At 71.7% G+C, this 115,343-nt stretch carries 89 protein-coding genes, 1 tRNA gene and 1 pseudogene (2 of these 91 cut by a window edge); 43 read left to right on the top strand and 48 right to left on the bottom strand.

Going from position 1 to position 115,343, the window contains the following annotated elements:
* The 4 genes in view from AC068B_RS04450 to AC068B_RS04435 are tightly spaced (at most 13 nt apart) and all read right to left on the bottom strand, a layout consistent with a single transcriptional unit that may run on beyond the window.
* On the bottom strand, positions 1-406 hold the 5' end (the start) of the coding sequence (locus AC068B_RS04450; RefSeq protein WP_478668914.1) for an acyl-CoA dehydrogenase family protein. It extends 749 nt beyond the left edge of the window; only the first 406 of its 1,155 coding nucleotides appear in the window; it begins with the start codon at positions 404-406; its stop codon lies off the left edge, out of view.
* Positions 407-412: 6 nt separating this feature from the next.
* Positions 413-1,411, bottom strand: a complete 999-nt coding sequence (locus AC068B_RS04445) for a hydroxymethylglutaryl-CoA lyase (RefSeq protein WP_478668912.1) — start codon at positions 1,409-1,411, stop codon at positions 413-415.
* Positions 1,408-3,345, bottom strand: coding sequence for an acetyl/propionyl/methylcrotonyl-CoA carboxylase subunit alpha (locus AC068B_RS04440; RefSeq protein WP_478668911.1), 1,938 nt, complete (start codon positions 3,343-3,345; stop codon positions 1,408-1,410). Before AC068B_RS04440 ends, AC068B_RS04445 begins: the two co-directional genes overlap by 4 nt.
* 13 nt (positions 3,346-3,358) lie before the next feature.
* A complete protein-coding gene (locus AC068B_RS04435; protein ID WP_478668910.1) occupies positions 3,359-4,975 on the bottom strand; it encodes a carboxyl transferase domain-containing protein in 1,617 nt (538 codons plus the stop codon).
* An 87-nt stretch (positions 4,976-5,062) separates the two neighbouring features.
* Here AC068B_RS04435 and AC068B_RS04430 point away from each other — a divergent pair, with 87 nt between their 5' ends.
* The 4 genes from AC068B_RS04430 to AC068B_RS04415 all read left to right on the top strand — a co-directional run bounded on the left by AC068B_RS04430 (position 5,063) and on the right by AC068B_RS04415 (position 8,804).
* Complete coding sequence (locus AC068B_RS04430; RefSeq protein ID WP_150218537.1) at positions 5,063-5,653, top strand: SACE_7040 family transcriptional regulator; 591 nt, start codon at positions 5,063-5,065, stop codon at positions 5,651-5,653.
* Between the two features lie 104 nt (positions 5,654-5,757).
* Positions 5,758-6,915, top strand: coding sequence for an acyl-CoA dehydrogenase family protein (locus AC068B_RS04425; RefSeq protein WP_356264740.1), 1,158 nt, complete (start codon positions 5,758-5,760; stop codon positions 6,913-6,915).
* Between the two features lie 36 nt (positions 6,916-6,951).
* On the top strand, positions 6,952-7,812 hold the full coding sequence (locus AC068B_RS04420) for an acyl-CoA thioesterase (RefSeq protein WP_478668908.1): 861 nt from the start codon (positions 6,952-6,954) through the stop codon (positions 7,810-7,812).
* Positions 7,813-7,832: 20 nt separating this feature from the next.
* On the top strand, positions 7,833-8,804 hold the full coding sequence (locus AC068B_RS04415; RefSeq protein WP_356264734.1) for a cation diffusion facilitator family transporter: 972 nt from the start codon (positions 7,833-7,835) through the stop codon (positions 8,802-8,804).
* Here AC068B_RS04415 and AC068B_RS04410 read toward each other — a convergent pair.
* On the bottom strand, positions 8,765-9,562 hold the full coding sequence (locus AC068B_RS04410) for a phosphatase (RefSeq protein WP_478668907.1): 798 nt from the start codon (positions 9,560-9,562) through the stop codon (positions 8,765-8,767). The two genes, AC068B_RS04415 and AC068B_RS04410, sit on opposite strands and share 40 nt — an antisense overlap.
* 338 nt (positions 9,563-9,900) lie before the next feature.
* Positions 9,901-11,373 (bottom strand): PucR family transcriptional regulator, encoded by a 1,473-nt coding sequence (locus AC068B_RS04405; RefSeq protein ID WP_478668905.1) that lies wholly within the window; start codon positions 11,371-11,373, stop codon positions 9,901-9,903.
* 179 nt (positions 11,374-11,552) lie between these two features.
* Here AC068B_RS04405 and AC068B_RS04400 point away from each other — a divergent pair, with 179 nt between their 5' ends.
* The 7 genes from AC068B_RS04400 (at position 11,553) to AC068B_RS04370 (ending at position 22,724) form a co-directional block, all read left to right on the top strand.
* Positions 11,553-13,025, top strand: coding sequence for a sodium:solute symporter family protein (locus AC068B_RS04400; RefSeq protein ID WP_478668904.1), 1,473 nt, complete (start codon positions 11,553-11,555; stop codon positions 13,023-13,025).
* A gap of 51 nt (positions 13,026-13,076) precedes the next feature.
* Positions 13,077-14,060, top strand: a complete 984-nt coding sequence (gene speB / locus AC068B_RS04395) for an agmatinase (protein ID WP_356264722.1) — start codon at positions 13,077-13,079, stop codon at positions 14,058-14,060.
* Positions 14,057-15,745 (top strand): thiamine pyrophosphate-binding protein, encoded by a 1,689-nt coding sequence (locus tag AC068B_RS04390; RefSeq protein WP_478668903.1) that lies wholly within the window; start codon positions 14,057-14,059, stop codon positions 15,743-15,745. Before speB ends, AC068B_RS04390 begins: the two co-directional genes overlap by 4 nt.
* A gap of 152 nt (positions 15,746-15,897) precedes the next feature.
* Positions 15,898-16,830, top strand: a complete 933-nt coding sequence (locus tag AC068B_RS04385; protein WP_478668901.1) for a serine hydrolase — start codon at positions 15,898-15,900, stop codon at positions 16,828-16,830.
* A gap of 58 nt (positions 16,831-16,888) precedes the next feature.
* Positions 16,889-20,626 (top strand): ABC transporter ATP-binding protein, encoded by a 3,738-nt coding sequence (locus AC068B_RS04380; RefSeq protein ID WP_478668900.1) that lies wholly within the window; start codon positions 16,889-16,891, stop codon positions 20,624-20,626.
* 100 nt (positions 20,627-20,726) lie between these two features.
* Positions 20,727-21,137: a hypothetical protein gene (locus tag AC068B_RS04375; protein ID WP_478668899.1), complete on the top strand. Its 411-nt coding sequence runs from the start codon at positions 20,727-20,729 to the stop codon at positions 21,135-21,137.
* A gap of 102 nt (positions 21,138-21,239) precedes the next feature.
* On the top strand, positions 21,240-22,724 hold the full coding sequence (locus AC068B_RS04370) for an aminopeptidase (RefSeq protein ID WP_478668898.1): 1,485 nt from the start codon (positions 21,240-21,242) through the stop codon (positions 22,722-22,724).
* Between the two features lie 105 nt (positions 22,725-22,829).
* Here the strand turns inward: AC068B_RS04370 and AC068B_RS04365 are convergent, their stop codons facing one another.
* The 3 genes from AC068B_RS04365 to AC068B_RS04355 form a co-directional block, all read right to left on the bottom strand.
* On the bottom strand, positions 22,830-23,492 hold the full coding sequence (locus AC068B_RS04365) for a hypothetical protein (protein ID WP_478668896.1): 663 nt from the start codon (positions 23,490-23,492) through the stop codon (positions 22,830-22,832).
* A 113-nt stretch (positions 23,493-23,605) separates the two neighbouring features.
* On the bottom strand, positions 23,606-25,420 hold the full coding sequence (locus AC068B_RS04360) for a glycoside hydrolase family 3 protein (protein WP_478669253.1): 1,815 nt from the start codon (positions 25,418-25,420) through the stop codon (positions 23,606-23,608).
* 875 nt (positions 25,421-26,295) lie between these two features.
* Positions 26,296-27,192, bottom strand: coding sequence for a LysR family transcriptional regulator (locus tag AC068B_RS04355; protein ID WP_478669251.1), 897 nt, complete (start codon positions 27,190-27,192; stop codon positions 26,296-26,298).
* 90 nt (positions 27,193-27,282) lie between these two features.
* On the opposite strand from AC068B_RS04355, the gene AC068B_RS04350 reads away from it, so the two are divergent.
* Positions 27,283-28,287 carry an EamA family transporter gene (locus tag AC068B_RS04350; protein ID WP_478668895.1) on the top strand — a complete coding sequence of 335 codons (1,005 nt, stop codon included), beginning with the start codon at positions 27,283-27,285 and terminating at the stop codon, positions 28,285-28,287.
* Here AC068B_RS04350 and AC068B_RS04345 read toward each other — a convergent pair.
* From AC068B_RS04345 to AC068B_RS04335, 3 genes and pseudogenes are all read right to left on the bottom strand, one after another.
* Positions 28,268-28,954 (bottom strand): annotated as a pseudogene (locus AC068B_RS04345) (sugar phosphate isomerase/epimerase family protein); the annotation flags it as partial. The gene AC068B_RS04350 and the pseudogene AC068B_RS04345 overlap by 20 nt on opposite strands.
* Positions 28,955-29,009: 55 nt before the next feature.
* On the bottom strand, positions 29,010-29,996 hold the full coding sequence (locus AC068B_RS04340) for a bifunctional helix-turn-helix transcriptional regulator/GNAT family N-acetyltransferase (RefSeq protein ID WP_478668894.1): 987 nt from the start codon (positions 29,994-29,996) through the stop codon (positions 29,010-29,012).
* Positions 29,997-30,043: 47 nt separating this feature from the next.
* Positions 30,044-30,643: a LysE family translocator gene (locus AC068B_RS04335; protein WP_356264700.1), complete on the bottom strand. Its 600-nt coding sequence runs from the start codon at positions 30,641-30,643 to the stop codon at positions 30,044-30,046.
* Positions 30,644-30,739: 96 nt separating this feature from the next.
* Here AC068B_RS04335 and pdxR point away from each other — a divergent pair, with 96 nt between their 5' ends.
* Entirely contained in the window at positions 30,740-32,251 is a 1,512-nt protein-coding gene (gene pdxR, locus AC068B_RS04330; RefSeq protein ID WP_478668893.1) for a MocR-like pyridoxine biosynthesis transcription factor PdxR, read from the top strand.
* Between the two features lie 30 nt (positions 32,252-32,281).
* Here pdxR and AC068B_RS04325 read toward each other — a convergent pair whose 3' ends face one another.
* Positions 32,282-33,325, bottom strand: coding sequence for a LacI family DNA-binding transcriptional regulator (locus AC068B_RS04325; RefSeq protein ID WP_478668892.1), 1,044 nt, complete (start codon positions 33,323-33,325; stop codon positions 32,282-32,284).
* A 134-nt stretch (positions 33,326-33,459) separates the two neighbouring features.
* On the opposite strand from AC068B_RS04325, the gene AC068B_RS04320 reads away from it, so the two are divergent.
* Genes AC068B_RS04320 through AC068B_RS04310 form a run of 3 tightly spaced genes read left to right on the top strand, consistent with a single transcriptional unit; the run spans position 33,460 to position 36,619 of the window.
* Positions 33,460-34,620, top strand: a complete 1,161-nt coding sequence (locus tag AC068B_RS04320) for a Gfo/Idh/MocA family protein (RefSeq protein ID WP_478668890.1) — start codon at positions 33,460-33,462, stop codon at positions 34,618-34,620.
* Positions 34,617-35,786, top strand: a complete 1,170-nt coding sequence (locus AC068B_RS04315; RefSeq protein WP_478668889.1) for a dihydrodipicolinate synthase family protein — start codon at positions 34,617-34,619, stop codon at positions 35,784-35,786. The genes AC068B_RS04320 and AC068B_RS04315 overlap by 4 nt, the downstream gene beginning before the upstream one ends.
* Positions 35,783-36,619 carry a sugar phosphate isomerase/epimerase family protein gene (locus AC068B_RS04310; RefSeq protein ID WP_478668888.1) on the top strand — a complete coding sequence of 279 codons (837 nt, stop codon included), beginning with the start codon at positions 35,783-35,785 and terminating at the stop codon, positions 36,617-36,619. The genes AC068B_RS04315 and AC068B_RS04310 overlap by 4 nt, the downstream gene beginning before the upstream one ends.
* 38 nt (positions 36,620-36,657) lie before the next feature.
* Here AC068B_RS04310 and AC068B_RS04305 read toward each other — a convergent pair whose 3' ends face one another.
* The gene (locus tag AC068B_RS04305; RefSeq protein ID WP_478668887.1) at positions 36,658-37,206 is read right to left on the bottom strand and encodes a DUF937 domain-containing protein; all 549 of its coding nucleotides are present in this window, start codon (positions 37,204-37,206) and stop codon (positions 36,658-36,660) included.
* A gap of 335 nt (positions 37,207-37,541) precedes the next feature.
* On the opposite strand from AC068B_RS04305, the gene recD2 reads away from it, so the two are divergent.
* Positions 37,542-39,827: an SF1B family DNA helicase RecD2 gene (recD2, locus tag AC068B_RS04300; RefSeq protein WP_478669249.1), complete on the top strand. Its 2,286-nt coding sequence runs from the start codon at positions 37,542-37,544 to the stop codon at positions 39,825-39,827.
* 133 nt (positions 39,828-39,960) lie between these two features.
* The gene (locus tag AC068B_RS04295; RefSeq protein WP_055565825.1) at positions 39,961-41,259 is read left to right on the top strand and encodes a citrate synthase; all 1,299 of its coding nucleotides are present in this window, start codon (positions 39,961-39,963) and stop codon (positions 41,257-41,259) included.
* A gap of 411 nt (positions 41,260-41,670) precedes the next feature.
* Here AC068B_RS04295 and AC068B_RS04290 read toward each other — a convergent pair whose 3' ends face one another.
* The 4 genes from AC068B_RS04290 to AC068B_RS04275 form a co-directional block, all read right to left on the bottom strand.
* On the bottom strand, positions 41,671-43,950 hold the full coding sequence (locus AC068B_RS04290) for a heavy metal translocating P-type ATPase (protein ID WP_478668885.1): 2,280 nt from the start codon (positions 43,948-43,950) through the stop codon (positions 41,671-41,673).
* 115 nt (positions 43,951-44,065) lie between these two features.
* The gene (locus AC068B_RS04285) at positions 44,066-44,386 is read right to left on the bottom strand and encodes a heavy-metal-associated domain-containing protein (RefSeq protein ID WP_478668884.1); all 321 of its coding nucleotides are present in this window, start codon (positions 44,384-44,386) and stop codon (positions 44,066-44,068) included.
* A gap of 131 nt (positions 44,387-44,517) precedes the next feature.
* Positions 44,518-44,715 (bottom strand): MarR family transcriptional regulator, encoded by a 198-nt coding sequence (locus AC068B_RS04280; protein WP_468562614.1) that lies wholly within the window; start codon positions 44,713-44,715, stop codon positions 44,518-44,520.
* A gap of 314 nt (positions 44,716-45,029) precedes the next feature.
* Complete coding sequence (locus AC068B_RS04275) at positions 45,030-45,929, bottom strand: sugar phosphate isomerase/epimerase family protein (RefSeq protein WP_478668882.1); 900 nt, start codon at positions 45,927-45,929, stop codon at positions 45,030-45,032.
* A 138-nt stretch (positions 45,930-46,067) separates the two neighbouring features.
* Between AC068B_RS04275 and iolC the strand changes: the two genes are divergently transcribed.
* From iolC to AC068B_RS04240, 7 genes are all read left to right on the top strand, one after another.
* Positions 46,068-47,039: a 5-dehydro-2-deoxygluconokinase gene (gene iolC, locus AC068B_RS04270; RefSeq protein ID WP_478668881.1), complete on the top strand. Its 972-nt coding sequence runs from the start codon at positions 46,068-46,070 to the stop codon at positions 47,037-47,039.
* 80 nt (positions 47,040-47,119) lie between these two features.
* Positions 47,120-48,001: a Cgl0159 family (beta/alpha)8-fold protein gene (locus AC068B_RS04265; protein WP_478669247.1), complete on the top strand. Its 882-nt coding sequence runs from the start codon at positions 47,120-47,122 to the stop codon at positions 47,999-48,001.
* Positions 48,002-48,030: 29 nt separating this feature from the next.
* Positions 48,031-48,843, top strand: a complete 813-nt coding sequence (iolB, locus tag AC068B_RS04260) for a 5-deoxy-glucuronate isomerase (RefSeq protein ID WP_478668880.1) — start codon at positions 48,031-48,033, stop codon at positions 48,841-48,843.
* The gene (iolD, locus tag AC068B_RS04255; protein ID WP_478668878.1) at positions 48,840-50,708 is read left to right on the top strand and encodes a 3D-(3,5/4)-trihydroxycyclohexane-1,2-dione acylhydrolase (decyclizing); all 1,869 of its coding nucleotides are present in this window, start codon (positions 48,840-48,842) and stop codon (positions 50,706-50,708) included. The genes iolB and iolD overlap by 4 nt, the downstream gene beginning before the upstream one ends.
* A gap of 17 nt (positions 50,709-50,725) precedes the next feature.
* Positions 50,726-52,237 carry a CoA-acylating methylmalonate-semialdehyde dehydrogenase gene (mmsA, locus tag AC068B_RS04250; protein WP_478668877.1) on the top strand — a complete coding sequence of 504 codons (1,512 nt, stop codon included), beginning with the start codon at positions 50,726-50,728 and terminating at the stop codon, positions 52,235-52,237.
* A gap of 149 nt (positions 52,238-52,386) precedes the next feature.
* Positions 52,387-52,731, top strand: a complete 345-nt coding sequence (locus AC068B_RS04245; protein ID WP_478669246.1) for a 5-carboxymethyl-2-hydroxymuconate Delta-isomerase — start codon at positions 52,387-52,389, stop codon at positions 52,729-52,731.
* Between the two features lie 415 nt (positions 52,732-53,146).
* Positions 53,147-54,574, top strand: coding sequence for an APC family permease (locus tag AC068B_RS04240; protein WP_478668875.1), 1,428 nt, complete (start codon positions 53,147-53,149; stop codon positions 54,572-54,574).
* 13 nt (positions 54,575-54,587) lie between these two features.
* On the opposite strand, the gene AC068B_RS04235 is transcribed toward AC068B_RS04240, so the two are convergent.
* Entirely contained in the window at positions 54,588-55,241 is a 654-nt protein-coding gene (locus AC068B_RS04235; protein ID WP_478668874.1) for a response regulator transcription factor, read from the bottom strand.
* On the bottom strand, positions 55,226-56,485 hold the full coding sequence (locus AC068B_RS04230; RefSeq protein ID WP_478668872.1) for a sensor histidine kinase: 1,260 nt from the start codon (positions 56,483-56,485) through the stop codon (positions 55,226-55,228). The genes AC068B_RS04235 and AC068B_RS04230 overlap by 16 nt, the downstream gene beginning before the upstream one ends.
* A gap of 193 nt (positions 56,486-56,678) precedes the next feature.
* On the opposite strand from AC068B_RS04230, the gene AC068B_RS04225 reads away from it, so the two are divergent.
* Entirely contained in the window at positions 56,679-57,062 is a 384-nt protein-coding gene (locus tag AC068B_RS04225; protein WP_478668871.1) for a hypothetical protein, read from the top strand.
* Here the strand turns inward: AC068B_RS04225 and AC068B_RS04220 are convergent.
* Positions 57,025-57,456 carry a GNAT family N-acetyltransferase gene (locus tag AC068B_RS04220; RefSeq protein WP_478668870.1) on the bottom strand — a complete coding sequence of 144 codons (432 nt, stop codon included), beginning with the start codon at positions 57,454-57,456 and terminating at the stop codon, positions 57,025-57,027. The genes AC068B_RS04225 and AC068B_RS04220 overlap by 38 nt on opposite strands.
* A gap of 109 nt (positions 57,457-57,565) precedes the next feature.
* Here AC068B_RS04220 and AC068B_RS04215 point away from each other — a divergent pair, with 109 nt between their 5' ends.
* The 3 genes from AC068B_RS04215 (at position 57,566) to AC068B_RS04205 (ending at position 62,937) form a co-directional block, all read left to right on the top strand.
* Entirely contained in the window at positions 57,566-60,229 is a 2,664-nt protein-coding gene (locus tag AC068B_RS04215; protein ID WP_478668868.1) for an alpha/beta fold hydrolase, read from the top strand.
* Complete coding sequence (locus tag AC068B_RS04210; RefSeq protein ID WP_478668867.1) at positions 60,226-61,137, top strand: ABC transporter permease; 912 nt, start codon at positions 60,226-60,228, stop codon at positions 61,135-61,137. The genes AC068B_RS04215 and AC068B_RS04210 overlap by 4 nt, the downstream gene beginning before the upstream one ends.
* Positions 61,138-61,347: 210 nt before the next feature.
* Positions 61,348-62,937, top strand: a complete 1,590-nt coding sequence (locus AC068B_RS04205) for a vWA domain-containing protein (protein ID WP_478669244.1) — start codon at positions 61,348-61,350, stop codon at positions 62,935-62,937.
* Between the two features lie 34 nt (positions 62,938-62,971).
* Here AC068B_RS04205 and AC068B_RS04200 read toward each other — a convergent pair whose 3' ends face one another.
* A complete protein-coding gene (locus AC068B_RS04200) occupies positions 62,972-64,768 on the bottom strand; it encodes an arabinofuranosyltransferase AftB family protein (RefSeq protein WP_478668866.1) in 1,797 nt (598 codons plus the stop codon).
* A gap of 84 nt (positions 64,769-64,852) precedes the next feature.
* Positions 64,853-65,323, bottom strand: a complete 471-nt coding sequence (locus tag AC068B_RS04195) for an SCP2 sterol-binding domain-containing protein (protein ID WP_478668864.1) — start codon at positions 65,321-65,323, stop codon at positions 64,853-64,855.
* A gap of 198 nt (positions 65,324-65,521) precedes the next feature.
* Between AC068B_RS04195 and AC068B_RS04190 the strand changes: the two genes are divergently transcribed.
* The 4 genes from AC068B_RS04190 to AC068B_RS04175 all read left to right on the top strand — a co-directional run bounded on the left by AC068B_RS04190 (position 65,522) and on the right by AC068B_RS04175 (position 69,732).
* Complete coding sequence (locus tag AC068B_RS04190) at positions 65,522-66,145, top strand: TetR/AcrR family transcriptional regulator (RefSeq protein WP_478668863.1); 624 nt, start codon at positions 65,522-65,524, stop codon at positions 66,143-66,145.
* Positions 66,146-66,324: 179 nt separating this feature from the next.
* Positions 66,325-68,283: an AMP-dependent synthetase/ligase gene (locus tag AC068B_RS04185; protein WP_478668862.1), complete on the top strand. Its 1,959-nt coding sequence runs from the start codon at positions 66,325-66,327 to the stop codon at positions 68,281-68,283.
* Between the two features lie 130 nt (positions 68,284-68,413).
* On the top strand, positions 68,414-69,451 hold the full coding sequence (locus AC068B_RS04180; RefSeq protein WP_478668861.1) for a hypothetical protein: 1,038 nt from the start codon (positions 68,414-68,416) through the stop codon (positions 69,449-69,451).
* Positions 69,452-69,555: 104 nt separating this feature from the next.
* Positions 69,556-69,732: a hypothetical protein gene (locus AC068B_RS04175; protein WP_478668860.1), complete on the top strand. Its 177-nt coding sequence runs from the start codon at positions 69,556-69,558 to the stop codon at positions 69,730-69,732.
* Positions 69,733-69,793: 61 nt separating this feature from the next.
* On the opposite strand, the gene AC068B_RS04170 is transcribed toward AC068B_RS04175, so the two are convergent.
* Positions 69,794-70,222 (bottom strand): VOC family protein, encoded by a 429-nt coding sequence (locus tag AC068B_RS04170; RefSeq protein ID WP_356264606.1) that lies wholly within the window; start codon positions 70,220-70,222, stop codon positions 69,794-69,796.
* 273 nt (positions 70,223-70,495) lie between these two features.
* Here AC068B_RS04170 and AC068B_RS04165 point away from each other — a divergent pair, with 273 nt between their 5' ends.
* Positions 70,496-71,056 carry a hypothetical protein gene (locus AC068B_RS04165; protein WP_478668858.1) on the top strand — a complete coding sequence of 187 codons (561 nt, stop codon included), beginning with the start codon at positions 70,496-70,498 and terminating at the stop codon, positions 71,054-71,056.
* Between the two features lie 84 nt (positions 71,057-71,140).
* Here AC068B_RS04165 and AC068B_RS04160 read toward each other — a convergent pair whose 3' ends face one another.
* The 4 genes from AC068B_RS04160 to AC068B_RS04145 all read right to left on the bottom strand — a co-directional run bounded on the left by AC068B_RS04160 (position 71,141) and on the right by AC068B_RS04145 (position 74,585).
* Positions 71,141-71,998, bottom strand: a complete 858-nt coding sequence (locus AC068B_RS04160) for a toprim domain-containing protein (RefSeq protein WP_478668857.1) — start codon at positions 71,996-71,998, stop codon at positions 71,141-71,143.
* A 90-nt stretch (positions 71,999-72,088) separates the two neighbouring features.
* Positions 72,089-73,348, bottom strand: coding sequence for an MFS transporter (locus AC068B_RS04155; protein WP_478668856.1), 1,260 nt, complete (start codon positions 73,346-73,348; stop codon positions 72,089-72,091).
* 5 nt (positions 73,349-73,353) lie between these two features.
* On the bottom strand, positions 73,354-74,157 hold the full coding sequence (locus AC068B_RS04150) for a GntR family transcriptional regulator (RefSeq protein ID WP_478668855.1): 804 nt from the start codon (positions 74,155-74,157) through the stop codon (positions 73,354-73,356).
* 355 nt (positions 74,158-74,512) lie between these two features.
* Positions 74,513-74,585, bottom strand: a tRNA-Arg gene (locus tag AC068B_RS04145).
* A gap of 308 nt (positions 74,586-74,893) precedes the next feature.
* Between AC068B_RS04145 and AC068B_RS04140 the strand changes: the two genes are divergently transcribed.
* The 7 genes from AC068B_RS04140 to AC068B_RS04110 all read left to right on the top strand — a co-directional run bounded on the left by AC068B_RS04140 (position 74,894) and on the right by AC068B_RS04110 (position 83,927).
* Entirely contained in the window at positions 74,894-76,552 is a 1,659-nt protein-coding gene (locus AC068B_RS04140; RefSeq protein ID WP_478668854.1) for a dynamin family protein, read from the top strand.
* Positions 76,553-76,557: 5 nt separating this feature from the next.
* Positions 76,558-78,624, top strand: a complete 2,067-nt coding sequence (locus AC068B_RS04135; RefSeq protein WP_478668852.1) for a YfjP family GTPase — start codon at positions 76,558-76,560, stop codon at positions 78,622-78,624.
* A 121-nt stretch (positions 78,625-78,745) separates the two neighbouring features.
* Positions 78,746-79,189: a single-stranded DNA-binding protein gene (locus tag AC068B_RS04130; RefSeq protein ID WP_478668851.1), complete on the top strand. Its 444-nt coding sequence runs from the start codon at positions 78,746-78,748 to the stop codon at positions 79,187-79,189.
* Positions 79,190-79,572: 383 nt separating this feature from the next.
* Positions 79,573-80,931: a Cys-Gln thioester bond-forming surface protein gene (locus AC068B_RS04125; protein WP_478669243.1), complete on the top strand. Its 1,359-nt coding sequence runs from the start codon at positions 79,573-79,575 to the stop codon at positions 80,929-80,931.
* A 191-nt stretch (positions 80,932-81,122) separates the two neighbouring features.
* Positions 81,123-82,787, top strand: a complete 1,665-nt coding sequence (gene ettA / locus AC068B_RS04120) for an energy-dependent translational throttle protein EttA (RefSeq protein ID WP_478668849.1) — start codon at positions 81,123-81,125, stop codon at positions 82,785-82,787.
* A gap of 7 nt (positions 82,788-82,794) precedes the next feature.
* On the top strand, positions 82,795-83,244 hold the full coding sequence (locus AC068B_RS04115) for an acyl-CoA thioesterase (protein WP_478668848.1): 450 nt from the start codon (positions 82,795-82,797) through the stop codon (positions 83,242-83,244).
* Positions 83,241-83,927 (top strand): DUF8185 domain-containing protein, encoded by a 687-nt coding sequence (locus AC068B_RS04110; RefSeq protein ID WP_478668847.1) that lies wholly within the window; start codon positions 83,241-83,243, stop codon positions 83,925-83,927. The genes AC068B_RS04115 and AC068B_RS04110 overlap by 4 nt, the downstream gene beginning before the upstream one ends.
* Positions 83,928-83,942: 15 nt before the next feature.
* On the opposite strand, the gene AC068B_RS04105 is transcribed toward AC068B_RS04110, so the two are convergent.
* The 4 genes from AC068B_RS04105 to AC068B_RS04090 form a co-directional block, all read right to left on the bottom strand.
* Positions 83,943-84,953, bottom strand: coding sequence for an ABC transporter ATP-binding protein (locus tag AC068B_RS04105; RefSeq protein WP_478668845.1), 1,011 nt, complete (start codon positions 84,951-84,953; stop codon positions 83,943-83,945).
* Entirely contained in the window at positions 84,950-87,757 is a 2,808-nt protein-coding gene (locus AC068B_RS04100; protein ID WP_478668844.1) for an ABC transporter permease, read from the bottom strand. Before AC068B_RS04100 ends, AC068B_RS04105 begins: the two co-directional genes overlap by 4 nt.
* Before the next feature lies 1 nt (position 87,758).
* Positions 87,759-90,554 carry an FtsX-like permease family protein gene (locus AC068B_RS04095; protein WP_478668843.1) on the bottom strand — a complete coding sequence of 932 codons (2,796 nt, stop codon included), beginning with the start codon at positions 90,552-90,554 and terminating at the stop codon, positions 87,759-87,761.
* Between the two features lie 112 nt (positions 90,555-90,666).
* Positions 90,667-91,080 (bottom strand): globin, encoded by a 414-nt coding sequence (locus AC068B_RS04090; RefSeq protein WP_306336998.1) that lies wholly within the window; start codon positions 91,078-91,080, stop codon positions 90,667-90,669.
* A 126-nt stretch (positions 91,081-91,206) separates the two neighbouring features.
* On the opposite strand from AC068B_RS04090, the gene AC068B_RS04085 reads away from it, so the two are divergent.
* The gene (locus AC068B_RS04085) at positions 91,207-92,166 is read left to right on the top strand and encodes a methyltransferase domain-containing protein (protein WP_478668841.1); all 960 of its coding nucleotides are present in this window, start codon (positions 91,207-91,209) and stop codon (positions 92,164-92,166) included.
* Positions 92,167-92,196: 30 nt separating this feature from the next.
* Here AC068B_RS04085 and AC068B_RS04080 read toward each other — a convergent pair whose 3' ends face one another.
* The 13 genes from AC068B_RS04080 to AC068B_RS04020 form a co-directional block, all read right to left on the bottom strand.
* A complete protein-coding gene (locus tag AC068B_RS04080) occupies positions 92,197-93,612 on the bottom strand; it encodes an FHA domain-containing protein (RefSeq protein ID WP_478668840.1) in 1,416 nt (471 codons plus the stop codon).
* An 82-nt stretch (positions 93,613-93,694) separates the two neighbouring features.
* On the bottom strand, positions 93,695-95,050 hold the full coding sequence (locus tag AC068B_RS04075; RefSeq protein WP_478668838.1) for a vWA domain-containing protein: 1,356 nt from the start codon (positions 95,048-95,050) through the stop codon (positions 93,695-93,697).
* Between the two features lie 101 nt (positions 95,051-95,151).
* On the bottom strand, positions 95,152-96,534 hold the full coding sequence (locus AC068B_RS04070) for a PP2C family protein-serine/threonine phosphatase (RefSeq protein ID WP_478668837.1): 1,383 nt from the start codon (positions 96,532-96,534) through the stop codon (positions 95,152-95,154).
* 2 nt (positions 96,535-96,536) lie between these two features.
* Complete coding sequence (locus AC068B_RS04065) at positions 96,537-99,110, bottom strand: serine/threonine-protein kinase (protein WP_478668836.1); 2,574 nt, start codon at positions 99,108-99,110, stop codon at positions 96,537-96,539.
* A complete protein-coding gene (locus AC068B_RS04060; RefSeq protein ID WP_478668834.1) occupies positions 99,107-100,426 on the bottom strand; it encodes a hypothetical protein in 1,320 nt (439 codons plus the stop codon). Before AC068B_RS04060 ends, AC068B_RS04065 begins: the two co-directional genes overlap by 4 nt.
* A 94-nt stretch (positions 100,427-100,520) precedes the next feature.
* A complete protein-coding gene (locus AC068B_RS04055) occupies positions 100,521-101,513 on the bottom strand; it encodes a glutamate ABC transporter substrate-binding protein (RefSeq protein ID WP_478668833.1) in 993 nt (330 codons plus the stop codon).
* A gap of 32 nt (positions 101,514-101,545) precedes the next feature.
* The gene (locus tag AC068B_RS04050) at positions 101,546-103,042 is read right to left on the bottom strand and encodes a hypothetical protein (RefSeq protein ID WP_478668832.1); all 1,497 of its coding nucleotides are present in this window, start codon (positions 103,040-103,042) and stop codon (positions 101,546-101,548) included.
* 205 nt (positions 103,043-103,247) lie between these two features.
* On the bottom strand, positions 103,248-104,243 hold the full coding sequence (locus AC068B_RS04045; RefSeq protein ID WP_478668830.1) for an N-acetylglucosamine kinase: 996 nt from the start codon (positions 104,241-104,243) through the stop codon (positions 103,248-103,250).
* Positions 104,234-105,499, bottom strand: a complete 1,266-nt coding sequence (locus AC068B_RS04040) for a 6-phospho-beta-glucosidase (protein ID WP_478668829.1) — start codon at positions 105,497-105,499, stop codon at positions 104,234-104,236. Before AC068B_RS04040 ends, AC068B_RS04045 begins: the two co-directional genes overlap by 10 nt.
* An 8-nt stretch (positions 105,500-105,507) precedes the next feature.
* Positions 105,508-106,422: a carbohydrate ABC transporter permease gene (locus AC068B_RS04035; RefSeq protein WP_356268702.1), complete on the bottom strand. Its 915-nt coding sequence runs from the start codon at positions 106,420-106,422 to the stop codon at positions 105,508-105,510.
* Positions 106,423-106,430: 8 nt separating this feature from the next.
* Positions 106,431-107,366, bottom strand: coding sequence for a carbohydrate ABC transporter permease (locus AC068B_RS04030; protein WP_356268703.1), 936 nt, complete (start codon positions 107,364-107,366; stop codon positions 106,431-106,433).
* A gap of 20 nt (positions 107,367-107,386) precedes the next feature.
* Positions 107,387-108,727, bottom strand: coding sequence for an ABC transporter substrate-binding protein (locus AC068B_RS04025; protein ID WP_478668827.1), 1,341 nt, complete (start codon positions 108,725-108,727; stop codon positions 107,387-107,389).
* 58 nt (positions 108,728-108,785) lie between these two features.
* Complete coding sequence (locus AC068B_RS04020; RefSeq protein WP_478668825.1) at positions 108,786-109,985, bottom strand: ROK family transcriptional regulator; 1,200 nt, start codon at positions 109,983-109,985, stop codon at positions 108,786-108,788.
* Between the two features lie 289 nt (positions 109,986-110,274).
* Here AC068B_RS04020 and AC068B_RS04015 point away from each other — a divergent pair, with 289 nt between their 5' ends.
* Positions 110,275-112,188 (top strand): serine/threonine-protein kinase, encoded by a 1,914-nt coding sequence (locus AC068B_RS04015; protein WP_478668824.1) that lies wholly within the window; start codon positions 110,275-110,277, stop codon positions 112,186-112,188.
* Positions 112,189-112,225: 37 nt separating this feature from the next.
* Here AC068B_RS04015 and AC068B_RS04010 read toward each other — a convergent pair whose 3' ends face one another.
* The 3 genes from AC068B_RS04010 to AC068B_RS04000 form a co-directional block, all read right to left on the bottom strand.
* A complete protein-coding gene (locus AC068B_RS04010) occupies positions 112,226-112,894 on the bottom strand; it encodes a DUF4232 domain-containing protein (RefSeq protein ID WP_478668822.1) in 669 nt (222 codons plus the stop codon).
* A gap of 1,992 nt (positions 112,895-114,886) precedes the next feature.
* On the bottom strand, positions 114,887-115,135 hold the full coding sequence (locus AC068B_RS04005) for a hypothetical protein (protein WP_478668821.1): 249 nt from the start codon (positions 115,133-115,135) through the stop codon (positions 114,887-114,889).
* Positions 115,136-115,305: 170 nt separating this feature from the next.
* Positions 115,306-115,343, bottom strand: partial view of a DUF397 domain-containing protein gene (locus tag AC068B_RS04000; RefSeq protein WP_478668820.1) — the 3' end only. 142 nt of this gene lie beyond the right edge of the window; 38 of the gene's 180 nt are visible here — the last part of the coding sequence; its start codon lies beyond the right edge, outside the window; it ends in the stop codon at positions 115,306-115,308.

The raw sequence follows: 115,343 nt of genomic DNA, 5'->3' as shown, positions 1-115,343 counted from the left end.
CGCCCGCGTCCGAGCCGCCGTCCGGCTCGGTCAGGCCGAACGCGCCGAGCACCTCGCCCGCGCACATCCGTGGCAGCCACTCGCGCTTCTGCTCCTCCGTACCGAAGAGGTGCAGCGGCATCGCGCCGAGGGAGACACCCGCCTCCAGGGTGATCGCCACGGACGAGTCGACGCGCGCGAGCTCTTCGAGGGCGATGCCGAGCGCGAAGTAGTCACCGCCCATCCCGCCGTGCTCCTCCGGGAAGGGGAGGCCGAACAGGCCCATGCGGCCCATCTCGCGGACGATCTCGTAGGGGAACTCGTGGCGCTCGTAGAAGTCGCCGATCTTGGGGGCGACGACGTCGTGCGCGAACGCCTCTACCGTGCGGCGCAGTTCCTCGTGCTCGGGGCTCAGACGGTGGTCCATCGTTGTTCACTGCTCCTGTGGGGCTGCGGTCGGCTCTTCGTGGGAGCGGGCCGTGAGGGCACGGACGGTGCGGGACGGGCTGGGTCGGCCCAACTGGTCGGCCATCCAGGCGCTGGTGGCGCTGAGACGGACGAGGTCGACCCCGGTGTCGATGCCGAGGCCGTGCAGCATCCACACGAGGTCTTCGGTGGCGAGGTTCCCGGTGGCGCTCTTCGCGTACGGACAGCCGCCGAGGCCGCCCGCGGACGCGTCCACCGTCGTCACGCCGTGCTGCAGGGCGGCGAGGGTGTTGGTGAGCGCCTGGCCGTACGTGTCGTGGAAGTGGACGCCGATGCGCTCGGTCGGCACCTGGACCGCGTTGAGCGCGGCGAGCATCGCGGAGACGTGGCCCGGCGTGGCCACGCCGATCGTGTCGCCGAGGCTCAGCTCGTCGCAGCCCATGTCGATCAGGGCGCGGCAGACGCGGACGACCTTGGAGATGGGCACGGCGCCCTCCCAGGGGTCGCCGAAGCACATCGACAGATAGCCGCGGACGTGCACGCCCTGCTCACGCGCGCGGGCGACCACCGGCGCGAACATCGCGAGGGCCTCGTCCACCGTGCGGTTGAGGTTGGCCCTGGCGAACGACTCGGTGGCGCTGGCGAAGACCGTGACGCGGTGGGCGCCGAGCGCGAGGGCGCGGTCCAGGCCCCGCTCGTTCGGCACCAGGACCGGCAGGTGGACGCCCTGGAGGTCGCCGAGGAGCGGGAAGAGCTGCTCGGCGTCGGCCAGTTGGGGCACCCACTTGGGGTGCACGAAGCTGGTCGCCTCGACGGTGGTGAGGCCCGCGTCGGCGAGGCGGTGGATGAACTCCGCCTTGATCTCCGTGGGGACGACCGTCTTCTCGTTCTGCAGGCCGTCGCGTGCGCCCACTTCGTGGATGCGGACGTGGGACGGCAGGCCGCGGGTCGGCACCACCATGGGGAGCGGTGCGGACGCCAGCTCAAGGGGGTCGGTGCTGGTCATTCCTGCTCCTCCTCGGGGGTGACGACGGCGAGGACCTGGTCCATGGCGACGGTCGTGCCCGGGGTGACGTCGAGCTCCGTGACGGTGCCCGCGTGCGGGGCGGAGATGACGTGCTCCATCTTCATCGCCTCGACGACCAGCAGGCTCTGGCCCGCGGTCACCGTGTCGCCGGGGGAGACCTTCACGACGGTGACGGTGCCGGGCATGGGGGCGGTGAGCGCGTCGGCCCCGGCGTGCGCGGCGCCGGTGAGGGAGGCCGCGACGGGGTCGTGGTCCTGGACGTGCCACGCGTCGCCGTCCCGGCCCAGCCAGTCGCCCGCGCGGCGGAAGGCGTGCAGGGTGCCGTCGACGGTGACGCGCACGCGGTCGGGGGCGACGGTGTGTCCGGCGCTGCGGAGGCGGTGGGCGACGGGTTCGAGCCCCGCGGCCTTGAGCCAGTGCGTCACGGGCGCCGGGGTGCCGCCGAGCCGCCAGCCGCTGGGCACGGAGAAGGGGTCGGTCCAGCCGCCGCCGGTGGGCCTGAGGGCGTCCTCGCGGACCGCGGCCGCCGCCTCGTACACCTCGTCGGGCACGCCGTCCGGGACCAGCCCGTCCGCCTCGCGCTCCACCAGGCCCGTGTCCAGCTCGCCCGCGACGACCGCCGGGTGGGCCAGGAGCCTGCGCAGGAAGCCCGCGTTCGTCGGCACGCCGAGGGTGACCGTGTCCGCGAGGGCCGCGCGCAGCTTGCGCAGGGCCGTCGCGCGGTCCGGGCCGTACGCGATGACCTTCGACAGCATCGGGTCGTAGAGGCTGCCGACCTCCGTGCCCTCGCTCAGGCCGGAGTCGGTGCGCACGCCGTCGCCCTGCGGCTCGTGCAGCGAAAGGACCGTGCCGCCGGAGGGCAGGAACCCGCGCGAGGGGTCCTCCGCGCAGATGCGGGCCTCCACCGCGTGCCCGGTGAGGGTGATGTCGTCCTGGGCGAACGGCAGCGGCTCGCCCGCCGCCACGCGCAGCTGCCACTCCACCAGGTCGAGGCCGGTGATGAGCTCCGTGACGGGGTGCTCCACCTGGAGGCGGGTGTTCATCTCCATGAAGTAGTACGAGGACGGGTCGACGCCCGGCACGATGAACTCCACCGTGCCCGCGCCCGCGTACCCGCACGAGCGGGCCGCCTGGACCGCGGCCTCGCCCATCGCCGCGCGCGTGGCCTCGTCGAGCAGGACGCTGGGCGCCTCCTCGATGATCTTCTGGTGGCGGCGCTGGAGGGAGCACTCGCGCTCGCCGAGGTGCACCACGTTCCCGTGGCCGTCCGCGAGGACCTGGATCTCGATGTGCCGGGGGCGGTCGACCCACCGCTCCACGAGCAGCGTGTCGTCGCCGAAGGAGGCGCGGGCCTCCCGGCGGGCCGCCGCGATCTCGTCGGCGAGGAGCGCCTCGTCGCGCACCAGGCGCATGCCCTTGCCGCCGCCGCCCGCGCTCGGCTTGAGCAGCACCGGAGTGCCGATCTCGCGTGCCGCGTCCGCCAGTTGGGCGTCGGTCAGGCCGCTGCCCGATGAGCCGGGTACGACCGGCACACCGGCGGCCTGCACGGTCGCCTTGGCGCGGATCTTGTCGCCCATGAGGGAGATGGCCGAGGCGGGCGGGCCGATGAAGGTGAGGCCCGCGTCGGCGCAGGCCTGTGCGAACTCCGCGTTCTCCGCCAGGAAGCCGTACCCCGGGTGGACCGCCTGGGCGCCGGACTTCGCCGCGGCCTCCAGGATGCGCTCCACGGACAGATAGCTCTCGGCGGCCGGTGCCGGGCCGATCCGCACCGCGGTGTCGGCCTCGCGCACATGCCGGGCGTCCGCGTCCGCGTCACTGAAGACGGCGACCGAGCGGACGCCCATCTCCCGCAGCGTACGGATCACGCGGACCGCGATCTCGCCCCGGTTGGCGACCAGAACCGTGTCGAACATCGTCATTCGTTCCTCACATCCGGAAGACGCCGAAGCCGGGCTCGCCCAAGGGGGCGCCCGCGCACGCGGTCAGAGCCAGACCCAGCACCTGCCGGGTCTCCATGGGGTCGATCACGCCGTCGTCCCAGAGGCGGGCCGTGGCGTAGTACGCGTTCCCCTGCTCCTCGTACTGCGCGCGGATCGGGTCCTTGAAGGTCTCCTCGTCCTCGGCGCTCCACTGTTCGCCGCGGGCCTCCAACTGGTCGCGCTTGACCGTGGCGAGGACGGAGGCGGCCTGCTCGCCGCCCATCACGGAGATCTTGGCGTTCGGCCACATCCACAGGAAGCGGGGGCTGTAGGCCCGGCCGCACATCGAGTAGTTGCCCGCGCCGTACGAACCGCCGACGACGACCGTCAGCTTCGGCACGCGCGTGGAGGCGACGGCCGTGACCATCTTCGCGCCGTGCTTGGCGATGCCGCCCGCCTCGTAGTCCCGCCCGACCATGAAGCCGGAGATGTTCTGCAGGAAGACCAGGGGGATGCCGCGCTGGTCGCAGAGCTCGATGAAGTGGGCGCCCTTCTGGGCGGATTCGGAGAACAGGATGCCGTTGTTCGCGATGATCCCGACGGGGTGGCCGTGGATGTGGGCGAAGCCGGTGACCAGGGTCGTCCCGTACTCCGACTTGAACTCGGCGAAGCGGGAGCCGTCGACCACGCGCGCGATGACTTCCCGCACGTCGTAGGGCGTGCGGGAGTCGGTGGGCACCGCGCCGTACAACCCCAGGGGATCGACCTTGGGCTCCTCGGCGGGCTGCACCGGCCAGGGCAGCGGGGCACGCTCGGGGAGGGTCGAGACGATCGTGCGCACGATGCGCAGGGCGTGGGCGTCGTCCTCGGCGAGGTGGTCGGTGACGCCGGAGGTGCGCGAGTGGACCTCGCCGCCGCCCAGCTCCTCCGCCGTGACGACCTCGCCGGTGGCGGCCTTCACCAGGGGCGGACCGCCGAGGAAGATCGTGCCCTGCTCGCGCACGATCACCGCCTCGTCGCTCATCGCGGGCACATACGCCCCACCGGCCGTGCAGGAGCCGAGGACGGCGGCGATCTGCGGGATGCCCGCGGCCGACATCCGCGCCTGGTTGTAGAAGATCCGCCCGAAGTGCTCGCGGTCGGGGAAGACGTCGTCCTGCATCGGCAGGAAGGCGCCGCCCGAGTCGACCAGGTAGAGGCACGGGAGGCGGTTCTCCAGGGCCACCTCCTGGGCGCGCAGGTGCTTCTTCACCGTCATGGGGTAGTACGTGCCGCCCTTGACGGTGGCGTCATTGGCGACGATCACGCACTCGCGGCCCGAGACGCGGCCGATCCCGGCGACGACGCCTGCCGCGGGGGCACCCCCGCCGTACAACCCGTCGGCCGCGAGGGGGGCCAGCTCCAGGAAGGGCGAGCCCGGGTCGAGGAGCGTGTCCACCCGGTCGCGGGGCAGCAGCTTGCCGCGCGCCACATGACGGGCCCGGGCCCGCTCGCCGCCGCCGAGGGCGGCCGCCGCGAGCTTGGCCCGCAGCTCGTCGACGAGGGCGGTGTGCGCCGCCTCGTTCGCCCGCCATGCCTCGGACGCGGGGTCAGCCGCGCTCGCCAGCACTGGTGCCTGCCGCATCAGTCGAGCCCCCTTGCTCGGTTAATGACCGTTAACGCGTTTCCTTTAGGTTAACGAGCGCTAACCGGCCTGTCTAGAATCAATTCCATGGCCACGAGAACCGACGCCCCCACCCGGCGCGAGCAGATCCTCAAGGAGGCCGCCCGGCTCTTCGCCGAGCGAGGCTTCCACGGAGTCGGAGTCGACGAGATAGGAGCCGCCGTCGGCATCAGCGGGCCCGGTCTCTACCGGCACTTCGCGGGCAAGGACGCGATGCTCGCCGAGCTGCTCGTCGGCATCAGCGGGCAGCTCCTGACGGGCGGCAAGCACTGTGTGGCCGATGTGGGCGGATCACCCGAACGGGTTCTCGACGCCCTCATCCAGGGGCACATCGACTTCGCGCTCGACGACCGCTCCCTGATCACCCTGCACGACCGCGAGCTCGACCGCCTGCGGGACAGCGACCGCAAGCTGGTCCGCCAGCTCCAGCGGCAGTACGTGGAGATCTGGGTGGACATCGTCCGCAAGGTCTACCCGGACCTCGCCGAGAACGCGGCGCGCGTGGCCGTGCACGCGGTCTTCGGCCTGCTGAACTCCACGCCGCACCTGAGCCGCCGCGACGCGCTGCCCAGCCGGGCGGCCATGGCGGAACTCCTGCACCGCCTGGCCCGGGGCGCCTTCGAGGCCGCCGCCGAGTGACACGCATCTCTGGACGCTCTGGTGACTGCCGGGTAACCTTCCTCTGAGCAAGCGCTTAGTCGATGCAGACAGATGCAGACAGCTGAAGGCAGAGGGAGTTCTCCGTGCGCCGTACCGTTTTCGATGAGGACCACGAGGCGTTCCGGGAGACCCTGCGCGCCTTCATCGAGGCCGAGGTCGTCCCCGTCCACGACGAGTGGTTCGCCGCGGGCCAGGTGCCGCGCGAGTTCTACTACAAGCTCGCCGAGCTGGGCCTCTTCGGGATCAACGTCCCCGAGGAGTTCGGCGGCGCGGGCCTGGACACGCACAAGTTCGAGGCCATCCAGTACGAGGAGACCGCCCGCGCGGGCGTCACCTTCGGCGGCTCCGGCGTGCACGTGCTGCTCGCCCTGCCCTACATCAAGGCGCTCGCCACCGACGAGCAGAAGAAGCGCTACCTGGAGAAGTTCGTCTCCGCCGAGGAGATGTGGGCCCTCGCGATGACCGAGCCGGGCACCGGCTCCGACCTCGCGGGCATGAAGAGCACGGCCAAGCTCTCCGAGGACGGCACGCACTACGTCCTCAACGGCTCCAAGACCTTCATCACCGGCGGCGTCCACGCCGACCGCGTGATCGTCTGCGCCCGGACCTCCGCGCCCACCGCCGAGGACCGCAGGTACGGCATCTCGCTCTTCGCCGTCGACACCAAGTCCGAGGGCTACTCCATCGGCCGCAAGCTCGACAAGCTGGGCCTGCGGACCTCCGACACCGCCGAGCTCGCGTTCGTCGACGTCAAGGTCCCCGTCGAGGACCTCCTCGGCGAGGAGAACAAGGGCTTCTACTACCTCGGCAGCAACCTGCCCTCCGAGCGCTGGGGCATTGCCTACGGGGCGTACGCGCAGGCCAAGGCCGCCGTCCGGTTCGCCAAGGAGTACGTCCAGGACCGCACGGTCTTCGGCAAGACGGTCGCCTCCTTCCAGAACACCAAGTTCGAGCTGGCCGCCTGCCAGGCCGAGGTGGACGCCGCGGAGGCCGTCGCCGACCGCGCCCTGGAGGCCCTGGACGCGGGCGAGCTGACCGCCGCCGAGGCCGCGTCCGCGAAGCTGTTCAACACCGAGGTCGCGCACCGCGTCATCGACAAGTGCCTGCAGCTGCACGGCGGCTACGGCTTCATGAACGAGTACCCGATCGCCCGCCTGTACGCGGACAACCGCGTCAACCGCATCTACGGCGGCACCAGCGAGGTCATGAAGATGATCATCGCGAAGAACATGGGCCTGTAGGGCTTCTCGGACGAGACGCCCTGTAGAACTCCTCCCATGAACCAGGCACTTGAAGTCCTCCTCGACCTGCTCGACCTGGAGCAGATCGAGGAGGACATCTTCCGGGGCGTGAGCCGCCCGTCCATCGTGCCCCGCGTCTTCGGCGGGCAGGTCGCCGCGCAGGCACTCGTCGCCGCGGGCCGCACCGTTCCCGGCGACCGGCCCGCCCACTCCCTGCACGCGTACTTCCTGCGCGCCGGGGACCCCGGAGCCCCCATCGTGTATACGGTCGACCGGATCCGCGACGGCCGCTCCTTCACCACGCGCCGCGTCGTCGCCGTCCAGCACGGGCAGCCGATCTTCCACCTCTCCGCGTCCTTCCAGACGTACGAGGAGGGCCTGGAGCACCAGGCCGCCATGCCGGACGCACCCGACCCGGAGACGCTGCCCACCGCCGCCGAGATGCTGCCGCGCCATCTGCCCGCGCACGTCGCCGAGCGGCTCGTGGAGGCCCGCGCCGCCGTCGACCTGCGCTACGTGGACATGCCGCCCTGGGGCTCCGTCGGACAGCCGCGCGAGCCGCGCTCCCAGGTGTGGTTCCGCGCCAACGGCAAGCTCGCCGACGACTCCTTGCTGCACGTCTGCCTGGCCACGTACGTCTCCGACATGACGCTCCTCGACTCGGTGCTGCTCGCACACGGCAGGGGCGGCTGGGCGGTCGGCGACGTGGTCGGCGCCTCGCTCGACCACGCGATGTGGTTCCACCGGCCCTTCCGCGCCGACGAATGGCTGCTCTACGACCAGGAGTCGCCCTCGTCCTCCGGCGGCCGCGGCCTCGGCCAGGCGCGGATCTGGACGCAGGACGGGCGGCTCGCGGTCACCGTCATCCAGGAGGGTGTCGTTCGCGTCCCCCGCTGATCGGACATACCGTCCGATACATGAGCGACCAACCGTCAGAGGCGGGCGGCGAGAGCACGTCCACCGTCATCGTCGCCGCCGTCGCCAACCTCGGGATCGCGCTGGCTAAGGCCGTCGCGGGCGTCATCAGCGGCTCCAGCGCCATGCTCTCCGAAGCGGCGCACTCCGTGGCCGACACCGTCACCGAGCTGATGCTGCTCGTCTCCCTGAAGGCCAGCGACAAGCCCGCCGACGAGGAGCACCCGCTCGGCTACGGAGGCGCCCGCTACATCTGGGCGCTGCTCGCCTCCGTCGCCACCTTCGTAGGAGGTGGCGTCTTCGCCGTCTACGACGGCATCCACACGCTCACCCATGGCGAGGACCCCGGCGACCCGCTCATCTCGTACGTCGTGCTCGGCATCGCCTTCCTCCTGGAGGGCTACTCGCTGCGCACCGGCCTCAAGCAGGCACGCGGCGAGGCCGACCGCTTCGGGGTGCACATCAAGCGCTATCTGCGCCACACCCCCGACACCGCGGTCAAGGCCGTCGTGATGGAGGACTCCGCGGCACTGGTGGGCCTCCTGCTCGCCGCGGCCGGACTCCTCGGCGGCCAGCTCACCGGGTCCGGCGTGTGGGACGGCATCGCCTCGCTCTGCATCGGCGTGCTGCTCGTGTACGTCGCCTGGGTCCTCGGGCACGCCAACTCCGAGCTGCTCATCGGGCGTCCGCTGCCGCCGGAGATGCGGGCGGCGGTGCGGGCCGAACTGCTCGCCGACCCGCACGTCGTGGACGTCCTGGAGCTGACCACGCTCCTCCAGGGCCCCAAGGAGGCCCTCGTCGCCGCGAAGGTCGACTTCCGGGACGTGTCGAGCGCCGGGGACATCGAGCGGGCCTGCGACCGCATGGCGCACCGCATCCAGGAGCGCTTCCCCGCGGTCCGGCGGGTCTATCTGGACCCGACGCCCGGCCCGGCTCAGGAGGAGGGCGTCAGCCCCGCCGCGTCCAGCAGGTAGGCCGTCATCGGGTCGTAGTGCCGCGGGCTCGTGACGTGGTCGTCGAGCGGCACGGTCACCTGCACGGTGCCCTCGGCCTCGCCGATGAACAGCGCCGGGTCGTTGCAGTCCGCGTACCCGATGGAGTCCAGGCCGCGCTGGCCCGCGCGCCCCGCCCAGCCGTGGTCGGCGATCACGAGGTCGGGCAGCGGGCGGCCCTCGCGCTCCAGGCCGTCCAGGATCGCGTTCATCGGCTCGGGGGAGTGCGTGTGCCACAGCGTGGCGCCGCGCTCCAGCATCGCCACGTCCGCGAACTGGAAGACCATGCCCTCGTCGGCCATCAGGCCCTCGGGGATCACGACGATCTCGCAGCCCGCCGCGCGCAGGGCGGCGGCCGTCGCGCGGTGCACGTCGAGCAGCCCGCCGGGGTGGCCGGTGGCGAAGAGGACCCGCTCCTTGCCCGCGGCCGCCTTGCGCAGCCTGGCCGCCATCCGCTCCAGGGCGTCGACCGTCAGCTCCGGGTCGATCGTGTCCTGACCGTGCCGGTGCTGCGGGTCGTCGACCACGCCGCAGCGCTCGGCCATCACCGCGAGGACGTCCTGCTCGTCGGTCCAGCGGTCGCCGAGCTCCAGGCCGAGCCAGTAGTGGCGGTCGCCGTTCGCGAGCTTCCTGTAGTGGCTGAGGTTGTTGTCGCGGGGCGTGGCGACGTCGCCCGCGATGCGGGTGCGGACGAGGTGGTCGACTAGCGCGGCACGGGTGGGTATGGGCATGTGACCCATTGTGCGGGACGAGTGCTCTGCGCAGGGGCGGAGTGGGTCAGCCTGCGGCTGCGGCGCGGGTTTGTGGGGGCTTGTCGCGCCGTTCCTCGCGCCCCTTGGGGGTGCTGCCGTCGGTCTTCGGGTGCGGGCTTGTTGTGGCTTGTCGCGCCGTTCCTCGCGCCCCTTGGGGGGTGCTCCTCGGCTTTCGGGTGCGGGTCTGTTGTGGCTTGTCGCGCAGTTCCCCGCGCCCCTTAACCTGCGCCCGATCGCCCCGCTCCTTAACCTGCGCCCGGTCACCCCGCTCCTTAACCGGCGCCTGATCACCCCGCCCCTTCACCTGCGCCCCTGAAGGGGCGTCCTCAGTGGTCTCTGCTCAGTGCGAACCAGAGTTCCATGCGGATGTCCGGGTCGTTCAGGTCTGTGCCCAGGAGGGACTCGCAGCGCGTGATGCGTTGGCGGACCGTGTTGCGGTGGACTCCCAGGGCCACCGCCGTGCGGTCCCAACTGCCGTGCAGGGAGAGCCAGGTGCGGAGGGTGTCCGTCAGGGGCTCGTTGTCGGCCAGGGGGGCCAGGAGCACGCGCGCGTGGGCGGCGGCTTCCTCGGGGGACACCAGGGCGGCGAGGCCGTTCGTGCGATGGCGTACGAGAGGTCGCCGGGTGGCCTCCGCGCGGCGCAGGGCGCGGGCCGCCTGCGTGTCGGCCGCCGTCAGGTCGCCGGGGGCCGCGGGGGCCGCGACGCCCAGGGTCCAGCCGTCGGCGGGGGCGATCTCGCGGTCGGCGGGGACGAGGAGACGCACCACGTCGTCGCCGTCGCCCGGGTCGACCAGGCCGCTGCCGAGCGCCGCGCCGAGCGCCGACGCGGCCAGCGGAGTGTGCTCCCCGCGCGCGTGCACGACGGTCCAGAGATCGCTCCCCAGGAGGGGGCCGATCTCCTCCGCGGGGGCGCCGACCAGCAGCCGCACGAGAGCCGCCGAGCGCGCCGCCTCGGAGGCCCCCTGGTGTTCGCCGGTGAGCAGTGAGAGCAGCACGACGGCGGCCCCCGCAATCGTGTGGTCGCCCGGCTCGCGGCGGTCCGTCGCGACCCCTAGCGCGAAACCGCGGCCGCCGCCCAGCGCATAGGCGGCCAGATGGATGGCGCCCGCCGTGTCGGCCGCGGACGCCGGGGCGGCGGGCGCGGGGCGTCGTACGACGCCGGTCAGCTCCCGCAGGGCGTCCCGGGCCGCGTGCGGCGCCTGGCCCGCCGCCTGGAGCTCCGTGCCGTCGGGCCCGTACAGGACGGCGAGGCCGCCGAGCCGCGCCGCGAGCTGGCGCAGGACGGCGGGGATCGGGTCGGGCCGTGCCGCCGCCGTGGCGAGGCCCTGCTGCGCCTCCGTCACCCGGCGCAGCTCGGTGTGCCTGGCCTCGGCCATCAGCCGCCACACCGCGCGGGCGACCCCGCTGAACGTGGTGCGGGGCGGGACTTCGACGAGCGGCAGGCCGTAGTGGTCGCAGGCCGCCGCCAGGGCGTCCGGCACCGTGTCGTGCACGGGGGCGACACCGAAGCCGAGGGCCGCGCCGCCCGCCGCGACGATGCGGGCCACGTAGGCGTCGAGGCCGCCGCCCGCGCCCGTCGGGTCGGTGATGTGCACGCCCGCGGTGAGCAGCAGCTCGCCGCCGAGCAGATACGGGTACGGGTCCGCCATCTCCGACGTGTGCACCCACTGCACGGCCGTGTCCGCGGCCCGCGCGTCCGGCCCGGCGATCTGCCGCAGGCCCAGGTCCTCGCGGGCGAGTAGCGCGGCGAGCGGGACAGGCGGGGTGGGAGGGGCGGGCGGAGCCGTGGGGTCGGCCATATGGACGTTCCATCCGTCTAGAGCGCGCAGAGTGGAGGAAACGTACACTTCAGCGTTGCTTTCCGGCCACCTAAGGTCGTGCCGACCGCAGGCCGCGGGTACGGGCGGATGTCCCCGCGGCCGGTCCTCACCCCCATCTGCACGACACGCCACCGAGGTGCGCGAAGGAGGCCCCCCCCATGGCCGTCGACTACACAGTGATCGTCGTCTATCTCGCAGGGATGCTGGCCATGGGCTGGTGGGGCATGCGCCGCGCCAAGTCCAAGAGTGAGTTCCTGGTCGCCGGGCGCCGCCTCGGGCCGTGGATGTACTCCGGGACCATGGCGGCGATCGTCCTCGGCGGCGCCTCCACCATCGGCGGCGTCGGCCTCGGCTACCAGTACGGGCTCTCCGGCGCCTGGATGGTCTTCACCATCGGCCTCGGCCTGCTCGCGCTGAGCGTGTTCTTCTCCGCCCGCATCGCGCGCCTGAAGGTCTACACCGTCTCCGAGATGCTCGACCTGCGCTACGGAGGGCGCGCGGGCGTCATCTCCGGAGTGGTCATGTGGGCGTACACGCTGATGCTCGCGGTCACCTCGACGATCGCGTACGCCACGATCTTCGACGTCATCTTCGACATGAACCGCACGCTCGCGATCGTCCTCGGCGGCTCGATCGTCGTCGCGTACTCGACGCTCGGCGGCATGTGGTCCATCACGCTCACCGACATGGTGCAGTTCGTGGTGAAGACGGTCGGCGTGCTGCTGCTCCTGCTGCCCATCGCCGTCGTCAAGGCCGGTGGCTTCGGCGAGATGAAGGCCAAGCTGCCCACCGAGTACTTCGACCCGCTGGGCATCGGCGGCGAGACGATCTTCACCTACGTGCTGATCTATACGTTCGGCATGCTCATCGGCCAGGACATCTGGCAGCGCGTGTTCACCGCCCGCAGCGACAAGGTCGCCCGCTACGGCGGCACCGTCGCGGGCACCTACTGCCTCGTCTACGCGATCGCGGGCGCCGTCATCGGCACCGCGGCCAAGGTCATGTACCCGAAGCTGCCGAGCGCCGACGCGGCCTTCGCGACCATGGTCAAGGACGAACTGCCCATGGGCGTGCGCGGCCTGGTCCTCGCCGCGGCGCTCGCCGCCGTGATGTCGACGTCCTCCGGTGCGCTCATCGCCTGCGCGACCGTCGCCAACAACGACATCTGGTCGCGGCTGCGGGGCGTCGTGGCCCCGCAGGAAGAGGGCGAGGCGCACGACGAGGTGAAGGGCAACCGCCTCTTCATCCTGATCATGGGCATCGGCGTCGTCTGCATCGCCATCGCCCTCAACGACGTGGTCCAGGCGCTGACCGTCGCCTACAACCTGCTCGTCGCCGGTCTGCTCGTGCCGATCCTCGGCGGGCTGCTGTGGAAGCGCGGCACCGCCGAGGGCGCGCTCGCGGCCATCGCCGCCGGTGGACTCTCCGTCGTCGGGCTCATGTGGGGGTACGGAATCCTCGCGAACGAGCCCATCTACTACGGCCTGTTGACCTCCCTCGCCGTGTACGTCGTCGTCTCCCTCGCCACGAAGCCGACCGACGCGCAGGTCCTCGCGGCCTGGCGCGAGCGGCTCGCGGGACGCGGCGCCGAGGCCGAGCCCGTGGCGGAACCGGCCCCCGCACCTCAGTAAAGTCAGAAAGCGCCCACAAAGCGCATCGAAGCGTAAATAGGAAGGCAATCCATGAGCAGCAACGAGACGCCCCGTGGCCCCGTCGACTCCTCCCGCATCCCGCGGTACGCGGGCCCGGCGACGTACGCCCGGCTGCCCCGCCTCGACGAGGTCGGCGGCAGGACGGATGTCGCGGTGGTCGGCGTGCCCTTCGACTCCGGCGTCTCGTACCGTCCCGGCGCCCGCTTCGGCGGCAACGCGATCCGTGAGGCCTCCCGCCTCCTGCGCCCCTACAACCCGGCGCAGGACGCCTCGCCCTTCGCGCTCGCGCAGGTCGCGGACGCCGGTGACATAGCGGCCAACCCGTTCAACATCAACGAGGCCGTGGAGACCATCGAGGCCGCCGCCGACGACCTCCTCGGCTCGGGCGCCCGCATGATGACCCTCGGCGGCGACCACACCATCGCGCTGCCGCTGCTCCGCTCGGTCGCCAAGAAGCACGGCCCGGTCGCGCTGCTCCACTTCGACGCGCACCTGGACACCTGGGACACCTACTTCGGCGCCGAGTACACCCACGGCACGCCGTTCCGCCGGGCCGTGGAGGAGGGCATCCTCGACACCGAGGCGCTCTCGCACGTCGGCACGCGCGGCCCGCTGTACGGCAAGAAGGACCTCACCGACGACGAGAAGATGGGCTTCGGCATCGTCACCTCCGCGGACGTCTACCGCCGCGGCGCCGACGAGGTCGCCGACCAGCTGCGCCAGCGCATCGGCGACCGCCCGCTCTACATCTCCATCGACATCGACTGCCTCGACCCGGCCCACGCGCCCGGCACCGGCACCCCCGAGGCCGGTGGCATGACCTCCCGCGAGCTCCTGGAGATCCTGCGGGGCCTGGCCTCCTGCAACCTCGTCTCGGCCGACGTCGTCGAGGTCGCCCCGGCCTACGACCACGCGGAGATCACCGCGGTGGCGGCCTCCCACACGGCGTACGAACTGACCACGATCATGTCCCGCCAGATCGCGGCGGCCCGCGGGACGGTGAGCGAGCGGTGAGCCACGACCACGACGTAGTCCTGCGGCCCACCGCAGCCCAGACCGAGGCCGCCCTGAACCCGCCCCCCGGGCGCAACGGCGGCGACCTCGTCATGGAGACCCTCGCGGGCCTCGGCGCGACCACCGTCTTCGGTCTGCCCGGCCAGCACGCGCTCGGCATGTTCGACGCGCTGCGGCGCTCCTCGCTCTCGTACGTCGGGTTCCGCGTCGAGAACAACACGGGGTTCGCCGCGGACGCGTACGGCCGCGTCACCGGCGAGGTCGCCCCGCTGCTCCTCTCCACCGGGCCCGGCGCGCTCACCTCGCTCGCCGCGCTCCAGGAGGCGGCCGCGGGCTCCTCCCCGGTCCTCGCGATCGGCAGCCAGGTCCCGGTGGCCGGGCTCGGCGGCGGCCGCCACGGCTATCTGCACGAACTCCGCGACCAGCAGGCCTCGTTCAGGGACGTCGTGAAGTCCGTCCACACGGTCCGTACGGCCTCGCAGATCCCGTCCGCCGTCGCCGCGGCCTGGGAGTCGGCGCTCACCGCGCCACACGGCCCGGTGTGGGTGGAGATCCCGCAGGACGTGCTGCTCGCCGAGACGACGCTGCCGGTCGTCACCGCGATGGACGCGACGCCCGAGGACGTCGTGCCGCGCCCCGAGCTGACCGCGGTCGCCGCCGACCTGCTGTCCCGCGCCGAGCGTCCCGCGATCATCGCGGGCGGCGGCGTCGTGCGCTCCGACGCGAGCGGCAAGCTGCGCGCGCTCGCCGAGCTCGTGAACGCCCCGGTCGTCACGACCTTCGGCGGCAAGGGCGCCTTTCCCTGGGAGCACCCGCTCTCGCTCCAGTCCTGGCTGGAGGACCGCCACACCACGGACTTCCTGGAGGACGCGGACGTCCTGCTGGTGGTCGGCTCCGGCCTCGGTGAGCTCTCCTCGAACTACCACACGTTCGCGCCCCGCGGCCGGGTGATCCAGATCGAGGCGGACGCCGGGAAGCTGGAGTCCAACCACCCCGGACTCGGCATCCATGCGGACGCCCGGACCGCCCTGTCCGCGCTCCTGGAGACCATCGAGGAGCCCCGCGAGGACGCCGGGGCCCCGGCACGGGTCGCTGCTGTCCTCACGAAGGTCCGCGAACGCATCGCCGCCCAGGACCTCACCCTGGAGCAGCAGATCCTCGCCGCCGTCCGCGAGGCCCTGCCGGACGCGGCACCGTCCTTCTGGGACATGACGATCCTCGCGTACTGGGCCTGGTCCGCCTTCGACGCGCGGCGCCCCAACACCATGCACTCGGCGCAGGGCGCGGGCGGCCTCGGCTACGGCTTCCCCGCGGCGCTCGGCGCGGCGGTCGCGGACCCCTCCCATCCGGTCCTCGCCGTCTCGGGCGACGGCGGCGCGATGTACTCGATCGCGGAGCTGGCGACGGCGCGGCAGTACGGGTTGAACGTGACCTGGCTGATCGTCGACGACGGGGGTTACGGCATCCTGCGCGAGTACATGTCCGACGCCTTCGGCGAGGCGACGGCCACGGAGCTCACGCGGCCGGACTTCGTGAAGCTCGCGGAGTCCTTCGGGGTGCCGGGGGTCCGTACGACCCCGGAGACGCTCAGGGACGACCTCGCGAAGGCGCTGGCCGAGCCGGGTCCGTCGGTCGTGGTGCTCCCGGCGCTGCTGCGGATGTTCGCGCCGACGCATCTGGGCTGACCGTCCTTCTCGGGCGATCGGCAAAGATTGTCGTACAAGTTCATGCAACCATTCACCGGTACCGGTGAGTCATGTGTGGCGAGTGCGCCGGGGGGCGCGCTTGTACGGGCCCCGAGGGTCTTGTACGGACCCAAGGGGACGGGAAGAACACCATGACTCACCCGGTATCGGGTATATCCAGGCGTGCCCGCGTGCTCTCGGCGGGCCTCGCCGCCGGGGTGCTGCTGCCGCTCGGCGCGGCCGCGGCCGCCACGCCCGCCGTCGCCGCGACGGCACCGCAGGTCACCTGCACCTCCGCGCAGGCCGGTCTCGCCGCCAAGCTCACGAAGGACATCACGGCGGCGCTGAAGAACCGCAAGGGCACCGTCGCGGTCGGCCTCCACGACCGCACCACCGGCACCACGTGCACCCTGCGCGGAAGCACCGCGTTCGACTCGGCGAGCGTCGTCAAGGCGACCGTCCTCGCCACGCTCCTGTGGGACGCCCAGAAGACCGGCCGGTCGCTGACGTCCCGCGAGAAGAGCCTCGCCACCGACATGATCACCAAGTCCGACAACGCGGCCACCAGCACGCTGTGGCGCCAGCTCGGCGTCACCAAGGTCAAGGGCTTCCTCCGGGCCGCCAAGATGACCAAGACCGTGCCGGGATCCGGCGGCTACTGGGGCCTCACCCGGATCAACGTCACCGACGAGCAGAAGCTCCTCGCCCTGGTCACGGGCAAGAACACGGTCCTGACCGACGCCTCCCGCACCTACGTCCTCAAGCTGATGGGCAAGGTCACCCCCTCGCAGCGCTGGGGCACCCCCGCGGGCACGCCGTCCGGCGTCTCCATCCACGTCAAGAACGGCTGGCTGCAGCGCGCGACCCACGGCTGGCGCGTGCACAGCATCGGCGCGTTCAAGGGCGGCGGCCACGACTACACGATCTCCGTGCTCACGCACGGTAACGGCACGATGAACTATGGCGTCGCCACGATCCAGGGCGTCGCCAAGGCCATCCACAAGGACCTGACGCCCCGCGCCGCGGCACAGAGCAGGTACGCCCCGACCGATGCGCCGCGGGAAGCATTTGTTGCGACGGGATGAAAAGCGCTCGTCACGGTGTTGGTGCCTTCCGGCAGGACAGACGACCGGGAGGCATCGAGTGGCAGAGCAACGGGGATGGGCACGACGACTCACCGGGTACGCATGGCGGTATCCGAAGGACGTCGTGCTCGCGCTCGGCTCCTCGCTCGGGGGCATGGCCGTCATGGCCCTCGTGCCGCTGATCACCAAGGTGATCATCGATGACGTCATCGGACAGGACGGGGAGGGCGGCGGCCGGTCCATGGGCCCCTGGGCGGGCGCCCTGATCGGCGCCGCCCTCGTCGTCTACGTCCTCACCTACATCCGCCGCTACTACGGCGGCCGCCTCGCCCTCGACGTCCAGCACGACCTGCGGACCGAGATGTACGGCACGATCACGAAGCTCGACGGGCGGCGCCAGGACGAGCTGTCCACCGGACAGGTCGTCGGGCGCGCCACCAGCGACCTGCAGCTCATCCAGGGCCTGCTCTTCATGTTGCCGATGACCATCGGCAACATCCTGCTCTTCGTGATCTCGCTCGTGATCATGGCGTGGCTCTCGCTGCCGCTCACCCTCGTCGCCCTCGCCGTCGCCCCCGCCCTCTGGGTCATCGCCCGCCGCTCCCGCTCCCGTCTGCACCCCGCCACCTGGTACGCGCAGGCCCAGGCCGCCGCCGTCGCCGGAGTGGTCGACGGCGCCGTCAGCGGCGTACGCGTGGTCAAGGGCTTCGGGCAGGAGGAGCAGGAGACCGGGAAGCTCCGGGAGGTCGGGCGCAAGCTCTTCGCCGGGCGGCTGCGGACCGTCCGCCTCAACTCCCGCTACACCCCCGCCCTGCAGGCCGTCCCCATGCTCGGCCAGGTCGCCATGCTGGCCGTCGGCGGCTGGCTCGCGGTCAAGGGCGAGATCACGCTCGGCACCTTCGTCGCCTTCTCCACCTACCTCGCCCAGCTCGTCGGACCCGTGCGCATGCTCGCCATGGTCCTCACCGTCGGCCAGCAGGCCCGCGCGGGCGTGGAGCGCGTCCTCGAACTGATCGACACCGAGCCGAGCATGACCGACGGCCGCAAGGAACTGCCCGCCGACGCCCCGGCGACGGTCGAGTTCGACGACGTGAGCTTCGCGTACGAGGACGACCGCCCGGTCCTCGACGGGCTCTCCTTCGAGATCCGCCCCGGCGAGACCCTCGCCGTCGTCGGCTCCTCCGGCAGCGGCAAGTCGACCGTCTCCCTGCTCATGCCGCGCTTCTACGACGTGACGCACGGCGCCGTCCTCATCGGCGGCCACGACGTGCGCGAGCTGACCCTCGACTCCCTGCGCTCCGCCGTCGGGCTCGTCCCCGAGGACTCCTTCCTCTTCTCCGACACCGTCGGCGCCAACATCGCCTACGGCCACCCGGAGGCCACCCGCGAGGAGATCGAGGCCGCCGCGCGCGCCGCCCAGGCCGACGGATTCATATCCGACCTGCCCGAGGGGTACGACACCAAGGTCGGCGAGCAGGGCCTCACCCTCTCCGGCGGCCAGCGCCAGCGCATCGCGCTCGCCCGCGCCATCCTCACCGACCCCCGCCTCCTCGTCCTGGACGACGCCACCTCCGCGGTCGACGCGCGCGTGGAGCACGAGATCCACGAGGCGCTGCGGGGCGTCATGGCGGGCCGGACCACCCTCCTCATCGCCCACCGCCGCTCCACCCTCGGCCTCGCCGACCGCATCGCCGTCCTCGACGAAGGACGCCTCGCCGACCTCGGCACGCACGAGGAGCTGGAGGAGCGCTCCGCCCTCTACCGGCGGCTGCTCACCGACCCCGACGAGCTGGGCGGGGTCTCCCCGGGCCACGCACTCCCCGCCGACCTGCCCGAGGACACCTCCGTACGCGAGGAGCTCGACGCCGAGTTCGACGCGGAGCGCGGCATCACGCCCGCCCTGTGGACCGGCGACCGGGACGCCAAGAGCGCCAAGGACCCGGCGCTCTCCGGGATGCCGTCCACCCCTGAGCTCCTCGCCCAGGTCGACGCGCTGCCCCCGGCCGACGACACCCCCGGCATCGACGAGGCACGGGCCGTCACGCCCGAGGAGTCGTACGGGCTGCGCAGGCTGCTCGCCGGATTCGGCGTGCCGCTGCTGTTCAGCCTGCTGCTCGTCGCCGTCGACGCGGGCATGGGGCTGCTGCTGCCCGTCCTGATCCGGCACGGCATCGACGAGGGTGTCAGCCAGCTCGCGCTCGGCGCCGTCTGGGCGGCCTCCGGGATCGCGCTCGTCGCCGTCGTCGTGCAGTGGGCGGCCCAGACCGGCGAGACGCGGATGACAGGACGCACCGGGGAGCGGGTCCTGTACTCGCTCCGGCTGAAGATCTTCTCGCAGCTCCAGCGGCTCGGGCTCGACTACTACGAGCGGGAGCTGACCGGGCGCATCATGACCCGGATGACGACCGACGTGGACGCGCTGTCCACGTTCCTGCAGACCGGACTCGTCACCGCGTTCGTCTCCGTCGTCACCTTCTTCGGCATCATGGTCGCCCTGCTCGTCATCGACGTGGAGCTGGCGCTCGTCGTCTTCGCGACGCTGCCGCTGCTGATCGTCGGCACGTACTTCTTCCGTAAGTCCAGCGTGAAGGCGTACGAACTGGCCCGTGAGCGCGTCTCCGTGGTCAACGCCGACCTCCAGGAGTCCGTCGCCGGGCTCCGCATCGTGCAGGCCTTCCGGCGCGAGCGCGCGGGCGTCGAGCGGTTCGCGGAGAACAGCGACAGCTACCGCCAGGCCCGCATCCGCGGCCAGTGGCTGATCTCCGTGTACTTCCCGTTCGTGCAGCTCCTGTCCTCCGTCGCCGTCGTCGCCGTGCTGATCGTGGGCGCGGGCCGGGTCGAGGCGGGCACGCTGACGACCGGCGCGCTCGTCGCGTACCTCCTCTACATCGACCTGTTCTTCGCCCCCGTGCAGCAGCTCTCCCAGGTCTTCGACGGCTACCAGCAGGCGACCGTCTCGCTCGGCCGCATCCAGGAGCTGCTCCAGGAGCCGACGTCGACGAAGGCCGCCGACGAGCCCATGGAGGTGCTCTCGCTGCGCGGCGAGATCGCCTTCGAGGACGTGGACTTCGCGTACGCGGCCACCGGCGAGGGCGCCCCCGAGGACGCGCTCAGCGACGTACGCCTGCGGATCCCCGCCGGACAGACCGTCGCCTTCGTCGGCGAGACCGGCGCGGGCAAGTCGACGCTGGTGAAGCTCGTCGCCCGCTTCTACGACCCCACGGGCGGCCGGGTCACGGTCGACGGCACGGACCTGCGCTCCCTCGACCTCACCTCGTACCGCCACCGCCTCGGTGTCGTGCCGCAGGAGGCGTACCTCTTCGCGGGCACGGTCCGCGACGCCATCGCCTACGGCCGCCCCGACGCCACCGACGCCCAGGTCGAGGCCGCCGCCCGCGCGGTCGGCGCGCACGACATGATCGCCACCCTGGACGGCGGCTACCTCCACGAGGTGAGCGAGCGCGGCCGCAACCTCTCCGCGGGACAGCGCCAGCTGATCGCGCTGGCCCGCGCCGAGCTGGTCGACCCCGACATCCTGCTCCTCGACGAGGCCACCGCCGCGCTCGACCTCGCCACGGAGGCGCAGGTCAACCAGGCCACCGACCGCATCGCGGGCAAGCGCACCACGCTGGTCGTCGCCCACCGCCTCACCACGGCCGCCCGCGCCGACCGCGTCGTCGTGATGGACCACGGCCGGGTCGCCGAGGACGGCACGCACGAGGAGCTCCTCGCGCTGGACGGGCGGTATGCGCGACTGTGGCGGACGTTCGTGGGGGAGCCGGTCGAAGCCGCCTGAACGAGCGGTGAAAAATGAGGTCGGGATCCCGCAACCGCAAGGGCCGTGGGCTGCGTCCGTACCTCAGAACGTTGGGGCAGGAGTTGCGGGAGGGGCAATCGTGAGCAGTGGGCGCGGCAGTGGTCGGATACGACGGCGGCGGCTGACGCTCGGCACCGCCGTGCTCGCCGCCGCCGTGCTCCTCGCCCTCGCGGGCCCCGGCACCGCATCCGCGGAGGCCGTCGACGGCCTCTGCGCGGGCCGCAAGGTGCGCGCCCTCCCCTTCAGTACCGGCCGCGTCGACGTCTTCAAGTCCCGCGGCTACGTCTGTGCCGTGGCCGTCGCCAAGCACACCGGCGCCCGCAAGACGATGTCCGTCAGCGTCAAGGCCCGCGGCGGCCGTCCCGCGCGCGACAAGGGCCACTACACCCACCGCGCGGGCCCGGTGACGGTCCACGCGGGCCACCGCTGCGTGTGGGTGAAGGGGAAGATCGACGGGCGCGGGGTCAGTTCGGGCTGGATTCTCTGCTGAAGTCCGGCATGTGACCGCAGGATGTCCCGATAACTCCCCCTGGTGTGGACTCAGTTGCTCCGTTAGGTTCCGGGGCATTGCTGTGTCGACAGGGGAGGGTGCATGCGGAAAACGCTCAGATGGGTGCTGTCGCTCGTGGTGCTGATAGGCACGGTGGGCGCGGCCGGAGCGACGACCGGGGCGGCGACAGCCGCGGAACCGGGCAGGACGGACATCGCGAAGGCGAGCGACACCGGTAACAGGAACAGCATCGGTATTGCTGACATTGCTGACAGCACCGACATCAAGGACAGGCTGCTCGCCATACCCGGCATGAGTCTGATCGAGGAGAAGCCGTACCCCGGTTACCGCTTCTTCGTCCTCAACTACACCCAGCCGGTGGACCACCGGCACCCGTCCAAGGGCACCTTCAAGCAGCGCCTGACCGTGCTGCACAAGGACACCAACCGCCCGACGGTCTTTTACACCAGCGGCTACAGCGTCTCCACGACGCCCAGTCGCCGTGAGCCGACGCAGATCGTCGACGGCAACCAGATCTCCATGGAGTACCGCTACTTCACGCCCTCGCGCCCCCAGCCCGCCGACTGGTCCAAGCTCGATATCTGGCAGGCCGCCAGCGACCAGCACCGCATCCACAAGGCGCTGAAGCCGATCTACGGCAAGAAGTGGCTGGCCACCGGCGGCTCGAAGGGCGGCATGACCGCCACGTACTACGAGCGCTTCTACCCGCGTGACATGGACGGCGTCGTCGCCTACGTGGCGCCCAACGACGTGGTCGACAAGGAGGACTCGGCGTACGACAAGTTCCTCGCCGGAGTCGGACCGAAGGAGTGCCGCACCAGGATCCAGGACGTGCAGCGCGAGGCGCTGGTGCGCAGGGAACCGCTGTCGGCGAAGCTCGCGGCCTACGCCGAGGCGGAGGGCTACACCTTCAAGACCGTCGGCACGCTGGACAAGGCGTTCGAAGCCGTCGTCATGGACCTCGTGTGGGGCTTCTGGCAGTACCAGCCCGCCGCCACCGCCTGCGGGACGATCCCGGACGCGGCCACCGCGACCGACCAGGCGCTCTTCGACTACGTCGACTCGGTGGGCGGCTGGTCCTCCTACACCGACCAGGGCCTGGAGCCCTACACGCCGTACTACTACCAGGCGGGCACCGAGCTCGGCTCGCCCAACATCGGGCAGCCCTGGCTCGGCGACCTCAGCCGCTACGGCTACCAGCCGCCGCGGAACTTCGTGCCGCGCGACATCCCGATGAAGTTCAAGCCGAACTCCATGCGGGACGTCGACCGGTGGGTGAAGCACAACGCGCACAACATGATGTACGTGTACGGCGAGTACGACCCGTGGGGCGCCGAGCAGTTCAAGCCCGCCCGGGGCGCCAAGCACGACTCGTACGTCTTCACGGCGCCCGGCGCCAACCACGGCGCGAACGTGGCGCAGCTCGTCGCGGCCGACAAGGCGAAGGCGACGCAGCGGATCCAGGCGTGGGCCGGGGTGTCCTCGTCCTCGGGCAAGCCGCTGGCCGCGTACGACAAGAAGCTGGACCGGCGGGACGTGCGCAAGGAGCAGACGCTGCGGCCGTGAGGCGGCGGCTCTGACTCTGGCTCTGACTCTGACTCTGCGGTGAATTGGCATTGAGCCGGTAGACGGGGGTGCTGGAGGGCCGGTCGGTCCTTCAGCACCCCTGTGTCATTCCGTCACCCGTACCGCGCACCCGACCGGGCGCTTACCGCCCACCGTGACGTAGAGCCGCGTGGCGGCGGGACACGCTGTCCGGTCCCGCACCGCCGACGACACCCGGTACTCCGGGCGCCGCTTCCCGGAGCCGTCGCAGGCCGTCTCCCGCACCTCGCCGCGCCCCGCGCCGTACACACAGTCGCCGACGATCGTCCGCGGACCGCCGCCGCGGCCCGGGTCGCCGGGGTGCGGCGGCTCCAGGTTCCGCATGCAGGCGTACCCCTGCGGGACCTCGCCGTCGCCGTCCTCGTCGACCGCGGGCCTGCTCTCGCTGATGTGCAGCACGAAGTCCGTGCGCGCCGGGCAGGCGGGGCCCTGTGCCGCCGTCCCGTCGTAGCGCGCCGTGACCCGCGCCGCGGCCCGCTCGCTCGTGCACGGCACCTCCGTGAACGCCGCGCGCACCCGCGAACTGCACTCGTCCACGGCGAGGAACGCGGCGCCGTGGCCGGAGGGGCTGGAGGCGACGGGGCTCGGATCGCCGCTGCTCCCTGAGGGGGAGTCTTCGGGCTCGGACGAATCCTGACAGCCCGTCAGTACCGCCGCCGCGGCGGCGAGCAGCAGAGCGCAGACCGCCCCCACGGCCGCCCGCGGCCGCCCCGTGGTGCAGGCAATCATGGCCATCCCCCCGATACGTGCACCCAGCGTGACCTGCCGGAGCGGGCGCACGCCAGGCGCGCGGGGGGCTTTGGGTCTCTTGGGGGTGGTGCGCGAGTGATGCGGCGTACGTGTCAGTACGTCAGGCCGTGCCCGATCGGGTACAGCACCTGAGCCGGGTCGTCCGCCCGCCGCACCGGCACGGGCAGCCGCCCCTGCGGCGCGGTCCGGCCCGCGATCACCCGTGCGGCGGCGCGGAGTTCCACGTCGGTCCAGCAGTACGAGGCGAGGGCGGCGTCGACGGGGGGCTGGTGTGCCACGTCGTAGGGGTTGCGGATCGCGAGGGTGATGACGGGGAGGCCGGTGGCCTTGAGGGCGGCGACGAGGGCGGGCTGCCCGGTCTCGGGGCTGTTCCGGGTCTCCTCGTTCGCGTCCGTCGCCTGGTGGGCGCGGGCTTGGGGGGTCTCGTCCAGGGCGGTGTTCGCCGCTTGAGTGTTGTCCTTCGTGGTGGTGTGCGTGGTGATGTTGTACGTCGCCACGAGGACCGCGTCCTGACCCTGTGCGGCCGCCACCGCCTTCTCGATCGCCGCCTCGTCGGGGGCGGTTCCGGTGGGCAGGGCCACGGCCTGGAAGCCGAGGCTGTTGAGGGCGCCCGCGAGGACCGTGGTCGGCGGGCCCGTGGTGCCGGACGGCGAGCGGGGGTCCGCGCCGACGACCAGGACGCGGGGGCGGGTGGCGGGGGAGAGGGGGAGGAGTGCGTCGGTGTTGACCAGGAGGGTTGTGGTGGCGTCGGCGATGGCGTCGGCTGCGACGAGGTGGGCGGGGGTGCCTACGGTGGCGTCGACGGAGGTGGGGGTGGGGGTGGGTGTTGGTGTGGGTTCGCCTTCGTCCTGGGCTGTGTCCAGGAAGGCGTCCAGGAGGCCGACCCGTGCCTTCATGCGGAGCACACGGAGGACCGATTCGTCGATGCGCTCCTCCGTCAGCTCGCCCTTCTCGACCGCCTCGATCACCGCGTGCCACGCGACGTCGGGGCGTGGCGGGTTGAGGAGCTGGTCGGCGCCCGCCTTGAGCGCGAGTACGGCCACGCGGTCGTCGCCGTACTTCGTGCGGACGCCGCGCATCGCGAGTGAGTCGGTGGAGATCACGCCGTCGTAGCCGAGCTCTTCGCGGAGGATGCCGGTGAGGATCGGGTGGGAGAGCGTGGCGGGGTCGCCGGAGGGGTCTAGGGCGGGCACCACGATGTGCGCGGTCATGACGGAGTCGACGCCCGCGGCGATCGCGGCGCGGAAGGGGGGCGCGTCGTAGCGGTCCCACTCCTCGCGGGTGTGGTGGATGTGCGGCAGCTCGGTGTGGCTGTCGTCCGTCGTGTCACCGTGGCCGGGGAAGTGCTTGGCCGCCGTCGCGATGCCCGCGCTCTGGTAGCCCTCGATCTGCGCGGTCACGAATCCGGCGACGGCGTCGGGGTCGGCGCCGAAGGAGCGGATGCCGATGACCGGGTTGGCGGGGTCGACGTTCACGTCGGCGTCCGGGGCGTGGTCCTGGCGGATGCCGAGGGCGCGGAGCTCGGCGCCGGCGATCCGGGCGGCCTCGCGGGCGTGCTCGTGCGAGCCGGAGGCGCCGAGGGCCATGGCGCCGGGGAGGAGGGTGGCGGGGGCGCCGATGCGGGCGACGGCGCCGTGCTCCTGGTCCACGGAGATCAGTACGGGGAGGGTGGGGGCGGCCTTCTGGATGCCCTCGGAGAGTTCGGCGATCTGGTGCGGGGTGCGGGTGTTGTGGGCCCAGCCGAAGTAGATGACGCCGCCGAGGCGGTAGCGGTCGACGAGCTCGGCGGCGTCGCGCACGCCGAGTTCCCTGAGGTTGGTGTCGATGTCCGCCTGGTCGGGGTCGGTGGCGGTGTGCCCGTACACGTGCATCACGAAGAGCTGGCCGACCTTGTCCTCCAGGGACATCGTGCCGATGAGGGCGCGGAGCCTGTGGTCGTGGCCGTCGTGGCCGTCGTGGCCGTCGTGGTGGGACAAGGGAGGCTCCTGCGGCTGGAGATTACTTTCAGGAGCAACGGATATCCCGAAGATTTCTGCCGGTCAAGGGAAGCGGGGGTGCGGGTGCCGTCACCGGTGCTGTTTGGAGGGGGGCGCACCGGTGACGGCGAGCTGCCGGCCGCAGGCGGCGGAGAGGGTGGTCAGCGTTCGCAGCCAGCAGCGATGCCGACACCGCCCTGCGGAGACTCACCGGCAGTGCGCGGGTTGGACGGGCGGGGGGTCTGACGGGTTCCCGAATCCCCGCGGAATCAGGCAAGTTGGTGGGCGTGGGGCTGGCGGGTCGCCTTGAGTCTGTCGGTGGGTGCGGGTCGCTTTGGGCGGGCGTCTGCGCTTGGGGTTCGGTTGTGGGGGCGGGGCCGCGGGGGTATGTACGTACTCGCTATCCCTGCGCCGCGCCTGAAGACCTTCCGGCTGTCAGGGTGTGCTCGGTGCTCCGTGCGCACATACCCCCGCGTCCCCTCCCGTCTCGCTCGCGACTGCGGCCCGGCGGGGGCAGCCCCCGGCCCGGCTGTTGACCCTGCTGACGGCGGCGGGGAGTCTCCCCACGCGCCCACTCACGCCCCGGATCGGTGGGGGCCCTGCCCGCGGCGGGGGTAGACCCGGCCCCTACCCCCGCTGGACGTCGCGGGGCAAACGGGTGGGTGGGTGGGGAACATCCGCCGCGGAGCGGCGGGCTTGAGGGGCCTGGCGTCGCCGGACGGCGCAGCGCGCGGGTCATGGGGAACATCCGCCGCGGAGCGGCGGGCTTGGGGTTCCTGCCGCCGCCGGACGGCGCAGCGCGCGGGTCAGGGGGTCCAGTGGGACTGGAGGGTGCGGACCGTTTCGGCGATGGCGGGGCGGCGGGAGGCTCCCGTGCGCCACAGGGCGTAGAGGCGGCGGACCGGGACCGGGGTGAGGGGGACCGTGACCGCGCCTGAGGGGATGGGGCCGCGGCCCAGGCGGGGGATGAGGGCGACTCCGAGCCCCGCCGCGACGAGCGCGACCAACGTGGGGTTCTCCTCGGCCTGGTGGGCGATGTCAGGCTCGCAGCCTGCTTCGCGGAGCGTTCGGACCAGCCACTCGTGGCAGACGAGCCCAGGAGGCTGAGTGATCCAGCGCTCGGCCTTCAGCTCCTCGCGGCGGACCGCCGCCCGCCCCGCGAGCCGGTGGTCATGAGGGACGACGAGGTCGCAGAGGTCGTCGCCGATGACCGCCTGCTCGACCCCCGGCGGCGTCGGGATCGGCGCGATGTCCCAGTCGTGGGCGACGGCCAGGTCGACCGCTCCCTTGGCCACGAGGTCGACGGACAGGTGCGGGTCGATCTCCGTCATGCGGGTGTCGAGCGCTGGGTGGCGGCGGGCCAGGTCCGCCAGGACCGAGGGCAGCAACCCCCGCGCCGCCGACGCGAACGCGGCAATGGTCAGGCGCCCCGCAGGCACCCCGCGCCGCTCCTCCAACTCGGTCTCGGCGCGTTCGACGATGGCCATCAACTGTCGTGCCGTATCGGCGAGGTGGAGGGCTTCCTCGGTGAGCGCGACCCCTCTGCCCCGGCGTTCGAGGAGCGTCGTGCGCGTCTCCCGTTCCAGCTTGGCGATCTGCTGGGAGACCGCGGACGGCGTATAGCCGAGCGCGGTGGCGGCCGCGCCCACGGTGCCGTGCACGGAGACGGCGTGTAGGGCGCGGAGCCTGGCGAGATCGAGCACGGATGCCCTCGCATTCATTAGCGTTGCTTCATTCAACCATGCAGAGATCCGCGCTGGTGCTACATGTTCGGGTCGGGTGATCCTCGACGCATGCGACCTGCACATGTCTGTCTGGCTGTTCTCGTTGCCGCCGTATGGGGCGTCAACTTCGTCGTCATCGAAGTGGGGCTCGGCCACTTCCCGCCGCTGCTCTTCTCCGCCCTGCGCTTCCTCGTCGCGGCGCTCCCCGCCGTCTTCTTCGTGGGGCGCCCGAAGGTGGCCTGGAAGTGGATCGTCGGGGTGGGGCTCGTGCTCGGGGTGGCCAAGTTCGGGCTGCTCTTCATCGGGATGGATGCCGGGATGCCCGCCGGTCTCTCCTCGCTCGTGCTGCAGGTCCAGGCCGTCTTCACCGGGTTCTTCGCCTTCCTGGCGCTGGGGGAGCGGCCCGGCCGCGTGCGGGTGGCGGGCATGGTGATCGCCCTCGGCGGGATCGCGGTCGCCGCCGTCGACGAGGGCGGGACGGGGCCGCTCACCGCCTTCGCGCTGCTGATGGGCGCCGCCGCCTGCTGGGGCGTCTCCAACGTCCTCACCCGCAAGGCCTCCCCGCCCGACTCCCTGAACTTCATGGTGTGGGTGAGTACGGTCCCGGTGCTGCCGCTGCTCGCGCTCTCCCTGCTCTTCGAGGGGCCGTCCCGGGACCTCGCCGCCCTGCGCTCCCTCGACTGGCAGGGCGCGGGCATCATCGTCTACGTCGCCTGGGTCACGACGGTCTTCGGCTTCGGCGCCTGGGGATACCTGCTGCGCCGCCACCCCGCGTCGACGGTCGCCCCCTTCTCGCTGCTCGTCCCCGTCTTCGGGATGTCGTCGGCCGCCCTGGTCCTCGGCGAGTCGGTGAGCGGGCTGCGGTGGTGCGCGGCGGCGCTGCTGGTGGGCGGGGTCGCGCTGGCCTCCTTCGGAGGAGTGGGAGCGGGCGCGGTCCTGGTCAGGAGGAGCGGGTCACCAGGCGTGACAGGAGTTCACGGCCGGGGCCCAGCAGTTCCGGAAGCGGCGCCGCACCCTCGTACCAGCGCTTCTCGTACTCCCAGCACAGCCACCCCTCCCAGTTCTCCGCGCTGAGCCGCGCCACGCACTCCTCGATCGGCAGGACCCCGGCGCCGAGGGCCAGCGGTGTCGTGTCGTCCGCCGACGCGATGTCCTTCACCTGTACGTAGCCGAGGTACGGGGAGAGCGCGGCGAAGGTGTCGGGGACGGACTCGCCGCCGAGCCAGGTGTGCATCAGGTCCCACAGGGCGCCGACCTGGCGGTGCCCGACGGTGCCGAGGACGCGGGTGGCGTCGGCGCCGGTGCGGTGCGAGTCGTGGGTCTCCAGGAGGATGCGCACACCGGCGTCCGCGGCGTGCCGGGCGGCGGTGCCGAGCCGCCTCGCGGCCGTCGCGTCGGCCTCCTCCGCGCTCTGTTCGGTGCCGCCGCCGGGAAAGACCCGGACGAAGGGGGCGCCCAGGTCACGGGCGAGCGCGACGAGGGAACGTATCTCGGCGAGCACGGGCTCGTCGTCGCCGGGCGCCGCCACGCGCGCGTACCCGGCGATGCCGAGGATCTCGACGCCGGATTCCTTGAACTCGGCGGCCACGTCGGCCCGTTCGATCAGCCCGAGACCCGGGTGGACCGGCTCCTCGGGGTGCGCGCGGAGCTCGACACCGTGGTAGCCGTGGGCCGTGGCGAGCCGCAGCACGTCGGGGACGGGCAGGCCGGGCACGCCGAGCGTGGAGAAGGCGAATTTCATGGTCCCGACAGTAGGCGGCGTGCGGGCGTGGTCAACCCCGCCGCGGCCGCGGGGCTCACACGGGCCGCTCGGGCAGCGGAAGCAGCCAGTCCTGCCCGACGAGGTCGGCGCCGAAGGAGCGGTGCGGCTTCTCCGCGACGAGGACGAAGCCGTGGCGCTGGTAGATGCCGCGGGCCGACTCCAGTACGTCATTGGTCCACAGGGTCAGCTCGCGGTAGCCCGCGCCCTTCGCGAACTCCACGCAGGCCGCGACCAGCCGGTCCCCGATGCCCAGGCCCCGCGCCGCGGGCTCGACGAGCAGCAGGCGCAGCCGTGCGGTGCCGGGCGCCTCGTCCCGTACGCACATCACGCACCCCACGGGCCGCCCGTCGAACTCGGCGATCCACACGCGCTCCAGATGCGGGTCGTGGTCCTGCGCGAAGTCGGCGACGATACGGGCGACGAGGCCCTCGTACTCCGTGTTCCAGCCGAACTCGGCCGCGTACACCGCGGCGTTGCGCTGCACGATCCACCCGAGGTCGCCCGGCCCGGGATCCCGGAGCGTCACGTCGTCGCGGCGCTCGCGGGGGCGCCGCCGCGCCTGGCCGCGGCCGTCCTCAAGGATCTCCCGCACCGTGCGCATCGCCGACGCGAGCCGGGCCCGGTCGGCGGCGGGCACCTCGGCGAGCAGCGAGCCGACCGACTCCCGCGACCGCTCGTCGAGCAGCTCGGCGGCATCGCGCCCGCGCGCGGTGAGCGTGATGCGCTGCCGCCGCGGATCGGCCGTGGACGGCGCACGCTCGACCAGCTCGTCGCGCTCGAACTTGGCGAGGAGACGGCTCAGATAGCCCGCGTCCAGGGAGAGTTCGGCCCGGAGGTCGGCCGCGTCGGTGTGGGGCGCGTGCGCCAGCTCGTACAGGACGCGGGACTCGGTGAGTGTGTACGGGACGTACAGATGACGGCTGTAGTCGAGCGCGCCGATCAGGTTCGTGTAGAAGCGGTTGAAGGCGCGCATCTCGTGGATGGGGGTGTGCGGTTTCGACTTCGGTTTCGCGGTCGTCATGGCGCATCACTCCGGTACCTTTGACTGAGTCAACGGTACGCCCGCTCTCAGAGGAACGCCAGGCGCGTCCCCAGCGCGGCGAACGCCACCGCGAACGTGCGGCGCATCCAACTCACCACGCGCGGGCGCGAGATGACGTGGTGGCGCATGGCCGCGGCGAACCGGCCGTACGCCACGAAGACCACGAACGTGATCAGCATGAAGTAGGCGCTCAGCTCCGTCATGCGCAGGAAGGCGTAGGGCTCGTCCGTGTCCACGAACTGCGGCAGGAACGCGAAGAAGAACAGCGTCAGCTTCGGGTTGAGGATGTTGATCAGTACGCCCGTCAGGATCGTGCGGCCCGCCGAACGCGGCTCGCTCTCCCGCTCGGCGGTGAGCTCGCTCTTGTCCCGCCAGGTGCTCCACGCCATGTACAACAAGTAGGCCACACCGAGGTACTTGAGCGTCTGGAAGGCGACGGCGCTGGTGTTCAGGAGCGCCGCGAGACCGGTGATCGCGGCCACCATGTGCGGGACGACGCCCAGCGTGCAGCCGACGGCCGCGGTCACCGCGGCGCGGGTGCCGCGCGAGAGGCCCGCCGCGATCGTGAACAGGACGCCGGTGCCCGGTGTCACGCAGACGACCAGGGAGGTGAGGAGGAATTCCATGCCCCGACCCTCGCGCCACAATGGCTCCATGAACAGGTCCATTGGATCTCCTCTCCACAGGTCCATAAGCCTCCACGGGCACGTAGGGAGGGCTTCATGAGGGACGGCTCCGCGGGGGAGGGCGGCGGGGTCTCCGACTTCCTCCAGCTCGACACCGGTGACGCCCCCAGGGGCGGGCTCTCCGACTGGCTGGCGCGGGAGATCAGGAGCGCCATCGCCGACGGGCGCCTCCCCGTCGACAGCACGCTCCCCGCCACCCGCACCCTCGCCGGTGACCTGCGCGTCTCCCGCGGCGTCGTCACCGAGGCCTACCGGCGGCTCACCGAGGACGGGCACGTCGCGGGGCGCGGGCGCGGCGGAACGGTCGTCGTGGCCGTACCGCATGCTTCGGGCTCCTCCGGGGACGCGCCGACTGCCCTCAGTGCGGGTGCGGGTGCGGGTGCGGGTGCGGGCGCCGGTGCGGGGCCCGAGGACATCTTCACCGCCCCTCCCGGACCCGGCGTCTTCGACGCCATCCGCGCCGCGCCCGCCCGCATCGACCTGTCACCAGGACTGCCCGACCTCGCCGCCTTCCCCCGCGCGGCCTGGCTGCGCGCCGAGCGCTCCGTGCTCGCCGGGCTCACCCCCTCTGACTTCGGCTACGGGGACCCGCGCGGCACCCGCCCGCTGCGCGAAGCCGTCGTGCGCTGGCTCTCCCGGAACCGCGGAATCCGCGCCGACCCGGCCGACGTGATGATCGTGAACGGCACGGCCCAGGCGCTGCGGCTCCTCGTCGACGTCCTGCACGCCGACGGGATCTCCGCCGTGGCCGTCGAGGAGCCGGGGTCGCTCGGCGTGCGCCAGCACCTGCGGCCGCTGGGCACACCGCCCGTCCCGGTCGACGACCATGGCATCCGCGTCGACGCACTGCGCGCCACCGGCGCCCCCGCCGTACTGCTCACCCCCGCCCACCAGTTCCCCACCGGGGTCGTCCTGGGCGGCGAACGGCGTCGCGAGCTGATGGACTGGGCCCGCGAAGGCGGTCTCGTCATCGAGGACGACTACGACGCCGAACACCGCTACGACCGGCCCGCGGTCCCCGCCCTGCGAGCGCTGCTCCCCGACCACGTCTGCTACGCGGGCAGCGTCTCCAAGCTCCTCGCGCCCGCCCTGCGCCTGGGCTGGCTGCTCGCCCCGCCCGCCTACCGGGACGCGCTCGTCGACGCCCGACGCCTCACCGACCTCGGCACCGCGGCGCTGCCCCAACTGGTCCTGGCCCGCCTCATGGACTCCGGCGACCTGGAGCGCCACCTCCGTCTGATCCGCAAGCACCACCGAAGGCGCAGGGACGCCATGATCGAGGCGATCCGGACGCGGCTGCCGGGCGCGGTCGTGCATGGCGCCGCCGCCGGGCTGCATCTGATGATCACCCTCGGGCCGGAGGCGTACGGGGGTTCCGATGCCGCCCTCGCGACCGCCGCCCTCGCCGAAGGCGTCAAGGTGCACCCCCTCTCCTGGCACACCCAACTCCCGCACCCGCCGGGCCTGGTCCTCGGCTACGCGGCGAGCGGCACCGCGGAGATCGCCGAGGGGGTGGGGGTGCTGGGGCGGTTGGTGGGGGAGGGGTGAGATGGGGGAGGTCGACGGGGGCGGGACGTCTTATCGCGGCCCCGCCGTGGACCCCCGCACCATCAGCTCCCCGTGCACCGTCGCCACGCCGCCCGGCGGGGGCTTCTCCTTGCTCATGGCGATGCGGCCCGCCCGGGCGCCCGCCTCGTGCAGGGGGAGGCGCACCGTCGTCAGGGCGGGGACCGCGTCGATGCTGAACGGGAGGTCGTCGAAGCCCGCCACCGACACGTCGTCCGGGATGCGCAGGCCCTTGTCGCGCAGGGCCGCGCACGCGCCGAGCGCCACCGTGTCGTTGGCGGCGACGACGGCCGTCAGGTCCGGGGCGCGGCGCAGGAGTTCGTCCGTGGCGTCGTAGCCGGAGCGGCGGTCGTAGGGGCCGTGGACCGTCAGGGCCGGGTCGTCCGCGATGCCGCGCGCGGCGAGCGCGGCGCGGTGGCCCTCCAGGCGGTGGCGGGTGGTCGTGCGCTCCTCCGGGCCCGCGATGTAGCCGATGCGGCGGTGGCCGAGGCCCAGCAGGTGTTCCGTCAACTGCTGCCCGCCGCCGCGGTTGTCGAAGGTGAGCGCCACCGCGTCGGTGTCCGGGGAGGGCGGCCTGCCGCAGAGCACCACCCGGGTGCCCGCCTCCGTGAGGCGCCGCAGCTTCCCCGCGATCGCCTCGGCGTGCTCGGCGTCCTCGACCGCGCCGCCGGTGAGGATCACCGCGGCGGCGCGTTGGCGCTGAAGGAGCGTGAGATAGGTGAGTTCGCGCTCGGGGGAGCCGCCGGTGTTGCAGACGACGGCCATGCGCTCCCCGCCCGCACGCCCGCCGGGCCCGCCGATCTCGGACTGCACGGCGCCCGCCATGATCCCGAAGAAGGGGTCGGCGATGTCGTTGACGAGGATGCCGACCAGGTCCGAGGTGGCCGCGGCGAGCGCGCTCGCGGGGCCGTTGAGGACGTAGTCGAGCTCGTCGACGGCGCGCAGGACGCGCTCGCGGGTGGCGGCCGCCACCGGGTAATTGCCGTTCAGCACGCGGGAGACGGTGGCGGGGGAGACCTGTGCGCGCGCTGCCACGTCCGCCAGGGTCACGGTCATTTTCTGGTCCTCCGGTCACCCGTTTGTCTCGCCCGGTCACCGCTCTCGACCGAAGCCCTTGTCCGAACCTTGTGCGGCAGGCTAGCTTGCCTCTGGATAGAAAGCGCTTGCTACGCCCCTACGGAGGGACTTTCGTGACACGCAAGACGGTGCGCATCGCCATGAACGGCGTCACCGGACGCATGGGACACCACCAGCATCTGGTCCGCTCGATCCTTGCCCTCCGGGAACAAGGAGGCCTCGACCTGGGCGACGGCACCGTGCTGTGGCCCGAACCCGTCCTGGTCGGCCGCAGGGAGCACGCCCTGCGCGCCCTCGCCGCCCAGCACGGCCTGGAGCACTACTCGACCGACCTGGACGCGGTCCTCGCCGACCCGACCGTCGACATCTACTTCGACGCCCAGCTCACCTCCGCGCGCGAGGACGCCATCAAGCGGGCCATCGCCGCGGGCAAGCACGTCTACACCGAGAAGCCGAGCGCCACCGGACTCGAAGGCGCCCTCGGCCTCGCCCGCCTCGCCGAGGAGGCGGGCATCAAGCACGGCGTCGTCCAGGACAAGCTCTTTCTGCCAGGACTGCTCAAGCTGAAGCGGCTGATCGACGGCGGCTTCTTCGGGCGGATCCTTTCGGTCCGCGGCGAGTTCGGCTACTGGGTCTTCGAGGGCGACTGGCAGCCCGCACAGCGCCCGTCCTGGAACTACCGCAGCGAGGACGGCGGCGGCATCGTCGTCGACATGTTCCCGCACTGGGAGTACGTCCTGCACGAGCTCTTCGGCCGTGTGCGCAGCGTCCAGGCGCTCACCGCCACCCACGTCCCGCAGCGCTGGGACGAGCGCGACAAGCCCTACGACGCCACCGCCGACGACGCCGCGTACGGCATCTTCGAGCTGGACGGCGGTGCCATTGCGCAGATCAACTCCTCCTGGACGGTGCGCGTCAACCGCGACGAGCTCGTGGAGTTCCAGGTCGACGGCACCGAGGGGTCCGCCGTCGCGGGGCTGCGCAACTGCCGCGTGCAGCACCGGAGTACGACCCCCAAGCCGGTCTGGAACCCGGACCTGCCCGCCACCCACTCCTTCCGCGACCAGTGGCAGGAGGTCCCGGACAACCAGGGACCCGAGGGGTTCGACAACGGCTTCAAGGCGCAGTGGGAGCTCTTCCTCCGGCACGTGTACACCGACGCGCCCTACCACTGGGACCTCCTCGCGGGCGCCCGCGGCGTGCAGCTCGCCGAACTGGGCCTGCGGTCCTCCGCGGAGGGCCGCCGTATCGAGGTGCCGGAGATCGCGCTGTGACCGGTCCCCTCCAGGTGCTGCTTCCGGCCGCGGACGGCGGCACGCGCGCGTACACCCCGCGCGCCGAGCCGCCGCCCACGACCGCAGGCGGCCCCCCGCTCACCTCCCGCACCGTCTTCTCCGCCGCCCATGTGGTCGCCGACCCCCGCGCGGACGTGCCGCCGGACGGCCCCGCCGCCGTCGACTGGGACGCCACCCTCGCCTTCCGCCGCCACCTCTGGTCGCACGGCCTGGGCGTCGCAGAGGCCATGGACACCGCTCAGCGGGGCATGGGCCTGGACTGGGCCGGAGCGGCCGAGCTGATCACGCGGTCGGCCGCCGAGGCGAAGGCGGCAGGGGGCCGGATCGCGTGCGGCGTCGGCACCGACCAACTGGCGGGCCCCGCGGGACTGTCGGCGGTCAGGGGCGCGTACGAGGAGCAGCTCGCCCTCGTCGAGTCGGTCGGCGCCCAGCCGATCCTGATGGCGTCACGCGCCCTGGCCGCCGCTGCCGCGTCCCCGGACGACTACCTGGACACGTACGGCCATCTCCTGCGCCAGTCCGCCGAACCCGTGATCCTGCACTGGCTCGGCCCGATGTTCGACCCCGCTTTGGAGGGCTACTGGGGGTCGGCCGACCTCGACGCGGCCACGGACACCTTCCTGGAGGTGATCGCCGCCCACCCCGACAAGGTCGACGGCATCAAGGTCTCCCTCCTGGACGCCGACCGCGAGATCGCCCTGCGCCGCCGCCTGCCCGACGGCGTGCGCTGCTACACCGGCGACGACTTCAACTACCCCGAACTGATCGCCGGGGACGACCACGGCTTCAGCCACGCCCTGCTCGGGATCTTCGACCCCCTCGGCCCGCTCGCCGCGGAGGCCGTACGGGCCCTGGACACGGGGGACACGAAGCGCTTCCGCGCACTCCTCGACCCCACCGTCGAACTGTCCAGGCACCTCTTCCAGGCCCCCACCCGCTACTACAAGACCGGCGTCGTCCTGCTCGCCTGGCTGGCCGGGCACCAGACGCACTTCACGATGGTCGGCGGCCTGCAGTCGGCCCGCTCGCTGCCCCACCTGGCCCGCGCCTACGAACTGGCCGACGGCCTCGGCCTGTTCCCCGACCCGGCCCTCGCGGCCGCCCGCATGCGATCCCTGCTCACCGTCCACGGAGTGCCCCAATGAGCGAGCCCGTGCCGTCCTCACGGCTGAGCATCAACCAGGAGACCATCAAGCAGTGGTCGCTCCCCGAACTCGCCGAGGGCTGCGCCAAGGAGGGCGTCGAGGCCGTCGGCCTGTGGCGCGCGCCCGTCCAGGAGTACGGGGTCGAGCGCACCGCCCGCCTCATGCGGGACGCCGGGCTCACGGTGACGAGCCTGTGCCGGGGAGGCTTCCTCACGGACGTCGAAGAGGCGCCGCGCGCGCGTGCCCTCGACGACAACCGCGCGGCGGTCGACGAGGCGGCGGTGCTCGGCACGGACACCCTGGTCCTGGTCTCGGGCGGCCTCCCGGCAGGCAGCAAGGACCTGGCGGGGGCGCGGGAACGCATCGCGGACGCGCTCGCCGTCCTCGGGCCCTACGCCGAGGAGCGGGGCGTGCGCCTCGCCATCGAGCCGCTGCACCCGATGTTCGCCTCGGACCGCTGTGTGGTCTCCACCCTCGGCCAGGCCCTCGACCTCGCGGAACGCTTCCCCGCGCGCCAGGTCGGGGTGGTCGTGGACACGTACCACGTGTGGTGGGACGACCAGGCGCCCGCGCAGATCGCGAGGGCGGGCCGCGGCGGTCGGCTGCACGCCTTCCAACTGGCGGACTGGATCACCCCGTTGCCCGCGGGCGTGCTCCTGGGGCGGGGGCAACTGGGGGACGGGAGCATCGACTTCAGGGCCTTCAGGGAGGCGGTGGACGCCGCCGGGTACCGCGGCGCGATCGAGGTCGAGATCTTCAACGAGGAGCTGTGGGCGCGGGACGGGGGCGAGGTGCTGAAGGAGACGGCCGAACGCTTCCGCGCGCACGCGTGAGCTGCGATCCGTGAGCCGTGACGTGCGCTCCCTGTGAGCTACTTCCTGCCGCCCAGGATCTGGCCCAGCAGATCGCCGAGGCCGCCGCCGGAGGGCGCGGAGCCGTTCGGGGCGCCGCCGGGTGCCTTGGTCCGCGCCGCCCTCTTGGAGAGCACCGCGAGCACCACGGGAATGAGCATCTCGATCACGCGGGTGACCGTCGGCGCGGGGATGCCGGTCTTCTTGGAGACCGCGTTGGCCACCGGTTTGCTCATCTTCGCGAGCATGCCGGACATCATCCCGCCCGCGGCGAGACCACCGAGGCCACCGAAGGCGGCCACCCCCTGCAGGGGCGGATCGGCGGGCTCGACCTCGGCGAACGCCTGCCGCACCTCGTCGGCCTCCGCGGGGTCGGCGGCCCTGCCCCGGATGTCTCCGGAGAGCGCGGAGACCGTGGTGCCCACGACTTCCTGCGCGCCGGACGCGTCCGTGCCGAGCAGCCCGGCGATCTCCTGGAGCCTGTCGTCGCCGAGCTCGCTCAGCACGTCCTGCTCGAAGGACCGGGGCTCGGAGGGCTGAGACTCGGCGGGCTGGGAATCATCGCTCATGCGGCAAACGCTACGTGTGCCCCGCTTTGTCGGCACCTGGAGCCGTCGCCGAGCGCCCGTCGGGGATCGGAAAAAACTTTTGGCAACGCCGTGCAACCCTTCGGGCACCACGCGTGTCGTATAGGGGGTCAGAGCTTTATGAGGGGGGAACCAGGATCTGGGGGGATCCGGGCGATCCGGGGGATCGCGAGTTCTGACAGGGGAGGGAAACCCGAAGGGGTCTGGCTGGGAGGCCAGACCCCTTCGTAGTTCCCGGTAGTTGTCCACAGGCCCGCCGCGCTGTCGGTGCCGGGCGGTAGCGTCGGATCATGTCGAGTCCAGGTCCAGGTCCGGCGATGGCGGTGCTCGAGGGGGTCCTCGAACGCATCACGTACGCCAATGAAGAAACGGGTTACACGGTCGCGCGGGTGGACACCGGCCGCGGCTCCGGTGACCTGCTCACCGTCGTCGGCGCGCTGCTCGGCGCCCAGGCCGGTGAATCGCTGCGCATGCAGGGCCGCTGGGGCTCCCACCCGCAGTACGGCAAGCAGTTCACGGTCGAGAACTACACGACGGTGCTGCCCGCCACCATCCAGGGCATCCGCCGCTATCTCGGCTCCGGCCTCATCAAGGGCATCGGCCCCGTGATGGCCGACCGGATCACCACCCACTTCGGCGTGGACACCCTCGACATCATCGAGACCGAGCCGAAGCGCCTCGTGGAAGTGCCCGGCCTCGGCCCCAAGCGGACGAAGATGATCGCCGCCGCCTGGGAGGAGCAGAAGGCCATCAAGGAAGTCATGGTCTTCCTCCAGGGAGTCGGCGTCTCCACCTCCATCGCCGTGCGCATCTACAAGAAGTACGGGGACGCGTCGATCTCCGTGGTGAAGGACGAGCCCTATCGCCTCGCCGCCGACGTCTGGGGCATCGGCTTCCTCACCGCCGACCGCATCGCCCAGTCCGTCGGCATCCCGCACGACAGCCCGGAGCGCGTCAAGGCAGGCCTGCAGTACGCCCTTTCGCAATCCACCGACCAGGGGAACTGCTATCTCCCCGAGGAGCGCCTCATCGCGGACGCGGTGAAGCTCCTCCAGGTCGACACGGGCCTGGTCATCGACTGCCTCGCCGAGCTGGCCGGGGAGGAGGAGGGCGTCGTCCGCGAAGCGCTCCCCGACCCGGACGGGGGAGACGACATCGCCGCCGTCTACCTCGTCCCCTTCCACCGCGCCGAACTGTCCCTGGCCGGACAGCTGTTGCGCCTCCTGAAGACCGGCGACGACCGCATGCCCGCCTTCCAGGACGTCGAGTGGGACAAGGCCCTCGCCTGGCTCGCGGCGCGCACCGGGGCCGAGCTCGCGCCCGAGCAGAAGGAGGCGGTCCGGCTCGCCCTGACCCAGAAGGTCGCCGTCCTGACCGGCGGCCCCGGCTGCGGAAAGTCCTTCACGGTCCGCTCCGTCGTCGAGCTGGCCCGGGCCAAGAAGGCCAAGGTGGTCCTCGCCGCCCCCACCGGACGCGCCGCCAAGCGCCTCGCCGAGCTCACCGGAGCCGAGGCCTCCACCGTGCACCGCCTGCTCGAACTGAGGCCCGGGGGAGACGCGGCGTACGACAAGGAGCGGCCGCTCGACGCCGATCTGGTCGTCGTCGACGAGGCGTCGATGCTGGACCTGCTGCTCGCCAACAAGCTGGTGAAGGCCGTCCCGCCCGGCGCCCACCTGCTCTTCGTGGGCGACGTGGACCAGCTGCCGAGCGTCGGCGCGGGCGAAGTGCTGCGGGACATGCTCAGCGACGAGAGCCCGATCCCCGCCGTCCGCCTCACCCGCATCTTCCGGCAGGCCCAGGAGTCGGGCGTCGTCACCAACGCCCACCGCATCAACTCCGGCGTCCCGCCCATCACCCAGGGCATGAAGGACTTCTTCCTCTTCGTCGAGGAGGAGACCGAGGACGCGGGCCGGGTGACGGTGGACGTCGCCGCGCACCGCATCCCCAAGAAGTTCGGCCTCGACCCGCGCCGCGACGTGCAGGTCCTCGCCCCCATGCACCGCGGCCCCGCAGGCGCCGGAAACCTCAACGGCCTCCTCCAGCAGGCCATCACGCCCGCCAGGCCCGACCTGCCCGAGAAGCGGTTCGGCGGCCGGGTGTTCCGCGTCGGGGACAAGGTCACCCAGATTCGCAACAACTACGAAAAGGGACAGAACGGCGTCTTCAACGGCACGGTGGGCGTCGTCACCGCCCTCGACGCCGACGAGCAGCGGCTCACCGTCCGCACCGACGAGGACGAGGAAGTCCCGTACGACTTCGACGAACTCGACGAGCTGGCACATGCCTACGCAGTGACGATCCACCGCTCCCAGGGGAGTGAGTATCCGGCGGTGGTGATCCCGGTCACCACCGGCGCGTGGATGATGCTGCAGCGCAATCTGCTCTACACCGCCGTGACACGCGCCAAGAGGCTGGTCGTCCTGGTCGGTTCGCGCAAGGCTCTGGGGCAGGCAGTGCGCACGGTGTCCGCGGGAAGGCGCTGTACGGCCCTGGACTTCCGGCTTTCGGGGCGCCGCGGGACAGGCCCTGGACGTTTTGATCGATCAAACGAGTCGGAAAGGTCACACAGCACTTCCGGAACCGGGGCGAAGGGGGCAGGATGAGCAGGTTGGCGGCACTGAGTGCCGCCAATAGGCCCAATGGTCGACCCCGAGTGCACTCTCCAGGGCCAAATGGGGGATGGTAGAGACAGTCAGGGCACCTCGAAGAAGAGGCACAACGTCGGTGAGGGATGACGTGAGCGAGAACGCTAACAACGGTGTAGTACTGCGATACGGCGATGGCGAGTACACCTACCCGGTGATCGAGTCGACCGTCGGCGACAAGGGCTTCGACATCGGGAAGCTCCGCGCCCAGACCGGTCTGGTGACCCTGGACAGCGGCTATGGCAACACCGCCGCCTATAAATCCGCCATCACCTATCTCGACGGTGAACAGGGCATCCTCCGGTACCGCGGCTACCCGATCGAGCAGCTGGCCGAGCGCTCCACCTTCACCGAGGTGGCGTACCTCCTGATCAACGGCGAGCTGCCGAAGGTCGACGAGCTGGCCACGTTCAAGAACGAGATCACGCAGCACACCCTGCTGCACGAGGACGTCAAGCGGTTCTACGACGGCTTCCCGCGTGACGCCCACCCGATGGCGATGCTGTCGTCCGTGGTCAGCGCGCTGTCGACGTTCTACCAGGACAGCCACAACCCGTTCGACGAGAAGCAGCGTCACCTTTCGACGATCCGCCTTCTCGCCAAGCTTCCGACGATCGCGGCCTACGCGTACAAGAAGTCGCAGGGCCACCCGGTCGTCTACCCGCGCAACGACCTCGGCTACGTCGAGAACTTCCTGCGCATGACCTTCTCGGTGCCCGCCGCCGAGTACGAGCTGGACCCGGTCGTGGTCTCGGCGCTCGACAAGCTCCTGATCCTGCACGCGGACCACGAGCAGAACTGTTCGACCTCCACCGTGCGTCTGGTCGGCTCCTCGCAGGCGAACATGTTCGCCTCGATCTCGGCCGGCATCTCGGCCCTGTGGGGCCCGCTGCACGGTGGCGCCAACCAGTCGGTCCTGGAGATGCTGGAAGGCATCCAGGCCTCCGGCGGCGACGTCGACACCTTCATCCGCAAGGTGAAGAACAAGGAAGACGGCGTGAAGCTCATGGGCTTCGGGCACCGCGTCTACAAGAACTTCGACCCCCGGGCGAAGATCATCAAGGCGGCGGCGCACGACGTCCTCTCGGCGCTCGGCAAGTCCGACGAGCTGCTCGACATCGCCCTGAAGCTGGAAGAGCACGCGCTGGCCGACGACTACTTCGTCGAGCGCAAGCTCTACCCGAACGTCGACTTCTACACGGGCCTGATCTACCGGGCCATGGGCTTCCCGACCGAGATGTTCACGGTGCTCTTCGCGCTGGGCCGTCTCCCGGGCTGGATCGCCCAGTGGCACGAGATGATCAAGGAGCCGGGTTCGCGCATCGGCCGCCCGCGCCAGATCTACACGGGTGAGGTCCTCCGCGACTTCGTCCCCGTCGAGGGCCGCTGAGCTCCACCCGCAAAGCGGAAAGCGCCCCGCCATCGATCCCCCCACGGGTCGACGGTCGGGGCGCTTCCCTTTTTCCCGGTGCGGATTCCCCCCACGGGATCCGGCCGGGCGTCTTTGGTTGCCCTGCGGTCTGCCGGGACGCGTACGTACGGGAGGGCCGCTCAAAGCTCCCCGGTGCACGTGCCCCGGCAACGCCATTCCAGGGACATCCCCCAAGATGTCCCTCGATGTCGGAAGACGTCCCCCAAGACATCTTCCTGCATCGCCCCATTAGACTCGCGACCCCCCTCAATGGTTACGTTGCAATCACTGTGATCTGCGTCTCCTGCATATGTCCAGTACATGCGCAAGATCCCCGATATGTGGATCTCGGGAACGGGGTGAAGATGCTGAAACGACCCTGTGAAGACGTTATGCGAATGTCCTCAGACGAAGACTGTTCGTGACCACGAAGACCGAGGAGAAGGCCATCGCGGCCCCCGCGATCATCGGGTTGAGGAGACCGGCGGCGGCGAGCGGCAGTGCGGCGACGTTGTAGCCGAAGGCCCAGAAGAGATTGCCCTTGATGGTGGCGAGGGTCTTGCGGGAGAGCCTGATGGCGTCGGCCGCGACCCGCAAGTCCCCGCGCACCAATGTCAGGTCGCTCGCCTCGATGGCCGCGTCCGTGCCGGTGCCCATCGCAAGGCCCAGATCGGCGGTGGCGAGCGCGGCCGCGTCGTTCACGCCGTCCCCGACCATCGCCACGACCCTGCCCTCGCCCTGCAGCCGTCGCACGACGTCGACCTTGTCCTGCGGCAGGACCTCCGCGAACACGGCGTCCGGCGCGATGCCCACCGCGTCGGCGACGGTCCTGGCGACGGCCTTGTTGTCGCCGGTGAGCAGCACCGGCGTCAGGCCGAGCGAGCGCAGCTCGCGCACCGCTTCGGCGCTGGTCTCCTTCAGGGCGTCCGCGACGGCAAGGACGCCGCGTGCGGCGCCGTCCCAGGCGACCAGGACCGCCGTGCGCCCGGCGGCCTCCGCGTCGTCCCGCAGCTTCGCCACGGCCTCCAGACCCGTCACCCCCGCCTCCGCGAGGAGCCGCTCGCGGCCGGCGAGCACCTCGTGCCCGTCCACCGTGCCGCGCACCCCGGCCCCGGCGACGTTCTCGAACCGCTCGGGCGTCGGCAGCTCCCCGGCGGCCAGACCGAGCCGCTCGGCGGCGCCCGCCGTGACGGCACGGGCCACCGGGTGCTCGGAGGCGTGTTCCAGGGCGCCCGCGAGGCGGAGCAGGAGCCGCTCCTGGGTGTCCCCCGCGACATGTACGTCCGTCAGCTCCATGCGGCCCGTCGTCACCGTCCCCGTCTTGTCCAGGACGATGGTGTCGACCTTGCGGGTGGACTCCAGGACCTCGGGGCCCTTGATGAGGATGCCGAGCTGGGCGCCGCGGCCGGTGCCGACCATGAGGGCGGTGGGCGTGGCGAGGCCGAGGGCGCACGGGCAGGCGATGATCAGTACGGCGACCGCCGCGGTGAACGCGGCGGTCGCGTCGCCCGTGGCGCCCAGCCAGCCGCCGAGCGTGCCGACCGCGATGAGCAGCACGGTGGGCACGAAGATCCCGGCGATCCGGTCGGCGAGGCGCTGCACCTGGGCCTTGCCGGTCTGGGCGTCCTCGACGAGCCGCGCCATGCGTGCCAGCTGAGTGTCCGAGCCGACCCGGGTCGCCCGCACCACCAATCGCCCGGAGACGTTCGCGGTGCCCCCGGTCACGGCGGCGTCGACGCCCACGTCGACCGGGACGGACTCACCGGTCAGCATCGAGGCGTCGACGGCGGATGCGCCCTCGACGACGGTGCCGTCGGTCGCGACGGTCTCCCCGGGGCGTACGACGAAGCGGTCCCCGACGGCCAGTCGGCCGACCGGCACCCGCTCCTCCGTGCCGTCCCGCAGCACCGCCACGTCCTTCGCGCCCAGTTCGAGCAGGGCGCGCAGCGCCGATCCCGCCTTCCGCTTGGAGCGGGCCTCCAGCCAGCGGCCGAGCAGGATGAACGTGACGACGCCCGCGGCGACCTCCAGATAGATGGTCGACGCGCCGTCGCCCGGCGATGCCGTGAAGTCGAAGCCGTGCCGCATCCCCGGCATCCCGGCGTCCCCGACGAACAGCGCCCACAGCGACCAGCCGAAGGCGGCCAGTGTGCCGACCGAGACGAGGGTGTCCATGGTCGCGGCCCCGTGCCGGAGGTTGGTGAACGCGGCGCGGTGGAAGGGGAGCCCGCCCCACACGACGACCGGCGCGGCCAGCGTCAGCGAGAGCCACTGCCAGGAGTCGAACTGCAGGGCGGGGACCATCGCGAGCAGCACGACGGGCAGGGAGAGGACCGCGGAGACGATCAGGCGCTGCCGCAGGGTGTCGGGCTCGGTGATGTCGGCGGTGGTGGCCGGGGCGCCGCCGGGCGCGGGTTCGAGGGGCTCCGGCGGGGGCGGCACGATCTCCTCGGCCGTGTAGCCCAGCTTCTCGACCAGCGCGATCAGCTGGGCGACCTCGACCGGCGCGCCATGCACGCCGTCCTCGGGCCCACCGAAGGAGACCTTCGCCTTCTCCGTGGCGAGGTTGACCGTGGCGGTCACGCCCTCCATGCGGTTCAGCTTCTTCTCGATGCGCGAGGAGCAGGAGGCGCAGGTCATTCCGCCGACGGCGAGTTCGACTTCGGTCATGACTCTTTCGTACTACTTCCGGGATCGTGGGACGGCGACGGGCCCTGTGGTGTCGGGTGACACCACAGGGCCCGGGTACCCGGCAGGCCGCCGGTCGGACTCCGCGGCCCGGAGGTCAGGCCTTGACGCCCGCGAGCTCGTAGCCCGCCTCGTCGACGGCGGCGCGCACCGCGGCCTCGTCCAGCGGGGCCGCGGAGACCACGGTGACCAGACCCGTGGCGGCGACGGCCTTGACGGAGGCGACGCCCGCGATCCCCGAGATCTCCTCGGAGACGGCGCCCTCGCAGTGTCCACAGGTCATGCCCGTCACCTCGTACACGGTGGTGACGGCGCCCTGGGGAGCGTCGGTCGCGTCGGAGTGGCAGGAACCGCTGGGGGAGCAGCAGGACCCGGTGGTCTCGGACGCGGCCTGCGGGAGCTCGGTCTGGGCGCTCATGTCGTTCTCCTCGGGGGTGTGTACGAATGCGGCGTAGCGTGCGGGAGGGGGCTCCGGAACCCCGGCGACCTCCTGACGCACTCGAGACTATACCCCTAGGGGGTATTTCTCAACGAGGTGGGGTCGTGGTGTCAGTCCCTGCGTCCCCGGTTGCCGGGCCGGGCCGCCACCCAGGCGCGGACGGTGTCCGCGTACCAGAAGGGCTTGCCGCCCTCCACGTGGTCGGGGTCGGGCAGCAGCCCGTGCTTGCGGTACGAGCGGACCGTGTCGGGCTGCACACGGATGTGCGCGGCGATCTCCTTGTACGACCAGAGCCTGCGGTCGGTCATCGGTGGCACCTCCCTGCGCGCACCCAGGGCGGCCGGAGAGGCCGACGGGGGAGCTGGGTGCGGCGCGCGGCGATCACTCAGCCTGTGCCCGTTGAACGACGCAGAGTGACCAGCGGAAAGTGACTGTCGACCCCCTGTGACGCAAGACCCGCGTACGTGAGACATGTGTGACAGGAAGGCAGTGTCTGTGACAGAAGAGACACATGCGGAGGGCGCGATGCCCCGGCGCACACGAGGCGTGCGGGCGGCCCGTGGCGGCGGGCGCCGACGGGGAGTGACCGAGGGCCCCCGGGAGGTGCCGGGGGTTCAGGGGCCTACGCGCCGCACGACCGCAGGAAGGAGCGGGTGCGGCGGGCGATCGGCAGGGGCTTGTCCGGGTCGCACGGGTACATGTCCTGCTCGACGATGGCGAAGAGCTCGACGCCCAGCTTCTGGGCCGCGGCGAGGACGGGCTCCAGGGCGGGCACCCCGGCGGGCGGCTCGCACATCACCCCGCGGGCCACCGCGGGCCCGAACGGCACCTCCTCGGCCCGCACACCGGCGAGGATCTCCGGGTCGACCTGCTTGAGGTGCAGATAGCCGATGCGTTCGCCGTACGTCTCGATGAGCTTGACGCTGTCGCCGCCGCAGTAGGCGTAGTGCCCGGTGTCCAGGCAGAGCGAGACGAGGTCGGGGTCGGTGGCGTCGAGGAAACGGGTGACGTTCTCCTCGCTGTCGATGTGCGTGTCCGCGTGCGGGTGGACCACCACGCGCAGCCCGTACCGCTCGCGGACCTCGTGGGCCAGGCGCTCGGTCTGGGTGGTCAGTTCGCGCCATTGTGCGGGCGTGAGGACGCGGTCCTCCAGGACCTCGCCGGTCTTGTCGTCGCGCCAGAAGGAGGGGATGACGACGAGGTGCTCGGCGCCCATGGCCTGCGCGAGCGCCGCGTTGTCCGCCACGTGCGCCCATGTCTTCTCCCAGACGGCGGGTCCGTGGTGCAGCCCCGTGAAGACCGTGCCCGCGGACACCTTGAGGCCGCGGCGGGCCGTCTCCGCGGTCAGTTCGGCGGGGTCGGTGGGCAGATAGCCGTACGGCCCGAGCTCGATCCACTCGTACCCGGACTCCGCGACCTCGTCGAGGAAACGGCGCCACGGAACCTGCCGCGGGTCCTCGGGAAACCACACGCCCCATGAGTCGGGCGCCGAACCGATCCGGATGCGAGACAGCGTCGTCATGGCAGCCAGCGTCCAGGCCGGTTCGGAAGAGTGTCAAGCAGTGGTCCGAATGTAAGGACAAAATGTTGACAGGGTTCCTGGGGCGGGATTAGACCTGGGGGCACACGAGCGGTCGGGCCCGGCGAAGGGACGCACAGGGTGAGTGATCCGTACGACGTCATCACGATGGGCCGGATCGGGGTGGACCTGTATCCCCTGCAGACCGGGGTGCCCCTCGCCGAGGTGACCGCGTTCGGGAAGTTCCTCGGCGGCTCGGCCAGCAACGTCGCGGTCGCCGCGGCCCGCCTCGGCCGCCGCGTCGCCGTCATCACCCGGACCGGCGAGGACCCCTTCGGGGAGTACCTGCACGGCGCGCTCAGGGACTTCGGCGTCGACGACCGCTGGGTGAGCCCCGTCGCGGGCCTGCCGACGCCGGTCACGTTCTGCGAGATCTTCCCGCCGGACGACTTCCCGCTGTACTTCTACCGGCTGCCGAAGGCGCCCGACCTGGAGATCTACGAGAGCGAGCTCGACCTCGACGCCGTCGCCGCGGCGCGGATCTTCTGGATGACGGGCACGGGGCTGTGCGCGGAGCCCAGCCGCTCGGCGACGCTGGCGGCGCTCGCCCACCGTGCGCGGGCCGGGACCACGGTCTTCGACCTGGACTGGCGGCCGATGTTCTGGAAAGACACAGCCTGGGCCGATCCCGGTGAGGCGCGGCCCCATTACGAGGCCGCCCTCGCGCACGCCACCGTCGCCGTCGGCAACCTCGACGAGGTGGAGATCGCCACGGGGAAGCGCGAACCCTTGGCGGCGGCCCATGCGTTGCTCGATGCGGGTGTGGAGCTTGCCGTCGTCAAACAGGGGCCCGACGGCGTCCTCGCGATGAACCGCGCGGGAGAGATCGCGCAGGTATCGCCGCTGCCCGTGAAGGTGCTCAACGGCCTCGGCGCGGGCGACGCGTTCGGCGGGGCGCTGTGTCACGGGCTGCTCGCGGAGTGGGACCTCGAACGGATCATGCGGTACGCCAACGCGGCGGGGGCGATCGTCGCTTCGCGGCTGGAGTGTTCTTCCGCCATGCCGTTTGCTGGCGAGGTCGCCTCGGCGGTGGAAGCGGGGGCTGTCACGTGAGTGTGCACGCCCGACGGGGGCACCGTTCTCGGGGCTCCGCCCCGGGCCCCGCTCCTCAAACGCCGGAGGGGCTGAAACCAATCTCCGTGGACATCGGGGCGCTTGCCCGGACTCGGGCCCATCACCCCGAAGCCATCGCCGAAGCCGCTGCCCGGCGGGTTCGGCGGGAGTTGGTCGGGGAGCGCGGGCGGCTCATGATCGTTGCCGCTGATCATCCTGCCCGTGGCTCCCTCGGTGTGGGTGGGGCGCCGCTTGCCATGGCCAATCGTGGCGACCTCCTCGAACGGCTCTGTCTCGCGCTGTCGCGGCCCGGTGTCGACGGGGTGCTCGCCAGCGCCGACGTCCTCGACGACCTGCTGCTCCTCGGCGCGCTCGACGGCAAGGTCGTCATGGGGTCGATGAACCGCGGCGGGCTCGCGGGCGCCGCCTTCGAGCTGGACGACCGGTTCACCGGGTACCGGCCCGAGGACATCGAACGGCTCGGCTTCGACGCGGGCAAGCTGCTGCTGCGCGTCGACTACGACGACCCGGGATCGCTGCGGACCCTGCACTCCGCCGCCCGGGTCGTCGACGCCATGGCCGAGCGCAGGCTGCCGGTCTTCGTCGAGCCGTTCCTCACCGCACGGGACGGCTCCGGGGCGCCCCGCAACGATCTGAGCGCCGAGGCCGTCACCCGTTCCATCGCCATCGCCTCCGGGCTCGCGGGCACCTCCGCGTACACCTGGCTGAAGGTCCCCGTCACCGAGAACCCCGACGACATGGCCCGCGTCATGGAGACCTCGACGCTGCCCGCCGTGCTGCTTGGCGGCGACACCGGGGGCGACCAGGAGGCGGCGTACGAGAAGTGGCGCGGCGCCCTGCAACTGCCCACCGTGCAGGGACTCGTCGTGGGCAGGGCGCTGCTGTATCCGCCCGACGGGGACGTGGCGGGGGCGGTCGACACCGCCGTAGGACTGTTGTAGGCGAGGCGCACCAGGCCCGGGAGGCCCACATGACGTACGTACCGAAGGGGAGTGCGGTTGATGGGCCGTACGCCCTCTCCATCGATCCGAAGCGGGCCGGTTGGAGCTACTCGCAGCTGCGCGTCGTGGAGCTCGAACCGGGCGGGACGCACTCCTTCACCACCGGGGAGAGTGAATGGATCGTGCTCCCGCTGACCGGCGGCTGTACGGTGCAGACAGCAGACGGGATCATCGAACTGCTGGGCCGCGACAGCGTGTTCAGCGGAGTCTCCGACTTCGCTTACGTGCCGCGTGACGCCCGGATCCAGATCGCCTCCGGCGCGGGAGGCCGCTTCGCCCTGGCAGGAGCGAAGTGCGAGCGTCGACTCCCCGCCCGCTACGGCTCCGCGCCGGAGGTACCAGTCGAGAACCGCGGCAGCGGTGGCTGCACCCGCGAGGTGCGCAACTTCGCGTCGGCCGACGCCTTCGACTGCGACCGGCTCATCGCCGTCGAGGTGATCACGCCCGGCGGCAACTGGTCCTCGTACCCGCCGCACAAGCACGACGAGCACCGGCCGGGCATCGAGGCGGAGCTGGAGGAGATCTACTACTTCGAGATCGAGGCGCGGGGCGGCCGCGAAGGCTTCGGGTACCAACGGGTCTTCCCGTCCAGGGAGGGCGGCACCGACGTCCTCGCCGAAGTGCGCACCGGGGACGCCGTGCTGGTGCCCGACGGCTGGCACGGCCCGTCCGTCGCGCAGCCCGGCCACGCGATGTACTACCTGAATGTGATGGCAGGACCCGGTCAGGAGAGGGAGTGGCGGATCTGCTTCCACCCCGACCACACGGAGGGATACCGATGACCCGGCTCACCACGGCCCAGGCCCTTGTCCGTTTCCTGGCGCGGCAGTACACCGAGCGGGACGGCACGCGGCAGCGGCTGATCGGCGCGACCTGGGGCATCTTCGGACACGGCAATGTGGCCGGGGTCGGGCAGGCCCTCGTGGAGTACGCCGACGAGATGCCCTTCCACCAGGGGCGCAACGAACAGGCCATGGTGCACGCCGCCGTCGGGTACGCCCGGCAGTGCGGCCGCCTCTCCACCCACGCCGTCACCACCTCCATCGGCCCCGGCGCCACCAACCTCGTCACCGGCGCCGCACTCGCCACCGTCAACCGGCTGCCCGTCCTGCTGCTGCCCGGCGACACCTTCGCCGCCCGGCCCGCCGACCCCGTCCTCCAGCAGCTCGAAGTCCCCTACGCGGGCGACGTTTCGGTCAACGACTGCCTGCGCCCGGTGTCGAAGTACTTCGACCGCGTCACCCGCCCCGAGGCGCTGATCCCCGCCGCGCTCGCCGCGATGCGGGTGCTCACCGACCCGGTGGAGACCGGCGCGGTCACGCTCGCCCTGCCGCAGGACGTGCAGGCCGAGGCGTACGACTGGCCGGAGGAGTTCTTCGCCGAGCGGACGTGGACCGTGCGGCGGCCCGCCCCCGATCCCCGCGAACTGGCCGCCGCCGCGGCCGCGGTGCGCGAGGCACGGCGCCCCCTCGTCGTCGCGGGCGGCGGCGTCCACCACAGCGCCGCCGAGGAGGCGCTGCGGGAGTTCGCGGACGCGACCGGGATCCCCGTCGCCTCCACCCAGGCGGGCAAGGGCTCGCTGCGCCACGACCACCCTGCGGACGTCGGAGGCATCGGGCACACCGGCACGGCCACCGCCGACGAACTCGCCCGTACCGCCGACCTGGTGATCGGCGTCGGCACCCGCTACAGCGACTTCACCACCGCCTCCGGCACCCTCTTCGAGGCAACCGGCGTGCGCTTCCTCAACCTCAACATCGCGCCCTTCGACGGCCACAAGATGGCGGGCGCCACCCTGATCGCCGACGCGCGCACCGGGCTAGAAGCGCTCACGCAGGCGCTGCGCGGCCACCGCGTCGAGCCCGCCTACGCCGTCGAGTACGGGGACGACAAGGAGCGCTGGGAGCAGCGCGTCGACGCCGCGTTCGCGACGGAAGAGCCGGATGTGCGCCCGACGCAGACCCAGGTCCTCGGCGTCCTCGACGAGCTGGTGACGGACGAGGACGTGCTCATCAACGCCGCCGGTTCGCTCCCCGGCGACCTGCACAAACTGTGGCGGGCCCGGTCGCCGAGGCAGTACCACGTCGAGTACGGCTACTCCTGCATGGGATACGAGATCCCGGCCGCCATCGGCGTCGCGCTGGCCGCCCCGGAGCGACCCGTGTGGGCGCTGGTCGGCGACGGCACGTATCTGATGAACCCGACGGAGATCGTCACGGCGGTCCAGGAGAACCTGCCCATCAAGGTCGTCATCCTGCAGAACCACGGGTACGCCTCCATCGGTGGCCTCTCGGAGTCCGTGGGCGGCGAGCGGTTCGGCACCGCGTACCGCTTCCGGGCGCCCGACGGGTCGTACACCGAGGGGCCGCTGCCCGTCGATCTCGCCGCGAACGCGGCCTCGCTCGGCATGCGGGTGCTGCGCGCCAAGACCGTCCGTGACCTGCGCGAGGCGCTGCGCGATGCGCGCGGCGCAGACCGTCCCACATGTGTCTATGTGGAGACGGAAACGGCAGACACAGTGTCGGGCCCGCCCCCGGCACAGGCGTGGTGGGATGTGCCCGTGGCCGAGACCGCGACCCGGGTGTCCGCGGTCAAGGCCAGGGAAGAGTACGACCGGCACGTCACTGCCCGACGCCGCCACCTGTGAGAGTAGGGATGCTTGTCATGACGAAGACCGTCAACCACTGGATCGGTGGAAAGTCCGTCGAACAAGCTGCGGGCGCGTCCGGTACGTTCGGCCCGGTCACCGATCCGGCGACCGGTGCCGTCACGACGCAGGTCGCCTTCGCGTCGGTCGACGAGGTGGACGCGGCCGTCGCCTCGGCCCGCGAGGCCTTCGCGACCTGGGGCACCTCCTCGCTCGCCAAGCGCACCGCGATCCTCTTCAAGTTCCGCGCGCTGCTCGACGCCAACCGCGACGCGATCGCCGAGCTGATCGTCGCCGAGCACGGCAAGGTGCACTCGGACGCGCTCGGCGAGGTCGCCCGCGGCCTGGAGATCGTCGACCTGGCCTGCGGCATCACGGTGCAGCTGAAGGGCGAGCTGTCGACGGAGGTGGCGTCGCGCGTGGACGTGTCGTCCATCCGCCAGCCGCTGGGCGTCGTCGCGGGCATCACGCCGTTCAACTTCCCCGCGATGGTGCCGATGTGGATGTTCCCGCTGGCCATCGCCTGCGGCAACACCTTCGTGCTCAAGCCGTCGGAGAAGGACCCGTCCGCGGCGATGAAGATCGCGGAGCTGCTGAGCGAGGCCGGTCTGCCCGACGGCGTCTTCAACGTCGTGCACGGTGACAAGGTCGCCGTGGACCGCCTCCTTGAGCACCCGGACGTATCGGCCGTCTCCTTCGTCGGCTCGACGCCGATCGCCCGCTACATCCACACCACCGCCTCCGCCAACGGCAAGCGCGTGCAGGCGCTGGGCGGCGCCAAGAACCACATGCTGGTCCTGCCGGACGCCGACCTGGACGCGGCCGCCGACGCCGCCGTCTCCGCGGCCTACGGCTCGGCGGGCGAGCGCTGCATGGCGATCTCGGCGGTCGTCGCGGTCGGCTCGGTCGCCGACGAGCTCGTCGCCAAGATCAAGGAGCGCGCCGAGAAGATCAAGATCGGCCCCGGCAGCGACCCGACGTCGGAGATGGGCCCGCTCATCACGGCCGCCCACCGCGACAAGGTCGCCTCGTACGTCACGGGCGCGGCGGCCCAGGGCGCCGAGGTCGTCCTGGACGGCACGGGCCACACCGTCGAGGGCTACGAGGACGGCCACTGGATCGGCCTCTCGCTGCTCGACCGGGTGCCGGTGACGGCGGACGCGTACAAGGACGAGATCTTCGGCCCGGTGCTGTGCGTCCTGCGCGTCGACACGTACGAGGAGGGCGTCGCCCTCATGAACGCCTCGCCGTTCGGCAACGGCACCGCGATCTTCACCCGGGACGGCGGCGCGGCCCGCCGCTTCCAGCTGGAGATCGAGGCGGGCATGGTCGGCGTGAACGTGCCGATCCCGGTGCCGGTGGGCTACCACTCCTTCGGTGGCTGGAAGGACTCGCTCTTCGGCGACCACCACATCTACGGCAACGACGGCACGCACTTCTACACGCGCGGCAAGGTCGTCACCACACGCTGGCCCGACCCGTCGGACGCGCCGTCCGGCGTGGATCTCGGGTTCCCGCGCAACCACTGAGCCGTAGCCACTGAGCGGCGCCACTGAGCCGCAACCACTGAGCCGCACCCCCCCCAGCGGCTCCCGAAGCCCCCGGCCGCCCCGGCCGGGGGCTTCGCCGTTGGTTCACCGTTCTACGATGTGTGTGCACTGCATGAAAGGCCGTGAGCATGCCGCACATCGACATCGACTACGCCGACACCCTGTCCGGCGTCCTGGATCTGCCCGCCCTCGTGGCGGAGCTGCATCCCCTTGTCGTGGAGCGGGTGGACTCGGTCGGGGTCGGCAAGACGTTCTGCCGCCCCGCGGCGGCCTTCGTGGACGGCAGGCCCGGCGCGGCCTTCGTGCACGTCACCGTGGGCCTGCTGGCGGGGCGCACGCACGGCGTGAAGGCGGCGCTCTCCGACGACGTACTGACGCTGCTCGGCAAGCATCTGTCCGGGGTCGAGGGCGCGACGTGCTCGGTGGAGATCCACGACCTCGACCCTTCGTACCGACTCGACCCGACGCACTGAGCGGATCCGACGCGATGCGGCGCACTGAGTGCAGTGTGCTCGTGACCGAGCGTGGAGCAGGGCCGTCCGAACTCCGGACGGTCCTGATTCTTTTTTGACGCCGTCCTTGCGGTTCCCGTGCACAGGGTGCATTCCGGGCAGCTAAGCCTTCTTCGTTCATGCGCCTGCAATATCAAGGTCATATTCGTCGGCAGCATGTTCATTGCGGTCCCTGTGGGCAAACTCTTGGGAAAGCGAGGCGACTTGGGGTGCGATGGGGCTGCGGATTCCGTAGGTAAATGACCGTTGACGTTCCGGATGCCACCGGGGTTCGATGACGCGCCGGGAGCCACAGAAATACGCAGCTCAACTGCCTTCGGAGGCGATAGCGCTCCCGCCGCACCTCCTGCCGTACGAGTCGATCGGACCGCGCTTCATGACCGATACGCTTCGCCCGCTCCAGTCCGCCACCACCGAGGCGCCTTCCGATGCGCCCTCGGTGACGGCCGTCCCGGGCGACCCCAAGAAGCTCAAGCGTTCCATCGGCGTCGTCGGCGGCACCCTGCTCACGCTCTCGTGCGTGACGCCCGCCTCCACCCTCTTCGTCGTCGTCCCCGACCTCTTCTCCTCCCTCGGCACCGCCACCGCGCTCACCATCGCGATCGGCTCGCTGCTCTGCGTGGGCGTCGCGTTCTGCTACTCGGAGCTCGGCACGCTCATCCCCAGCGCCGGCGGCGAGTACGCGATGGTCTCGACGATGGCGGGCCGCCTGGCGGGCTGGCTGGTGTTCGTCCTCTCCCTGCTGGTCGTGATGATCGTGCCGCCCGTGATCGCCATGGGCACGGCCGACTATCTGGCACCGGTCGTGCACCTCGACCCGTCCTACGCGGGCGCGGGCGTGATGATCTGCGCCACCCTCGCGGGCCTGCTCGACCTGCGCGCCAACGCGTGGATCACCGGCATCTTCCTGGTCCTTGAGGTCGTGGCGGCGGGCGTCGTGGCCGTCCTCGGCTTCGCGCACGCCGAACGGGGCCCGGGCAGCCTGGTCGACCTGACGGTGGCGTCCGGCTCCGGGCCCGGCGGCGTCGACACCGTGACGGCGATGCTGATCGTCTCCGGCCTCGCCATCGCCCTCTTCGTCACGCAGGGCTTCTCCACGGCGGTCTACCTCTCCGAGGAGATGGAGAACCCGCGCCGCAACGTCGCACGCACCGTCCTCGCCACCCTCGCCATCTCCTCCGTGATCATCCTGGTGCCGGTCGTCGCGATCACCATGGGCGCCGAGAGCCTGACCGCCCTGACCCAGGGCGACATCAGCGCCATGGTGACGGCCTGGTCGAGCTCCGCGGTCGGCACGTTCGTCAGCCTCTGCGTGGCCCTCGCGATCATCAACGCGGGCATCGTCATGGTCATCCAGAACTCCCGCGTCCTGTTCGCCTCCGCCCGCGACAAGGCCTGGCCCGCGCCGGTCAACAACGCCCTGTCCAAGCTCGGCGCGTCCGGCGCCCCCTGGGTGGCCACGCTGCTCGTGGGCGTCCCCGGCGCGCTCCTGTGCTTCGTCAACCTGGACACGCTGTACGGCGTCACCGGCGTCTCCGTGACCGGCATGTACCTCCTGGTGGCGGTCGCCGCCCTGCTGGCCCGCAAGGGCTCCCACGGAACCGGGGCGGCCTGGCGGATGCCGCTGTGGCCCGCGGTACCGGTGGTGCTCATCGCGGTGCTCGCCTACATCCTCAGCCAGCAGGAGCTGCCCTACCTCGGCTGGACCGGCGGCATCGTGGTCGTGGCGACCCTGTACTGGGCGCTGTACCTGCGGCCGCGGCGCGAGACGCGGTGGCTGGTGAGCGTGCCGGAGGATTCCTGACCCGAGGGCGAGTTCAGGCCGAGGGCGCGTTCAAGTAGGCGAGCACGGCCAGGACACGGCGGTTGCTGTCGTCGTCATCGCTGATGCCGAGCTTGCCGAACATGGACGTCGTGTACTTGCTGATGGCGCTCTCGCTGAGGAACAGGCGCCGCCCGATCGCCTGGTTGGACAGCCCCTCGGCCATGAGGCCCAGCACGGACAACTCCCGCTCGGTCAGCCGCTCAAGGCCCCGCCCCGGGGATCCGGCGGACAGCAGCTTCGCGATGACGGCCGGATCCATGGCGGTCCCGCCGCCCGCGACGCGCTCCAGGGCACCGATGAACTGGTCGGCGTCGAACACGCTCTCCTTGAGGAGATAGCCGACGGCGCCCGAGCCGTCGGCCAGGAGCTCACGGGCGTACAACTGCTCGACGTGCTGGGAGAGTACGAGGACCGGCAGGCGGGGCATCTCGCGGCGGGCGGCGAGGGCCGCACGCAGCCCCTCGTCGGACTGGGTCGGCGGCATGCGGACATCGATGACGGCCACGTCGGGACGCCACTTCCGCAGCGCGTCGAGCGTCTCGGGTCCGGTGGCGGCGGTCGCCACCACCTCGTGCCCGCACGCCTCGATCAGGCGGACCATCCCGTCCCGCAGCAGGTAGAGGTCTTCGGCTACAACGATTCGCATGGCACCGCCATCCTCACACGCGTCGGGCCGCCCGCCGGGCTCGTGATCTCCACCGTGCCGTCGAAGACCGCGAGCCTGCGGCGCAGGCCCGCGAGCCCGCCGCCCTCCCGCGCGTCCGCCCCGCCCCGGCCGTCGTCCTCCACCTCGACGACGATGCCGACGCCGTCGTGGCGGAGCGAGACGTGCGCCCGGGACGCGTGGGCGTGCCTGACTGCGTTGGTGAGCAGCTCGGAGACGCCGAAGTAGAGAGCCGCCTCGACCGGCTGGTCCAGTCGCAGCCCGTCGTCGGCGCCGACCCGCACATCGAGCGGAACGTCCAGGGCGAGCGCGCGGACGGCCTCCACGAGCCCCCGCTCGGTGAGTACCGGCGGACTGATCCCCTGGACCAGCTCGCGGAGTTCGGCAAGCGAGGCGGCCGCGCCGACCCGTGCCTCCCGCATCAGCGCCCTGGCCTGCTCGGGGTCGGACGCCAGCAGCTTCTCCGCGGTCGCCAGGGAGAGGCCGAGACCCACCAGGCGGGCCTGGGCCCCGTCGTGCAGATCGCGCTCGATGCGGCGGATCTCGGAGGCCTGCGCGACCGTCGCGTCCGCGCGCTGGGCGGTCAGCTCGTCCACCCGGTCGGCCAGCGCCATCGCGGGCGACGGGCGCAGGAAACGTACCGCCACGGGCACCAGGGGCCGCCAGGCGTACGGCGCCCCGGCGACCGCCACCACCGCGCCGAGCGCCCCCACCAGGCGCGCGGCGGACCCCGCCTGGAGGAGCCCGACGACCGCCGCGGCCGCTCCCACCGGCGGCAGACAGGCGACCAGGCCCGCCGTGCACGGCACGACCGCCGTGAACCGCAGGTCGCGCCAGTTGGCGGGATCGCCCCACCGCACCCGCCACTTCTGGTCGAGGAGGGCGTCGCGGCTGGTGCGCTCGTAGCCGAAGCCGTTCCACCAGTACCCGGTGGACATCCGCGTCACAGGACCGGCCCGCCGGTACCCGTCGGGGATCACGGTGCCCGTCCACCGGGCGACGAGCGTGCGCACCGTCCGGCACACAGGCCGGGCCAGCGCGAGCGTGCCCACGCAGACCAGCACGACCGGCGCGAGCCAAGACCACGGGTTGCCGGGACCCCACAGGATCCCCAGCGCCACGGCGGCGGCCCACACGGCAGGCACCAGCAGGGCGACGACCGCCACCACGCACGCCCGGACGAACCCCGTGCCGACCCGCCCCAGCCAAGAACCCAGCTGCCGCATGCTTCTTCCCTCGCCTTCCGAACCTCCGGCCTTTCGACCTGCAGACCTTTCGACCTGCCGACCTTTCGAGGTCCCACTCTGCACCGGCCGAGGCCCACCGCCGCCCCGATCCGCGGGGGAGTGGGTCTGGCCCCACCCCTGCGTGCGTCCAGACGCATACCGGCCCGGACGGGCCCTTCATAGCGTCGACGGCATGGAAACCCGAGAAGCCCTTGCCAGGGCCGAGAACAGCATCAAGGTCTACGTCGCGCTCAGCGCCGTCGCCCTTCTGGCGGTCGTCGCGGTGGCGGGCGCAGGACACCAGGTCAACACGTTCATGTGGGTCCGGGCGGTCCTGCTGCCCGTCGTCGCCGTGTTGCTGCACCGGATGACCGTCGCCGCATCCCGCGGCTCGCGCCGGGCCTTCGAGCGGCTGCGCACCCTCGCCTTCGTCATGCCGGTCGCCATCATCGCCGTCGACCTGATCCCGGGCGTCTGCCCGCCCTGGTACACGGTGACGCAGACCGTCTGCATGCTCCCCGTCATCCGGGTCGCGTTCCTCACCCGGAGCCCGGCCCCCCGCCCAGATCCCAGTTGACCGAGGCGAACCGGCCCTCGTCCGTGCCGCCCGCGCTGCGGTACGTCGCCAGCGCCGCCTCGTTGTCCGTCTCGACGCCGACCCACATCCCGTAGCAGCCCCGCTCCCGGGCGAGCGCCGCCAGCGCCTGGACCAGGGCGCGGCCCGTGCCGCGGCGGCGGGCGGGGGCGTCGACCGCGAGCTCGTACAGGAACATCTCCGTCCCCTTGTCGGGGTGGACCGTCTCGACGCCGCTGATGAAGCCGACCGGGGTGCCGTCGGCGGCGCGGGCGAGGAGGAGGTGGTGGCCCGGGGTATCCAGGAAGCGGCGGGAGGCTTCGGGGCGGGCGGGGCCGTCGAAGAGGTGCTCGGCGGCGGTGATCTCGGTGACGGTCGTGGCGCGGCGGATCTCCATGCGTACCACGGTCGTCGTACGCGGGCGCGGAGTCTACTCCCCGGGGAGGCATACGGGTTCAGACCGGCGGCTGCCCCGGTTGTCGGTCGGCGCCCGTACCTTTGACGACATGGATCTACGACTGCCCAGGCCCAGGTTCTCCGCGCCACGCGGTCCGCGCAGGCTGATCGCCGCCGCGGCCGCCGTCGCGGTGCTCGCCGGGGTGGGCACGTGGTCGGCGGTCGCCTCGGACGACGGCGGGCCCGCCGTGCGGCGGACGGACCGCATGGTCGACACGGGCGGCGCCCGGATCGACACCTCGTACTTCACGGCCGGTGCCACGGACACCAAGCGCCCCGCCGTCCTCATCGGGCACGGCTTCGGCGGCAGCAAGGCCGACGTGCGCAAGCAGGCCGAGAACCTGGCCGAGGACGGGTACGCGGTCCTGACCTGGTCCGCGCGCGGCTTCGGGAAGTCCACCGGCAAGATCGGGCTCAACGACCCCAAGGGCGAGGTCGCCGACGTCTCCAAGCTGATCGACTGGCTGGCGACCCGCCCCGAGGTGCGGCTCGACAAGGACGGCGACCCGCGCGTCGGCATGACCGGCGCCTCGTACGCGGGAGCGGTCTCCCTGCTTGCCGCCGGGTACGACGACCGGGTGGACGCGATCGCCCCGCAGATCACGTACTGGAACCTCGCGGACGCGCTGTTCCCCGACGGCGTCTTCAAGAAGCTGTGGGCCGGTCTCTTCATCAACACCGGTGGCGGCTGCGAGCAGTTCGAGAAGCGGCTGTGCGCCATGTACGAGCGGGTCGCGGAGGCGGGCAAGCCGGACGCCGAGGCGCGCAAGCTGCTCGCAGGGCGCAGCCCCGCCGCCGTCGGCGACCGCATCAAGGTGCCGACGTTCCTCGCCCAGGGCCAGACCGACTCCCTCTTCCCGCTCGGCCAGGGCGACGCCATCGCCAAGGCGGTCCGGGCGAACGGCGCGCCCGTCTCCGTCGACTGGATCGCGGGCGGCCACGACGGCGGCGACCGCGAGCAGGGCCGCATCGAGGGCCGCGTCGGCGCCTGGTTCGACCGCTATCTGAAGGACGACAAGAGCACCGACACCGGCCCCGCGTTCCGCGTCACCCGCACCGGCGGCATCGACTCCACCGACGGCGCGGCCCGCAAGCGCGGTGCCAGCGCCGACGCCTACCCGGGCCTGACGAGCGGCACGCGCGCGGTGCCGCTGAGCGGCCGCGAGCAGACCTTCGACAACCCGGCGGGCGCCAGCCCGCCCGCCATCTCCGGGCTCCCCGGCGTCGGCGGCGGCCGCCTCTCCCAGTTCGCCTCGCTCGGCGTCGGCATCTCCGTGGACTTCCCGGGACAGTTCGCCAAGTTCGAGTCCGAGCCGGTCCGCGACGACCTGCGGATCACCGGAACGCCCACCGTCCGCGCCCACGTGAAGTCATCGAGCGACGACGCGGTGCTGTTCGCGAAGGTGTACGACGTAGGGCCCGACGGCAAGCAGCAGGTCCTGCCCTCGCAGCTCGTCTCGCCCGTCCGCGTGACCGGCGCCAAGCAGGGCAAGGACGTCGAGCTGCGGCTGCCCGCCGTCGACCACAAGGTGCAGAAGGGCCACCGCCTGCGCCTCGCCCTCTCCTCGACCGACCTCGGATACGCGTCGCCGGACCGGCCCGCCAAGTACACCGTCTCCCTCAAGGGCGACTTGAAGGTGCCGACCGCGCCCGGCGTGGAGACCGCGGCCGCGCCGCTGCCCGCCTGGGTGTGGTGGCTGCCCGCCGCCGCTGCCGTGCTCGCCCTCGGCCTGCTCGTCACCGCCCGCAGGCGCACCACCGCACCCGCCCCCGACCCGGCCCTGGCCGAAGTCCCGCTCCACATCACCGACTTGAGCAAGCGCTACGCCAAGTCCACCGACCGGTACGCGGTCCGTGACGTCTCCTTCACCGTCGAGAAGGGCCAGGTCCTCGGCCTCCTGGGGCCCAACGGCGCGGGCAAGACGACGACGCTGCGCATGCTCATGGGCCTCATCCGCCCCGACGCGGGCGAGATCCGCGTCTTCGGGCAGGCCATCAGGCCCGGGGCGCCCGTCCTCTCCCGGGTCGGCGCGTTCGTCGAGGGCGCCGGATTCCTGCCGCACCTCTCGGGCCGCGAGAACCTGGAGCTGTACTGGAAGGCGACGGGCCGCCCCGCCGACGACGCCCACCTGGACGAGGCACTGGAGATCGCGGGGCTCGGCGACGCGCTGGCCCGCGCCGTGCGGACGTACTCCCAGGGCATGCGGCAGCGCCTCGCCATCGCCCAGGCCATGCTCGGCCTGCCGGACCTGCTGATCCTCGACGAGCCGACCAACGGCCTCGACCCGCCCCAGATCCGCGAGATGCGCGAGGTCATGATCCGGTACGCGCGCGGCGGACGCACGGTCATCGTCTCCAGCCACCTCCTCGCCGAGGTCGAGCAGTCCTGCACGCACCTGGTCGTCATGGACCGCGGCAGGCTCGTCCAGGCAGGCCCGGTCGCCGAGATCGTCGGCTCCGGGGACACGCTCCTGGTGGGCCTCGCGACCGACATCCCCGACCCGCTGGTGGACAAGGTCGCCGCGCTGCCCGGCGTCGCGTCGGCGGTCCGCGCGGACGACGGCCTCCTGGTGCGGCTCGACGGCACGGAGCACGCGAGCGCCGTACGCCTGCTGCCCGAACTGGTGCGCCTCGACGTGCCGGTGGAGTCCATGGGGCCGCACCGCCGCCTCGAAGACGCGTTCCTCACCCTGATCGGAGGCGCCACCGCATGAGCGCACCCAGTGCACCCCGTGGCCCCGGCGCGACCAGGGCCCCCGGCGCTCCCACCCTGGAGCGCCCGACCGCGCCCGGCTACAGCGCCCGGCGGACCCTGCCCCTGCGGGTAGAGGCGGTCCGCCAGCTGAAGCGCCGCCGCACGCTCGTGATGGGCGGCATCATGGCGCTCCTGCCGATCGTGCTCGTCATCGCGTTCGCCGTCGCGGGCGGCTCGCCGGGCGCCCGCAACGGCGACGTGACGCTGATGGACACGGCCACGGGATCGGCCACCAACTACGCCGCGACCTGCCTGTTCGTGTCGGCGGGGTTCCTGCTCGTCATCCCCGTCGCACTGTTCTGCGGGGACACCGTCGCCTCCGAGGCGAGCTGGTCGTCCCTGCGCTATCTGCTCGCCGCGCCCGTGCCGCGGGCCCGGCTGCTCTGGTCCAAGATGGCCGTCGCGCTCGGCATGAGCGCCGCCGCCATGGTGCTGCTGCCGCTCGTCGCCCTGGCGGTCGGCGCGGTGGCGTACGGCTGGGGGCCACTGGAGATCCCGACCGGCGGCACGCTGCCCGCGGGCACGGCGGCCCGGCGGCTGATCGTCGTCGTCGCGTACATCTTCGTGTCCCAACTGGTCACCGCGGGCCTCGCGTTCTGGCTCTCGACGAAGACCGACGCCCCGCTCGGCGCGGTCGGCGGCGCGGTCGGCCTGACGATCGTCGGGAACGTCCTGGACGCGGTGACCGCGCTCGGCGGCTGGCGGGACTTCCTGCCCGCGCACTGGCAGTTCGCCTGGGCCGACGCGATCCAGCCGCAGCCGGAGTGGGGCGGCATGATCCAGGGCTCGGCGATCTCGGTGTCGTACGCGCTGGTGCTGTTTGCGCTGGCGTTCCGGGGGTTCGCGCGGAAGGACGTCGTGTCGTAGGTGCCGTGCTCTGGGGGGGAGAGGCGGGACCCGTAGCCGCATCGAGACCCTTCCGCAACGGTTCCGAGCGATCGTTCGCAGGCCCTTCGACGTCACAGTCATGTGAGCCGACGACACGAGGGGGACCGGATGCGGACTTGGCAGACCGGGCGGCGGGGGCGGGACGGGAAGGCCGGGCGGGCCCGGAGGATGCGGCGGGCTCGGCAGGGGATGCTCGCCATGGCCGTGGCGGGAGGCCTTGCGCTCACCGCGTGCTCAGGTGGCGGGAGCGACGTCGACCGAGCCACGAGCGACGACGGCGGAAGGCGTGACAGCGCGCCGCTGCCCGCGCCCGCCCAGCCGGACGGCGGCGGCAGCGCGGCCCCCGATGGGCAACGGGACGGCGACCGGCGGGAGTTCGCGCCCGACTACCTCTCCACCTTCGCCCTGGACGTCGACACCGCCTCGTACGGCTTCGCACGCCGCACCCTCGCCGAGGGCCGACTGCCCGCCCCGTCGACGGTCCGCCCCGAGGAATTCGTCAACAGCTTCCGCCAGAACTACCCCCGGCCCGACGGCGACGGCTTCTCGGTGAGCGTGGACGGCGCCCGCACGGACGACGACGGCTGGTCGCTGGTCCGGGTCGGGCTCGCCACCCGCGCCGAACCGGCCGGATCCGAACGTCCGCCCGCCGCCCTCACCTTCGTCATCGACGTATCGGGATCCATGGCGGAGCCGGGCCGCCTCGACCTCGTGAAGCAGTCCCTCGGCCTGATGACCGACCGGCTGCGCGCCGACGACTCCATCGCGCTGGTCACCTTCAGCGACACGGCGAAGACGGTGCTGCCGATGACGCGCCTCGGGGACACCGGGGGCGGCCGCACCCGTGTGCACCGGGCGATCGAGGGCCTGGAGCCCACCCAGTCCACCAACCTCGAAGCGGGCGTCACCACCGGCTACGACACCGCGGTGCGCGGCCGGAAGGAGGGCGCCACCAACCGCGTCGTCCTGCTCTCCGACGCCCTCGCCAACACGGGGGAGACCAGCGCGGACGGCATCCTGGACCGCATCTCCGACGCCCGCCGCGAGCACGGCATCACCCTCTTCGGCGTCGGGGTCGGCAGCGACTACGGCGACGCCCTGATGGAGCGGCTCGCCGACAAGGGCGACGGCCACACCACGTACGTGTCGAACGAGGAGGACGCGCGCGAGGTCTTCTGCGAGCAGCTCCCCGCCCACATCGAGCTGCGGGCCCGCGACGCGAAGGCGCAGGTCTCCTTCGACCCGGAGACGGTCGAACAGTTCCGGCTCATCGGATACGACAACCGCGCGGTCGCCGACGACGACTTCCGCGACGACTCCGTGGACGGCGGGGAGGTCGGCCCAGGCCACACGGTGACGGCGCTGTACGCGGTGCGGGCCAAGCCGGGCGCGGGCGGCCATCTGGCCACGGCGAGCGTGCGCTGGCTCGACCCGGAAAGCCGCGCTCCGCACGAGGAGTCGGGCCGCATCGAGACGGCGGACCTGGACGGTTCGCTCCGGGAGGCGGACGAGGGCCTCCAGGTCACCGCGGTCGCCGCCTACTTCGCGGACGGCCTGCGCGCGGCCGCCCCGCCCGGCTCCACGGGCCGTGACCTCCCCGCCCCCGTCCCCGCCAGGCCCTCCCTCGAAGAACTCTCCGAGCGGGCCCACGCACTGCCGACCCGCACGAAGCAGATCCGCGACCTGACGTCGTCCATCGACGACGCGGCGCGGCTGTCCGGGGAAGCGCCCCACACTCCGACGGGGACGCCGTCGCCGCGGGGCGAGGTGCGCTACTAGGCGGCGGCCACCCGGCCCCAGGCCTCCGGGGGCGTCACTCCCCGCCGCACAACTCCCGCTCAGCCCGCACCGGATCGTTCGGGAAGCGGAAGGACGTGCGCTCCACGGCCCCCGTCAGGTTGTGCCAGAAACGGCCGACGGTCAGGGGCGCGCGGGTGGCCGTCCGCAGCTCCGCGAGCGGGCCGCAGCGCAGGGCCCGGCGGGCGGCCTCGACCCGGGCGGGGTCCAGACCCTCGGGTACGTCGGCGGCGCCGCGTTCGGCGACGATCCACTCGTCGGGCAGCCGCTTGTCGTGCCCCACGCGGCCGTTGACGATGCCTTCGGAGTGGGCCGCCAACGGGTAGGCGAGCCCGATGGGGTCGAGCGCGGCACCGGAGAGCGGGACGACGGCCCCGCTGAAGCCGAGCGTGTTGTAGACCCCCGTCACCCCCGGCGCACGGCCCGCCACGGGCGTCCTGGCGAGGAGCAGCGTGGGGGCGCCGCTCCGCGCCCTGTCGCGTACGAGATCGGCGTACGCCTTGTTCGACGGCAGGCCCGCGAAGTCGTGGTGGAGGGGGTGGGGGGAGGCGTTCTGACGTACGTACACGCCTCGCTCGTCGGCGATCCCGCCCGCACCGATCCGCCCTTCGTACGGCACCCGCAGCGCCCCCGCGCACGCCACGGCCCACACGCCGATCACCACGGCGGCGACGCCCCACGCGCGCGTGAGGGGCACGAGGAAGACCGGCAGCAGCATCAGCAGCAGCCCCGGCAGGAACATCCGCCCGTGCATGAAGTCGCCGCCGACCTTGATGACGTAGACCCAGCACAGGGCTCCTGCGAGGAGGGGCGCGACGACAGGAGCGGTCACTGAGGTGCGTACGTGCTGTACCGGCCGTCCCCAGGGCCTCCCCCCGGACAGCGCCGCCGCGCCGACCCCCGCCATCGCCACCACCGGAACCCACAGCGCGTACGGTCCCGCGAAGTCCCAGAGATAGTCGAAGCCTCGCCCCCACAGGCTCCGCGAGGCCTCCTTGGTGACGCCGGGCAGCGGCATCAGATGCCCGTAGTAGCCCATGCGGAAGATCTCGTACGCGACGGGCAGCGCCCCGGCGGCCCCCGCCCCGGCGAGCGCCCCGCGCCACGAGGGCCGTACCGTCACCCACTGCGCGGCCAGGAAGACCACCGACACCAGCGCCAGATCGGGCCGCACGAGGGGCCCGAGCCCCAGGACGGCGCAGGTCACGAGCGAGCGGGGGCGTGCGACGAGTGCGAGCCAGGCGCCCGCGATCCAGCAGGTGGCGAGCCCCGTCTCCAGGCCGGAGGTGGCGAAGTCCCAGACGGGCGGCAGCGCGAGCAGGACGAGGGCACCACACGGCACGAGGACCCTGCCCCTGTGGCCTCCCCGAGACTGAGACTGAGACTGAGACTGAGACTGAGACTGAGACTGAGACTGAGACCGCGACCGCAGCCGCAGCGCCCCGATCCCGGCGAGCGCGAACCCGGCGACGGTCAGCAGCAGCCCCCCGTACATCGCCAGGGTCGCCACATCGGCCCCCATCGCCCCGCCCGCCACGAGCAGCCACTGCCACAGGGTGCCGGTGGACGATTCGGCGCGCTCGCCCGCGTTGAAGACGGGGCCGTTGCCCGCCAGCACCTGCCGGACCGTACGGACGTAGATGTGCCCGTCGTCGGACATCCACCGCCGCTGGAATCCGGCGATGCCGATGACGAGCGCGGGCAGCAGACAGACCCCGAGCCGGATGTGGGCCCGCCATCGGCCGAGCGCTCCGGGGGAGGGCTCGGCGACGGTTTCGGGGCCACGGACGGAGGTGTACGCAGACGTCGTCATGACCGCTACATCGGCGCAGGTCAATGACGGCTTGAGTGACGGCGACGGGACCTGGCCGCCGACGATGCCCCGACCTGCGGGACCTCAGACCTTGGGAATGTCGAAGTAACGGGTGAGCCCGGCAGCCAGCGCCACATCACCCACAACCCTTACCTTGCGCATCATGAACAGTGCGACGGGACCCACGTTCCCGGACACCAGTTTGAGGAACTCGGCATCGGCCAGGATGAGCGTGACCCGTGGCTCGGACTCCGAGCGTCCCTCGCGCACGACACAGGTGCCGTCGGCGATGTCCGTCTCGTACACCACGTCTTCGTTGTCGCCGCTGCCGGTGATCTTCCAGCGGATGAGTGCCGTCAGCGAGGCGGCGGCCTCCGGCTTGAACTGCCGTTCCATCCGGTCGAAGACCTCGTGGAGGATACGGCCGCGCAGCGCGCCGTCCTCCGCGATCTCGGCGAACTCCTTGCTGGAGAGCCCCTTCACGATCCGCGCGAACTCGTCGGGCGTGACGCGGGCGAAGTCGAGCTCGGTGATCTTGCTGATGGCATCAGCCACGTCAATCTCCTTACTTTGGAGTAAACTTACTAAGGGGTAAGGTAAATCGTCACCAGGGAGGCTGACAAGGGTGAGCGGCACATGAGTGGCACGTCCGAAGGCGCACCGGCATCCGAAGGCGCACCGGCATCCGAAGGCGCACCGGCATCCGAAGGCGCACCGGCATCCGATGGCGCACCCGGCCCGCGCAGGCGCCGGGTGCCACGGCGTGAGCGTGAGCGGCAGATCGTCGATGTGGCGGTCCAGGTCTTCGCCAAGCGTGGCTATCACGGCGCCTCGGTGGACGAGATCGCCGAACTGGCCGGAATCTCCAAGCCGATGGTGTATTTGTACCTCGACTCCAAGGAGGGCCTCTTCCTCGCCTGCCTGCGACGCGAGGCGGACCGCCTGGTGGGCGCCTTCCAGGGCGCGGCGACGGCGAGCGGCACGACCCCCGAACTCCGGCTGTACGCGGGGCTCCTCGCGTTCTTCGCGTTCGTCTCCGAGCACCGCGACAGCTGGGTGGTGCTGCACCGCCAGGCCTCGGAGCTGAGCGAGGCCATCGCGACGGCGGTCGCCGAGGCCCGCCGTGCGGTGATGGCGGAGGTCGCGGATCTGGTGCGGGCGGGCATCGCGGAGGGCGGCCCGACCGGGCAACTCACGGACGAGGACGCGGACTTCGTGACACACGCGCTGGTCGGCGCGGCGGACTCGCTGACGGACTGGATGGCCCGGCACCCCGACCAGTCCCCGGAGGGCGTGACGCTCCGGCTGATGAACATGGTGTGGGTCGGGATGGGGCGGGTGCTGGAGGGCGAGGCCTGGAAGCCGGTGACGGGCTGAGGGGCTGGAAGCCGGTGACGGGCTGAGGAGCTGGAAGTCGGTGACGGGACGAGGGGGCGGGGTGAACCGTAATCGATCCGCCCCTTGAATTTTCCTTACGTGCCAGTAAGTTGACCCGTGAGTAAGTACGCGCGCCGATCACCTGCACATCAGCTGGGAACCGGAAGCCGGGAGCTGCCATGGGCGTACGCAAGGATCTGAAGAGAGCACAGCGCCACAGCGACCTGGCGGAGCGCGCCGAGGTCGAACTCGTCAAGGACGAGCACGGCACGGTGCGCGAGGCACGCACCGCCCCGCTCGTACCGAGGGCCACCGCGGGCAGCACCGCGGACATCCCCTTCACGAACGCGGTCGAGGCCCCCGACGCCGTGGTCCTGCGTCGCAAGCAGGTAGGCCAGCAGGACGGCCAGCAGCACGGCCAGCAGGACGGCCAGTGGCGCCCCGTCACCGCCGCCGCGTTCGCACGCGAAGTGACGGACGTGGCCAAGGGGTTGATCGCGGACGGCCTCGAACCCGGCGGCCGCGTCGCCCTCATGTCCCGTACCCGCTACGAGTGGGCGGTCCTCGACTTCGCGATCTGGGCGGCGGGCGGCCAGACCGTGCCCATCTACGCGACGTCCTCGGCGGAACAGATCGAGTGGATCGTCCGCGACTCGGGCTCCTGCCTCCTCATAGCGGAGACGGCGGAGAACGCGACGACGGCCGAGGGGGCCGTGGCCGCACTCGACGAGCCCCCACGCGTACGCCACATCGACGGTGGCGCGATGACGGAACTCGTCACCCTGGGAAGGGACTTGTCCGATGAGGAGGTCACGAAACGCAGGTCCGCGCTGACCCCGGACTCGATCGCGACCCTCTGCTACACCTCGGGCACCACGGGCCGCCCCAAGGGCTGCGTCCTGACGCACGGCAATCTGCACGCGGAAGCGGCGAACACCGTCGAGCTCCTGCACCCCGTCTTCAAGGAGGTCACGGGACAGGTCGCCTCGACCCTCCTCTTCCTGCCGCTCGCCCACATCCTGGGCCGCAGCATCCAGATCGCCTGCATGATGGCCCGCATCGAGCTCGGCCACTGTCCCAGCATCAAGCCGGACGAACTCCGGCCGGAACTCCGGGCGTTCAGGCCGACGTTCGTCGTCGGCGTCCCGTACCTCTTCGAGAAGATCCACGAGACCGGCCGGGCGACCGCCGAGAAGATCGGCCGCGCCGCCTCGTTCGACCGGGCCGAACGGATCGCGGTGCGCTTCGGCGAGGCGTACCTGAACAAGTTCCTCGACGGGAGCGGCCCGGGCCCGTCCCTCGGCCTGCGCGCGGGCTTGGCGCTGTACGACCTCCTCGTCTACCGCCGCATCCGCAAGGAGGTCGGCGGCAGGCTGCGTTACGCGATCAGCGGCGGCTCCCCCCTGGACCGCAACCTCAACCTCTTCTTCTACGCCGCCGGGATCATCATCTACGAGGGGTACGGGCTGACCGAGACCACGGCCGCCGCCACCATCACCCCACCCCTCAAGCCCCGCCCCGGGACGGTCGGGCTGCCCGTGCCGGGCACGGCCGTGCGCATCGCGGACGACGGCGAGGTGCTGATCAAGGGCGGCATCGTCTTCGGCTCGTACTGGAAGAACCCGGCCGCGACCGACGCCGTGCTGACCAACGAGTGGTTCGCCACGGGTGACTTGGGAGCACTGGACGGCGAGGGCTACCTCACGATCACCGGCCGCAAGAAGGACATCCTCGTCACGTCCGGCGGCAAGAACGTCTCGCCCGCCGTCCTGGAGGACCGGCTGCGCAGCCGGTCGCCGGTCGGACAGTGCATCGTCGTCGGCGACAACCGCTCGTACGTCGCCGCGCTCGTGACCCTCGACCCCGAGGCCGTCGACCACTGGCTCACCGTACGCAAGCGCCCGAAGGACACGCCGCTCGAAGAGCTGGCCCGCGACCCGAGGATGATCGCGGAGGTCCAGAAGGCGGTGGACTACGCGAACGCGGCGGTCTCCAAGGCCGAGTCGATCCGCAAATTCGCCATCGTCGGCGGCGAGTTCACGGAGGACAACGGCCTGCTGACCCCCTCCCTGAAGATCAAGCGCCATGCGGTGACGGCGGCGTACGCGGCGGAGATCGAGGATCTTTACGGCGCGTGAAATGCGTGGTCGGGACCAAAGTCCCCTCCTCCAACTTCTACACGTGTGTAAAAGTATTGGCGGCACCCCGGGCGGGGATCCTCTTCGAGGGCTCGGGGTGCCTTCGTATGCGCAAAATCGGGAGGGACCCATGAAGACCACGAAGAAGCCCATGCAGAAGAGCGCGCAGAAGAGCACGCAGAAGACGAGACGCATCGCCGCAGGTTTCATCGCGGCGGCGACGGCGGGTGCAGTGCTCGGCACGATGGCCCCCGCGGCCGCAGCCGCAACCGCAGTCGGCGAGGTGCCGTCGTCGGCGGCGGCGCGGGCGGCCGAGGTCGTCGAGAAGGCGACCGGAACCGCGGACCTGACCAAGCTGGACGGCCGCAGGGGCAGCGGACAGACGGGCGAAGGGAAGGTGACGGTAACGGCACCGGCGACGGCCGACGGCGACGTACTGCTCGACGCACCGAACGCCGACGTCTCGCTCGGCCTCCCGGAGACGAAGGGCACCGAGGGCGTGGCGGCCGGGGCGGGCACGGTGGTCTACCCCGACGCCGCCCCGTCGACGGACATCGCCGTGCAGCCCACGTCGGACGGCGCGGCCCGCACGCTGGTGACGCTGAAGGACGCGAAGGCGCCGACGACCCACGACTTCTCGCTGAAGCTCCCGGAGGGCACGCGGCTGACGGAGGACGGCGAGAACGGCTTCCTGATCACCAAGAGCCACGGCGAGGGTGAAGGTGAAGGCGGGGGCGAGGACACCGAGGTCCTGGGCGCGATCGACGCGCCCTGGGCCAAGGACGCCAACGGCAAGGCCGTGCCGACCCGGTACCGCCTCGACGGCGACAAGCTGACGCAGACGGTCGACGTCACGGCCGACACCGCGTTCCCGGTGGTCGCCGACCCGAAGGTCTCGCTGGGCTGGTCCATATACCTCCGCTTCAGCAAGAAGGAGGTGAAGGACATGGCCAAGACCTCGGTGTACCACTTCGCTGCGGTGGCGACGGTCATGGCCTGCGCCAAGATCCCCAACGCGGTGGCCGCGGCGGGCTGCGGAGCCGCCCTGACCGCCCAGGCAGGCTCCCTGCGTGGCCAGATGCAGGACGCCGCGAAGGCCAACCAGTGCGTGGAGTGGAAGGTCAGCTACGTGGGCGTCATCACGAACTGGAAGCGCTACAAGTGCTGACGAGCCCTGCGCAGCCGCTCCCGCTCCCGCACCCGCACCCGCAGCCGCACCCGCAGTCGCACCCGCAGTCGCACCCGACCCCGAAGAGGAACGAGTCACGCCCCATGAGCAAGAAGAAGGACCTCCTGCTGCTCACCATCACCTACCTGGCGCTGGTGCTGGTCGCCTGGGCGGTCATGGGCTGGTCCACAGCGGCCTGGATGCTCCTGTTCCTGCCGATCCTCGCGGCGGCCCGCGTGCTGACGCTGCGGGGTAAGGGGTCCTGCGAGGCCCGGAAGTAGCGAAGGGGAGGGGGCGTCCCAGGGCGCCCCCTCAGTCGACAGGGCACCTCAGGGCACCCCTTCAGTCGATACAGAACTCATTGCCCTCGATGTCCTGCATCGGGATGCAGGAATCATTGCCGTCGTACAGCGTCTGCAGGTGTACGGCCCCGAGCGGAACCAGCCGTGCGCACTCGGCTTCAAGCACGGCGAGGCGCTCCTCGCCCACGAGCCCCGTGCCGACCCGCACATCGAGATGGACCCGGTTCTTGGCGGCCTTCCCTTCGGGGACGCGCTGGAAGTACAGCCGCGGGCCCACGCCCGTGGGATCACTGCAGGCGAACCAGGAGTCCCGCTGCTCCGGCGGCTGCGAGCGGGTGAAGTCGTCCCAAGTGGCGAACCCGTCCGGCGGCGGCGGTACGACATACCCCAACACTTCGCACCAGAAGCGAGCGAGGCGCTCGGGTTCCGCGCAGTCGAAGGTGACTTGGAACTTCTTGATCGACGTCATCGGGTCACCGTAGGGCGGGGCGCTGCGTTCGAACACCCCAAGCAACACATCGCAGCACAGCAGCACAGCAGCACACCCGCACCTCCGACGTGGAGTTCACGACACGACAACTGTCATGTCACGAACGTGTACTGGGAACGATCAAGATGAAACCGAGGCAACCACGCCGACTGTCTGACAGGACAGAAAGCGACACGGACGAACAGCCGCCCAGTTCACTCGCCCGCCTGCTCCCCAGGAGCGGCAGCCCCCACGCAGAGGACAGAGACCAGAATGCGCACTCGGAAGATCTCGGCCCTGACCATGACCGCAGTGGCCCTCGGCCTGGCGCTGACGGCATGCAACAACGACGGCGCCGACAACGCGTCCTCTTCCGAGAGCAGCTCGTCGTCGGACGCGAGCGCGTCGAAGCCCGACACCTCGAAGCCCGACGCCGCGAAGGACAAGGCGTCGGGCACGCCCGCCAAGTCCGGCACGAAGTGCACGGACCAGCTGAACTACGCGGGCGACCCGCGCTCGAACGCCGAGATCAACTCCATCGGCGCGGACACGGGCACCTGCCCGCCGGTCAAGAAGTCGCAGTCCGACACGAAGTGCACGGACCAGCTGAACTACGCGGGCGACCCGCGTTCGAACGCCGAGATCAACTCCATCGGCGCGGACACCGGCACCTGCCCGCCGGTCCAGAAGTCCGAGAAGCCGACGGGCACGCCGAAGGACCCCAACAAGAAGTGCACGGACCAGGTCAACTACGCGGGCGACTCCCGCTCGAACGCCGAGATCAACTCGATCGGCGAGGACACGGGCACGTGCCCGCCGGTCAAGCAGAAGTGACCGGCTGACCGGGCCAACCGTCCGACCGCCCCGGAAGGGCCCTTCGCCGATCTCGCGACGCACGCCGACGCACGCCGACGCACGCTAAGGCAGCGGCACTTCCCGAATGACGAACTCGTTGAGGGAGAGCCGCTCAATACTGAGCCCGGCTGCAGTGGCGTGCGTGGAGACGGCATTGGCGCTGGCCGCGACCGCGTTGACGAACTCCACGTAGGAGCGGGTCGCCTCGAGGGAGTACTGCGCCTTCCGGATCTTCCCCAGCTTCCGGGCGAACAAGGCGAGACCCACCGGGGAGACATAGACGCTCGCTGCTGTGCCCCACTTGCTGCGCAGAACCCGTCCGTCGTTGGAGCCTGCCGCAAGCACGTCGATGGCTTCGCGGGCGCAGCGGTAACTCTCCATCATCCAGTGGGCGGCGTCCTCGTGCCGACCGAGCAGCAGGCTCACCTGGCCCAGGTGCATCTGGACGACCGCTCGACTCTGCGGCGAGCCCGCCAAGCCGTACGCATCGAAGAACCGGTCCCACGCCTGCTGCAGCGTCGTGGCATAGCGGGGATCGGACAAGCCGATGCGTGCCGCTTCGCGCACCAGCAACTGGGCCGTGCGCAGCGGACCGTCAAGAAGGAGCGAGGCCTTCTTGTCGAGCGATTTGAGCATCGTGGCCTGGGCCTCTTCGACGTTGGCCAGTGCGGTGTACAGGCCCATGATCGCCACGGCGGGCAGGCCGGCCTGGGCGAGCCCCAGCACGATGGTGGCGCGCCCCACCGCGCCCCACTTCCTCGAATCCGAACCCGCGTGCTGATCCGCAGCGTCCTCGTCCGGCGCCCGCCTGGGACGAAGCTGGTACCAGCGGATGAACTCCACCAGCCGCGCATCGACCCGCTCACCGGCCTGGGTCAGACTGTCCCTGATGCGACGATCCGAAGGATCTGGTTGCGTCATGACTACCACCCCGTTGTGGGGCGGAGCCTAGTGCGGCCCGGCCATGTCGTCACGGCCGCGGGCGGGAAGCGGCGGACCGGCGCCGCGGCCTCAGGGCGCGAGCACGGGATCCTTTTCGCTGGGCAACGTGCGCATCGTCCGAAGCGGTGAGAGGAAGTTCGGGAGAAAGCTCAATGTCATGCCAGTTGTGCCGATCCACAATGTGGCTGCTGCCCCGAAAACAGAGCCCGAGGCTCCACCCAGGACTCCACCGAGAGGGATGCCGCCCCAGGACACGAATCGGGCTGTCGCGCTCATCCGGCCCAGGAGATCATCGGGCGTGAGGGCTTGCTGGAAGCTCGACTGGGCCACCACGCGGACGACTCCACCCAGTGAAAGACCGGCGAGTCCGATCGCCGCCACACATACGCTCCAACCCGGTCGCGCAAACGGCATCAGGACTGTCAGCGGACACGTCACCAGCGGCGCGAGCCAGATGACGGGCCCTTGTCCGACCCGCTGCGAGACCTTCTTCGCCGAGAGTGCACCCAGTAGGGCACCGCAGCCCATTCCCGACAGAACGAGGCCGATGCCGAAGGCCCCAAGGCCCATCTCCCTCTCCAGGAAGACCATCAACATGGCCTGATACATGACCAGGAAGAGATTGAATACGGCATCCCCCAGGATCGTTGCACGCAAGACAGGCTGCTTGAGAACGAACTTCAACCCCTGCTTGATATCTCGAAGCAGTTGAGGGCGCTCACTCGACTCTGGCTTGTGTTCGCGTCTGCGGATGCCGGTCGCGAGTAGACCCGACATCGCCATCCCGGCCGAACTCACCAAAAGCGTTGCGGGGGCTCCGAGCAAGCCGACCAGGGGCCCTGCCATCCCTGGTCCACTGATGCTGGTGACCGAGCGTATCGTCGAGAGTTTCGAGTTTCCCTCAACGAGGTTGTCGCGTCCCACCAGGTGGGGCAGATAGCTGACGTACGCGACATCGAAGAAGACCGTCAGCACACCGTGAACCAACGCGACCGTGAAGAGCCACCAGATCGTCAAGAGACCCGACCACCACGCCACCGGTATCGACAAGAGGACCACAGCCCTGGCGAGATCAGTGCTGATCATCACCGATCGCTTCCGCATGCGGTCCACCCATGCGCCTGCCGGAAGTCCGACCAGGAGTGAGCCCGCCGTGGTCATCGCGGTCAGTAATCCAACCTGGAACTCGTCGGAATTCAATGTCACGACGGCAACCAGCGGCAGCGCCAGAAAAATGATGCGGTCGCCCAACTGGCCGAGCGCAGTGGCGGCAAACAAACGCCCGAAGTCCGGATCGCGTAAGAGTCCGGGCCGGGAGGATATTGGCATGCGAGTTACCTGCTGTCGGCTTCGAAGGGGTGCCCTGTCGGCTTCAGCGGCTGCGGATGGTCGACCACGAACTCGTAGGCCACTTCCCGGCGCACGTCCGGAATGACCATGTCGGCGGTTTCCACCGGATGCCCGCCGGTGTCGTAGATGGTCCGCTCGATCTGCAGCACCAGGTCCCCGACGCTGATCCCCAGCAGGTTCGCCTGCGCCTGTGTGGCACGAGCCGGACGTGGCAGTTCGACCACGCTCTCGACGTCCACGCCGATCGAGCGCATACGCTCAACCACCCCCTTTCCCGCGAGGGGCCCCGCCTCGGGCAACACGACCGGCGTTCCGCCCGTGAGGGCCATCGGCTCCCAGGAGTCGGAGAGCTGCACGGGTTGCCCGTCGGCGAGGAACTCGTACTGCGTGTTGACACAGAGGTCCCCGGGGCTGATGGCGAGCCGCTCGGCGATTGCCTCAGGGGCGGGAACACGCGCCTGGCTGTGCGAATCCCAGGCGTTGGCCCTGCCCCGCTCCTTCATCCCGGCAAGGGAGGGGGAGCCGTCCAGGCGCTCACGGTGCCGCGAACGGACCATCCGCAGCCGCTCGCGCGGCCGCCGCACGTAGGTGCCCGAGCCCGCGCGCCCCTCGAGGAGCCCCTTGACGACCAAGTGGTCCACGGCCCTCTGCGTGACGTTGCGCCCGACCCCGTACTCCTCGGCAAGCCGTGCCCGGGACGGCAGCCGCTCCCCAACCGCCCACTCTCCCGCGAGAATCCGTGCGTACAGTGCATCGGCTACGGCAAGGTACGGCGCCTCTCGGGGCATGGGTGACTCTCCGGTCGCTCTGCTGCGCGGCATCTGGTGATTCCAGATGGCGTTGGCAAGCTACGGCACCAGGCGAAAGCTACTGGAGTAGAAATGCGCTCGGTCGCTCGGTCGCTCGGTCCGACGAACACCGAAGTGACCTGCTGACGAATGGCCGTCCGGCGGTCCCGTCCTTGCGGGCGGCGGGTGCCGGGCGGCCGTGCGGGCCAGGTCGATGACACCGCCGCGCGGCAGTACGTGTGGAGCGGGCGGCCCCGCTGTGGTCCCGAAGGAGCGCGATCGGCCCGGCGGCAAGGGGCCACGCCGCACAAAAACGCCCTCCTTAGGGGAGGGCGGAACACCGCACGGACAGAAGCGCCCCCGGCAGGACTCGAACCTGCGGCCAAGCGCTTAGAAGGCGCCTGCTCTATCCACTGAGCTACGGGGGCCGGGTGTGGCCGGTGGCATGGAGCCGGATGTGGGGGAGATCCGTGACCTTGCCGGGGACAAGGATAGGGCTCCTTGGTCCCTGTCCCTGGTGCTTCGCCTCCGCGCCGTGATGTGGAGGTTCGGTGAAGCGATCCTGATAATCGCAGGCAGGTACGAATCTCGCATCGCTTTTGGCGTCTCACGCCCCGGGTGTTGTGCACTCGTTATGCCTGCGCCCCCGGTCGTCCCTTCCATCACCTGTGTCCGATCGGCGCGCAGAGGCAGCCATATGCTTCAGAAAGCCGCCAAAATTGGGCATTCTTCGCATGTGGTGACCTTGGACGTACGGCCTCAGTTGCTTGACGCACTCTCCGCCCTGCGCGAGCGTGTCGCCGCCGCACGCTTTCCGCTCCCCCTGCCAGGGGCGCCACGCGCGCGTGCCAACCGTGACGAGCTGTTGGCACAGCTCGATGACTATCTCGTGCCCCGGCTCAAGGCTCCCGAAGCGCCCCTTCTGGCCGTCGTCGGCGGATCCACCGGAGCCGGCAAGTCCACCCTCGTGAACTCCCTCGTGGGGCGGCAGGTCAGTGAGGCGGGTGTGCTGCGGCCCACCACGCGCACGCCAGTGCTCGTCTGCCATCCGGACGACCATCACTGGTTCTCCGGGATGAGGATCCTGCCCGACCTCACGCGCGTGTGGGTGCCCCGTCAGGACTCCGGCGAGGACATGGGCGGCGGGGAGAGCGGGGACGAGGACGAGAGCGCGGACGTACAGGCGATCGTCGGCGAGGAGGAGCACGCCCTGCGCATCGAGACCGCGCAGAGCCTGCCCCGCGGACTCGCCCTCCTGGACGCCCCCGACATCGACTCCCTCGTCGCCGACAACCGCGTCCTGGCCGCCGAACTGATCTCCGCCGCCGACGTGTGGGTCATGGTCACCACCGCATCGCGGTACGCCGACGCCGTGCCCTGGCACCTGCTGCGCACCGCCAAGGAGCACGACGCCACCCTCGTCACGGTCCTCGACCGCGTGCCCCACCAGGTCGTGACCGAGGTGTCACGGCAGTACGGGGCGCTGCTCGCCAAGGCGGGCCTCGGCGACGTACCGCGCTTCACCGTGCCCGAACTGCCCGAGTCCGCGGGCGGCGGCGGGCTGCTCCCCGTCACCGCCGTCGCCCCCCTGCGCGCCTGGCTCGCCCATCACGTCCAGGAACCCGCTGTCCGCACCCGGGCCGTCGCCCGCACCGCCCTGGGCGTCATCGGGTCCCTCGACTCCCGCATGCCGGAGCTGGCGGGCGCCGTCGCCGCCCAGTACGCCGCCGCGCTGCGGCTCACCTCCGCCGTCGACGAGGCGTACGAGAGTGAGCACGCGCGCGTGGGGAGGCGTTTGCAGGCGGGCGGTGTACTCGCCGGAGGAGCCCTGAAGCGGTGGCGCAGCTACCCGCTCGACTGCGGCGCCGGTGAACTGCTCGACGCCATCGCCGAGAGCCTGGAGGCGCTGCTGCTGTGCGCCGTCACCGCCGCCGACGAGCGCATCGACGAGGCCTGGCGGCGCGAACCCGCCGCTGGGGCCCCGGGCCTCGCCGGGCGCGACCCGGAGACCGAGAGCGCCGAGCACCGCATCGGGATGGCCGTCCGCAGGTGGCGGCGCGAACTGGAGGAGTACGCCGAGGACGAGGTGCGCTGCCTCGAACGCGTCGACAAGAACGCTCTTCCCGACCCCGAGGTCGTCGCCGCGCTGCTCGCCACGGCGCTGCTCGGCGGACGGCGGGCGCGCGGGGCTGGGGAGGTACTCGCCGAGCGGACCGGCGCTCAGGCCGCGGTCCGGCTGCGTGACCGGGGCGGGCGCCTGCTGACCGACTACCTGGAGAAGGTCCTCAACACCGAACGGGAGCGCAGGCTCGCCCCCCTGGACGCCCTAGAGGTGCATCCGGAACCCCAGGCCGAGCTGATCGCTGCCCTGTCCGTACTGCAGAAGGAGAGGTGACCGCGGTGACCGCCGTCACTGATCACGCCGATCAGTCCGATCACGCCGATCGAGCTGATCAGTCCGATCGCACTGATCACGCCGATCACGCCGATCACGCCGAGAGAGCCGATCGGGTCAACCCCGGTGACCGGAGCGAGCCGGAGGGCGAACAGGCCCGCGAGGGACGCGCAGGCGGCGAAGGGCGCGACACGCCCCCCGGCAGCCGCCCCAGCAGCCGCTCCGGACCCGCCTGGGACGACGGCCTCATCGCCCGACGCGTCGCGGGCGTACAACGGCCCTCGGGCTCGGGCGCGAGTGCGGGTACGGGTGCGGGCATGGGCATGGGCGCGAGCGTGGGCTCGGACGCCGACGCCGGACTCCGCTCGTACGCCCCCTCCGTAAACCCCACCAGCAGCCTCACCAGCACTCCCACCAGCACCCCCTCCCACGCCCCCTCCACTACCCCCACCCCCAACCCTCCACAAGAAGGCCCCCTCCACGCCCGCCTCGACGCCCTGCGCGAACTCGTCGGGCTCTCCCGCGCCCGCCTCGACAGCGGCACGCTCGCCGAAGCGGGCCGTGTCCTGGACGAGGCCGCCGCCCGGCGCAGGCTCTCCGAACGGCACACCGTCGTCGCCATCGCGGGGGCCACCGGCAGCGGCAAGTCGACGCTCTTCAACTCCCTCGCCGGGGTGATGATCTCGGAGACCGGGGTGCGCAGGCCGACCACCGCCGCGCCCATCGGATGCAGCTGGACGGACGGCGCCGCGGGCCTCCTCGACCGGCTCGGGATTCCCGGGCGACTGCGCCGCCGCCCGCTCCAGGGGCCCGGTGCCGACGAGCTCCAGGGGCTCGTCCTGATCGATCTGCCCGACCACGACTCGGCGGTCGGTGAGCACCGCGAGCACGTCGACCGCATCCTGGCCCTCGTCGACGCCGTCATCTGGGTCGTCGACCCGGAGAAGTACGCCGACGCGATGCTCCACGAGCGCTATCTGAGGCCCATGGCAGGGCACGCCGAAGTCACCTTCGTAGTGCTCAACCAGATCGACCGGCTCCCCGGGGACGCCGCCGACCAGGTGCTCGACGATCTGCGCAGGCTCCTGGACGAGGACGGCGTCGCGCTCGGCGAGCACGGGGAGCCGGGCGCCACGGTGCTCTCGATCTCCGCGCTGACCGGCGAGGGCGTGGGCGAACTGCGCGAGGCACTGGGCCAGTTCACGCAGGAGAGGGGCGCCGCGGCCCGGCGCATCTCCGCGGACGTGGACGCCGCCGCGGAACATCTGCGTCCGGTGTACGTCACCGGGGCACACGCCGGACGCAACCGCGGGCGGATCGGGCTCAGCGAGGAAGCGCGTGAGGAGTTCGCCGACCGGCTCGCGGACGCCGTGGGCGCGGCAGCCGCGGGGGACGCCGCGGAGCGGGCCTGGCGCAGGCATGCCGGGAAGGCGTGCGGCGACCCTTGGTTCAGGCTGTGGCGCTGGTACGACGCCCGACGCTACTCGCAGGGCGTCCCGACACCGGTCGCCCTCACGCCCGTGGACGAGGAGGCGACGGCGCGTCAGCGGGTGGAGCACGCCGTGCGCACGGTGGCCGACGAGGCGGCGACAGGGCTGCCCACGCCCTGGGGGCAGGCCGTGCGGGAGGCCGCGGTGCGCGGCGCCGAAGGTCTTCCCGAGGCGCTCGACGAGCTCGCGGTGACGGCGGGTGTGCCGAGCGGGCGGCCGCCGCGCCCCGGCTGGTGGCCGGTCGCGGTGCTGGCCCAGGCGGCGATGACGCTGCTGCAAGTCGTGGGCGGCATCTGGCTGGTGGGGCAGATCATCGGGGTCGCCACGCCGAACCTGGGCGTGCCCGCGCTGCTGATGCTGGCGGGCATCGTGGGCGGTCCGTGCGTGGAGTGGGCGAGCCGGATGGCGGCGCGGGGGCCCGCGCGCCGGTACGGGCACGACGCGGAACGGCGGCTGCGGGAGGCGGCGGCCGGGTGCGGGCGGGCGAGAGTCCTCGACCCGGTGGCGGCGGAGCTGCTGCGGTACCGGGAGGTCAGGGAGCAGTACGTGCGGGTGTCGGGGGCCCGTTCCCCGATCGGGTGACGGAGTTTTCCACAATCGGGTGGTGGCCCACAGGGCTCAGCGGGATCGGCCGGACCGGTGCAATCTGAGATCACAGCCGCGGGGCTGCGGACAACGGATGAAGCGGGGGAGGGGTTCGGCGATGAACGAGACCTTGGTGACGGTAGTGGGCAATGTCGCGACGACGCCGGTGTATCGGGAGCTGCCGTCGGGACCGGTGGCGCGGTTCCGGCTCGCGGTGACAGCGCGGTATTACGACGCGGCGAAGAGCACATGGACCGATGGGCACACCAATTTCTTCACGGTCTGGGCCTGGCGGGGGCTGGGGACGAACGTGCAGGGGTCTGTGTCCGTCGGCGAACCGGTGATCGTGCAGGGCCGGTTGAAGGTGCGGGACGAGGAGCGGGGTGGCCAGCACTGGACATCGGCGGACATCGAGGCGGTGGCCATCGGACACGATCTGTCGCGCGGGACCGCGGCGTTCCGGAGGGTGGGAAGGGGCAATCCGGCGCTGACGGAACCGGCGGCGGGGCGGGGCGAAGATACCGCCGGGGTGCGGGAGAGGGAGCCCGAGCCGGTGGGGTGACGTGGAGTCAGACGGCCTCGTGCAGAGACCGTCGAAAGGTCCCTCATCGAGACCGCCGAAGTACGGCATATCGGCGAATGGGTGGCATTGATTTGTCGATAAGCCCAGCTCGGAGCGGTTGTTGGGGATAACGATTCCGAGTCGGATCCGCCGTCCGGCGCTATGCGTGGGGCTCGTGATGCGGCGTTTCCTTAGGATGCCGGACGTAGCTCACGGGGCAGTCGGCAGGTGATGTCACGCAGGTGGCAGGTGATCCTGCCCCATTCAGTCTGCTGGCGGGACCACCCCCCAACGTTGTGAACGGGTCCCGCCCGGAGGGGAATTCAGTGTTTTCTGCGTTGTCCATACGTAGCCGAGGCGCCGCCCGTCTCGCCGCAGTGACCATGGCGGCGGGTCTGGCCCTGGCGGGCGGGCTGACCGTCGCGGGCGCGGCCGCGGCGGAGGAGACGCCGCAGCACCGGGGCGGAGCCGTCGCGACGCTGGGCGGGCTGCAGACGTTCGACCAGGCCGTCATCCGTGACAACGGCAGCTCGCAGCGGGTGCCCGCGGGGCTCTTCGAGATGTCCGTGGAGGGCGGCGGCGCCCTGCAGACGTACTGCATCGACATCCTCAACCCCACGCAGAAGGACGCCAAGTACCAGGAGACCCCCTGGAGCGGCACCTCACTGAACGGCAACCGGGACGCGGGCAAGATCCGCTGGATCCTGCAGCACTCGTATCCGCAGGTGAACGACCTCGCGGAGCTGGCCCGCAAGGCGGGCGCGCGATCCCTCACCGCGCAGACCGCCGCGGCCGGCACCCAGGTGGCGATCTGGCGGTACTCCGACGGGGCGAAGGTCGACGCCGTCGACCCGCAGGCCGAGAAGCTCGCCGACTATCTGTACAAGAGCGCGCGCAGCAGCGCCGAGCCCAAGGCGTCGCTGACCCTGGAGCCGCCCGCCGTATCGGGCCGTGCGGGGAAGAAGATCGGCCCGGTCACCGTGCGGACCGACGCCGAATCGGTGACGGTCACGCCGCCCGCGGACTCCGTGGCGAGCGGTGTGAAGGTCGTCGGGAGGAACGGCAAGCCCGTGAAGTCCGCGGGCAATGGCAGCCGTCTCTACTTCGACGTGCCGAAGGACGCACCGGACGGCTCGGCCGCGCTGTCCGTGCAGACGTCGACCACCGTGCCGGTCGGCCGGGCCTTCGCGTCCGAGACCAGGAGCCAGACGCAGATCCTCGCGGGCTCCAGCGAGTCGTCGGTGTCGGCGACGGCGACGGCCAACTGGGCCGCCGAGGGAGCGCTGCCCGCCCTCTCGGCCGAGAAGAACTGCGCCAAGAGCGGTGTGGACATCACCGCGGCCAACAAGGGCGACAAGCCCTTCACCTTCCGCTTGATGGACTTCAAGCACACCATCAAGGCGGGCGAGTCACAGACCGTGACGATCCCGCTGCAGGAGGACCAGTCCTACGACTTCACGATCAACGGGGCGAACGGCTCGGAGAAGCGGTTCAAGGGCGTGCTCGACTGCCGCACGGCGGGCGACACGATCACCAACAAGACACAGCCCGTCTCCGAGCCGAGCCCCGCGTCGGCGGGCGGCACCACCATCGGAGGCGGCGGTGACCTGGCCGAGACCGGCAGCTCCAGCAACACCCCGTTGATCATCGGCATCGCGGTGGCGTTCGTCGTGGTCGGTGGCGCGGCGGTGTTCTTCCTGCGCAAGAAGGACGCCCCGGCGGAGACGTCCACCGAGGAGTAGGAGACCTCTACCGAGGAGTAAGGGACCGGTCACCGAGGGGTAAGGGACCGGAAGTCGCAGCGTGCGGTAGTCGTACGGCTACCGCACGCGAGGCGGGGATCCGGTGGGCGACCATCCGGTTTTCGCCGGGGGCTGGCTGTACGGCAAGATGGGGTGTATCTGCCCACTCACTGATTGCCGGACGGTTTCTCTTGGCTGAGTACATCTACACCATGCGCAAGACGCGCAAGGCGCACGGCGACAAGGTGATTCTTGATGACGTCACCCTGAGCTTCCTGCCTGGCGCCAAGATCGGTGTCGTGGGCCCCAACGGCGCCGGTAAGTCCACGGTGCTGAAGATCATGGCCGGTCTTGAGCAGCCGTCCAACGGTGACGCGTTCCTCTCGCCCGGGTTCAGCGTCGGCATCCTCATGCAGGAGCCGCAGCTCGACGAGTCGAAGACCGTCCTGGAGAACGTGCAGGACGGCGCCGCCGAGATCATGGGCAAGCTCAAGCGCTTCAACGAGGTCGCCGAGCTCATGGCGACGGACTACTCGGACGCGCTCATGGAGGAGATGGGCAAGCTCCAGGAGGACCTGGACCACGCCAACGCGTGGGACCTGGACGCCCAGCTGGAGCAGGCGATGGACGCGCTGGGCTGCCCGCCCGGCGACTGGCCCGTCACCACCCTCTCCGGTGGCGAGAAGCGCCGCGTCGCGCTCTGCAAGCTCCTCATCGAGGCGCCCGACCTGCTGCTCCTCGACGAGCCCACCAACCACCTCGACGCCGAGTCGGTGAACTGGCTGGAGCAGCACCTCTCCCAGTACTCCGGTGCCGTCGTGGCGGTCACCCACGACCGGTACTTCCTGGACAACGTCGCGCAGTGGATCCTGGAGCTCGACCGCGGCCGCGCCCACCCGTACGAGGGCAACTACTCCACGTACCTGGAGAAGAAGCAGACCCGCCTCAAGGTCGAGGGCCGCAAGGACGAGAAGCGCGCCAAGCGGCTCAAGGAAGAGCTCGAGTGGGTGCGGTCGAACGCCAAGGGGCGGCAGGCCAAGTCCAAGGCGCGTCTGGCGCGCTACGAGGAGATGGCCGCCGAGGCGGACAAGATGCGGAAGCTGGACTTCGAGGAGATCCAGATCCCGCCGGGTCCGCGCCTGGGCTCGATCGTCGTCGAGGTCGAGCACCTGTCGAAGGCCTTCGGTGACAAGGTGCTGGTCGACGACCTCAGCTTCTCGCTGCCGCGCAACGGCATCGTCGGCATCATCGGTCCGAACGGCGCGGGCAAGACCACGCTGTTCAAGATGATCCAGGGCCTGGAGCAGCCGGACTCCGGCACCATCAAGATCGGCGACACGGTCAAGGTCTCGTACGTCGACCAGGGCCGCGCCAACATCGACCCGAAGAAGACGCTGTGGGCCGTCGTCTCCGACGAGCTGGACTACATCAACGTCGGCCAGGTCGAGATGCCCTCGCGGGCGTACGTCTCCGCCTTCGGCTTCAAGGGTCCGGACCAGCAGAAGCCGGCCGGGGTGCTCTCCGGTGGTGAGCGCAACCGCCTCAACCTGGCGCTGACCCTCAAGGAGGGCGGCAACCTGCTCCTCCTCGACGAGCCGACGAACGACCTGGACGTCGAGACCCTGTCCTCCCTGGAGAACGCGCTCCTGGAGTTCCCGGGTGCCGCTGTCGTGATCTCCCACGACCGGTGGTTCCTGGACAGGGTCGCCACGCACATCCTGGCGTACGAGGGTGAATCCAAGTGGTACTGGTTCGAGGGCAACTTCGAGTCGTACGAGAAGAACAAGGTCGAGCGCCTCGGTGCGGACGCGACCCGTCCGCACCGCGCCACCTACAAGAAGCTCACTCGGGGCTGAGGCGACAGTGGCTCGACACATATACCAATGCCCGCTCCGCTGGTCGGACATGGACGCCTTCGGGCACGTCAACAACGTCGTCTTCCTGCGGTACTTGGAGGAGGCGCGGATCGACTTCATGTTCCGGCTGGCACCCGGTGACGGGTCGCCGTCGTTCTCCGGCGGATCGGTCGTGGCCCGTCACGAGATCGACTACGTACGGCCGTTGGTGCACCGGCACGAGCCGGTCACCGTCGAGTCGTGGGTGACGAAGATCGGTGCGGCGTCGCTGACCATCGCGTACGAGATCAAGGACGCGCAGCAGGTGTATGTGCGGGCCTCGACCGTGGTCGTGCCCTTCGACCTGGAGGCACAGCGGCCGCGGCGGATCTCCGCCGAGGAGCGGTCGTTCCTCCAGGAGTACGTGGACGACGGCGCCGGTGGCGTCGACGGCGGCTCGGGGGCGCTTGCCGCATGACCGCGCGGCTCCACTTCGCCGATGCCGGGGAGGCGGCGGACCTCGCCGCCTTCCTGGCCCGGCTGATCCACTACGACAAGGCGGCAGCGGTGCGGCTGCAGGCCGCCGGGGACACGCTCGCCGTGTTCGGGCGGCCGCCGTCGTTCGAGGTGCTCGTCATCCGGACGGCGCGGCTCGCCAAGCCGTACGAGCACGGGCTCGACACCACGCTCGACGTCACCGTCTCCGCGGGCGAGTTCCTGGAACGCGTCGGCGAGTCGGCGGAGTCCGTGGAGCATGCGGGGGTCGCCGACGTCCCCGCGGCCGTCACCGGGCCGCCGTGGGCGGGCGTGCTGCCGCCGCGGGGCGGCTGGCGGCAGGAACCGGGGCTGCCCGCCCCGGACGCGATGCGGTTCCTGGTCAAGCGGGCCGTGGCCGAATTCAGGTCGCGGATCGAGGAGTTGCCCGCCGAGCGGCGGGTGCGTGCCGAGCTCGACCGGGTGGGGCGGGAGATCTGGTCCCGGCCCGTCGGCGACACGGACCTGCCGGTGCGGGCGGCGCACGCGGCGCAGTCCCTCGGGTTCCTGCGGGGGGACGCGCTGACCCTGCTGTCCTCGGGGGCGTGGCTGCGGCTGCGTACGGACTACGGGTCCGTCGCGGTGCGCCGGGCCGGTGTCGGAGGGCTGACGGTCACGCCCGCGTAGGGGCGGGGGTGGGGGTCAGCCCCGCTCGTCCGGCCATACGGCGATGTGGTCCTGTTCGAGCTCCAGCGCCACCCTGTCCCGCATCCCCAGCGACGCCGTGTACTCGGCGGGGAGCTGGAGGCGGCCTGCCCGGTCCAGCATCGCGTACTCGCGCGAGATCAACGATTCCTGGCCCGTCGACGCGTCGACCTCCGTGCGGCGCAGGACCTCCGTCGAGGTGCGGCCGTCGCGGATAGCGACCGTGCGGCGGACCTCCGAGGCGACCGCCTGGTCGTGGGTGACGATGACGATCGTCGTGCCGAGCTCCTCGTTCGCGGTGCGGAACGCCTCGAAGATCTGCCCCGCCGTGTGCGAGTCCAGTTCGCCGGTCGGCTCGTCGGCGAGGAGCACCGCGGGGTCGTTGGCCAGGGCCACCGCGATGGCGACGCGCTGCTGCTGGCCTCCCGACATCTGATGCGGGCGGCGGTCCCGGCAGTCCGAGACCTCCAGCAAGTCGAGGAGTTCCAGGGTGCGTTCCGCCTTCTGGGCGCGCTTGGTCCCGCGCGCCCCCTTCAACTGCATCGGCAGTGCCACGTTCTGGGCTGCCGTCAGGTACGGGAGCAGATTGCGTGCCGTCTGCTGCCATACGAAACCGACCACGTCACGGCGGTAGCGCAGGCGTTCCTTCGCGCTCATGGCGAGGAGGCCGTGGCCTGCGACGCGTGCGGCGCCCGCGGTGGGCTCGTCGAGGCCCGCGAGGATGTTCATCAACGTCGACTTGCCGCTGCCCGACGCGCCGACCAGAGCCATCAACTCGCCCTCACGGACCAGGAGATCGAGGCCCTGGAGCGCCTGCACCTCGACGCCGTCCGTCGCGAAGACGCGGACCAGACGGTCGCAGGTGATCAGCGCGTCGTGGCCGTAGGAGGGCCCATCGCGCCGCGCGGCCGCCCGCGCCTCCAGCTCGGCGAGGGAAGGGGAAGGGGAAGGGGACGGGGACGGGGACGGACCGGTACCGGTATCCGTACTCGCACTCGCACTCGTCATCGGGTGTCTCCCGTTCTCAGATCGGCGGCAGGGGTACGTCTGGTCGTCCACCAGGCCTGGGCGAACGCCACCGCGGCGGTGAGCGCGACGACGCCCGCGGCGGGCAGCAGCAGCGACCACGGGTCGGCCCGCAGCGTGACGTCCCCCAGCCCGGTGAGGCCGCCGTGCGCGTTCAGGGCGATGCGGCGCAGGTCGAGGCCGTCCGCGAGCAGCTCGACCGCCGCCCACCCCACGAGGGCCCCGCCGCCCGCCGCGAGCAGCGCCTGGGGCAGGGCCTCAAGGGCGAGCAGTAGCCGTCCCTGGCGTGCGCCGAGCCCCATGGTGCGCAGCCGCGCGAGGAGCGCGGCGCGCCGGGTGCCGGACTGCAGGAGGGAGAGCAGCACGGCGAGCGCGGCGTATCCGGCACCGGCGGCTACGGCGGCCACGTAGACGCGCTCGGCGCCGGACTGGAGAGGCGAGTCGGAGAGCGCGGCGCGTTCCGCGGACCGGACGTTGATCGCAAGCCCGCCCCGGGCGCCGCCTCCGGCACCCGCCTCCACGATTGCCTGCCGCGTGACGCCGCCCCCCGTCACCAGCAGCGCGGTGTCCCGCGCCGTCGGCAGGGCCCGGCGGTCCACCAGGAGGAAGGCCCCCTGGGTGGGGAGGGCGGGGGTCGTCGTGCGGGTCCCGGTGACCTTGGCGGTGAAGGTGCCCGAGGGGGTGCGGAAGGTGTGGGGCGTCCTGCCGAGCTTGCGGGCGAGGTCGGGTGAGGCGATGGCGGGCACCGGAGCCGAGGCGGCCGTACGCGCCTTGGCAGAGGCCCGCGGGGCCGTCAGGTCCGGTGCGTTGAGGGGGCCGAGGCCCGTCGCGGCGGTCAGTCGCGCGTACGTCGCCGGATCCGCGGCGATCAGCGGGGCTGTCGTGCCGTCGGGCAGCGAGAGGTTCCAGTCGATGTGGACGGCCGTCACCTCGCGCACCCCGGAGGCCCGGCCCACCGCGTCGGCCAGGGACGCGGGCAGCGGCGCGCCGTCCCGCGTCACGCGGGCGTCCGCGCCCACCGCGAGCAGCGCCGTGCGGTCGCGGGCGTCCTGCACCCCGGCCAGCACCGAGCCGCCGAATGCCGCCGTCGTCAGGGCGAGCAACAGCGCCAGCAGCGGGAAGACCTGGGCGCCCGAAGCGCGGCCCGCGCTCGCCGTCGCGAGGAAGCCGAGCACGCCGCGGCGCCGCGCGAAGGGGCGGGCGCACAGGCGCAGCGGCAGGGGATAGAGACGTACGAGAAGGAGCGCAGCGATACCGCCGACGAGCACCGGCGCCGCGCTGACCAGCCAGTCCACCGAGCCCCCTGACCCGCCACCGGACGAGCTCCCATCGGCGCCCGCGGAGCCCGACGCGTCCGTCCCCCGCCTGCGCAGCGTCGCCACCGCGCCCACCGCGAGGACGAGCAGCACCAGTTCGGCGACGGTCCGCCGCCGGGACGGGCGCGCCGTGACGAGGTCGCCGCGGCCCTCGTGCGCGCGGGGCCTGCGGTGCGTGAACGCGGCCCGCACCGGCAGCGCCCCGCACGCGAGCACGCACACCGCGGCCGCCGCCACCGCCGAGGGCCCCACGCGCGCGTGGGGCACGACGAGGACCGCCGACAGCAGCCCGAGAGCCGCCGCGGGCACCGCCACCACCGACGTCTCGGCGAACAGCCGCCGGGCGATGCCGCCCACGGAGCCGCCGCGCGAGCGCAGCAGCGCCAGCTCGCCGTGGCGTCGCACCGCGCTCAGCGCGCAGGTCATCAGGAGGACGACGGCCGCGACCCCGCCCACCCCGTACGCGGCGACGGCGACGATCGGCGCGACGGCGTCCCGCAGCCCGGCGTGCTCGGTGAGGATTTTGTCCAGGTCGGTGGAGACCCGTGCGTCCCGGTCCGTGAAGGAGCGCAACTCGCTGAGCAGCGGGCCCTTTTCGAGCGAGGCGATCCGGCTCTTGAGCGCGGGCAGGTCGCGGGCGGTGAGGTCGCCGGGGTCGGCGGCGACGCGCCAGTAGCGCTGCGGGTTCTGGTCGAGGGCGGGGAGGACCGGGCCCGCGTCGGGTGCGAGGAGCAGCCCGGCGTGCCAGAGCTCGGGCTGCGGGGTCGGGCCCGGTGCCACGGCCTTGGCGGGGGTGCGGAGCACCGGGTCGTACGACCAGTAGGCGCTCTTCGGGCGCAGCGGTTCGAGGACGCCGGTGATCCGGACGGTGACGGTGTCGCCGAGCTCCGAGCTCAGGTGGACGACCTTGCCGACCTTGAGCCGCATGACGCGCGCGGTGTCCGCGGTGACGGCCGCCTCGACGCGGCGGCTGTCCGACGTGATGCCCTTGCCGCCGGGCAGGCGGCCTTCCCGGAGGCGTGCGTGGGCGTTCAGGCCGGACTGGGCGGCGAGGGTGAACTGCGGGTGGACCGGGCTGAGGTGCGGCAGCCAACGGTCGGTGCCCTGCGGTGACTTGACGGTCTGGACGCCGTACGCCGATTGGCGCTCGTCGGCGCGGACCGGCTCGGGCAGGGCGCGGAGGGTCTTCTCGTACTGCTCCCGCAGCGGGGCGGGGCGCAGCGCGTCCTCGCGTTCGCGCTGTGTCTTGTCCAACCCCGGTGCGGAGGAGCCGAGTTCGATGACGCTGCGGGCCGGACCCGCGTCGGTGATCGCGGCGCGCACGCCGTCGCTCTCGTACGCCTCGACCGCGCGGGGGAAGAGCGCGGCGAGGAAGGCGGTCACGGCGACCAGCAGCGCGAAGGCCGTCGCGGCCGTCGGAGCGGCGCGCAGCCGGGTGCGGACCCAGGGGGCGACGGTGCGTATCGGCATGTCAGTTGCCCCCTTCGTGGCGGAGCGAGACCGTCGGGTCGCCGCGGCGCAGGGAGAGGGCCGCGATGATCAGGAGGGGGACGGCGGCCACGGCGGCGAGCAGGGCCGCCACGTGGGTGACGGGCAGCTGGACCAGGACCGGCGGCACCGGCTGTGCGGCCTCGCCGGTGAGGACGATCAGCGGGACCACCGCCCGGGTCAGGATCGCGCCGAGTCCGAGGCCGACGAGCAGGGCTAGGGCGAGCAGGAAGCCCTGCTCCGCCGCGATGAGCCGGGCCAGTTGGCGGCGCGGGACGCCGAGCGCGCGCAGCACCGCGAACTCCGCGGACCGTTCGCGCAGCGAGGCCGCCGCGCTCACCGCGAAGCCGACCGCGGCCAGCGCGGCGGCGGCCGCGGCGACCGCGAGCAGCGCGGACTGCGGGCCCGCGCCGAGCGGGTCGCCGCGGAGCTCCTCGGCGATCTCGTCGCGCACGAGGATCTGTTCGGGGTCGATGTCGGGGCGGGCGCGCAGCGCGGTGGCCGCCTCCGCGGCGGCTCCTGGAGGCGTGGTGAGCCACCACTCCGACGGGGCCAGTGGCGTCTTCTCAGCGGCGGCGAGACGGGCGTTCACGCTCGGCAGGTCGAGCAGGACGGCACCGCCCTCCTCGGACGCGCCGCCCGCGTCCGGCCCGCCCGCGCCCGTCCCGGCCGCCCCGTCCCCGGCCGCCGTCGTCGGCAGCTCCCGCACCGCCTTCACGATCCGCACCTGCAAGGTCCCGCCCCCGGCCGGTACGTCCATGACCGCACCGACCTTCGCGCCGCCCGCCCGCAGGAACGCGTCCGTGACCACGGCAGGCAGCGGCGACGAACCACCGCCTCCCCGCACCGGCCGCCCCTGCCGCTCCGGCGCGAGGGCCGCCGCCAGCGCCTCCCCGTCCGCGGTGTCCGCACGGGTCAGCATCCCGGCCGCCGCATGCGCCGAGTCCAGGGCGAGCACCGTCGCCTGCCGGTTGTCGGAGAGGTCCAGCGGGAAGCGGGTGGCGGGCGCGACCGAGCGCACCCCTGGCAGTGCCGCGAACACCCGGCCCTGTTCCCCGTCCGGCACGCGGCTGCCGAGCACCCGGATCCCGGCGCCCGCCCCGAAGTCCGCCTGGTCCTCCTGCGACCGGTCCCAGGACGCGCCCTGTCCGATGGCCAGCATGCCCATCGCCACGGCGAGTACGAGCAGCAGCACAGGACCCGCGCCCCGCAGCGGGCGCCTGCTGAGCTGCCAGCCCGCGAGCGCGCCGGGCAGCCCGCGCCCCTTCTCCGCCTGCCGTTCGGCGAGCCGGGCGGCAGGCGGCAGGAGCCGCAGCGTCACCACGGTCCCCGCGAGGAGCGCGAGGGCGGGCGCGGCCACCAGGAGCGGATCGATGCCGAGCTGCCCCGACCGGTCGTCGCTGAGCGCGCCCGACCCCGAAGTGCGGCTGTCCAGCTGCCAGTACGCGACCGCGGCGATCACCAGCAGGCCCACGTCCGCGCCCGCCCGCAGCGGCGCGGGCAGCGCGGCGGCCCGTACGGAGCGACGTACGCCCGCGGTGGCCGAGAGCGCGGGCGCGACCACCGCGAGCGCGCAGCCCAGAGCGGTGGCCGCGGCGGCCGACCACACGGCGGCGCCCGCCGACACGTGCAGGTCGAGGCCGGTCCGCGCGAGGGCGCCCTGCCCGGCGAGCAGCCCGGTCAACGGGCCCGCGAGGAGCGGCGCGAGGACGGCGGCGGGCAGCGCGAGCAGCAGCGCCTCCACCGCCGAGAGCCATGCGATCCGGCCCCGCGCGCCACCGCGCGCCAGCAGCAGTTCGGTCTCGCCGCCGCGTTCGGCGGCGAGCAGCCGGGCGACCAGGAGCAGCGCGTAACCGGCGAGCATGATCAGTTGCAGGGCGACGATGAGCAGCGTGGAACGGGACACGAGCAGGGCGCGCTCGGCCCGGTCCAGGACGTCGGGCAGCGCGGTCGTCGCGCTCGGGCTGCCGCTCAGGGCATCGTTCTCGACGAGGGCGGCCGGGCCCTTGGCGGCCGCGTCCCGCAGCGCGTCGACGCGGTCCGTGGTGACGGCGGCGAAGTCGGCGGTGGCCAGCCACTGCGTGCCGTCCGCGGAGACGTGCGACCCGGCGAGCACCGCGGGGTCGACGAGCAGCGGGCCGTAGACCATGAACACGCCCTGGCGCATGCCCCGCCCGCCCAGCTCGTCGAGGTGCCAGTACGGATCGGCGGCGTCGGCGGGGCGGTAGACACCGGTCACGCGGACGGTGACCTTCGGGCCCGAGAGGCGGTCGGTGAGGGTGACGGGGGCGGAGCCGGGGCGGAGGCGGAGCTTGGCGGCGGCGGCCTCGGGGAGGGCGACCTCGACGGGCCGCTTGTCCGAGCGGCTCTCCGGCGCCTGCGGCCAACTGCCTTTGGTGAGGCGGATCCTGGACCGGTCGAGGGTCGCGAAACGGGTGAGGTCGGGCTGGTCGGCGCTGCGGGGTCCTGGCAGCGCGTACGTGCCCGAGCGGGTCAGGGAGCGCAGCCGCACCGGAAGGCCGTCGAAGGTGCGCCGCGCCCCGTCCCGCACCGCACGCTCCGCCGCGTCGCCCTCACCCGGCGGGACCTGGCTGCGCACCACGAGTGCCGCAGGGGCGGCCGACCGGGTGCGCAGGGTGTGCCGCAGCGCGGCGTCGCCGATCGCGCCGGAGAACGCGGTGAGGGTGGCGAGGACCGCCGTGGTCAGCAGGACGGCGAGGAGCGCGGCGGCGAGCAGCAGCCGGTGGGCGCGCACGCGCAGAAGAACGAACCCCGTCACCCCGTGAACCCCCGTACCTACCCCTGCCCCGGTGCCGCCCCCCGGCAGTCACTCGGGATGCTTTCAGAGGGCAGGCACTCAACGGAAGGTACGAAAGGGCAGAAAGCTGATGTCAGCCTTCGGAGTTGACCATGGAAGCCGCCGCGTACGTGAGGTAGTTCCACAGCGTCCGCTCGTGCTCCTCGGAGAGGCCGAGCTGGTCGACCGCCGCGCGCATGTGCTTCAGCCAGGCGTCGTGCGCGGCCCGGTCCACCGTGAACGGCGCGTGCCGCATGCGCAGCCGGGGGTGGCCGCGGTTGTCGCTGTAGGTGCGGGGGCCGCCCCAGTACTGCATGAGGAAGAGCGCGAGGCGCTCCTCGGCGGGGCCCAGGTCCTCCTCCGGATACATCGGGCGCAGCAGCGGGTCCTCCGCGACCCCCTGGTAGAAGAGGTGCACCAGGCGTCGGAAGGTCTCCTCGCCGCCGACCTGCTCGTAGTAGGTCTGCTCCTGAAGCGTGCCGTGCGGGATCTCTTTCACACGTTCCATGGTCTCAGACGGGGCGGCCGAGTACGGAAGGCTTAGGACCATCCACGATCAACAGGGGTCGGGGCCGGGCGTCCGGCGCCGGTTCCGCCACTCGCATCGGAGGCCGCGGCGCAGCACAGTGGACTCATGGAACCCGATCCTGTGCTGCTCGCCGAGGCCCGGACCGCCCTCGTGCGGGAGATCGAGGCGAGCGGGGCCTGGCGGGACGACCCCGCCTGGCGGGCGGCGTTCACGGCGGTGCCGCGGCACCTGTTCGTGCCGTACTACTACGTGGGCGCGGGCGGCGGGTACGAGCGGCTGTGGGGCGAGGACCCCGACGACCGGCGCCGCACCCGCTGGCTGCGCGGCGCCTACACGGACGCGCCCCTCGCGACCCGGGTGCGCGACGGTGACCTGGTCTCCTCCAGCAGCCAGCCGTCCCTGATGGCGAAGATGCTCGTGGAGCTGGACGTACGCGCGGGGGACCACGTGCTTGAGGTCGGCGCGGGCACCGGCTACAACGCGGCGCTGCTCGCCCACCGGCTCGGCGACGACCACGTCACGACGGTCGACCTCGACCCGGAGATCACGGAGTCCGCGCGGCAGCACCTGGCGGCCGCCGGACACCGCCCCGCCGTGGTGACCGGCGACGGCGCGGCAGGCTGCCCCGAGCGCGCGCCCTACGACCGGATCATCGCCACCTGCACCCTGAACTCGGTGCCCCGGGCCTGGCTCGCCCAGTGCAGGCCAGGCGCCCGCATCCTGGCGCCACTGGCCACCGGCCTGATCGCGCTGACCGTGCGGGACGCGGAGCACGCCGAGGGGCGCTTCCTGCACACGCCCGCCTACTTCGTGCCGCTGCGCGGGGGCGGCGCGAGGACCCCGTACGAGCAGCACGTCGGGGGACTGCCGCGCAGGGCCCTGCAGAGCGAGCTCTTCCGCTTCCTCCTGGAGCTGACCGCGGGCAGCCTCGATCCGCACGAAGCGCTCGCGCTGTGGCAGCGCGAGGGGCGGCCGGTGCGCGAGCGCTTCGGGATCACCACGAGCGGACCGTACGAGTGGGCCTGGCTGGACGACCCCGAAGGGCCGTACGTCTGGCCTCTGTGACCGGCCCGCCCGTGGGCGGAGCGTGGTGGATCAGTCGCGGCGGATGGTGAGCGTCGTCCAGGCGCCCACGTGGACCTGGTCGCCGTCCTGGAGGGGGACGGGGACGAACGGCTGGATGGGCTCCTCGCCGCCGTTGACCGTGGTGCCGTTCGTGGAGTTCTGGTCGACGACCGCCCAGCTGCCGTCGGGCTGCTGGACCAGGACCGCGTGCTGGTGCGAGACGCCCGGGTCCTCCGGCGGCACCGACAGGTCGATGTCCGGGGTGTCACCCGTGGAGTGCCTGCGGCGGCCGATGCTGATCTGGTTGCCGGTCAGTGGACGCTGCTGCTCCGGCGAGTACGCGGGCAGGTTGAGCCCCGAGGCCTCGGGGCCGCTGCGGTGCATCATCGCCATGAAGTACTCGCGGTCGGGACCGATCGTCACCGTCCACGTGCCGGGACCCTGTGGCTGCTGGGGCGCCTGCGGGGGGCCCTGCTGGAAGGGGTCCTGCTGGAACGAGTCCGACTGGAACGGTTCCTGCTGCTGGTAGGGCTCCTGCTGGGCCGGGGACGAGGGCGGCGAGATCACCCAGTCGTCGGCTCCGCCACCGAAGGACGGGCCACCAGGGCCACCGGGACCGCTTGGACCACCGGGGCCGGGCGGCGGAGGCGGCGGGCCCTGCGGGGCGCCGGTCTCCTGCGGGAAGGCGGGCGGCGCGGGCGGACCCGGCTGCTGGAACGCCTGCGGGGCACCGGGCGGCGGCTGACCGGGGCCGGGGCCCTGCTGGCCGCCGGGACCCTGCGGACCGGGCTGGCCCGGGAACTGCTGACCCGGGAACTGCTGGCCGGGACCCTGCGGGCCGGGCCCGTGAGGGTTGGGGCCCTGCTGGCCGGGGCCCTGGGGACCCGGACCCTGCTGGCCCGGACCCTGCGGACCCGGACCCTGAGGCCCAGGACCCTGCTGGCCGCCGCCGTTGCCGAACGGCGGGATCGGCTCGGCGGGCCGGTTCATCTGCGAGGGCCGCGAGCCCTGGTACTCGTACCCCGGCGGGGGCTGCTGGAACTGCTGCGCCGGGTTCGGACCCGGCGGCATGCCGGGACCGCTGCCGGGACCGCCGTGCGTGCCGGGCAGCGGCGGGTTCGGCGCGGCCGGGGTGTACGAGGTCGCCGTGTTCGTCAGGAAGTTCCAGCGGCACTCCTCGCAGAACGGCGCGTTCGCCTCGCGGGGCGTGCGGCACTGCGGGCAGAGCTCCGCCTCGGGAGCCGGATCCGGCACGGCGGCCAGGTGCGGGCGCCCCGGCGCGGGCTGCGGGAAGCCCGGGTCCTGGCCGGGCGGCGGCGGGGGATAGCCGTACCCGGCAGGGGGCGGCGGCGGGGGCGGCGGCGGTACGGCACCGGCCATGCGGTGACCGCAGACCTCGCACCAGTCATCGGAACCCGACTGGTGTCCGTTCGGGCAGGTCGGCATGTCGGCGCTTCCCCCTCTCCTTCTCCGGCCCGAGGGCCGTACGTACTGCTGGTGAACCGTCCGCGGCGCCGGGGGCGCCGCGCTACTGCTTCTTCACGCGAACGGTCTTCGTCGACCGGGTCTCGAGTGTCATCTCGTCGGCCTCGGCGACCTTCGCCTTCAATCGAACAGTACCCGCCGCGGCATCCACGACGTCCACCACCTTCGAAAGCAGTTTCGCCGTATCCGCGTTGCCCGAGGCGCTCGCGAGCTGGACGGCGCGGCCCAATTTGGCCGTCGCTCCGTCGACATCTCCCGATTTGCGCGCGTCGAGTCCCTGCTGGATGACTTGTGCCAGTTCCGCCTGGCCCGTGTAGTGCGCGACCTGCGGATTGATCGAGGTGGAGGCCGCCATGTCGTCGGTCCACACCGCCCGCACCAGGCCCTGCGACAGCGTCTGCGCGCTGCCGTCCCCCTGCGGCACGACCAGCGAGACACGGGCCGCGAGCATCTCCTGGCCCAGCTCGGCGCCCGGCACCTGGACACAGATGTGGTAATCGCGGGACTCGTCGCCCCAGGAGCCCGTGGGGTAGTCCCCGGCACGCGGTCCGGCCTCCGTGCGACGGTCCGTCAACTCCTCGACGGTGGGCGCCACTTGCTTCACGAACTTGATCTCCACGCCCATCGGCGTCCACAGCCGCAGACTGACGTCGGCGACCTCCTTGCCCATCGCCGTCTCCATCATCTGCGTGAAGTCGGCGGCGAGCCCGGCCGGGTCGGCGACGATGTCGGCGGTGCCGAGCAGCGCGGACGCTATCCCTGTGACCTCTTTCACCTCCCAGTCCGTGCCGACGCCGCGGGCGTCACAGGTGAACCGGCCCGCGCACGCGTCGAGCGCGGCCTTGAGGTCGTCGGGTGACTCGTGTTCGTTGCGGCCGTCGGTGAGCAGGATGCCGTGCCGCACCGAGGACGCGGCGACGTCGGCGGAGGCGAGGAGGCGGTCGGCCAGGCGCAGCCAGGTGCCGATCGCCGTGCCGCCGCCCGCGCTCAGCCTGCGCAGCGCCTGCTTGGCGAGTTCGCGGGTCTGCGGGCCCGCGACCGCGAGCCGCCCGCCGCCCGGATAGACCTCCTTGGCGACGTGGGTGCCGCCGATCACCGCGAAGTGCACGCCGTCGCGGAGTGCGTCGATCGCGGCGGCGGTGGCGTCGCGTGCGCCCCGCATCTTCGTCGGCGGATAGTCCATCGAACCGGAGCAGTCGACCATGATCGCCACGGCGGCGTCCGGGCTCTGCCCCCCGGTGTACAGGTGCGGTGCGCCGACCGCGGCCCCGATCGTCCCGCCGCCGGTCGAGGTGACCGTGGCGATGGCGTTGACCTCCCGGCCGCCGTCCGGAAGGTACTCGTTCTGGTAGACGTCGACCGAGAACTGCGGCACGTTCGACTTCGAGAAATTGGCCATGGAACTGCTCCCCCTCAGATCCTTCTGAACCTCAAGACCTCAAGACCTCAAGACCTCCAGGCCTCAAGACCACACGAGCCGGTACGGCCCCCCGCCCGTCTCTAGGCCGATCCTGCCCCTTGTGGCACGAACGGGAACGGGACGACGGCCACTGTTACGTTGTCGTGGCCCCCACCGTCCAGCGCATGGCCGACGAGGACCTGGGCGCTGTGCAGCGGCCGGTCCGCGGCGTCGGCGGGCACCGCGTCGGCCATCTCCTCGACGGCTTCCGCGTAGTTCCACAGCCCGTCCGTGCACACCACCACTACACCCGCACGGTCCGGCTTGAAGGAAGCGGTGTGCGGCTCCAGTTCGTACGCATCCGCGCCGAGCCACCCCGTGATGGCGTGCGCGCGCTCGTCGGCGTACGCCTCGGCCTCGTTCATCAGGCCCGCGGCGACCATCTGCGCGGCCCACGAGTCGTCCTCGGTCAGGCGGACGGTCGGGCCCTCCCGATCGTCGGGGACCCAGTAGGCGCGGCTGTCGCCGACCCAGCCGACGACGAGCAGGCCGCTCGCGACGACCGAGCCGACCAGGGTGCAGGCGGGCGCGTTCTGGTGCGGGCTGTGCTCGCGGGCCGATGCGGGCTCGGCGGCGAGCGCGTTCACCGCGTCGGCGGCCGCGAGGATCGCCTCGTGCATCGCCTGCTGCGGGTGGGTGCCGCGCGGCAGCGAGTCCAGCAGCGTCTCGTTGGCGGCGCGGGACGCGGCGAGCGAGGCCTCGTCGGGACGGGTCGCCGAGGAGACGCCGTCGCAGACGATCGCGACGACGGCGGGGGAACCGTCGGGCAGCGCGGCCGTGGAGATCGCGAAGGCGTCCTCGTTGCGGTGGTGGCGCAGGCCGCGGTCGCTGACCGCGGCGACGGAGTCGAGCTCCTGCTCCATGTGGTCGCGCTCGCGGGGCTGGGCGTGCCCGCAGTTCTCGCAGTACCCGTCCGGGTCGACGCGGCCCGAGCGGCACGCCACGCAGAGCTTGGTGCCCGTGGCGGGCGTGGGGTCGGGCGCGACCGTGCGGGGGTCGGCGGCGGGCGCGGGCGGGGCGGCGGCCGTGCCGGGGGAGGGCAGCGGATACTCCTCAGGCACGGCGACGGCGTCCGGCTCCTCGCCCGCACCGGGTGCCGCGGCGGTGTCCGGTGCCACGGCGGCGTCCGGCCGCTCGGGAAGGTCGCCGCCCGCCGAGTCCGTGCCCGCCAGGTCCGTCGGCAGATGCGTGGGCACCGGTGTGTCGGTGCTGTCGAGCTCCGGTGCGACGGGCCACTCGGAGGACTCCCCGCCCACGGCGGCGGCCCGCACGGACCCGTCGGACCCGCCGGATCCGTTCGGGGAGACGTCCGGCCGCGGCGGCACCGCGGACAGGTCGAATCCGCACGCACCGCAATACAGGTCACCCGACTCCAGCGGCTCCTCACAGCTGGGGCAGGCAGACAGCTGGGGCATCTGCGACATACTCACACCCACGTCCGGGGGCGGAAACGGTTGGCCCGTTCCACCAGTTCGATCCTCTCCTCGCCACCCTGAGCGAGCCGGGCAAGTGTCCGGTACGAACGCTCCAGACCGAACCGGAGGCCGCGCTCGTCCAGGTCGCTGCCGAGCAGTACGGTCCGCGTTCCGGTGGAGGCCGGGGGTGCGGAGACGTGACCAGAGTGCCTACCGGAGAGTACCCAGTCGAGCGCCGTCCCCAGAACCTCGGTCGACAGGCGCTCCCTGCGCACCGCGTCGAGCCCGAAGCCCGCAAGTGCCTCGATCTGCCCCGCGGCGGCCGTCAGCTCGTCCAGGAAGGCGACGCCCGAAGGGGCCGCCGTGTCCGACGTCATACGGTGACGCAGCCGCGCCCGCACCGCGGCCACCCGGGCCGCCGTGTAGTGGATGGAGGACTCCGGCACCGACTCCAGGGTGCGCACGGACCCCGCCCGGTCACCGGCCGCGAGCTGCACGCGGGCCAGGCCGAACGCCGCGCTCACATAGCTCGGGTCGGTCGTCCACACCAGGCGGTAGTACTCGGCGGCGTTGTCCAGCTGGCCGAGGACCTCCGCGATGACGCCGAGCGCCAGCTTCGGCGCGGGCTCGCCGGGGAACGCGTCGTAGACCGCGTCGAAGGAGAGCGCCGAGTTCTCGAAGTCGCCGGTCGCCAGGGCCGCGACGCCCCGGTACCAGACCACCCGCCAGTCGTCCGGGTGCTGTTGTTCCAGATCGGCAAGGGCCTGGGCGGCGGGCGTCAGCTCCCCCATGGCGAGCCGGGCGCGCAGACCGCGCAGCTGCAGCTCCAGGGAGTCCGCGGGCGCCGTGCCGAGCGCGGTGATCAGCTCGGCGGGCGCGGTCGCGACGAGCCCCGCGAGCAACCCGGCGTTCGGGTCGTTCGGGTCGACCAGGGGCACGGGCAGTGCGAGGGCGGTCGCGGCGGCGTCGACTCCCCGCACGAGCCCCGCGGTTCCGGAGCCCCCATTTCCGGAGCTCCCGGTTCCGGAGCTCCCATTTCCGGACCCCGGAGGCAGCGCCCTGCCGTTCTCCCTGCCGGTGAGCTCGGCGCGGGCCCCCAGCCGGGACACCTCGCCGTTCGACTCGGCCAGCAGCTCCGTGTCCGGCACCTTCACCTCGGGCCCGAACAGCGTGGAGAGCGCGGGCCGCGGCAGCCCCGTCTGCAGCGCCACGACCTCCCGCAGAACACCGGTCAGCTGCTCGGCCATCTCCTGCGCGGAGGCGAACCTGCGGGCCGGGTCCGGGTCCGTGGCGCGGACCAGGAGCCGGTAGAACGACTCGTACGTCCGGAAGACCTCGATGTTGTCGGGGTCGGGCAGGGAGTCCACGAACACGTTCGTATAGCCCTGGAAGTCGAAGGTCAGGACCGCGAGGGTGCGGGCGACGGTGTAGAGGTCGGAGGCGACCGAGGGGCCCGCCTCCGCGACCTCGGGGGCCTGGTAGCCGACCGTGCCGTAGATCGCGGACTCGTCGTCGTCCATCCTGCGGACCGCGCCCATGTCGATGAGCTTCAGCTGGCCCTCGGTCTGGATGGCGTTGTCGACCTTGAAGTCGCAGTACAGGAGCTTGCGGCTGTGCAGATGGCCGAGGGCGTCGAGCGCCTCGATGCCGTACGCACAGGCCTGCTCGACCGGCAGCGGATCGCGCCTGCCCGCCTCCGTGCGGCGGCCGTTGGCGATCTCCTTGAGGGACTTGCCGCCGACGTACTCCATGACGATGTACCCGTCCATGGAGCCGGTGCGCTGGTCGAGGTGCTCGACGAAGTTGTAGATGCGGACGATGTTGGAGTGCTCGATCTCGGCGAGGAAGCGCCGCTCGGAGATCGCCGCGGCCATCGCGTCCTGGTCGCCCGTGTCGAGCAGGCCCTTGAGGACCACCCACCGGTCGGACACCGCGCGGTCGATGGCCAGATAGACCCAGCCGAGGCCGCCGTGCGCCAGGCAGCCCACGACCTCGTACTGCCCGTGCACGATGTCGCCCCGGTCCAGCTTCGGCACGAAGGAGTAGGGGTGCCCGCACTTGGTGCAGAACCCCTCGGTGCGGCCCGGGCGCTCGCCGCGCGCGCGGCCCACCGGCGCCCCGCAGTCGGAGCGCGAGCAGAACCGCTTCCGCTCGGGCACCTCGGGGTTCTCCTGCACCGCCTCGCGCGGGTCGGGGCGCGGCACGTCCGGCACGGTGACCAGGCCGACGCCGAGCCGCCCGCGGGCCGAGGAACCGGCCGCCGAGCCCGAGCTGCGCACCGACACCGAGCGGGACGTCGAGCTGCCGGACAGGGAGCGGGAGAGCCGCCCCGACACCGACCGGCGCGAGGACTGCGAACGCGACGAGCGGGAGGACCTCGCGGACTGCGACGACGAGCGGGCGCTGGAGCTGCTCGATCCCCGCGAGCCCCGGCCGCCTGCCGTGAGCCCGGTAGGAGCCGACGCGACCATGCCGTTCGGCGCGACGACAGGGGCAAGACCGCAGGTGTCGCAGTACAGCTCACCGCCGCCGAAGTCGTCGTAACTACCGGTGCACTTGGGCCGCTGACATTCTCGCCGGCTCATGATTCCCCCGTCCGGTCGGTGGGCCCGCCCTGCTGCGGGACCCTCGGCGCGAGCACTTCGGCGGCGGCCTGCTGATAGCGGAGGACCGCCTGCTCGGCCACCCGGAGATCGCAGGGCGCGCTCCACAGCATCCGGCGTGCCGCGTCGTACCGCTCGATGAGGAGCGGGTCCTCGGCGTGACCGTGCCGGGCCACCTTCGCCTTGTACGCGTCCAGGCGGCCGCGCAGCTCGGCGCGGACCGCGAGCGGCGCCGTGACGGCCGTCAACGACTCGCGGGCGCGCAGCAGTTCGTCCTCGGCCTTCTGCTCAAGGGACTCCAGGAGCGGGGAGAGACGGTGCCACTGCGCGTGCCTGCGGTAGTCCGATGCCATCGCAAGCTGCTCCTGGAGCGCGGTCGGCGGGCCGCTGACCGCGGGCACCTCGGAGGCGGCGATCTTCGCGAGGACCTCGCCGCGCGCGGAGCGTGCCTCGGCGAGGGTGCGGTCCGCGCGGGAGAGCACGTCGCGCAGCCTGCCGAGGCGGGCCTCCGCGTCCTGCCGGACGGTGAGCACCGCCTCGATCTCGCGGCGCACCTCTTCGAGCGCGCGGGCCTCCCTGTCGTACCGCTCGGTGTGCGGGCGGCCGCCGCCGGGGGCCGAACTGCCCTCCGCGCGCCGCCAGAAGGCGAGCGGGTCGGAGACCACCTGCTCGCGCAGCGTCGTCAGGGTGCGGGTGATGCGCTCCAGGTCGTCACCGGAGGGGTGCTCCCCGGGACGTACGCCGACGGAGTGCGCGAGCTGGCGGGTGCGGTTCAGCTCGGCGGCGAGCAGGTCGATGCGGGCGGGCAGCGCGGACCACACCGCGTCGGCGGTGACGACCATGTCGAGGGAGTGCGCGTACAGGTCGTTCATACGCGTCACGAGCTCTTCGAGGGTGAAGCGCTCGGTGAGCTTGGCGGGGCCGGTGAGCGAGGGCGACGCGCCGGACGAGGTGCCGCCCGCGACGGTCACGGACTCGCCGCGCAGCAGCTCCGTCAGCTCGGCGAGGTCGTCCCTGCTGGGCCAGCGCCTGCGCTCGCGCACGTCGTGGGCGGTGCGCAGGGCGCCCGCGTACGCGTCGAAGTAGGCCCAGAGCAGCGTGATCCGGCCCTCCGTGGCCGCCCAGCGCTCCTCGGTGACGCCGGTGAGCCTGGCGCCTTCCAGGAGGCGGCGCCCTGCGTGGTCCTGGAGGGCGAGGAGCGAGGTCTCGATCGCCTCGTGCTCGGCGTCGAGCCGCGCCAGCGCACGGTCCACCTCGTCCCGGTCCATCACCGGACCGGGGGGTCCCGCGACGCTCATCGATCACCTCTCCGCTCTGCGTTGCCCCGGGTTCTCGGTAGTTGAACCCCAGTCGTAACTCTCCAGTGGTACCAGGTCGGTTGTCGGCTCCCGGTCAGTCCCGGTACTCCGCGGCCGGGGGGCCCGAGGACTTGCCGAGGCCTTCCTTCAGCCACTTGTCGTAGGACTTCTGCCAGCCGCCGTCCTTGCGGTAGTCGTCGAGGACCTTGTTGACCCGGCGGACCAAATCGTCCGATCCCTTCTTCATCGCCACGGCGTAGTGCTCGGTGGTGAACGGCTCGTCGCCCTTCAGCTCGACCGTCGGGTCCTGTGCGGCCTGGCCCGCGGCGAGGGCGCTGTCGGTCACCACGGCGTCCACCTCGCCGAGCTGCAGCCGGACCAGGCAGTCGAGCTGGTTGGGCACGGTCGTGGTGATGTCGGCGGAGTAGTTCTTCTTCTTGAGCTCCTCCTCGGCGATGGAGCCGGAGGCGGTGCAGATCTTCTTGCCGGTGATCGACGGGCCGTACCCCGTGATGTCGGACTTCTTCGGGGCGAGCAGCTGCTGGCCCGTCTCGAAGTACCCCGTGGAGAAGTCGACGTCCTTCAGGCGCTCGCAGTTGACCGTCATCGTGCGGACGACCATGTCGACCTGGCCGCTCTGGATCGCGGGGATGCGCTGGTTGGTGGGTATGGCGCGGAAGACGACGGCGTCGCGGTCGCCGAAGATCTCCTCGGCGATCTCGCGCGCGAGGTCGATGTCGAAGCCCTCCAGCTCGCCGCCCTTCTTGTTCGGGTCGCGGTAGCCCCAGCGGTAGCTGTTCTGGTCGACGCCGACGATCAGCTTCTTGACCTTGCGGTTCTTGATCTGCTCGATCGTCGGGCCGTCCTCGGGCGAGGGGCTCAGGCTGCGGTCGTTGCAGTCGTCGGCGTCCGCACGCGCGGGCGCGGCCACCGTGGAGCCGGGGCCGCCCTGCGTCACGCCGTCGTTCCCCTTGTCGCCCCGGTCCGGCAGGACCAGGACGAGCGATCCCGCCAGGGCGCAGGCGAGACCCATCGCGCCCACACCGCCCCAGCCGCGCAGTCCGGCAGTGCCGCGTCGCGTCCGCATCGTCTGCGCGCCTCCTCTCACCTCTGACCCCATCACCGGTACTCCGAAAGCCTGTGTCCGATGCCGAGCACCGCGCCCGCCGCGGCGAGGACCGCGAGGACGGCGGCACCGATGGCGAGGCCGCTCATGGCACCCCTGCCGTCCTCGGCCGCCTGCTTGAACTCGCGCTGCTCGTGGGCCAGGGCCTGGTCCAGGGCCGCGTCCACGTTGTCGAAGCACTCGCCGGTCGGCTGGTCGCTCTTGGCGCCGATCACCTTGTCCAGCGCGCCCTGGTAGTCACCGGAGTCGTCGCTGGAGCGGGCCACCTTGTGGCGGTCCTTCCAGACGCCCACGTTCTTCACGGCCTCGGCGACCGGGTTCCCGCCCGCGTCGTCGTTGGCGAGGGCGGCCGCCTTGCCGAGCAGGCCGCTCTCGGCGTCGCCCAGCTGCTTCATCTGCGCGCGGTAGGCGACGTCGAACTTGTCCTCCGACTCGCCGTCCACCTCGGTGGTCTCGGCGCCCCTGCTGACCAGCGTCAGGTTCTCGTTGCCGCGGGCCTTCAGGGAGCTGATGCGGGCGTCGTTGAGGACGTTCAGCGAGCGCACGCCGTTGTCGTACGAGTCGTTGAGCCCCGAGCGGGCGAAGGTGTGGCCGACCACGAGCCAGAGCAGCACGACCGTGCCTGCCGCGGTCGCGGCGACCAGGCCGTGGTTGAACACCCGGTTCGTACGGCGGTAGTTGCGGTGCTGGGCCCAGCCGAGCGCGCCGAGCGCGAGGACGCCGAGGGCGATGGCGAACCAGGGGTACGGCTTCGCGTTGCCGTAGTCGTCGCTGAGCCGTTCGTTCTCCGCCTTGTAGAGCTTCTCGGCGGCCGGGAGCATCTTCGTCTGCATCTTGTCGTTCGCGTACCGCAGATAGGCGCCGCCCAGCGGCAGGCCCTGGCGGTTGTTGGCGCGGGCGCGCTCGATCAGGCCCGTGTACTCGGGCAGGAGCTTGTTCAGCTCGCCGACGGAGGCCGCCGACGACGAGTCCGAGCCCGCGTTCGACGCGGCGGTCGCCAGCTTCTCCGAGGCCCGCTTGATGTCGCGTTCGTAGCGCGCGCGGACTGCGGCCGGTTCCTGGCCGCCCGCGAGGAAGCCGCTGGACGCGGCGGTGTTGGCGTCGGCCAGCGAGCGGTAGATGGCTGCCGCGTCGGCGCTCAGCGGCTGGCTGCGGTGCAGCACGTCGTCCGCGGCGGCCGAGCGCTCCGTCATCTGCCAGGTGGTGATCCCGCCGAACGCGACGACGAGCAAGGCCAGTACGGCACCGATGATGCGCAGCCTGCCCGGCTCCGTGGTCGCCGCGGCGCGCAGCCGGTCGACACCCTCGGACCAGGCGGTGCGGCGTGCGGTGGCGCTGGCAGCGGCGGGCGGTGCGGCCGGGGTGCCGGGCACCTGGGGCGGCACGGTGGGCATCGTCGGCGCGGGCCGCTCCGGAGCCTGCGCGGGCGCGGCCGGTGCCTGCCCCGGCGGTCCCGGAGGCACCGAGCCGCCGTTCGGCGGATGTGTCACCTTGCCTCGACCTCCCCCTCGGTCATCGGACGCTGGTCTCCGCCCGGCGCGTGCGGAGCGGGAAGAAGTACACGGCCGCAAGTATTGCCGCAGGGACCGACATCCGCACAGGCCTTGACTCGATCTTGTACGGATCCCTGCCCTTGAACACGAGATTGGGAGGTGTTCGGTTCCCGCCCGCGCACACGGCGCGGGCGGGAAGCGGTCAGTTCGTGCTCGCGCCGCCCTCGTAATGCGCCCGCACGCGCGCGTGCACCCCGGCCGGGGCCGTCACCTGGTCGAGGCCCAGGAGTGCCGCGCCGAGCACGGGACGTGCGGCGACCACCTGCGGCACCGCCTTGGGCGCCCGCTCGGCCAGCAACTCCCGCACGCGGTCGTCCAGTTGCGGGTGGCGCGCGGCGAGGACGCTGCCGCCGAGCAGCACCGGGGCCTCCTCGTCGAGCAGGTCGAGCCGGTCCAGGGCCACGGTCGCCATGGCCACGACCTCGTCGGCCATCCGGTCCACCACAGACCTGGCCACGGCGTCCCCCGCGGCAGCGGTGGCGAACAGGACCGGGGTCAGCTCGTGCCGCCGGACCGTCGCCACCCGGCCCAGGTGCAGCGCCTCGATCAGCGCGTACATCGACGCCAGGCCGAAGTGGGCGGGCAGCGTCTCGCGCAGCGCGGTCGCGGGGCCGCGGCCGTCCTCGGCGCGCGCCGCGTGCCACAGGGCCTCCTCGGCGAGGCCGCCGCCCCCGCCCCAGTCGCCGGAGATCCGGCCGATGGCGGGGAAGCGGGCGGTGCGTCCGTCCGGGAGCATGCCGACGCAGTTGATGCCCGCGCCGCACACCACGGCGACACCGCGCGGCTCCGCGTCCTCCCGGAGTCCGGCGCGCAGGATCGCGAAGGTGTCGTTGCGCACGTCGACCGAAGGCCCCCACGCGCGCCGGTGCAGGGCATCCGCCAACTCCCGCTCCTCCACCGGGAGATCGGCGTTGGCGAGGCAGGCGGACACGTGCCCGACGGAGTCGGCGCCCGCCTCCGCGAGGGCCCGCGTCACGGCCTCCGCCAGGATGTCCACCGCGGTCTCCACGCCGACCTGGGGCGGTTGGAACCCGCCGCCGCGGGCCGTGCCGACGACGCGTCCGTCGGCCGCGACCACCGCGACGTCGGTCTTGCTGTTGCCCGCGTCGATGGCGAGCACGCTCGTGCCTACGCCCACGCCAGGTGCTCCCGGTTGTGAGCGACGAGGCTGTCGGTGAGCTGCTCGGCGTACGCGTACTGCCCGATCAGCGGGTGGGCGAGCAGCGCCTTGAAGACACGCTCACGGCCCCCGTGCACGGCCGCCCGCAGCGCCAGGTCCTCGTAGGCGGTGACGTTCGCGATGAGCCCGGCGTACAGCGGGTCGAGCTTCGGCACGGACAGGGGCCGCGCGCCCGAGCCGTCCACCGCGGCCTGCACCTCGATGACCGCGTCGTCGGGCAGGAACGGCAGCGTGCCGTTGTTGACGGTGTTCACCACCTGGTAGGGGCTGCCGCCGTTGCCGAGCAGCGAGGCCGCCAGGTCCACGGCCGCCTCCGAGTAGAAGGCGCCGCCGCGCTTGGCGAGCAGCTCCGGCTTCTCGTCGAGCGCCGGGTCGCCGTACATCTCCAGCAACTGCTTCTCCATCTCGGCGACTTCGGCGGCCCGGGACGGCTTGGTCCGGAGCTCCTCGACGACGGCGTCGTGCTGGTAGTAGTAGCGCAGGTAGTACGAGGGGACGACGCCGAGCCGGTCGACGATGGCGCGCGGCATGCGCAGATCCTCCGCGACCGCGTCGCCGTGCTCGGCGAGCAGCTTCGGCAGGATGTCGGCGCCCTCGGGGCCCCCGAGACGTACGCCGGTCTCCCACGTCAGGTGGTTGAGGCCGACGTGGTCCAGGTGCACATCGCCGGGGGCGACGTCGAGCAGCTTCGCGAACTTCCGCTGGAAGCCGATCGCCACGTTGCACAGCCCGACGGCCTTGTGTCCGGCCTGCAGCAGCGCCCGCGTGACGATGCCCACGGGGTTGGTGAAGTCGATGATCCAGGCGTTCGGGTTGGTCCTGCGCACGCGCTCGGCGATGTCGAGGACGACGGGCACCGTGCGCAGCGCCTTCGCCAGACCGCCCGCGCCGGTGGTCTCCTGGCCGACGCAGCCGCACTCCAGCGGCCACGTCTCGTCCTGGTTGCGGGCGGCCTGTCCGCCGACGCGCAGCTGGAGCAGCACGGCGTCGGCGTCCGCGACGCCCGCGTCCACGTCGGACGTGGTGACGATGCGGCCCGGGTGCCCCTGCTTGGCGAAGATGCGCCGCGCGAGGCCGCCCACCAGCTCCAGTCGGTCGGCGGCCGGGTCCACGAGGACCAGCTCCTCGATCGGCAGGGAGTCCCTCAACCGTGCGAATCCATCGATGAGTTCGGGTGTGTAGGTCGACCCTCCGCCGACCACTGCGAGCTTCATATCGGTTCTCAGCCCTTTACTCCGGTGAGGGTGACGCCTTCGACGAAGGCCTTTTGTGCGAAGAAGAAGATGATGATGACGGGGGCCATGACGAGCAGCGTCGCGGCCATGGTCATGTTCCAGTTGACGCTGTGGGCGCTCTTGAACGACTCCAGGCCGTAACTCAGCGTCCAGGCGCCGGGGTTCTGTGCCGCGTAGATCTGTGGACCGAAGTAGTCGTTCCAGCAGTAGAAGAACTGGAAGAGCGCGATGGCGGTGATGCCGGGCTTGGCCATGGGCACCACGATCTTCACCATGGTGCGGAATTCACCGCAGCCGTCGACCTTCGCCGACTCGATGTACTCCTTGGGGATGGTGAGGAGGAACTGCCGCAGCAGGAAGATCGAGTACGCGTCACCGAACGCCATCGGAATGATCAGCGGCCACAAGGTGCCCGACAGATGGAACTGCTGAGCCCACACCAGGTACATCGGGATCACGATGACCTGCGGCGGCAGCATCATCGTCGAGATGACGAGCAGCATCGCGGTACGCCTGCCGCGGAAGCGGAACTTGGCGAGCGCGTACGCCACGGGGATCGCCGAGCAGACCGTGAAGAGGGTGCCGAGCCCCGCGTACATGAGCGAGTTGCGCCACCAGTCGAGGAAGCCCGGCGTCTCGAACACGGCCTTGTAGTTCGACCAGTGCCAGGAGTCGGGCCACAGGTCGCCGCTCATGGCCTGCGAGTCGCTCATCACCGACGTCAGGAAGACGAAGACGAACGGCAGGACGAAGAGCAGCGCGACGGCTATCGCGATGCTGTGCACGGCGATCCAGTGCAGGATCCGCTTGCGGCGGGCGCGGGCGGCGGCGGGGCCCCGGTTCGGGGAGGTCCGTTCGGGCGTCGACGCCGACGCGGGCGCGCTGAGAGTCGTGGATGTCATCGAAGTCCTCAGTCCTCCGCCGAGAGCAGCCCGGAGCGCTTGCGCATCAGGAGCATCGTCACGGCCATGGCGATGGCGAAGAGCACGAGCGAAAGCACGCACGCGGCACCGGTGTTGAAGTTCTGGAAGCCCATCTGGTAGACGAGCTGGGGGACCGTGAGGGTCGAGTGGTCCGGGTAGCCGGGCTGGATGACCGAGCCGGGGCCGATGTTGACGCCGGATGCGACCTTCCCCGCGACCAGGGCCTGTGTGTAGTACTGCATGGTCTGCACGACGCCGGTGACCACCGCGAACATCACGATCGGCGTGATCGAGGGCCAGGTGACGTAGCGGAACTTGGCGAACGGGCCCGCGCCGTCCAGCTCGGCGGCCTCGTACTGCTCCTTCGGTACGTCGAGTAGCGCGGCCATGAAGATCACCATCAGGTCGCCGATGCCCCACAGGGAGAGCAGCACCAGCGAGGGCTTGGCGGTGTCCGGGTCGTTGAACCAGTTGGGCCCGGAGATGCCGATGGAGCCGAGGATCTCGTTCACGGGGCCCGAGCCCGGGTTGAGCAGGAAGACGAAGGCGACGGTGGCGGCCACCGGCGGCGCGAGGTACGGCAGGTAGAAGGCGGTGCGGAAGAACCCCGCCCCCGTCTTGATCTTCGTGATCAGCAGCCCGAGCGAGAGCCCGAAGACCACCCGCACGGCCACCATGATCACGACGAGCCAGAGGGTGTTCCGCAGGGCGGGCCCGAACAGGGGCATCTGCTCGAACACGTAGTGCCAGTTCCTGAGGCCCACGAAGGTGGGCTCCTTGATCTGGTTGTAGTGCATGAACGAGAAGTAGACGGTGGCGATCAGCGGGTACGCGAAGAAGACGCTGAAGCCGACCAGCCAGGGGGACAGGAACCCGAGCGTGCGCAGTCGGCGGCGCGCGGGGTTGGAGAGGGACAGTGCCATGGGTCGGGGTCCTCAGCTCTTCAGCTCTTCGACTGGAGGGTGTCGGCGTCGATCTGTTCGTCGAGCTTCTTCAGGCCCTTGCGCAGATCACCCACGCGCCCGGCCTCGACGGAGTACGAGAAGTCCTGTAGCGAGACCACGTAGGCGCCACCGTTGACCGAGGGCGGCAGGGCCTTGCTGTGCTTGTTCTCCAGGATGTCGAAGAAGGTCCGGAAGGTCGGATCGGCGTCCAGCTTGGGCGACTTGAGCGCCGCGAACGTGGAGGGCACGTTGTGGATGTCGTTCGCGAAGTGCACGACCTGGTCGGTGTCCGCGGTCAGGAACCGCACCAGCTCCCAGGCGGCGTTCTGGTGCTTGCTGCTGTGCGCGATCCCGGCGACGGTGCCGGTGATGAAGCCGCGTCCGTACGTATCGGCCTGGTCGTCGGGGACGGGCAGCGGGGCGACGCCCCAGTCGAACTTCGCCTTCGCCTCGTCCAGCATCAGGCCGCGCCACTCGCCGTCCAGGTGCATGGCGACCTTGCCGGTCAGGAAGGCGTTCTGGCTGGACATCTCGTCGCCGAAGGTCAGCCGGAACCTCTCCAGGTCGTCGAACCCGCCCTGAGCGTCGGAGAGTTGCTCGGCGGTCTTGAAGAACTTGTACGTCGAGGGATCGTCGGCGAGCCGCGCGTCGCCCTTGGCGTCGAAGTATCCGGGACCCCACTGCGCGAAGAGGCGGTCCGGACTGTTCTGGTAGAAGCGGAAGTTGGGCATGAACCCGACCCGCTTGTACGAGTCCTTGCCGCTGCGCACGGTCAGCTTCTTGGCGACCTCCTTGAACTCGGTCATGGTGCGCGGCGGGCGCTCGATGCCCGCCTCCCGGTAGGCGTCCTTGTTGTAGTACATGCCGTAGGCGTCGGCGAGCAGCGGAAGGGCGCATTGGCTGCCGCGGTAACTCGTGTAGTCGAGCAGCGTCTTGGGGAAGACCTTCTTCTTGTCGAGGCCGGTCTTCTTCATGAACGGGTCGAGGTTCGCCCACATGCCGGACTCGCAGTACTGCCCGACGTTGTTGGTGGTGAAGGACGACACCACGTCCGGGGCCTTGTCGCCGCCCGCCCGCAGGGCCTGGTTGACGGTCTCGTCCGAGACGTTCCCGGTGGCCTTGACCTTGATGTTCGGGTGCAGTTCCTCGAACCGGTCGATGCTGTCGTTGACGGCCTTGACCTCGCCGGGCGTCGACCAGCCGTGCCAGAACTTCAGGGTGACCGGCGCCTTCGGGTCGTCGTTCGCGCTGCCGACGCTCGGGTTGGCACAGCCGGAGAGCAACAGACCGGCTGCGGCGAGCGCCGCGGACGCGCAGATGGGCATGCGCCATCGCGGCATGGCGGACTTCCTTTTCGGGGGAGGGGCGGTTGCTTGCGGGGCAGTGAGAGGGGCGAGGTCAGGCCGTGTCGAAGACCTGGTCGCGGGCCTGGGTGAGGGCCGAGCGCAGGGCGCCGGTGAGGATGGGGTCGCCGTCGAGCTCGCTGATGCGGATCTGCGGCCGGGGCAGCGCGAGCCCGGTGAGTTCCTCCTCGACGCGGACCCGCAGCTTGTCGCCACCGGCCTGGGCGACGGCTCCGGACAGCACGACGAGTTCGGGGTCGACGACGGCGACGACCGCGGCAATTCCGGTGGCGATGCGCCGGGCGACCTCGTCGAGGGCGGCGTCGTCGGCCATGACCTCGGCCAACGTCGCGCCGCCGCCGGCGAGTTCGCGCACGACGTATGCGGAGACCAGGCTCTCGAAGCCGCCGTCACCGCCGCCGCTCGCCGAGCCGCTGCCCGCGGAGCCGCCGCGCACCAGCGGGGCGCCCGGCAGCGGCATGTACCCGATCTCGCCCGCACCGCCGGTGGCGCCGCGCAGCAGGGTGCCACCGAGCACGATGGCGGCGCCCACGCCTTCGTCGAGCCAGGTCAGCACGTAGTTGTCGAAGTCCTGGGCGGCACCCTCGTACTGCTCGGCGACCGCGGCCAGGTTGACGTCGTTCTCGATGGCGACGGGCGTGCCGAGGACGGCGGCGAGGTCGTCGCGCAGCGTCCGCGAGTGCCAGCCCGGCAGGTGCGGGGCGTACCGCAGCTGGCCGGTGTGCGGGTCGATGGCGCCGGGGGTGCCGATCACCGCCGCCCGCAGGTCGTCGTGGCCGAGGCCCGCCTGGCGGAGCGCCCCGTCGACGGCTTCCGCGACCAGCTGCGCGGTGCGGTGCCGGACGTCCTCGGCGACGGCGTCCGCCTCGACGCGCTCCCTGCCGAGGACGGTGCCGGTGATGTCGGCGACGAGGGCGGTGATGCCGGTGGGGTCGGCGGAGAGTGCGGCGACGTGGCCCGCGCCCGGGTTGATCTCGTACAGCAGGGCGTTGGGGCCCGGGCGGCCGCTGAGGCTGCCGGTGGTGTGCACGAGAGCGGCCGCTTCGAGTCGGCCGAGGAGCTGTGAGGTGGTGGGCTTCGACAGGCCGGTCAGCTCGCCGATGCGGGTGCGGGTGAGGGGGCCGTGGGCGACAAGCAGGTCGAGCACGGCGCGGTCGTTCATGGCGCGCAGGACGCTTGGGGTTCCCGGGGTTCCCGGGGCGCCCGGAGTTCCGGGGGTGCTGCCTGCTGCCATGCCGACACCTGCCTCTCGCTGCCTGTACGTCGACGGCCACCGCCGACGGTCGCCGTCATCGACAGCCGCTAACTGTTAGGAAACTTTCCAATTGGTGAGGACCGTACGGCTGGCGTGAATGGGGCGTCAATAGCGGATGCTTCCCCGGCAACCAAGTCGTTACCTGTGGGGGTGGGGTGTTGCACGGGGTGCACTTGGGTGGGTGTCCGCGGGGGTGGTCGAGAGATCGACACCGCCTATCCTCACGTCTGTTCGAACGACCAGCGGGACGACCGGGGGACCAACCACCATGACCAGTGAGACCGGGGACGGGAACGGGAGCCTCGATGACGGCGACGAGAACCTTGACGGCGGGGACGAGAGCCTCGACGGCGGCATCAAGCCGCTGACCGCGGCGGACCCCGCCCGGTTCGGGCCCTATCTGCTGCTCGGCAGGCTCGGCGCGGGCGGCATGGGGCGGGTCTACCTCGCCCGCTCTGAGAGCGGCCGCACCGTCGCGGTGAAGGTCGTGCACGAGGAACACGTCTCGGACGCCCAGTTCAGGGCCCGTTTCCGGCGCGAGATCGACGCCGCGCGACGCGTCGGCGAGCGCTACACGGCGCCCGTGCTCGACGCGGACCCGGACGCCGACCTGCCCTGGGTCGCCACGGGATACGTCCCCGGGCTCTCCCTCGAACAAGTCGTACGCGGCCACGGCCCGCTGCCCGCGACGTCCGTCCTCACACTCGCCGACGGACTCCTGCACGCGCTCAAGGACATCCACTCGGCAGGAATCGTCCACCGCGACCTCAAGCCGTCCAACGTGATGCTGACTGTCGAGGGCCCGCGCGTCATCGACTTCGGCATCGCCCGCGCGATGCAGACCTCCGTCGAGTCGCTCCTCACCAGCACCGGCATGGTCATCGGTTCGCCCGGCTTCATGGCGCCCGAGCAGATCCGGGGCCAGAGCGCGGGCCCCAAGAGCGATGTGTTCACGCTGGGTTGCGTCCTGACGTACGCCGCGACGGGCGCGCTGCCCTTCGGACGCGGCGCCAGCAACCAGCACGCGGTCATGTACCAGATCGTCGAGGCCGAGCCCGACCTCAACGCGGTGGCCGACGACGGCCTGCGGGCGCTCATAGCCCGCTGCCTCGCCAAGGAGGTGGACGAACGCGCGAACCTGGACGAGCTGTTGGCGGCGGCGGAGGGCGCGCGCCCGCTCTCGGCCAAGGCGTCGTGGCTGCCCGCGGACGTCGTCACGCGCCTCGCCCAGCAGGCGGCACGGCTCCTGGACGCGGAGGCTTCGGCGCCGGTGCGGGAGGCGGCGCCGGTCGCCGAGTCGGTCGACCGGGAGACGGCGCGGCTGCGGGCGGGGGCAGGAGTCGCCGAGGTGGCAGCGGTGACGGGCGGGTCGGCAGGCAGTGCTCCCACCGGGGAGCGGAACCGGCGTCGCCGCCCCCTCGTGATCGCGCTCCCGGTCGTGGCCGTGATCTCCGTCGGCGGTGGCACGGTCGCGGTGCTGCAGCCGTTCAGCGGCGACAGCGACGACGGTGCGTCGCCGCCGTCGAGCAGCGCGCCGGTGACGCCGGGCCCGAACGCGTCGCGGTCTCCCGGGGGTTCACCGTCGAAGGATGGCAAGCCCAAGGACGGCGACAAGGACGAGGACAAGGGGAAGAAGGACAAGAAGGGCGACGACGGGAAGGAGGGCGCGGACGGCGCGGACGGCGCGAACGGGGCGGACAGCGGCGGAGGCAAGGACTCCGATGACTCGGACGGCTCCAAGGACAGCGGCTCCGGCACGTCGCCCGGGGACTCGTCCGACGGCGACTCCGGCTCCGGTTCCGGTTCCGGTTCGGGTACGGGTGACGGCGGCTCGGCGGGATCAGGCAACGGGGGCGGCGGCGTTGTGCCCACGTTCTTCACGGGGTCCTGGAAGTTCGGCGGCGACTTCAACATCGGGCAGCCCGACTCGGTGACGATCTCCCGCAGCGGTGCCGTACGGCTGAGCATGGAGAAGCAGGCCGAGTGCACGTACGCGGCGAAGGTGACGTCGTCCGGGAGTCAGGGGAGCCGGATCAACGTAGGCACGGCGACGTTCGTGGGCAGCCGTCCGCCCACCTGCTACCCGACGTTGGACCCCTCGTACTTCACCATCAACGGCAGCGGGATCCAGCACAACGTGGGCCCCTCCCACGGGGAGGGGTACTACTACGCCCGCGACTGACCTGGGCCAGTCGCGGGCGTAGGGGGAGGACAAGGGGTTACTGGGCGCCGCCCTGGCCCGCGCTGCCGATCGGGAAGACCTTGACCGAGGAGCCGGAACCGTCGGTGACGGGGAGGCTGCCGGAGCCCGGCCACGCCATGGAGAACGACTTCGTCTCACCGGGCGGGGTCACGACGAGGCTGGTGACCTTGACACCGGAGCCGCCCGAGTCGTTGACCGGGTAGCCGACGCTGAAGGAGACCGACTCGCCGCTCTTGAGGGTCATCGGGCTGGCGCCCTGGCCCGAGCGCGTGGCGGAGAGGTCGCCCGCGCTGGTCTTCAGGTCGACGCCCGCGAAGCCGGACAGGCCGCAGTCCGCGCCGCCGTTCTTGAACGTCACCGCGATGGAGCCGTCGGTGTCGCCGTCGATGGTGCTGTCCGACGCGGTGATGTCCAGGTCGTCGGTGCGGCACTTGCCGCCCTTGCCGCTCTGACCGGAGCCGGAACCGGAGCCCGCGGAGTCCTTGCCCGCAGGGCCGGGCTTCTGGCCGCCGGAGTCCTTGCCCGCGGTGTCGTTCGAGCCACCCTGGTCCGAACCACCGCTCGAGGATGCGGAGGAGTCCGAGGCCGAGTCGCCGCTCGCGACGTCGTCGCCGTTGCAGGCCGTGAGCGAGAGGCTCGCGGCGACGGCCAGGGCGGCGAAGGTGGTGAGCTTGCGAACGCGCATCGTGGTTTTCCCTCAGTGTTGGTTGGTGGTGGTGCCGGGCTGCTCGGCACCAGGCGGTACGAGCGAGCGTTACTGACCACCAGGACAGCCCGGACCTGGCGAACCGTTCCGCTCAACTTCTGCCTAAGACACTCCTGTTACAGGCCAGCCGAGGTCGGCGCGCGCAGCCGACGGGCGGGATCGGGCTAGTGCGGTGCCCTTTCCGCATCCCGCTTCTGTGCCGTCCAGCCCGGGAAATGGGGGTCGAACGCGGGTTCGCCATGCCGCTCTGGAGTGGTTGGCCGATGGTCTGGGCCGGTGGTTCCGGTAGCCGCTCGGCACTCGTTCTCTGTCACCGCGCGCTGGGACAGTTCCGTGACTCGGCGGATCTTGACCCAGAGACGAGGCGTGTCTCCCTACCCGGTGCCGACGCCTCGTACGAGCAGGGGTAGTGCCGAGTCAGGCCCGTGCCTCACCCTGGCGGTAGTCCGATGTGAGGCAAGGGAGTTGGTGTGGGCCTGCGCCGTTTGGCCACCGGGGCCGCCCGGTTTTTTGCGGAGTGTGGCGGTTCCGGGCCGGGAGTAAAGGGCGCTCTCTTCGGTCGCGTCGGCTGCGCCGATTCCGCTGCGCTCCACCCTTGACTCCCGCCCCTCCACCGCACGCAGACCTTGACCCGGACGGCCAGGGGTGGGGGCTACGGGTCCGGCTGGGATGGGTCATCACCTTTCATCGCCGGGTGCGGACCGGTCCATCGTGGGCGGCCGCCACGGTCGCGGCTGGGCCAGCCGCGCGGCCTCGCCGCTCGGGCCATCCGCTCGCGCGGCCGGGTGCGGTCCGGCCCATCGTGCGTCGCTCTCACGGTTTGGGGTGGGTCAGCCGCTCTCGTTGCCGGGTGCGGACCGGCCCATCGTGGGCGAGAGCGACAGTCGATGCGCTGTGCCCGGCCGAGGGCTGCCCCCTCTCCGTCACCTACTTTTGGAAAGTTGCGAAGGGATTCCCCGCGCGCCCCCACCCCTGCCGGATGCGCCCCCGCGCATGCGGGCGTCCCCTGCCGGATGCGCGAGGTGTAGGAGGCGTGGGGGGTGTGGGAGCGGGTGGTTGGGTCGGGCCGCCCCCTCCGGCACCTACTTTGGGAAAGTTGCGAAGGGGATCGCCGCGCGCCCCCCATCCAAGCCCCATGCGACCCCCGCGCATGCGGGCTTGCCCTGCCGGATGCGGGAGATGAGTGGTGGGCGGGACGGCGCGCGGGGTGTGGGAAGGGGGCGCGCGGCGGGTCGGTTCGCAACTTTTCCCAAGTAGGTGCCGGAGGGCCCGGGGCTCGGGGCCCGGGGCTGGTGGCGCTTGGGGCGGGGCGGTCGCCGCCCGCACGCCATGCCGCACCCACACCCACACCCGCACCCACACCCGCACCCACACCCGCACCCACACCCACACCCACACCCACACCGCGACGGTGACGGCGAGGCACGATGGGCCGGACCGCACCCGGCAACGAGAGCGGCTGACCCACCCCAAACCGTGAGAGCCACGCACGATGGGCCGGACCGCACCCGGCCGCGAAAGCCGATGACCCGAGCGGCGAGGCCGCACGCGTGCGGTGAGGGTGACTCACGTTGGGCCGGTCCGCACCCGGCAGCGCGAGGGGATGACCCATCCCAGCCGGACCCGTAGCCCCCACCCCTGGCCGTCCGGGTCAAAGTTCACGTGCGGTGCAGGGGCGGGAGTCAAGGGTGGAGCGCAGCGGAATCGGCGCAGCCGACGCGACGCAGGAGCGCCCTTTACTTCCGGCCCGGAACCGCCACACTCCGGAAAAGCCGGGCGGCCCCGGTGGCCAAACGGCGCAGGCCCACCGAAGCCGCCGACCGTCAAGCTTCGCCGACGATGCGGGGCCGCACTGCCCAGTACAGGCCGGCGGTCGGACCGGTGAGGTCGGGGCCCCGCGTTGCCGTCGCCTGCTGCCCCCGGCGCGGTGCGCCAGGGGCAGTGGTCCTTCTCGGTGCGATGTCAGCGATGTCAGCGGTAGTAGATGGGCATGATGTGCTTGCTGTCGTCGCACCACACCTCGTTGTACCCGGCGTCATGAGCCATCGGAAGCTCCGACGCCTCGCACGCCGCCTTCGAGGGGTAGGCCTCGGCGCCGATGGGGACCCAGCCCGCGCCGGGCGGGTCGGCGGCGAAGGCGGTGGTGCTGGTCAGCGGAATGGCGATTGCCGCCGCGCCGACAGCGAGGCTGACACCGATACGAGTACGCCACGACTTCATGGTTTTCTCCTTGCTCGTCCTGCCTGTTCTGAGCTGGTCATACTCAGAGGCGTGGCTGAGCCACGGATTCCACCCTGGTGCGTCGGGTCCGCGCTCCTCCAGAGACCCAGGGGCAGCCCTCCGTGCGGGAGGCGTTGTCCCTGAGCGCGTCAGCGTCGCCCGAACCGGCTTCAGCGCAGTGACCCCGTGAAGCGTGTCCAGGCCGCCG

It is taken from the genome of Streptomyces sp. NPDC042371 (assembly GCF_056437465.1).
Note: the sequence above shows the minus strand (reverse complement) of the source record. Positions and strands in the feature narration are given on the sequence as shown.

What these genes read in the sequence shown, in the direction of transcription:
- AC068B_RS04275 (WP_478668882.1), bottom strand. Translation starts at nt 45,929, where the DNA reads ATGACGACGCTGTCTCGCATCCGGATCGGTTCGGCGCCCGACTCATGG.
- AC068B_RS04020 (WP_478668825.1), bottom strand. Translation starts at nt 109,985, where the DNA reads ATGGCAGCAGGCAGCACCCCCGGAACTCCGGGCGCCCCGGGAACCCCG.
- AC068B_RS04430 (WP_150218537.1), top strand. Translation starts at nt 5,063, where the DNA reads ATGGCCACGAGAACCGACGCCCCCACCCGGCGCGAGCAGATCCTCAAG.
- AC068B_RS04310 (WP_478668888.1), top strand. Translation starts at nt 35,783, where the DNA reads ATGAGCGAGCCCGTGCCGTCCTCACGGCTGAGCATCAACCAGGAGACC.
- AC068B_RS04370 (WP_478668898.1), top strand. Translation starts at nt 21,240, where the DNA reads ATGCGGAAAACGCTCAGATGGGTGCTGTCGCTCGTGGTGCTGATAGGC.
- AC068B_RS04400 (WP_478668904.1), top strand. Translation starts at nt 11,553, where the DNA reads ATGGCCGTCGACTACACAGTGATCGTCGTCTATCTCGCAGGGATGCTG.
- AC068B_RS04125 (WP_478669243.1), top strand. Translation starts at nt 79,573, where the DNA reads ATGGCGGCGGGTCTGGCCCTGGCGGGCGGGCTGACCGTCGCGGGCGCG.
- AC068B_RS04100 (WP_478668844.1), bottom strand. Translation starts at nt 87,757, where the DNA reads ATGCCGATACGCACCGTCGCCCCCTGGGTCCGCACCCGGCTGCGCGCC.
- AC068B_RS04280 (WP_468562614.1), bottom strand. Translation starts at nt 44,715, where the DNA reads ATGACCGACCGCAGGCTCTGGTCGTACAAGGAGATCGCCGCGCACATC.
- AC068B_RS04165 (WP_478668858.1), top strand. Translation starts at nt 70,496, where the DNA reads ATGCGCACTCGGAAGATCTCGGCCCTGACCATGACCGCAGTGGCCCTC.
- AC068B_RS04240 (WP_478668875.1), top strand. Translation starts at nt 53,147, where the DNA reads ATGACCGATACGCTTCGCCCGCTCCAGTCCGCCACCACCGAGGCGCCT.
- AC068B_RS04040 (WP_478668829.1), bottom strand. Translation starts at nt 105,499, where the DNA reads ATGAAGCTCGCAGTGGTCGGCGGAGGGTCGACCTACACACCCGAACTC.
- AC068B_RS04220 (WP_478668870.1), bottom strand. Translation starts at nt 57,456, where the DNA reads ATGGAGATCCGCCGCGCCACGACCGTCACCGAGATCACCGCCGCCGAG.
- AC068B_RS04285 (WP_478668884.1), bottom strand. Translation starts at nt 44,386, where the DNA reads ATGAGCGCCCAGACCGAGCTCCCGCAGGCCGCGTCCGAGACCACCGGG.
- AC068B_RS04155 (WP_478668856.1), bottom strand. Translation starts at nt 73,348, where the DNA reads ATGCCAATATCCTCCCGGCCCGGACTCTTACGCGATCCGGACTTCGGG.
- AC068B_RS04340 (WP_478668894.1), bottom strand. Translation starts at nt 29,996, where the DNA reads ATGACGACCGCGAAACCGAAGTCGAAACCGCACACCCCCATCCACGAG.
- speB (WP_356264722.1), top strand. Translation starts at nt 13,077, where the DNA reads ATGAGCAGCAACGAGACGCCCCGTGGCCCCGTCGACTCCTCCCGCATC.
- AC068B_RS04385 (WP_478668901.1), top strand. Translation starts at nt 15,898, where the DNA reads ATGACTCACCCGGTATCGGGTATATCCAGGCGTGCCCGCGTGCTCTCG.
- AC068B_RS04035 (WP_356268702.1), bottom strand. Translation starts at nt 106,422, where the DNA reads ATGACATCCACGACTCTCAGCGCGCCCGCGTCGGCGTCGACGCCCGAA.
- AC068B_RS04420 (WP_478668908.1), top strand. Translation starts at nt 6,952, where the DNA reads ATGAACCAGGCACTTGAAGTCCTCCTCGACCTGCTCGACCTGGAGCAG.
- mmsA (WP_478668877.1), top strand. Translation starts at nt 50,726, where the DNA reads ATGACGAAGACCGTCAACCACTGGATCGGTGGAAAGTCCGTCGAACAA.
- AC068B_RS04445 (WP_478668912.1), bottom strand. Translation starts at nt 1,411, where the DNA reads ATGACCAGCACCGACCCCCTTGAGCTGGCGTCCGCACCGCTCCCCATG.
- AC068B_RS04235 (WP_478668874.1), bottom strand. Translation starts at nt 55,241, where the DNA reads ATGCGAATCGTTGTAGCCGAAGACCTCTACCTGCTGCGGGACGGGATG.
- AC068B_RS04015 (WP_478668824.1), top strand. Translation starts at nt 110,275, where the DNA reads ATGACCAGTGAGACCGGGGACGGGAACGGGAGCCTCGATGACGGCGAC.
- AC068B_RS04010 (WP_478668822.1), bottom strand. Translation starts at nt 112,894, where the DNA reads ATGCGCGTTCGCAAGCTCACCACCTTCGCCGCCCTGGCCGTCGCCGCG.
- AC068B_RS04070 (WP_478668837.1), bottom strand. Translation starts at nt 96,534, where the DNA reads ATGTCGCAGATGCCCCAGCTGTCTGCCTGCCCCAGCTGTGAGGAGCCG.
- AC068B_RS04325 (WP_478668892.1), bottom strand. Translation starts at nt 33,325, where the DNA reads ATGACCGTGACCCTGGCGGACGTGGCAGCGCGCGCACAGGTCTCCCCC.
- pdxR (WP_478668893.1), top strand. Translation starts at nt 30,740, where the DNA reads ATGAGGGACGGCTCCGCGGGGGAGGGCGGCGGGGTCTCCGACTTCCTC.
- AC068B_RS04130 (WP_478668851.1), top strand. Translation starts at nt 78,746, where the DNA reads ATGAACGAGACCTTGGTGACGGTAGTGGGCAATGTCGCGACGACGCCG.
- AC068B_RS04175 (WP_478668860.1), top strand. Translation starts at nt 69,556, where the DNA reads ATGAGCAAGAAGAAGGACCTCCTGCTGCTCACCATCACCTACCTGGCG.
- AC068B_RS04215 (WP_478668868.1), top strand. Translation starts at nt 57,566, where the DNA reads ATGGATCTACGACTGCCCAGGCCCAGGTTCTCCGCGCCACGCGGTCCG.
- AC068B_RS04225 (WP_478668871.1), top strand. Translation starts at nt 56,679, where the DNA reads ATGGAAACCCGAGAAGCCCTTGCCAGGGCCGAGAACAGCATCAAGGTC.
- AC068B_RS04205 (WP_478669244.1), top strand. Translation starts at nt 61,348, where the DNA reads ATGCTCGCCATGGCCGTGGCGGGAGGCCTTGCGCTCACCGCGTGCTCA.
- AC068B_RS04230 (WP_478668872.1), bottom strand. Translation starts at nt 56,485, where the DNA reads ATGCGGCAGCTGGGTTCTTGGCTGGGGCGGGTCGGCACGGGGTTCGTC.
- AC068B_RS04160 (WP_478668857.1), bottom strand. Translation starts at nt 71,998, where the DNA reads ATGACGCAACCAGATCCTTCGGATCGTCGCATCAGGGACAGTCTGACC.
- AC068B_RS04150 (WP_478668855.1), bottom strand. Translation starts at nt 74,157, where the DNA reads ATGCCCCGAGAGGCGCCGTACCTTGCCGTAGCCGATGCACTGTACGCA.
- AC068B_RS04290 (WP_478668885.1), bottom strand. Translation starts at nt 43,950, where the DNA reads ATGACCGAAGTCGAACTCGCCGTCGGCGGAATGACCTGCGCCTCCTGC.
- AC068B_RS04080 (WP_478668840.1), bottom strand. Translation starts at nt 93,612, where the DNA reads ATGCCGACCTGCCCGAACGGACACCAGTCGGGTTCCGATGACTGGTGC.
- AC068B_RS04105 (WP_478668845.1), bottom strand. Translation starts at nt 84,953, where the DNA reads ATGACGAGTGCGAGTGCGAGTACGGATACCGGTACCGGTCCGTCCCCG.
- iolB (WP_478668880.1), top strand. Translation starts at nt 48,031, where the DNA reads ATGACGTACGTACCGAAGGGGAGTGCGGTTGATGGGCCGTACGCCCTC.
- AC068B_RS04365 (WP_478668896.1), bottom strand. Translation starts at nt 23,492, where the DNA reads ATGATTGCCTGCACCACGGGGCGGCCGCGGGCGGCCGTGGGGGCGGTC.
- AC068B_RS04185 (WP_478668862.1), top strand. Translation starts at nt 66,325, where the DNA reads ATGGGCGTACGCAAGGATCTGAAGAGAGCACAGCGCCACAGCGACCTG.
- AC068B_RS04305 (WP_478668887.1), bottom strand. Translation starts at nt 37,206, where the DNA reads ATGAGCGATGATTCCCAGCCCGCCGAGTCTCAGCCCTCCGAGCCCCGG.
- AC068B_RS04180 (WP_478668861.1), top strand. Translation starts at nt 68,414, where the DNA reads ATGAAGACCACGAAGAAGCCCATGCAGAAGAGCGCGCAGAAGAGCACG.
- iolD (WP_478668878.1), top strand. Translation starts at nt 48,840, where the DNA reads ATGACCCGGCTCACCACGGCCCAGGCCCTTGTCCGTTTCCTGGCGCGG.
- AC068B_RS04110 (WP_478668847.1), top strand. Translation starts at nt 83,241, where the DNA reads ATGACCGCGCGGCTCCACTTCGCCGATGCCGGGGAGGCGGCGGACCTC.
- AC068B_RS04025 (WP_478668827.1), bottom strand. Translation starts at nt 108,727, where the DNA reads ATGCCGCGATGGCGCATGCCCATCTGCGCGTCCGCGGCGCTCGCCGCA.
- AC068B_RS04440 (WP_478668911.1), bottom strand. Translation starts at nt 3,345, where the DNA reads ATGTTCGACACGGTTCTGGTCGCCAACCGGGGCGAGATCGCGGTCCGC.
- AC068B_RS04435 (WP_478668910.1), bottom strand. Translation starts at nt 4,975, where the DNA reads ATGCGGCAGGCACCAGTGCTGGCGAGCGCGGCTGACCCCGCGTCCGAG.
- AC068B_RS04090 (WP_306336998.1), bottom strand. Translation starts at nt 91,080, where the DNA reads ATGGAACGTGTGAAAGAGATCCCGCACGGCACGCTTCAGGAGCAGACC.
- AC068B_RS04200 (WP_478668866.1), bottom strand. Translation starts at nt 64,768, where the DNA reads ATGACGACGTCTGCGTACACCTCCGTCCGTGGCCCCGAAACCGTCGCC.
- AC068B_RS04245 (WP_478669246.1), top strand. Translation starts at nt 52,387, where the DNA reads ATGCCGCACATCGACATCGACTACGCCGACACCCTGTCCGGCGTCCTG.
- AC068B_RS04210 (WP_478668867.1), top strand. Translation starts at nt 60,226, where the DNA reads ATGAGCGCACCCAGTGCACCCCGTGGCCCCGGCGCGACCAGGGCCCCC.
- recD2 (WP_478669249.1), top strand. Translation starts at nt 37,542, where the DNA reads ATGGCGGTGCTCGAGGGGGTCCTCGAACGCATCACGTACGCCAATGAA.
- AC068B_RS04335 (WP_356264700.1), bottom strand. Translation starts at nt 30,643, where the DNA reads ATGGAATTCCTCCTCACCTCCCTGGTCGTCTGCGTGACACCGGGCACC.
- AC068B_RS04405 (WP_478668905.1), bottom strand. Translation starts at nt 11,373, where the DNA reads ATGGCCGACCCCACGGCTCCGCCCGCCCCTCCCACCCCGCCTGTCCCG.
- AC068B_RS04085 (WP_478668841.1), top strand. Translation starts at nt 91,207, where the DNA reads ATGGAACCCGATCCTGTGCTGCTCGCCGAGGCCCGGACCGCCCTCGTG.
- AC068B_RS04075 (WP_478668838.1), bottom strand. Translation starts at nt 95,050, where the DNA reads ATGGCCAATTTCTCGAAGTCGAACGTGCCGCAGTTCTCGGTCGACGTC.
- AC068B_RS04350 (WP_478668895.1), top strand. Translation starts at nt 27,283, where the DNA reads ATGCGACCTGCACATGTCTGTCTGGCTGTTCTCGTTGCCGCCGTATGG.
- AC068B_RS04060 (WP_478668834.1), bottom strand. Translation starts at nt 100,426, where the DNA reads ATGAGCGTCGCGGGACCCCCCGGTCCGGTGATGGACCGGGACGAGGTG.
- AC068B_RS04065 (WP_478668836.1), bottom strand. Translation starts at nt 99,110, where the DNA reads ATGAGCCGGCGAGAATGTCAGCGGCCCAAGTGCACCGGTAGTTACGAC.
- AC068B_RS04415 (WP_356264734.1), top strand. Translation starts at nt 7,833, where the DNA reads ATGAGCGACCAACCGTCAGAGGCGGGCGGCGAGAGCACGTCCACCGTC.
- AC068B_RS04055 (WP_478668833.1), bottom strand. Translation starts at nt 101,513, where the DNA reads ATGCGGACGCGACGCGGCACTGCCGGACTGCGCGGCTGGGGCGGTGTG.
- AC068B_RS04005 (WP_478668821.1), bottom strand. Translation starts at nt 115,135, where the DNA reads ATGAAGTCGTGGCGTACTCGTATCGGTGTCAGCCTCGCTGTCGGCGCG.
- AC068B_RS04030 (WP_356268703.1), bottom strand. Translation starts at nt 107,366, where the DNA reads ATGGCACTGTCCCTCTCCAACCCCGCGCGCCGCCGACTGCGCACGCTC.
- AC068B_RS04170 (WP_356264606.1), bottom strand. Translation starts at nt 70,222, where the DNA reads ATGACGTCGATCAAGAAGTTCCAAGTCACCTTCGACTGCGCGGAACCC.
- AC068B_RS04360 (WP_478669253.1), bottom strand. Translation starts at nt 25,420, where the DNA reads ATGTCCCTGGAGGACAAGGTCGGCCAGCTCTTCGTGATGCACGTGTAC.
- AC068B_RS04410 (WP_478668907.1), bottom strand. Translation starts at nt 9,562, where the DNA reads ATGGGTCACATGCCCATACCCACCCGTGCCGCGCTAGTCGACCACCTC.